A 111,905-nucleotide genomic window follows, 5' to 3' on the forward strand; every position below is an offset into this window, starting at 1 on the left:
TCCGCGGCCGGGCTGGTGGCCCTCTATCATCTCCACCACTTGAACGCAGAAGCATGGGAGCACAGCAATACATGGATTATCTGGTTTCAGGGACCGTCATTACCGACGGGGAGATCCGCCAGGATCAGGTGCTGGCCATCATGGACGGAAACATTGTCTTTTCGGGTCCGGCCTCGGCATTCCAATCGAATCTGCTGCCTCACGCTGAAACCATCCGGATTCCCGACGGGGGTGCCGTGCTGCCGGGGTTAGTGGACTTGCATTGCCATGGTGCGGCAGGAGGCGATTTTCCGGCTGGCCATGAGGAGGACAGCCGGAAGGCCGCGTCCTTCCTCCACTCCCAGGGGACAACAACGCTGCTGGCCAGCGTGGTCACGGCGCCGAAGGACGATCTCCTCAAGGCCATCAGGTCGCTCCGGGTCTTGGCGGATGACGGGCTTATTGCCGGTATCCACGCCGAAGGGCCTTTTCTCTCGCATTCGCGATGCGGTGCCCAGGACCCGCGGTGGCTGCTGGAACCTGACCTCAAGCTCCTGAAGGCGTTGGTGACTGAGGCCGGCGGGCACCTGAAGACGATGACATACGCTCCCGAACTGCCGGGTTCCGATGAGCTTGTCTCCACGCTGGTGTCGGCCGGCGTGATCCCGTCCCTCGGCCACACGGATTCCGACGCGCGGACCGCCGCCGTTTCGCTTGAGCATGCGGCAGGCGGGCTCGCCTCGTCCTCAATGCGGGGAGCGCGGCCAACGGTAACCCACCTCTTCAACGGCATGCCCCCGATGCACCACCGCGCACCCGGGCCAGCCGCCGCAAGCCTGCGGCTGGCACGTGCCGGGACTGTCGCCGTCGAACTTATTGCGGATGGCGTCCACCTTGACCCGGAAACGGTCAGGATGGTTTTCGAGCTGGTGGGCGCGAACAACGTTGTCCTGGTCACCGATTCCATGGCGGCAACGGGCCTTCCGGAAGGCGAGTACCAGCTCGGCCCGGCGCAGGTTTCCGTCGTGGGCTCTGTTGCCACCCTCACCAGTACGGGATCCCTGGCAGGCGGCACGGCAACCCTGCTCGACGTCGTTCGTCGGACCATAGCGGCCGGAGTCAGCGCCGCTGATGCCGTTGCGGCTGCAACCGGAACCCCGGCACGGCTGCTCGGGCTGGACGGGCACGTGGGCAGCCTGCGCGCCGGGATGCAGGCTGACCTCCTGATAGTGGACCGTGAATTCAGGCTCCAGACCGTCCTGAGGCAGGGAGTGAGGCTTCCCGCCGTGCAGGCTGGCCCCCTCCAGCCCGCAGCGCAGGAGGAGGGGAGCCAGGCTGTATCAGCTGCCGGCCGCCCGGTTGCGCAGGAAGATCGAAACCACAGCAGCCGTCCCCAGGCATAGCGCCGCATTGACTCCGATGGCGGGGACCACGGCAGCGAGTACGCCGGCCGGCTGACCAATGGCGCCGTGATGGAGGAACGCGGCCATCACTGCGCTCATGACCGGGATGCCCAGGGTAATTCCGATCTGCTGGCTCATGGTGGCCAAGCCGGTGGCGAGGCCCTGCTCGGAGTCGGGAAGACCGGTGGTTGCGGTGACCATAAAGCCGACGATGGCCGCCAGGTTGGCAACGCCGCCAACAAAAGTAGCTGCCAGCACCAACATCACCGAGGCAGGATCTGCGGTGATGAAGAGCAGCGAGCCGGTGGCAGCGGCCTGGACCGAGAGTCCGCTGATAATGGTGATTTTTGGGCCAACCCTGCCAATGAGTTTGGGCGCAACAATCCCACCCACCACCGTGCCAAGTCCCAGGACGGCAAAAGACAGCCCGGCGCCGAGCGGAGTGTAGCCCAGGACCTGCTGCAGGTAGACGGTCAGGACAAAGACCAGGGAGGTTTCGGTAGCGAAGGCAAGAATTCCGGCAGCGTTCCCCCAGGCAATGTTGTTCCGCCGCAGGATTCCCACCGGAATCAAGGCGTGGGCGGTGTTCTTTTCGATGACGAGGAACACGGCGAAGAGCACAAGGCTGGCCGCCAGGGGACCCCAGGCGAGCTGGTCAGTCCACCCCTTCTCCCCGGCGCTGGTCAGGCCGAAGACGAGCAGAAGTAGCGCGGCTGTCACGGTAAGTGCCCCGGGAACGTCCAGCTTGGTTCTGTTTGGGTTTGATGATTCAGACAGGAGCGCAGGAGCGAGGACCAGAACGAACAAGGCGACGGGGACGTTGATGAGGAACGCCCACCGCCAGCTGAACAAGTCCGTCAGAAGCCCGCCGAGAATGGCGCCGGTGGTGAAGCCGGCTGCCATCAGGGAACCGTTCAGCCCCAGGGCCTTGGCCCGAAGCCGCCCTTCGGGAAAGGACGTGGTGAGCAGCGACAGGGCCGCCGGTGTCACGGCGGCGGTCGCCAGTCCCTGGGCCACACGCGCCACCAGCAGCAGCGCGGGCTCTGTCGCCAGTCCGCCGAGAAGTGAGCCGACCCCCAGCAGCGCCATGCCCGCGATGAAGAGTCGTTTACGTCCGAACAGGTCGGCGATTCTCCCGAAGAACAGCGTGAAGCCGGCGGCGCACAGCGCAAAGGAAGTGGCGATCCACTGCAGGTGCTCCAGCGAGAATCCGACGTCGGCTCCTATGGTCGGGAGGGCAACATTGAGGATGGAGAAATCCACGGCCAGGGTGAAGCTGGCGGTCAGCAGCAGGATCATGGTCAGGCGCTGGCGGCCTGTCATCCGCTCCGGTTGGGTCGGGGTGGCCAGGTGCTGGAGGGGAGGCGTTTGCCGGGTTGTCATCAGCGGTTCCAATCATTGACGTGGGTCCTGTTGCTATCCACCGTCCACGGGTTTACCGGCGGCAGCCACGCCGCGTTGTGGGTAGCACTGGCAGTGCTACCCACGTTTGCTGTTGTTCGGGAATACTCGGGGGTATGAACGAACCAGCAGCCATGGGCAGCTTCCTGCGCAAACGACGGGCTGCCCTGAGTCCCGGCGACGTGGGCCTGATGGATTACGGCACCCGGCGCGTCCCCGGTCTTCGGCGCGAGGAAGTAGCCATGATGGCGGGCATGAGCGTGACCTACTATGCGCGGCTGGAACAGGGCCAGCACGTCAACGCTTCCGATTCGGTCATCAATTCGCTGTCGCGGGCCCTGGCCCTGACGGAGGCGGAAGGAAAACATCTCCGGGACCTGTCCGGAATCAGGCGCCGAAAGTCAACGTCCTCCCGGAACCCTCATGACGGCGGCTCCCATCCCTACGGCCGTGATCACGCCAGGCCGGATCACGTCAGGGAGGGCACGAAACGCTTGGTGGAGGCCATGGCGGTGCCCGCAGTGGTAGTGGGCAAGCGCACCGAGGTGATTGCCTGGAATAAAGCCGGCCACAGGCTGGTGGCATCGCATCTGGCCTACGGCTGCGCAGAGGATCCTGTGGCGCGGCCGAACCTGACCCGCATGCTGTTCCTGGACGACGCCACCCGGACGCTCTACCCGCAGTGGCGCTCGGAGGCAGGCCGCGCCGTCGCGTCCCTGCGTTTGCTCTCCGGACGGTTCTCCGACGATACCGAGCTTGCCGGGCTGGTGGGGGAGCTGACCCTTAAAAGCCCTGAGTTCGCCGTGATGTGGGCGGAACATCCCGTGGAGAACTGCATGTCGGGGCAGAAGCTGATGAACCATCCGGAGCACGGCCAGCTGGACCTGGGATTCGAGGTCCTCACCATGCCTGATGATTCAGGGCACCGGATCCTGACCTACACCGCAGCGCCAGGCAGCAGATCCGCAGCCATCCTCGCAGGCCTTGCGTGAACCGAAGAACCGAGAAGAAGGAGAGTGCCGTGGCAGGAAACTACGTGGCGACGTCCGCTGTCACCATAGATGCTCCGCCCAGCCGGGTCTGGGAGGTGATCACGGACCCCGCCGCCGTCCAGGAGTTTATGTTTGGGACAGAACTCGTGACCGATTGGACGGTGGGCGGTCCCATCGTGTGGCGCGGAGAGTGGGAGGGCAAACCCTACGAGGACAAGGGGTACATCCTCGAGGTAGAGCCCGGGCAGCGGCTGGTCCACACGCATTTCAGCGCGCTGGGCGGCGAGGAAGACGCTCCGGAGAATTACCACACCCTGACGTGGACGCTCGAGGCCCGCGACGGCGGAACGCTGCTCACGCTTTCCCAGGACAACAACCCCACGGAACAGGCCGCCCACCATTCGCAGGGCATGTGGGACATGCTGGTGGCAGACGTCAAGGAGATCGCCGAGCGCGGCTAATGAACCCAACTGGGTAGCGCTAACTGTCGTTATGGGCACCCATTACGACACTTAGCGCGACCTGGTTGGGCCAGGGCGCACAAAACTAAACGGCCGCCGTCGCGCCAGTCCCCAGAGGGAGAGGCTCGACGGCGGCCGTTGGCACGCTGCTGTCAAAACGGCATGCCGCTACTCGGCGTCGTGATCCGTTTCCAGGATTTTGACCAGGCGGTCCAGGGCATCGTCGGCACCGTCGCCCTCGGCGCGAAGCACCACAACGTCACCGTGGGAAGCACCCAGGCTCATCAGGGACAGGATGCTGGCGGCGTCCATTGCTTCGTCCGCCGGCTCGCCTTCACGGGCAATGGTGATGTCTAGGTCGAACTCGCCGGCTGCCTCGGCAAAGATGGCGGCGGGGCGGGCGTGGAGACCTACGCGGCTGGCGACGGTTGCGGTGCGTTCTGACATTTTTGCTCCTTTTGTCTTTCGGCTGGCTGTGGTTCAGCGCCGGAATTTAGTTATGGGGTGATGTGGGTCAGACCGTTGCGGGAACGGGCTCCACGGTAGCAGCGGGTTCGCGAACTGCCCAGCGCTTGAGTGCCAGGACCGCCAGCGCGCTGACAATGGTTCCTGCCACGATGGCGAGGACGAACATCAGCAGGTTGCCAATGGCGAAGAAGACGAAGATTCCGCCGTGGGGAGCCTGCGAGGTAACCCCGAAAGCCATGGTGAGAGCACCCGTGACTGCGCCGCCCACCATGCTGGCCGGGATCACACGGAGGGGATCTGCAGCTGCGAACGGAATAGCGCCCTCAGAGATAAAGGAGGCTCCGAGCAGCCAGGCTGCCTTGCCGTTTTCCCGCTCGGCGAGGCTGAAGCGCTTCTTGTCCAGCACAGTGGCCAATGCCATAGCCAGCGGCGGAACCATGCCCGCTGCCATGACGGTTGCCATGATCTCCCACGGAGCCTGGTTGGTGGCACTGCCGGCACTCAGGCCTGCAACGGCGAAGGCGTAGGCAACCTTGTTGACCGGGCCGCCGAGGTCGAAGCACATCATGAGGCCGAGGATGATGCCCAGGACCACAGCGGAGGCGCCGGTCATGCCGGAGAGCCAGCCGTTGAGGCCGGCCGTGAGTCCGGCGATCGGGCCACCGAGGAAGAGGAACATCGCGCCGGATGCCACGATGGAAGCCAGCAACGGGATGATGACAACAGGCATCAGGCCACGCAGCCAGCGAGGTACGGCCCACGTCCCAATCACATGGGCGATGTAACCGGCGAGCAGGCCGCCGACGATGCCGCCAAGGAAGCCGGCACCCATGAATCCGGCGACCGCACCGGCAACGAAGCCCGGGGCAATGCCGGGCCGGTCAGCGATGGCGTACGCAATGTAACCTGCCAGCGCCGGTACCAGGAAGCCCATGGACAGCGCGCCGATCTTGAACATCACGGCACCGAGGTAGATCGCGAGGCCGCCTTCGGGAAGGTTCCCGAAGTTGTTCTCCAGGACCACCGTGTCGGCGACTTCCGTGATGTCATAGCCGCCCAGCAGGAAGCCAAGGGCAATCAGCAGGCCGCCACCGGCCACGAACGGGATCATGTAGCTGACGCCTGTGAGGAGCGCTTTCTTCAGCTTCTGGCCGATGTGCTCGCCCTTTTCCATATCCGCGTTCTGGGCCTGCTCCTCGGCACCGAAATGCGGAACCCGGCGTGCGTTGGGGTTGTCAGCCGCGGCGAGGGCTTCCTGGACCATCTTGTCCGGTTCGTCGATGCCGCGCTTGACGGGAGCGTTGATGACGGGCTTGCCGGCGAAGCGCTCCTTTCCGCGGACATCCACATCCACGGCGAAGATCACGGCGTCAGCGGCGGCGATCACTGCCGGGTCCAGGGGCTTGGCTCCGGAGGATCCCTGGGTCTCCACCTGGAGGTCCACGCCAACGTCCTTGGCAGCGGCTACCAGGGAGTCGGCAGCCATGTAGGTGTGGGCGATGCCGGTGGGGCAAGCGGTTACGGCAACGAGCCGTTTCGGGCCACGGCCGTTACCAACCGCGTCGCCAACACCATCCCCCGCAACGGCGGAGGCACCGGCGGAAGCGCCAGCAGCACTGCCGGCAACAGCGTCAACCGGCGCGGCGGCAGCGTGCGATGCCGGCTTGTCAGCCAGGGCGCCGTCCACCAGCTCCACGATTTCTTCGCGGGAGGATGCATTGCGCAGGGCCGCCGTGAAGTCCTTTTTGATCAGGGAGCGGGCCAGCTTGGAGAGGAGCTTAAGGTGCTCCTGGTCCGCGCCGCCGGGTGCCGCGATGAAAAAGATCAGATCCGCCGGGCCATCCTTGGCGCCGAAGTCCACCTTGGGGTTCAGGCGGGCCATGGCGAGGGTGGGAACGGTCACCGCCTCAGACCGGCAGTGCGGGATGGCAATGCCACCCGGGATGCCGGTGGCGGTCTTCTGCTCGCGGGCAAAGGCATCGGCAAAGAGGCCTTCAACTTCGGTGGCACGTCCGGTGGCTGCAACTTTGCTGGCCAGGTGCCGGATCACGTCCTCGGGCGAGTTGCCCAGGTTCTGGTCGAGGTCGACCAGTTCGGTGGTGATGAGCTGAGTCACTGTCAATCCTTTCGAAGGGCCGTGATGGTTACGGCTTCCGGGGTGGTTTGGTGGACTGCCGGGACAGTGGAACCCGGCAGGGAAGCGGCGGCGGCACCATGTGCCACAGCCTGACGGAGGCAATCGGCCGGGGCGGCGCCCTGGCCGTGGGCGAGCAGGTAGCCGGCCAGCGAGGAATCGCCCGCACCGACAGTACTGACCGCGGCGACCGGCGGATGCGTGGCCAGCCACGCGCCGTCGGCCGTTACCAGGACAGCTCCCTTGGATCCGAGAGTTGCCAGCACAGCACCCACACCGGAACGCACGACGGCGGCAGCAGCTGCCGCGGCAGCCGCCGGATCCGCTTCAAGCTCGTCAGCGGTGGACGCCAGGGCGAAACCGGCTGCTGCAGCCAATTCCGCCAGTTCCTCGGCGTTGGGTTTGAGGAGGTCCGGTTTCCCGGAGGCGCCTTGCTGTGAGGTGCCATTCTGTGACGTGCCATTCTGTGACGTGCCGTCCTGCGGGGTGTCCGCTATGGCGGCAGCGAGGGGTCCGCCGGAGGAGTCGACGGCGATGCGCGGGGCACCGCCGTCTGCACCGCCGTCGGCAAGGGTGCGCAGCCGCCGGGTGACGGTGGCGTAGAAGTCAGCGGGGAAGCCTGGCGGCAGCGAGCCGGCCAGAACCACCCAGCTGGCACCGCGGGAGCGATCAAGCAGCAGTTGGATCAGGGCTTCCTGCTGTTCCTCGTTCAGGAGCGGCCCGGGTTCGTTGATTTTGGTGGTCACGCCGCCCGGCTCGGTGAGAGCCACGTTGGTGCGCAGCGGCTCGCCGATGGAAAGGGAAGCGAAAGGAACTTTGGTGTCACGCAGCCCTGCCAGGACGGGGTCGCTGTCAGCCCCGGGAAGCACGGCAAGAGTTTCCAGCCCGGAGGCCACCAGGGCGCGGGAGACGTTAACTCCCTTGCCGCCGGACTCCTGGCTGACGGAAACGGCGCGCTGCACCTCGCCGCGTTCGAGCGGACCGGGCAGGGCAACGGTGCGGTCCAGGCTGGGGTTGGCGGTGAGCGTGACGATCATGCGATCACCACGTCGACGCCGGCCTCTGCCAGGGCGGCTGCAAGTTCGGGGCTTGGTTCGCTGTCTGTAATCAAGGTGTCCAGATCTTTCAGGGAGGCGAACTGGACCAGGGTTTCCGCGTCCAGCTTGGAGGAATCGGCCAGCACCACAATGCGGCGCGCCGAATGGACGAAGGCTGCCTTGACGGCGGCTTCTTCAGGATCGGGAGTGCTGAGGCCAAAGCGTGCGTGGATGCCGTTGGTGCCGATGAAGGCAATGTCGGGGCGGATCCGGCGTGCTGCGTCCACGGTGGCCTGGCCTACGGCCGCCTGGGTGAGTCCGCGGACCCGCCCGCCCAGGATCTGGAGGGCGATTCCCGGCGTGGTGGACAGTTTGCCGGCGATCGGGATGGCGTGGGTGATCACCACGAGTTCCCTTCCGGAGTCCGCGGAACTGGCTGGTACGGAAGGCTGGTCGCCGGAGGCCCGGCGGGAAAGCAGTTCTGCGAGGACCTCGGTGGTGGAGCCGGCGTCGATCAGGATGCTTCCGGAAGGCGTCTGGGGGATAAGGGCCAAGGCAGCCTGGGCGATGCGCATCTTCTGGTCCGGACGCTTGATTGCCCGCTCTTTGATGCTTTCCTCGGTGGTGGTGAAGCGGTCTGCAGCCACGGCGCCACCATGGACGCGGCGGATGGTGCCGGCTGATTCAAGGGTGGCGAGATCCCGCCGGACGGTTTCGGTGGTGATGCGGAAGCGCTCGGCCAGCAGGTTCACACTGACCCTGCCGCTGCCGGCTACAAGCTCGGCAATCTGCTGCTGGCGCTCCTCGGCGAACACAAAACCCTCCGTTGCGTAATGTCCAGGAATATCCACCCGTGACTGGCATCACATGATGTTGAATCACTTGACTTTATCTTTGTTCGTGTGGGTTTGTCAATGAAAAACCACAAGAACAAAGAAAGCCGGGCCGGACCGCTACGGTCTGGCCCGGCTTTCCCGGATTCATGCGTGTCGGTTTCCCGCCGCTACAGCTGGCCGTCACGGCTTTCGTTTCGAGTGATCCGTTCTCCCGTATTGGGATCCGTTACGGAGCGCGTTTCACTAACGCGCCGGCTGCGTCCGGGAGACGCGAGGATGAGGGACGCGATCAGGCCGATGACCCCCACGGCCATCAGGATGTAGCCGATCAGCGTCTGATCCACGTTGGGGATCAGACCCGGGGTGATGGCCCAAGCCAGGATGGCGCCGAGGGCGATAAGGAAAATGGAGGAACCTATTCTCATGACTTGCTCCTTTATATGCGGTGAATGCGGACTGCCGGACCTGTTGTCACTGTTACGTTCCTTGAGGACGTTCCCTGAGCGGCTTACTAAGCATGCTGTCTAATGTCAGGCTACATCACCTTTTCCGGCACGGCTGGGATCGCAGACTGCATTTCGGTAAAGAAAGTGCTGCTCAGGCACGTGCATGGTCGCCCAGGGCGTCCTCCCACGTTGGCCGACTCGCTAGGCTGATCCGATGAAAACAGTTGTATGGTCCAAGCCGGAGAGCGAACGGGCCGGCACCCCGCTGCTGGTGATGATGCACGGCTACGGCACGGACGAATCCCGCATGGTGCGGCTGTTTGACTACCTCCCGCCTGAATTCACCTGCGCGGCGGTGCGGGGTCCCATGGTGATCGGCGACGATTACGGCTGGTTCCTGCTGGACTACTTCCTGGCCAACGATTTCGCGGACGTCATCACCGCCACCAATGCCGTCCATACCTGGATCAACTCGGTAAAAGGCCAGCACAGCAGCGTGAGCCTGTTCGGCTACTCCCAAGGGATGGCGATGGCCAGCACCCTGCTGCGGCTTCACCCGAACGACTACACGGCCACAGTGGGTTTGTCCGGCTTTGTCCTGAACAACGAACTGCTGTCGCTGAGCGAGTCCTTTGATGCCCCGCCGCCCTTCTTCTGGGGACGGGACAAGGCCGATCTGGTCATCAACGAGGACGCCATCGAGTACACGGAAGAGTGGCTCAACGCGAACACCCGGCTCACCGCCAGGACGTACCCGGGCATGGGACACGCCATGTGCAAGGCGGAGATGGTGGACGTGAGCGCGTTCCTGCGCCACTACGTTCTCAGCTAGCTGTCATGAGGGGCCTCAACTGTTCGTTCGAGCTGCAGCTTCTTTTCGCATGCGGCTGGCCGTCCTGCCGGACCGTCCGGCTGCCCGCACCCCTCCGCCGTCACTGAGAATTTCGTCACAGTCCTGCGTGCTTGAAAAAACAGTTGCGCGGCAAATTTGTAAGCGCTTACACTCGACCTCGGCCAATCCACCGGCCCTTTAACCGCGGGAACGGAGATATAACGGATGCATAGGTTCCCAGGTGCTGCCCGTGCAGCGCCTCCTCTTCGGCTTCATGAGGTTGTCAGGGCGCGGCGCGGCCGCCATGATGGTAGAAGACTTTCATCAGCAGCCCTACGGCCTGCCGTGGAACTTTCATCCACGCCCGTCTGCCTCGCTCGCTGATCCTGCGGATACCGACGCCGCCACCAACACGTTTTCGCCCTCCGGGGCTGCCTGCCGTCTGAAAGGACACCGCACCGCCCATGACAGACCTGCTGAAAACCATCAGTCCCTCCTGGACCGGTGCCTCTGCCATCCTCTTTGACCTGGATGGCGTTCTGACGCCCACCGCAACTGTCCACGAACGGGCGTGGCAGGAACTCTTTGAGGGATACCTTGCCTCGCAGCCTGGCGTGACCGGCTACCAGGAAAGCGACTACTTCGACCACATCGACGGCAAGCCACGGTTCGACGGCGTCAGGGACTTCCTTGCCTCGCGCGGCATTGTGCTTCCCGAAGGTCCCACGGATGACGACCCCGCCAACGTCACCGTCCAGGGCCTGGGCAACCGGAAAAACCGGATCTTCAACGACATCGTCAGCAGCGGAGTGGAGCCGTTTGAGGGTTCTGTGCTCTTCATCGAAGCCGCGCAGGCGCTGGGACTGAAGATCGCCGTCGTCTCCTCCTCCCGCAATGCACCGGCGGTGCTGGAGGCGGCGGGCCTGAGCCAGCACTTCCGGGTTGTGGTGGACGGCGTTGTGGCAGCGGCGGAAGGCCTCCCCGGCAAACCAAGCCCCGCCACGTACGACTACGCCGCGCAACTGCTGGACCTGCCCAGCGAGGAATGCGTCGTCGTCGAAGATGCCGTCTCCGGTGTCCAGGCAGGACATTCCGGGCAGTTCCACTCGGTGATTGGCGTGGACCGCGGCGCAGGCCGCCAGACGCTGCTGGACGCCGGAGCCACCCTGGTGGTCAACGACCTCAAGGAACTCCTTTAGGGCCCAGCTTCCCCGGCTGTACGCCCTTTCTGCTCCACCCTTGGCCGCCCCCGCGGTTTCCCAGGCTGTCCCCCCAGCCGCATCTCCCTCAGCCGCCTATGAACCGGCCGCCCAGCACCAACGCCAAAGGACCCCAACACCATGGCTCTCATCACCGCGGACCGCGATCGGTTCCCCAATACCCCCTGGCAACTGGTTGAAACGCGCCATGAACCGGACGACGCAGGCACGCTCGAAACCCTGTTCGCGCTGGGCAACGGCCATTTGGGTATTCGCGGGGCACATTGGGCGGCCGCAGACGCTGACCTGCCTGGCAGCTTCATCAATGGCCTGCATGAAATTTGGGACATCAAGCATGCCGAGAACGCCTTTGGGTTTGCGCGGACCGGCCAGCGGATCATCTACATCCCGGATGCGAACAACTTCACGGTTGTCATCGACGGTGAGACCCTTAGCCTGGCGGAATCTGCCGTGGCAGACTACCGGCGGTCCGTGGACTTCTCCACCGGCATCTATGAATGCCGCATCACCTGGCAGTGCCGTTCCGGCGCCACGGTGACCACCACCGAACGGCGGGCCGTTGGATTCGCCTCCCGCGGAACCCTGGGCATCTCACTGGAGGTGTCGGCGGACCGGGACGTCTCCGCCGATGTGACGTCCTCAGTCATCAACCGCCAGGACCAGCCGGTGGAGGACCATTCCGCGCACGACCCGCGCCGTGCCGGCCGCCACGCTGGGCGCGTCCTGCTGCCGTTGCGGCTCGACGGCGGCGACGGCTCACTCCGGCTCTCCTGGGAAGCTGCCGAATCCAGGCAGCGGGTAGGACTCGCCGTGGATCACTGGACCTCGGCGGGCCATCAGCCGTTTGACACGCTGGTTGACCAGGATGACAGCAGCGTCCGGTACGTCCTGGCCGTCGGCGCGGAGCAGCCCTTCCTGCTGGAGAAAAGCATCAGCTACGCCGCAGGCCGCGGTGTGCAGGATTCGGGCCAGGATGCCGCTGAAGCTGCAGAAGCAGGCCTTCGTGCTGTCCGGGACATCTTCGCTGAGAGCGAGGAGCACTACCGCGACTATTGGGCCACATCGGACATCGTGGTGGGCGGCCAGCCAGCGCTGCAGCAGGCCATCCGCTGGAACCTGTTCCAGCTGGCCCAGGCAACCGCGCGTGCCGACGTCACAGGCATCCCCGCCAAGGGCGTCACGGGCTCGGGCTATGAGGGCCACTATTTCTGGGACCAGGAGGTCTACCTCCTGCCCTACCTGACCTACACCAATCCCGCCGGCGCCCGCCAGGTCCTGGAGTTCCGGCACGACATGCTCCCCGCAGCCAAGATCCGGGCCAAGGAGCTGAGCGTAGACGGGGCGCTGTTCCCGTGGCGCACCATCAACGGGCTGGAAGCCAGCGCGTACTACGCCGCCGGTACCGCCCAGTTCCATATTGCCGCTGCCATCGCCTTCGCCACCAACCGGTACCTTTGGGCCAGTGGTGACGAAGTGTTCCGCGACGGCATGGGCTCTGAACTGCTGATCGAAACTGCCCGGATGTGGATCTCGCTGGGGTTCTTCGGCAAGGACGGCCTCTTCCACATCCACGGTGTCACTGGACCGGATGAGTACACAGCGGTGGTCAATGACAACCTCTACACCAACGTGATGGCGCGTTTTAACCTGCGTGCCGCTGCCGCCCTGGACCACATCGAAATCAGCGACGAAGAGCGCCAGCTGTGGGCGGCCGCGGCCGACCGGATGCAGCTTCCGTTCGATGAGCGGATGGAGGTCCATTCCCAGGACAACGACTTCATGACCCTGGAGCCCTGGGACTGGACAACGCCCCGGTCAAAGTACCCTCTGCTGCTGCATTTCCACCCGCTGGTGATCTACCGCCACCAGGTGCTCAAGCAGGCGGACACCGTCCTGGCGATGTTCCTGCAGTGGCAGGACTTTACGGCGGAGGAGAAGCGCCGGGCCTTTGACTTCTACGATCCCATCACCACCGGAGATTCCACGCTCTCCGCTTGTGTGCAGGGGATCATGGCTGCCGAGGTGGGGTACACCAAGGCGGCGCTGGAGCACTTCACCCACGCCCTGTTCATCGACTTGGACGACACTCACGGGAATACCATCGACGGCGTCCACATTGCCTCCACCGGCGGAGTCTGGAGCTCCCTGGTGTGCGGCTTCGCCGGTCTCCGCGACCAGGGGCCTGTGCCGTTCTTCGATCCGCGGCTGCCGTCCGGATGGGAATCCCTGTCCTTCCACCTCAAGATCCAGGGCAGGCTGCTGCTCGTGGAACTTGACGCCGGCTCCATCACCCTCAGCATCCGCGACGGCGAGCCGCTGGGCATAGACGTCCGCGGACAGGTCTTCACGGTGGGCAGCGATCCCGTCCGTGTGGCCCTGGAGCCGGTTCCGGTTCCGGAACCCACTGTGTTCCCGAGCGGACCGCCGACGGCGAGCCTGCCTGTAGTCCGCGCCCGCGCCTAGTTCTGCGGTAGCCGCGCAGGGGACCAGCTGGGCGGCCGGTCAGCGCCTCCGGCGTCTGTTGGCAATCATGGCCGAGACTGACGCGCCCTGCGTCAGTCTCCTGCCGCCGTCGTGCGTTCCATTCGCTCCATCCCTGGGTCTCTGTCCAGCGGGTGGGCGAGTTCGTCCTGCGGCATTTTCGCGACGATCGATGCGACCACTGCCACGATGGGGCAGACGCAGCCGGCCACCAGGAAGATCAGCCAGATGGGGAGCACCTCCGCGGCAGGACCGGCCAAGGCCATGGAGACAGGCATCAGGGCCAGGGAAACAAAGAAATCAAGGCTTGAGACCCGGCCCAACAGATGCGGCGGAACGCGGCGCTGGAGCAGTGTGCCCCAGATAACCATGCCCACGCTTCCGGTGGCTCCGAACACGAACATGGCGGCAGCCACCGCCAAGAAGCTTTCCATGATGCCGACGGCGGCGAGCGGCAGGCTTCCGACACCCCAGGACACCATCATCACCGTCAGGTAGCGGCGCGGCAGGTTGAGGGAAGCAGTCACCAGCGAGCCCAGTGCCCCGCCGACGCCCATGGTGGCCAGCAGGAAGCCGAACATGCTTGAATCGCCGCCCAGCTGATCACGGACCACAAAGGGCATCAGCACCTCAATGGGACCAATGAGGAACAGCACCGAGATGCAGGCCCACAGCAGCGTCCACAGGAGCCAGGGAGTGCGCAGCGTGTAGCTGATGCCCTCCCGGAGATCGTGGAAAAACGACGACTTGGCGGGCGCCGCTGTTGAGGGGGTTCCAGTTGGCGGGGTTCCTGTTGCCGGGATTCCGCCATCTGTTCCATCCGCGCTTCCGTGACCGGCTCCCGTCCTGCGGTCCTCGGCACCGTTGGCTGGGGCATCGAGAGTGTGGGTGCCGAGGAAGTTCAGGATGATGAAGGCCATCAAGTGGCACACGGCCACACCGGTCACGGCGTGGGACGGCGACAAAGCCGCTACCAGGATTCCGGCCACAGCGGGTCCTGCTGCCTGCTGGAGGATGGGGCGCATGGACCCTTCCATTCCGTTCGCCGCCAGCAGGTCCTCCGCCGGCAGGATCCGGGGCAGGATGGCAGAGTAGGCGGGAAAGAAGAAGGCTGCCCCCACTCCCAGCACAAAGGCGCCCACGGCGACATGCCACAGCTGAAGCCACCCGGCCATTGACAGCCCGCTGAGAGCGGCGATCACCGCCAGGTTTGCTCCTTCCACGGCAATGATCAGGAGCCGCTGTGGGACCCTGTCCGCGGCAATGCCTCCAGCAAGGACAAAGGCCACCAGTCCGATGCTGCCCGCGGTGGCAACGAGGGAGAGCTCCAGCGGACCGCCGCCCAGGTGGATCACCTGGTAAACCATTGCTACGGCCCACATTCCGGAACCAAAAATTGAGATGGCCAACGCTGCTATCAGGACCCGGTACTCACGGTGGACAAACGGCCGCAGGGCCTTGGGGGTTGGCATAGGTTTTAGTCTATGCGTGGGACTGATGGCCGGAAAGCGTTTCCGCGCGGCAAGCCTGCTGCTTCTTCCGGCTTATCGTTTGCCCACTTCAGGGCTTACCTGTCCTTCATCCAGGCAGTTGGCCAGTATCCCAGGATCGGGCCAGGTGCAGGGCGAGCGGCAAAAGATGGCCATGGCCTGCAATCAGTTCCTCCTCGGCTGACGTGTCCGTCCAGGAGAATTCCGCTACCTGTTCTATTCGACCGCCCCGGCGTTCAACGTGGTTCCATGGTCCCGAGGGAAATTCATCGGCGGCTGCGATGCCGAAAAACCAGCTGCGATGGTGGATCTCCGGCTTGTACTCGCGCATGTCGTAAATGGTGTCCGCGAAATGGAAAAGCGGGAGTCCGGCGGCCCGTCCCGTCTCTTCTCCAAGCTCCCTGGAGGCTGCCTGAAGTGGTGTCTCTCCCGCTTCGATGGTTCCGGCGGGAACCTGTCTGCCCGCTTCCGGGTAGCCAGGCTGTACGAACGTGAGGTACCGGTCCAGCCCCGGGTTGAAGACGTAGATGGCAATTTTGTTCCTGGTTGGCACTGAAGAACCGGCGGGTGTGCTGAGGCGCGAGATCGCCCCGCTGATGTCTTGCATGTTTGGCCCCCGTACGCGATTAGCTTGAAACCCCGTTGCATCCTGACACAGGCTATCCGGTCATTTCTCTCCCGCAGAGCCTGCGGTCCCTGTCCGTCAGCTCGGCCCTTTCGCAGCTCACCTGACGCTTGTAAGATGTGGACCGGAGAGCCGGGAAGCCTGGTCGGCCCGCATGCGGAGACGCAAGCGGCATGCCCGGTGGCAACCGCCTTGGGTGTGATTGCTGCGACCCAAGGAACCGGCCATGCACACAGACTCATCTCCCGTCATCCACACCGCTCAACTTGTGAAGAACTTTGGGCGGACCGTCGCGCTCGCGGGTCTGGACCTCTCTGTTTTGCCCGGGGAAGTTCACGGTTTCCTCGGGCCCAACGGAGCTGGAAAATCCACCACGCTTCGCATTCTTCTGGGTTTGATACGGCCAACCTCGGGAACGGCACGGGTTTTCGGCATCGACCCGTGGGCTGAGCCGGTGCGGGCCCACCGCGATGTTGCCTACGTCCCCGGGGACGTGACGCTCTGGCCCAACCTGACCGGCGGTGAGGTCATCGACCTGCTCGCCGGGCTGCGCGGCGGTGCGGATGAAAACCTGCGTCGGCAACTCATTGATGAGTTCGATTTCGATCCACGTAAGAAGGCGAGGACCTACTCGAAGGGCAACCGGCAGAAAGCTGCCCTGATTGCGGCCTTTGCCCGCCCCGCCAGGCTCTACCTGCTGGACGAACCCAGCTCGGGCCTGGACCCGGTGATGGACGCCGTCTTCCGCCGCCATGTCCGCCGGGTCACCGCGGACGGTGCCACCGTGCTGCTGTCCAGCCACATCCTGGCAGAGGTGGAACAACTCTGCGACAGGGTGACCATCATCCGGTCTGGTGTGGCCGTGGAATCCGGGACCCTGGCCGAACTCCGGCACCTCACCCGCACCCGCTTCCGGGTCACGTCGGCGGCGACACCAGAGGTGCTGTCCACTTGGCGGGGCATCCACGACCTGCGCGTTGACGGGACATCCATAGAGTTCGACGCCGATGCAGCGGACCTGGGCCACGTCCTGGAGGCGTTGGCTACTGCCGGCATTACGGGCATCACCGCGGCGCCGCCTTCGCTGGAGGAGCTGTTCATGCGCCACTACGGTGTGCAGGATGCCGCGCAGGATGCAGGGCTGGCCAGCCACAAGAGTCTTGCCAGCCACAAGAGTCAGGCAGGCCACAAGAGCCAGAAGAGCCAGGTGCTGTGATGCGCACCGTTCTCCGGCTGGCCCTGCTCCAGGCACGCAGGGATCGCGGGACCCTCGGAGCCTGGATCCTGGGCGTCGCCGGACTGGGCTACGCGGCAGCCACCGCCGTCACCACACAGTTTGGCGAGGATACCGACCGTGCCGCCCTGATTTCCGTGGCTGCAGCCAGCCCGGCGTTCCTGTTCCTCCGGGGGCTGCCCGACGGCATCAGCTCCGGAGCGGTCACCTTCTTCCAGGGCTATTCGTTCACGGCAGTGCTGGCCGGGCTGATGAGCGCGTTCCTTGTGGTCCGGCACACCCGCGCGGATGAGGATCAGGGCCGGTTTGAGCTGGTCGGTTCCACCCGGGTCACCCGGGTGACGTCCCTGTACGCAACCCTGCTGCTCGGCACCTGCGCCAACGTGGTCCTTGCCCTGGCCGTTGCCGCCGGATTCATCGGTGCCGGCCTCCCGGTCCAAGGATCATTCCTGGCGGGGACAGCTGTTGGCTCCGTGGGTCTGTTCTTCATGGCGGCCGCCGCGCTGGTAGCCCAGGTCATGCCCTCCGCCAGGAGCGCCAACGGGACAGCCGCGGCGCTGGTGGGTGGCGCCTACCTGATCCGCGGTGCCGGCGACGCCCTCGGCACAGCCGACCCCTCCTTGCTGCACGTCACCGCCGCCTGGCCCTCACTGTTCTCACCCATCGGCTGGGGCCAGCGCATCCGGCCCTTCACCGAGACGGATACGCTGCCGTTGCTGGTTATCGGCGCCGTTGCCGTGGTGCTGGCAGGGATTGCCGTGGTGCTCCGCAACGGCAGGGACCTGGGCGCTAGCTACATCGCTGCGGATGAGTCGGGCGCGGAACGGGCGGGCGCCGGCCTGGCATCGATGCTGGGCCTCGCATGGCGGCTGCAGCGTGGAAGCCTGGCCAGCTGGTGCTTCACCACTGCTGCCCTGGGGGCCGTGGCCGGTGGTCTGGGTCCGGTGGTCCGCGACGCACTGGAAGGAAACCCGTCCGTGGCGGAACTGATGAGCCGCATCGTTCCAGGCGACGCGGGCCTGGTGGACCTGTTCACCACTGCCATGCTGGGCATCGCCGGGATCCTCGCCGCTGCCGCGGGCATTGAGGCGGTGCTGCGGCTCAGGGCGGAAGAGGCGGAAGGGCGGGCCGAACTGCTGCTGTCCGTGCCGGCGTCGCGGTTCCGCTGGCTGGGCAGCACCCTCGCCGTTGCGGCAATTACGACGACGGCTGTTGCCGTTGCCGCCGGAGCCGCTGCCGCCGTCGTGCTCGCCCTGGGTCAGGCAGGGGGAAGCAGCCCCGGCACCGTGTTTGCCGCCGCCCTGGCACACATCCCGGCAGCACTTGTTTTCCCGGCAGTGACCGTGCTGGTATTCGCGCTCGCACCCCGCTGGAGCAGTGCCGTCGGCTGGAGTGCCTTGGCCGCCGCGCTGGTCCTGGGGCAGTTTGGGGAGCTGCTCAGCCTGCCCGTGTGGCTTCAGGACCTGAGCCCCTTCCGGCATTCCTCAGCCATGCCGGTGGAGGCCTTCAAGCCGGAAGGCGCGTTGCTGATGCTTGCCATCGCCATAGCCTTTGCTGCGGTGGCCAGCTGGCAGGTGGGTGAAAGAGACGTCACCACCTGACCCGACGGCGCTATCTTCCAGTCCCAGCCGCTGACAACAGGCCAAACCTCATCCAGCCCGCCCATGCCTCAAGAATCCATTGTTTCCGGCGCAGCACAGCCAGGAACAACTACTCTGCCAGGGCTTCTCACCTCTCATGAACTCCGGCGCCTGCTGTAGCGTTAGGCCCGCCGGAGGAGCCAGTAGGGGGCGGAATTGGGCAATCCAGGACATAGGCAAAAACGGGCAGTTGTCACAGGTGCCGGTCGAGGCTTGGGCGAGGCTCTGGTACACGAGCTGTCGGCCGGCGGGTGGAGGGTGCTTGCTGTCGTAAAGCAGGCTTCGCACGCTGAAGCGCTTCAGGGCCTGGTCGGCGTCGATTCCGTGGTGTACGACGTTAGGTCCGACGATGTGCGGGCCGTCCTTGATGCCGTGAAGGATCAGCCCGTTGACGTCCTCATCAACAATGCTGCCCGGGGTGCGCCGCATCAGCCGCTGGGATCTGTTCAGGTGGACGCTGTGCTCAACTCTGTAGATGTCAACGTGGCAGGCCCGCTCCGAATGGTTCAGGCCCTGCTGCCGAGTCTCCTCGGGAGCACCGACCCGGTCATCATCAACATCAGCTCGAGACTGGGTTCTGCCTCAGCACAGGCGCGCGGCGACTTCACCCACCTCTCAACCAGCTACGCTTACAGGATTTCAAAAGCTGCACAAAACATGCTGACCATATCCCTGGCTCATGACCTGCGTGGAAAGGTCCGCTGTTGGGCCGTGCATCCCGGCAAACTGGCAACTGACCTGGGACAAGCCGACGCCGTGAAGCATCCACGCGAGGCGGCACAACAGCTCAGGTTGCTCCTGGAAACCGCCGACGGGCGTTCCCCGCGCTTTGTCTCCCTCGGGGAAACAGACCTGGATTGGTAGGGGTCATACGGGACCGCAGCAGCCGCCGTCGTCGGGCCTTCACGAGGGCCGATTCGATGCCGGCTGGTGTTGCGCGGTGGCCAGATGCTCGAATTGGGATCCTGGTGTTGGCGCCCAAGTGTTAAGCACCCTTACTGTTAATGCAGGCCGCGGCCAAGACCGCCAGCGGAACAGAAGCAGGACAAAAGCAGAGGTGACCATGGCCCAGCGAAGCAACCCAGCACTACGAATCACCCAGCAAGCCGCCCACAATGCGGTGTTCGACGCCGAAGGCAACCCGAAACCCGGCCTGCACAACATGCTGCTCCGGGCCGTAGAGATCCAGCGGCCGCTGGTCCTCGCGTACATCAATAGGCTGCAGCGGAAGCATCCGCGCGCCTCGGCAGCGCAGCTGGCCAATATCCTGGAACGCGACTACCTCCGTGCCGTCACAGGAGGAGGGGCGATCGTGGGGGCCACGGCTGTGGTGCCCGGTGTTGGGACCATCGCCTCCTTGGGGTTGTCTGCCGCAGCCACCGTGGGCTTCCTTGAGGCGACTGCCCTCTACGCCACGTCGCTCGCAGAGCTTCATGGCATCCGTCTGACCAACCCGGAGAAAGCCAGCACCATGGTGATGGCCATCATGCTGGGCGAGGAAGGAACAGCGCTGCTGGGCACGTTGAGCGGTCAGGCCACGGGCAGGGGAGTGGGTGCCACAAAGGCGTGGGGCAACGTTCTTTCCAAATCCATGCCGTCCCCCAGCTTCGGCTCCATCCGGAACAGAATCCAGAAAGCCTTCCTGAAAAACCTCCTGAGGCGCCAGGGCACGGCCCTCTTCGGCCGCGCCCTTCCGTTTGGCATCGGCGCTGTGGTGGGCGGGGCGGGTAACCTCATGATGGGCCGGGCAGTGGTGGCCAACGCCAAAGAGGCCTTCGGTCCCATGCCCGACACCATCCCGGGAGAGCTTAAAGCAACCGCCACGGCACCGGACAACCTCACGCTGGAAGGCAACAACTTTGGATCTTAACGCTGACCTCGGCGAATCATTCGGCTCCTGGACCATGGGGGACGACGCCGCAATGTTTCGCCTGGTCACCAGCGCCAATGTGGCCTGCGGTTTTCACGCGGGCGATCCCGTCACCATGCTGGACAGCTGCCGAGCGGCCTTCGAACTCGACGTGACGGTGGGCGCCCACGTGGGCTACCGCGACCTGGCCGGCTTTGGCCGGCGCTCCCTGGACATGTCCTTCGACGAACTTTTCGGCGATGTGCTCTACCAGCTCGGCGCGCTGGACGGTGTGGCTCATGCGGTGGGGGCATCGGTTGACTATGTGAAACCTCATGGCGCGCTGTACAACCGCCTGGTCCACGACGCGGACCAGGCCTCCGCAGTGGTAGCAGCCATTCAGGCTTACGATCCCGGCCTGCCCATCCTTGGTCTACCGGGATCGGAGCTTCTCATTCACGCTAAGGAAGCCGGCCACCCTGTGTTTATCGAGGCCTTTGTGGACCGTGCTTACCGTGCGGATGGCACTCTGGTGCCGCGCTCACAGGAAGGCGCCGTCCTGCACGACGTCGACTCGATCGTTGAGCGTGCCGTTCGCCTTGCCACAAAGGGCGAAGTGGAGGCCGTGGACGGGACCATAGTTCAGGTGAGGCCCGATTCCCTGTGCATCCACGGGGACACTCCGGGCGCTGTGGAGATGGCCGCGGGCGTCCGGGCAGGCCTTGAGGCAGCAGGGGTCCAGTTGGAGTCCTTCGCCTAGGGTTCAGGGGTTCAGGAGCCACGGATTAGTGGGGCTTGGGGCTTCACAGCTTCAGCGATTCACGGATACAGGGGGCTGAGGCTTGGAGCATCAGCGGGCTCCACTTTGAGCAGGCAGACTCCAGAGCCTGCTGGCCAGCAGTCACTGGCCCACGATTCAGGAGGAATCCATACCCTGTGGCCACTGGGGTGGTTCCCAGTCTTGGTGTTCGCTTTTGTAGTGTCGGCCGGTGGGTGAGGTCCAGCCTGGTGGTTCGTTTTTGCTGGCCTGGGTTGGTTGCCAGGTGGTGTTGTGTTTGAGGTGGTGGTGTTTGCGGCAGGGTTGGCCGAGGTTGTTGATGCCGGTAGTGCCGCCGTTTGCCCAGGCGAGGAGGTGGTCTGCTTCGTTGTCGAGGGAGTGGTTGTTGCAGCCGGGGAAGGGGCATTTGGCGTCGCGGAGTCTGAGCCAGCGGCGCATGGCTGTGGTGAGGCGGTAGCTGGTTCGGCCGATTTCCAGTGGTGCGCCGTCGCGGGGGTCGGTCAGGACGCGGTGGAAGGAGTCGGCTCCGTTGGCGACCAGGTTCCTGGCCATGGAGGCCGGGATGGGGCCGTGGCCGTCCAGGGTGGCGGGTTCATCGGTCAGGCCCAGCAGCGAGAACACGGGCACTGTGACCAGCACCTGGGCCCGCGGCGGCCGGACCTGCCCGGCAGCGCGCTCTCCGTCCCAATCGGCAAGGCTATTTACGCCGTTGTCGCTTCCGTCACCGAGGAGAGCGCCGCTGCCGCTTTCCCCGCCGCTTATCCAGCCGTTGTCGCTTCCCGCGCCGTTGGTCCCTCCGCTGCCGGTACGCCAGCTGGTGATTTGGCCGTTCGTGCTGCCGCCGCCGCTTATCCCTCCATTGGCGCTCCCGCCACCCATGAGTGCTGAACTGCTGATGTTGCCGCTGGTGGTGGTTCCTCCGCCGAGGAGTGCGGTGGCGAAGGTGTCGGCGCGGAGTTGGGTGAGGGTGCGGGGCTCGGTGGGGCCTTGGAGTGCCCGGGCTGTGCTGGTGGTGTGTTCCCAGATGCCGGCGGCCTGGTCTGCGGGCAGGTAGGCGGAGAGCCAGGCCATCCCGTCGCGGTCCGGGGTGTACTCGAGGCGGCGGTCCAGGACGCACTTGGCGTGGCGGGTTTCGATCGAGACGGGGTGGTGGCGTTCGCGCCAGGTCCGGGCCCTGGCGCGGAACCGGGAGGGCGTGAGGTCCCCGGCGAGGCAGGCGCGGGCAGCATTGGCGGTGTCGGGGTCCAGGAAGTGTGTTTCCAGGGCGGACGCGCCGTCTGGGCCCAGGCCGGTGGTTTCATCGCAGAAGATCCGGGCGAGCGGCCATGACACGGCCCCGGCCTGCAGGGCGGACAGGGTGCGCGGCAGTTCGGTGCTCAGCTGGCGGGACTGGACCAGGAACGCCGAGGCGGCGCCTTCGCTGATGGTCAGGACACAGGCGACCTCCGCGACCATGCCCATCTCCGCCGTCGATTGGTCGTGCAGCGACGCCGACGGGGGAAGCAGGCGCCGGCAGGTGTCCGCGTAGGTGGCAGCAGCCCGGGCCTTCCGCGCTGCTGCGCGGGCTTCGTCACGGGCAGCCTCCGCCATGACGGCCAGGCAGTCCTCCGCCAAATCCCGCAACGGATCAGTATCAATTTCGGCTACTGAATCAGGACCAGGATCAGAACCTGTGGCGGCAGCGGAGGAGGCCGCTTCGATTTTGACGAGGGCAGCATCAGGTGCTTCGACTGCTTCCAAGACTTCCCCGTTGTCCATACCCTTAGCTTGTCAGCAGCCACTGACAGTAATGATGGAATTGGCTTGTGTTGCGGTGTGGCTCTGGCCCTGACTGACGCCCTGCGAAGGGTTTGTCCTGCAAATGATTTGTCCGCCGCGGCACAGGCTGCAGTAACGCGGCGGCCAGGTGGACATGACCTCATAGGAGCCTGCTCGAAGAATCCCATTACTGTCTTGTCTGCCCACCCGGCCGGCGTGCCCTTTTGTTTCCCACCGCATGGGGGGTGTCAGATTGTTTGTGTAGGAGGGCTGTAGTCGCTGGGTGATTGGAGAATCATTGTGGCTATGACTAGACCCCGTGAGGTGTCCCCGGAGGAGTTGGCCCGCAGGGCTGCGGCGGCCGGCAGCATGGAGGCGTTGAAGGCTTCGGGCGCGTTCGATGAGCTGATGAACCAGATCGATTCCGGACAGCTGGAACTCGACGGCAAGGACGGTTTCATCCAGCAGCTGATCAAGGCCTCGCTGGAACGCGGGCTCCAGGCCGAGCTGTCGGGGCATCTGGGCTATGACAAGGGCGATCCGATCGGGCGTTTCCTGCCTAACGCCCGCAATGGGTCTTATCCGAAGACGCTCGGGACCTCCGCGGGGGACGTGGATCTGGCCGTGCCTCGTGACCGTGCTGGGTCATTCACCCCGCATCTGGTCCCGAAGGGTGCGCGCCGGACAGGTGGCCTGGATGACATGATTATCAGCCTTTACGCCGGCGGGATGACGGTCCGGGACATCGCCCACCATCTGGAATCCACGCTGGGCACGGAGCTGTCCCACGAGACGATTTCCAAGATCACCGATGAGGTCCTGGACGAGGTGATGGAGTGGCAGAAACGCCCACTGGAGCCGCTGTATCCGATCCTGTATCTGGATGCGATCATCATCAAGGTCCGTGACGGGCACCAAGTGCAGAACCGTGCCGCGCACATTGCCGTGGGCGTGGACATGGACGGGATCAAGCACGTTCTGGGGATCTGGGTCGAAGCTACCGAGGGTGCGAAGTTCTGGGCAGGGGTCTGCGCCGAGCTCGCCAACCGCGGCGTGAAGGACGTTCTGATCGTCTGTTGCGACGGGCTCACCGGCTTCCCTGAGGCGATCGCCGCGACCTGGCCGGCCGCGACCGTCCAGACCTGTGTCGTGCACCTGATCCGTGCCTCGATGCGCTTCATCGGCTACCAGGACCGGAAGAAGGTCGCGTCCGCTCTGAGGCCGGTTTACACCGCCCCGACGGCCGACGCCGCGCAGGAGGCACTCGATGCATTCGAGGCCTCCGATCTGGGACGGAAGTATCCCGCAACTGTACGAACCTGGCGCAACGGTTGGGAGAGATTCATCCCCTTCCTGGCGTTCCCACCGCCGGTCAGACGGATTATTTACACCACGAACGCGATCGAGTCGCTGAATTACCAGCTGCGCAAGATCATCAAGAACCGCGGGCATTTCCCCAACGACCAGGCGGCCGTGAAGCTACTCTGGCTGGCGATCTGCAACATCGAGGACAAACGCACCAGTGCCCGGACCAAGCTTGAAGGCAGAGCCCGGGAAAACCGTGCCAAGACGGTGAACAAACTCATCGAGGGAACCTTCACACCTGGATGGAGCGAAGCCCTTGGCGTCCTCCTCCTGAACTATCCCGACAGACTCGGACCTTACCTAAACCGATGAGACTGCACCCGACTTACACAAATAACTTGACAGGCTCACCGCATGCAACGGAAGGCTGGGCCGCTGCGTCAAACGCTACATCGCCCGCGAAGTCTACGATCAGCTGATCCATCTACAACCAGCACCAGACGCCGGAGCCCTCCGCACCCTACGCCAAACGAAGAACATCACCCTCCAGGCCGCCGCGGACAGCCTCCATGTCTGGCCCACAGCACTGTCCGGGCTCGAACGCGGACTCACCCGCCACGACGACTTCTACCAACACTACGAAACCTGGCTCAACTCTCAATCCCAAAAACCGCGAAGAGGCACCCGGGAGGTTGCAGGACTGACCGGGCAGTTTGCCTAGCGGCAGGACCAACGGCGTCCCGCCGTCCCTGCCGTAATGACCGGGCCACTAAGGCTCTGAGGTCAAGGGCGGCCGCAGGCCGTCGCACCAGCGATCGCAGACCCTTGACCTTGGAGCCTTAGCCCGGTGATCTGCATGACGCGGGGCGCCGTGCCCATTGACAGCAATAGGAGCATCATTTAATGGTCCCGAGCCTCGCCTGCTCCCGAAGACGTTCCGCACCCGCGAGCCAGCAGCAAACGGCATCCCGTCCAGCACCGCACGACTCTCTTTGATTCGGCCGGCGGCGAGGGGGCTTAAGTGTTCATTCGCGCTGAGGGGAAGGGGCTTAAGTGTTCATTCGCGCTCAGGCGCCAAGGGCCTAAGTGTCCGTTCGCCCAGGGGAGGGGCTTAAGTGTTCGTTCGCGCTCAGAGGGGAGGGGCTGAAGTGTTCGTTCGCGCGCCAGTGCCGCCACCGCAGAGGAAACGCCAAGGCCCAGGAGCTTCGTGCTGCAAGCGCAGGGTCCGTCAGCCGAACACCAGGTGCGCCACCGTGAAGATTGCCAGCCCTGCCAGCGAACCCACCACTGTGCCGTTGATGCGGATGAACTGCAGGTCCTTGCCCACCTGCAGCTCGATCTTCTGTGAGGTCTCCTCAGCGTCCCAGCGCGCCACGGTGTCGGTGATGACGCCGGCAATGTCGGAGCGGTAGGTGCGGACCAGGTAACCCGCGGCGTCCCCAATCCAAGCGTTGACCTTGCCAGCAAGTTCGTCGTCCTTCACCAGGCGAGAGCCGAAGTCACGGACGGCCGCCTTGAACCGAACGGTGAGGTCGCTGTCCGGATCGTCCACGGCGCTGAGCAGCGCACTCTTCACAGTGCCCCACGTCCGGGAAGCCAGCTCGCGTACCTCCGGGTCTCCCAGGACCTGCGCCTTGATGTCCTCAGCACGGGCAATCATCGCCGGATCGTACTGCAGGTCCTGCGCCAAGTCGTTGAGGTACTTGTCGATGGACTTGCGGACCTGGTGATTGGGATCCGCCTGCACAGCGCGGGTGAATTTGAGGATTTCCACGTAGACCTTGTCGCCCACCAGGCCGTCCACGAACGGCGGGACCCACGTTGGCGAGCGGTCCGAAACGAGCCTGCTGACAGTCTCATGGTTGTCGTTGACCCAGTCCGCCGCCCTGTCCACCAGCAGGTCCACCAGTTGGTGATGGTGCCCTTCGGCGAAAATCCGTTCCGCCATCCTGCCCACCGGCGGTCCCCACGGCGGAGCCAGCAGGTGCTTGCGGACCATGCCTTCAATGACTGCCTGGACGTCGTCGTCGTTCAGGACCTTAAACGCACCGCGAATGACGGCGGCACCTTCCTTGGCCACGCGCTCGGCGCCGCCAGGGGCAGCGAGCCATTCGCCGGCCTTCCGTGCGATGTTGATGCTCGCGAGTTTGTCCTGGACCACCTGCTCCGAGAGGAAGTTGGTTTCCACAAACTCGCCCAGTGACGCGCCGATCTGATCCTTGCGACGGGGAATAATGGCGGTATGCGGGATCTTGATGCCCATCGGGTATTTGAAAAGCGCGGTCACGGCGAACCAGTCGGCCAGCGCACCCACCATGCCGCCCTCCGCCGCTGCCCGGACATACTGAAGCCACGGGTATTCCCGTTGCAAAGCGAAAGCGAAAACAAAAACGATGGCCATGGCAATGAGGAGGCCCAGCGCCACGAGTTTCATCTTCCGCAGCGCTGCCGCCTTTTCGGCGTCCCCTGCGCTGAATTGATGTCCGACGGCGGCGGCTCCCCTTTGCAGGGGCCCGGACGGTCCGTGAGGGGCCTGCTGGGTAATTGGTTCAGAGTTCACCTGCATGTGCCCAGCCTAGTCCCGCAGCCGATGCCCCGGTCCGCTAGCGTGTCCTCATGACAACGGACGAGCCTATGCACTTGAGGCCCTTGGTCTTCGCCCACAGGGGGTCCAGCGCCCTGTTCGCCGAACACACGCGGGCGGCCTACCTGCAGGCCCTTGCCGAAGGCGTTGACGGCGTGGAGTGCGATGTCCACCTCACCCGGGACCAGCACGCAGTACTTATCCATGACGCCAATCTGGACCGCACTTCAGACGGCACCGGTCCCGTGGCCGAGCGCTCGCTCCGCGAATTGCGCCTGCTCGATTTTTCCTCTTGGAAAGGTGCCAGGATTCCCGAGAAGTTCGGGGCGCGCTCCGAGCAGTTCCTTACTCTCTCTGAACTCCTGGATCTCCTGCGCGGGGCAGGCCGGCCGATTGCGCTGGCCATCGAGCTGAAACATCCCAGCCCCTTCCAGCTCAAACTCGAGGACCGGGTGCTGGACGTTCTGCGCAGTGAGGGTTGGGACGCGGCAACATCGTCCCTGGACAACGTCACGGTGACATTCATGAGCTTCAGCCCGGATTCGGTGAGGCACCTGCTCCGGCAGGTGCCTGCTGAATTCATCTGCCAGCTGGTGGATGACATCGACGTTCACGAAATTCGGGAGGAACTGGGCCTTGGCCTGCTCACGGGCAGTGCCATCGCCAACGTCATGAAGGCGGCGCAACTCGAAGGCGAACGGATCCTGGACGACTGCGAGGTGCGGCTGGCAGGTCCTGGCATAGACTACGTCCGCCAGCACGCCCGGAACGTCCAGCGCTGGCTGGATTCCGGCCGCCGCTTCCGGGTTTGGACCGTTGACTCGGAACGGGACGTGGCGCTGTGCCAGGGCTTGGGCATCCACGAAATCACCACCAACGTGCCTGCCCGAGTGCTGGCGCAGCTTCAGCTGCCCGTCTAGCCTGACAGCCCGGGCCGGCCCAGGCCCAGCCAGCATGCGTACGGGCGTACAACGCGTCCCAGTTGATGTGATTGAGTAGAACCATGCCTCCCCGCCGCCTCTGCCACAGAGAGCTGCTGTGAAAGTCCTGGCATCGCCCGCCGTGCGCGTGGGGATCTCCATCAGCATCGCAACGGGGCTTTACGGTGTGTCGTTCGGGGCCCTCTCTGTCACGTCGGGGCTCGATTTCTGGCAGACCATGGCGCTCAGCCTGCTGCTCTTCAGCGGCGGTTCGCAGTTCGCATTCATTGGCGTTGTCTCAGGCGGCGGCTCGGGCCTTGCTGCCATGACCGCGGCCACTCTGCTGGGCATGCGCAACGGGGTCTACGGCATCCAGCTCAATGCTCTCCTGCACCCCACCGGCTGGCGCAAATACGTGGCCGCACAGCTGACCATCGACGAGTCCACCGCCACCAGTACCGGACAGACGGATCCTGCGGAGCAGCGGCGCGGCTTCTGGACTGCCGGCGTGGGCATCTACGTTCTGTGGAACCTCTTTACTGCTGTGGGGGCACTCGCGGGAAGCGGACTAGGTGATCCGAAGCAGTGGGGCCTGGACGGCGCCGCGGTGGCCGCCTTCCTGGCGCTGCTGTGGCCCAGGCTCAAGGGACGGGAACCGGTGGCGATCGCCGTCGTGTGCGCCCTGGCTACCGTGATGGCAGTGCCGTTCGTGCCTGCAGGGGTGCCCATCCTCGTCGCTGCTGTGGTGGCCGCCGTGATGGGCTGGTTTGGGCATGGCCGCAGCGACGAAGGGTTGGAGCCCGATGTTGATCCCTACGCTGAACACCATCACGGCCACCACACGTCCCGCCAGGAGGGCCAGTGAATCTCTGGATTTGGCTGTTGCTGGCTTGTGTCCTGGCCTACGGCTGGAAGCTGGTGGGCTATTTTGTTCCCGCTAAGTTCCTCCAGGATCCGCGTATGTCCCGTGTGGCCGGCACCCTGACCATCGGGCTCCTGGCCTCCCTGACCATCGTGAATGCTGTGGCTACCGGCCAGACCGTCGCTTTTGACGCGAGGCTGGGAGCGCTGGCCGCGGCCGCCGTCGCCCTGGCTTTTCGGGCACCGTTCCTGCTGGTGGTTGTTGCCGGCGCCGGCACGGCAGCCGTCCTCCGGCTGCTCGGATGGAATTGATGTCCTCTGGTGGCTCCGATCACCGGCACTGTAGTATGAAGGTGGCTATGCAGCTGGCCATGGAACTTCATCTTAAGGGTGACCATGAAAAATCAACTGCATGCGGCCGGTCATAGATCGAGTCTGACCCGCACCATAGCCACAGCGCGGCTCCGCGCTGGCCTCCCCGTCAAGCGGTTCTTCACCAAATTTAATTCACTGGCTGACGTCCCCGCGGAGGACCTCGAGTTCCTTTCCCAGCGGCTCCTGATCGCCATGGAAATCGGTCAGGGAGCCCAGACTGCGGCCCTTCACCGTGCCGTGCGCAACGAGATCCGCAGCCGGGAAGCGGCGCCCAATGATTGATGGAAAGGCATGAAGATCGCCGTAGTGGGCGATCTCCTCGTTGATTCAGGGCGTTTTGGCACCGCAGCCGGCGGTGCCGCACGCGCGGCATCCCTGCTTGCACGGACAGGCAACAGCGTACAGCTGTTGACTGTCCTTCCAAGTGACAGTTCGCCGTCACAGCTTGCCGCCGCCCTGCCTGGCGTGAGTGTGGCGGCAGCCCGGGACCTCACTGAAGAGATGCTGCGCTGCCTGGACTTTGCAGACGCGATAGTGGTGGCCGACGGCGGACGCGGCGTGACGTGCAATGACCGCCTGCGCTGGCGGCTGGGTGTTTTGGCCCCCAGCGTCCCCATTGTGTGGGACCAGCACCGGGACGGCCCCGCTCCAGTACCTGGGGTCAGCGCGGTGACGCTAAGCGAGTCGTCCGCCTCACAGGCCAGCGGAATCGACGTCCGGGGCCATGAATCTGCGTCCGAAGCCGCCGGTCTGCTGCTGCGCAGCTGGGACGCAAGTTCAGTTTCCGTCCTGACATCCCCCGCCGGAGCCGACTCGGGAAGGGTTCGCGGAACCTTTTCGGCCGCGCTTGCTGCGGGATTGGCCCAGGGGATGGCGGTTTCGGCCGGTGTCCATCTTGCTGCCCAACACGCCGGAATCAACAGGGCCAACCAGCGGAGCATGGGACTGGCGTTTGCGCCAACTCAGGCTCCTGCACCGGGGGAATCTGACGCCCGCCCGGGAAGCTGACCTGCTTCTGCCAAGGATCTGTGATCCACTGGAGAGAGGCCGCCAACCGGGTTTGTGGGCCAAAAGGAGGAATCGCGATGAACGAACAACAACGTCCAGACGATGACCGGGAAAGTACCGGGCGCCGAGCCGAGGCTCGAGTACCTGGCTTTGAAACCGCAAAGTCCCGTCCAGCCTACGTGGATCCAGGCGGCTCCCAATCCACGAAGGAACTCCGTGAAACCGCCCGCCGCCGTCGTGAGGCCGAAGAGAAGCTGCAGCAGCATCTGATGGAAGCCAAGGAGCACGCTCACCATGAGTCAGACCACCAGGCCGATGCCGCCAAGGATGACGGAGCTGGCAAGGATGACAGGGCAGGCAACCCTCAATAGGGACCGCAAAACCAAATAGGGACCGTAGTGAGCTTGCAGTCAGGTGGGGCGTCGCGCAGTTAGAGGCGTCATCTAGAGGTGCCATCGCGGTTACTGGAGGTGCCACCGCGGTTAGAAGTTGCCGCGGCCCCGCCAGTGCACGTCGATTAAGCGTCAGGCTGGCGCACGTCAACTAAGCGTGAGGCCGGCGCAGGCCGATGGGCGTGCGCTCTGCGGCATGGCGGTGCGGGTGGTAGCTGGGTGGGGGGCTGTGGCTAGGCTACGCCGTGCGCGGCCGCGGTATCCGGTGAAACAGCCCTTCGGGCAGCTTCTTCAACACCCAGCTCATACCAGACCTGCGCCCCGAACTCTGGTTCAGGCGTATCAAGGTTCTGGTAGAGGGCGTCCAGCAGGCTTGCGAGCTCTTCCGCGGGGAGGGTGGGAAGGACTTCCTCCGGACCGCGGGGATCATTGATGAACTTCGAAAGCTGGGAGCTGTTCAGAGTAACGCGACTGGGCTTACTTCGCAGGATGTGGTTCATGGGGTGGCTCCATCTGGGAATCTCCGAGGCTGGCTGCGTAACCCTACTTGAGTCTATTCCAACGAAAGGGCGCCCACAATGGCCGTGCCGCCATTTGCCTGCCGGGTGATATTCCGGCCGATGTGCCCTAGCTGAGGCGTGAACCGGGGAGCTGTGAACCAGGAAACTGCGTAGAACCAGGAAATTGCTGTGAACCAGGAAGCTGTTGTGAACCGGGAAGCTGCTGTGAACCAGGAAACTGAGTGGGGAGCTGGGCGGCAGGCAGGGGAACGTGGGGCGGAAGAGGCCGTGAGGGGCGTTCCGTCCGAATAGCATCCTCGACCAGCGCCACCGGCCGGCGCCAGGCGTCGGATCCGGGCTCCATGGTGTCCACGACGCCGATAAGCATTGCAAGCAGCCGGAACATGTCGGTCATGGAGATGTCAGGCCGCAGGGTTCCCTGGCCTTGTCCGCGGGCCAGCAGGACGCCAATCGAATCGATCAGCGATCCTGTGATGCCAACGAGCAGCTCACGCCGCCCGGCAACAGCGCCCAGCAGGTTGGCGTCAGCACTGGCGGCGTCCATGATCGCTTCCATGACACGCAGCAGACCCGTGGCGGCATCAATGTCGGCCAAAGCATCGTCCATCACCGGATCCACAGTCAGCCTAAGCTGGCGGTTAAGAGCGGCGAGGACCAGCTCTTCCTTGTCCGCAAAATTACGGAAAAGGGTGGCAGGGCCTACACCCGCCGTCGTCGCAATGGTCTGCAACGGCACGTCCGGGCCATATTCACGGAAGCATTGACGTGCTGCAGTAATAATTTTGTCCACATTCCGCGCTGCATCTGCACGGAGCGGCTTGCGGGCGACTGCGAGGTTCATCCGATCAGGGTAGCAACGCAGGCCGGGGCCTTCACGGTTACTGGAGGGTAGGCGGTTATATGACGTGTTGCATATCAGGGGCCTGGACGGTCAGCGCCTGCGGGCGTGCCAGACTGGCTCCATGTTGCTTGCATTTTCTGTCGCCCCGTCCGGTACCCCCGCGGGTGGTTCCAGCCCGTCCGATGCGTCCGTTCATGACGCCGTCGCCGCCGCCGTGAAAATCGTGCGGGAATCGGGCCTGCCCAACAAGACCGATTCGATGTTTACCACCATTGAGGGTGAATGGGATGAAGTATTTGAGGTGGTAAAAAGGGCCACTGAGGCCGTTGGAGAGTTCGGAAGCCGCGTTTCGCTGGTCATCAAGGCTGACATCCGGCCTGGGTACTCGGGGGAGCTCACGGCAAAAGTGGACCGCCTCGAACAGGCAATCTCCGGCTCCTAGCCCTCCGCCTTGGCCTTCTAGCCATCGGCATGGGAGTCGTTGCCGTCAAGCTCGTGGATGGCATGGTCCAGGAGGTCCCGCTGAACGCCGCGCAGCATGTAGGACCGGTTCAGGTACGCATCGATCTCCAGTTCACCAGCGTCACCGCCGATGCTGAAATAGTGCATCCACAGCACTTCCACGCTTAGCCCGGCCGCCTGGAAAGCAGCAGATGTCCGGTCCCGCTGCTCCTCCGCGGTCTCGTCAACAGTCATGGCCGTTCGTGGTCGGGTTCGGGATGCCGGTCAAGAACATTGAGGGCGACGTGGCTGAGGGGGACTCCTTCCTCGCGGGACCGCGTGGTGAGCACCCGCAGGGCTGCGCGCTCGTCGAGGTTCTGGCGTTCCATCAGCACCCCCTTCGCCATGTCGATCACACTCCGGCTGTGCAGGGAGTCCTTGAGGATGTCACTGAGATGACCGGCGCTCTCATGCGCCTGCACGTTGGCAAGCATCACGGCTGCCGGTGCGGACAGCAGTTCCAGGAGATGTTCACTGCGGGCATCGAATGCCTGGGCCTGGTCCGAGTAGACCTTCAGCGCGCCAATGGCCTCCATCCGGGGAAGGTTCTGTTCTGCGGGCAGCAGGAGCGGGACACTGAGGCACGAGAGCAGGCCAACCTGCGCGCTGGCCCGGCTCCATTGGGGCCATCGGGTTTCGATGCGGCTGTCGTCCATACGGACTGTCACCGCACCGGCCCACGCTGAGAGGCATGGTCCTTCGCTCAGGTCATACTGCAGTTGGTCGGCCTCTTCCACCAGCGCATTCGTGGACGCCCTGCTGATGGGTTGACCCTGCGCATTGATGAGGGTGGCCCCGGCGCCGACGCTCCCTGGAATGCCTTCCAAGGCTGCCCGGGCTATTTTGGCGATGGCCGAGCCAGCCACCTGCTCCGTCAAGAGCAGGCCCGAGACGCGGGCGAAGACCGCCTGCAACTCGCCTGTCACTGGCTCTCTTCGAGTCACTTGTTGGCCTCCATTGCCATTCCTGCCGGTGATTCGGCAGGAAGATCCAGGGCTGCCGCTGGTTCCAGCATAACTTCGGTGCCCGTGCTTAGGCGCGTCTTTCCGGGATCCCGGCGCCGTTGACTATGTCTGTGGCCACCAGTCGAAGCCGCACGTTCCTTGCCTGGGCAGCGTCGTGGAGAAGCGAAATAGCAGCGTCACGGCTGGAGCGGGTGTGGACCATCACGAGGGCGAGTGCAGCATCGATCGTCGCCCGCGAGCGCAGTGCTTCCCGCAGCTTATTCGGGTACGCCTCAGGGTCCCTGCCCGGATGCACCCGAAGTGCTATGCGGAGGATGCGGGAGATGGATTGTGCGTGCTCCTCAATGGAGGCAACAGTTTCGGGACTAAAGGCGGAGGTTCGGTAGGCATAGCAGTTCAAGGCTGCAGAAGCGTCCTGTCCGGCGTCGATTGGCACGGCGAGGACGGACAGCACACCAAAATCCCTAACGGCTGAGTAGTAATCGCTCCAGCGGGCGTTGGCAGCAAGGTCTTCCACCATCACTGGCTCCCCCCCACGCAAGGCAGTCAGGCAAGGACCGTCGTTGAGCTCGTATTGCTTTTCATCCATGGAAAGGGCCTGATCGCTGCTGCTGGCTACGGTAAACAGTCCGCCGTCGCGCTGCACGGAAATGGCGCACGATATGGGTTGCGGGGTGCCCAGTCGGGAGGCCGAATAGAGCGTGAGTTCCATCAGGAAAGCGTCAAAGTCCTTGCTTTCGAGCAACAGGTCCTGAAGATGGTCATGGGTCACCGGAGGGAGGGGTATGGAGGCCATTATGAGCCTCGATTCTTACTAGGTCCCGTGCCTGGCGAACGGTCCGGGATTGGCCGGGGAGGTGTGGCCGCCAGCCATGGTGCTCCGAACAGGATGTTCAGGAGCTGGGGTAACGCTTCCGCGGGATAGTGGGCACCTGCCTAAATCCGCTTCTGTTTCGAGCCTACGCGCAATATGTCGCACAAGATACAAGCAGGCCAACCGCTGGAGCACCGTCTGGTAAACAGCTTGCGGAATACGGCCTAGACCCGGAGAATGCTCCGTGCCAGACTGTGGCCATGTTTGAGCACAAGACCCAGCCCGGGTGGGTAAAAGTGGAAGAGTTCATCACCCAATCCGTAGTGCATCCGGACGGAGCGCTCCAGCGTGCGGTGGAGTCCGCCGTCGATGCCGGGATGCCGCCCATCGAAGTAGCCCCAAACGCCGGCAAACTGCTCAAGCTCCTGGTACAGCTTTCCGGTGCGCGTCGTGTCCTCGAGATTGGGACACTGGCCGGGTTCAGCACGATTTGGATGGCTCAGGCGCTTCCCGACGACGGCCGGCTGGTCACGTGCGAATATCTCATCAAACACGCCGATGTCGCGCGCGCAAATGTTGATGCCGCGGGCCTGTGCGGAAAAGTGGAGATCCGGATCGGCCCTGCCCTGGAAACACTTGCTGCCCTGCACGCTGAAGGCCAGGAGCCGTTTGATTTTGTCTTCATTGACGCGGACAAGGAGAACGACGCTGCCTACCTGGAGTGGGCTGTCCGCCTGGGCCGGCCCGGAACGGTTGTGGTGCTGGACAACGCCATTTGGGAGGGTGCGGTGCTGGACCCTTCCATAGACCGCGTCAACGCGCCGGGGATCATTGGCGCACTGGAGCTGCTGGGGAAAGACCCGCGCTTGGACGGCACAGTCATCCAGACCGTGGGTTCCAAGGGATGGGACGGGTTCGCCCTGGCATTGGTCCGTTAAGTAAGCCGATCCGGATCCATGCCAGGGCGGGATTTCGTTAGTCCTTCTTGAAGGCGTCCTTAACCTTCTCGCCGGCCTGCTTCAGATCGGCTTTTGTCTGGTCCATTTTGCCCTCGGCCTCGAGGCCCTCGTCGTCGCTAGCCTTACCGGTAGCCTCTTTGGCCTTGCCGCCGAGCTTCTCGCCGGTGTTCTCCATCTTGTCGTCCAAACCCATGGCATTTCTCCCTGTGGCTTGATGCCGGCCAGCGGAATGCCGGCTGGTCATGCTTCAATGCTAGCCAGCTTTGACGGTTGCAAACAGGGCCGCCGAGGGGGTGTGCGTGCATTCCGGAGCATTCCGCTGCCGGCTGTGCCGGAAGCAGCACACACCAAATCATGGGAGGGGGGCGGTCTGCAGATCGAGGGGGCCGACGGCGACTGGGGGGACTGGCCTCGGTCTCAGAAGAGGCCATCTCACCGCCGACCCCGCCTGACACCCGGGCCAAAGCTCAAACCCGGGAAACCTGGACAGGACCTGCTTCTCTTGTTAATTTTCCTCCAAGTTCGAGGTCCTGCCTAGTCCCGGTGGCTTCCCTTGTGAAGATCGCCGCCGGTTTCGTCCCCCTTGCCCTGCGACACCTCCCCGCCGCGGCTTTCGCGCAGCTCCCGGCCGCGACGGATGTCTTCCTCCTCCTGGGCCTGCAGCTTGTCGCTCTTCTTGGTGTCCCGTGGGGGCAGTTGGATGGTTTCCTCGGCTTCAATCCCTGCCTGGAGTTGCCGTCCGCGTTCCGTCTCAGCATCGAGTTCCGCCCCAAACAAAAGGGACATGTTGAGGATCCACAGCCAGAGCAGCATCACGATCACGCCGCCCAGCGCACCGTAGGTCTTGTTGTAATTGCCAAAATTGGCCACGTAAAAGGCGAAGCCCAGGGAGGCCAGAAGGAAAACTAATAACGCAACGAACGAGCCAATGCTCATCCACCGGAACTTGGGCTGCTTGACGTTCGGCGTGACGTAGTAGAGGACGGCGATGATCACAATAACCAGCGCCACGATGACCGGCCACTTAGCAATGTTCCAGACCGTGAGGATGGTCCCGCCCAGTCCAATGGCGCCGCCAATGGCTTCCGAAACCGGGCCGCTGAGCACGAGCATCCCGGCAAGCAGGGCCACAATGACCACGGCGAGCAGGGTGACTGCCAGCATGGTTCCGCGGAGCTTCAGGAACGGGCGGCCTTCATCGACTTCATAAACACGGTTCATGGCGCGGCCGAACGCCCCCACGTATCCGGACGCTGACCACAGGGCGGTGGCAAGGCCGATGAAGAGCGTGAACCCTGCCGCCGGCGCAGCCGCAAGCTCCTCCACCGGCCCGCTGACTGTTTCGACAGTATCCTCGGGTGCGATGCCGCGCACGATTTCCAGGAGGGCCGCCGTCGTCGTTGCCGGATCACCGAAGATGCCGACGAGCGAAACGAGCGCCAGCATCGCAGGAAACAGCGACAGAACGGCGAAGTACGTGAGTGCGGCCGCCAAGTCCGGACAGTGGTCCTGGTTGAACTCCCTGAAGGTCTTCTTGGCGATGTACTTCCATGAGGGCTTGGTGACATCCGTGGGGCTGTCCGGCTTACGGGAGTCGTCGGGGGCCGGAGCGCTGCCTGCCTTGGCGGTGCTCGTCTCGGAACTGTCCTGAGTGGCCATGGGCTGTCCTCTCGATTGTGGTAAAACGGACAGGCCGGCTCCGCCGGGGGAGGCGGGAGCCGGCCTATCTGTGGCACTGCTGATTTCTGTCGCGGCTGCTACTGATGCTGCGGGCCTGTCAGGGGTTCTGAACGTGGTCCTTGGCGTCAGTGGCACGGTCTTTCACATCGGAGGCCGCAACCTGGCCTTCACTCTTGACATGCTCAGCGCCCTCAGTAGCCGTTGCCTTGACGCTTTCCATGGCTTCCCGGGCCGGCTCCTTCATGCCTTCAGCCATTTCCTTGGCGGCTTCCGTCAGCTCACTTGTCACGGGTTCCGCGGCCGACTTGAGGGCGTCCGCCGCTTCGCGTTCCTTTTCGCTGGCCGGGATCAGAGAGGACAGCAGCATCCCAGCGCCGAAGGCGATCAGGCCTGCGGCCAAGGGGTTTCCTTGCGCCTTAGCCCGTACCTGTTGGGGGGCCTCACCGATCGCCGATCCTGCATCACTAAGCATGTTGCCGGCGCTGTCGGTGCGGCTCTGGACCCCACCCTGCACCCTGGAAGTGGCGCTGTCTGCTGCTCCCATGACTTTCTCCTTCACTCCGAAGACGGCGTCCTTCACCTTGTCTGTCTGGCGGTGGACGATGTTGGAGGGAGTGACCTTGTCAGCCACGGCATCCACATTGGTGCCAAGGCGGGCACGGGTTGCTTCAATATCTGAACGGATCGCGTCCGGGTTGTCACTCATCGTTTTACCTCACCGGGTTTTAGGGTTGGGGGAATTTCCTGGAGTGTTTCGGTGGTCTGGGGCATGCCCTTGACCGTCTTGAGTTCCTTGCGGCCCATTGCCGCCAATATTGCGGCGATGATGCCCCAGATAACAGCCACGACGACGGCGGACCAGCCCAGGCCCATCAGCTCGCCCAAGGCGTACCAGAGGGCGATGGAAAGGAACAGCAGGACAAAATGACCGGCCACGCCCGCTCCGGCGAGCATTCCGCTGCCCTTGCCCGCCTTGGTAGCTGTCTGCTTGAGTTCTACTTTGGCGAGCTCAAGTTCCTGGCGCATCAGGGTGGAAAGGTCACGGGTCACCTCCCCGAGCAGGTCGCCCAAGGATGTATTGTCAGCCTTCGCATGCGCTGCGCTCGGAGGAGTCTCCGGCATCTCGCTGCTCATCACGGCCTGCCAGTCTGGCCGTCCGCGGACCGGTCCCGGGTGAGTGGGTCGTTGGCCATCGGATCATCCGCCAGGTCCCTGTCGCCCAGGGGATCCTGTGCTGTCCTGTTACCGGACCACGGCTCCTCTACCAACTGCGGGCTGTCCAGCGGACTTGCCGTCGTGGAAGCAGCAGGATAGCTGCTTCCCGGCGCGCCGCCGTCGTACCCTGCCGTGGTGGTGGACGGGCCAGGGAGCTGGACCGGTGGCGGCGGAACCGCACCCCCGCCCGCGGGGACGTAGCCTGCAGCCTGGTCTGCCTCGTACTGGCCGGCTGCATACTGGTTGCCGGAATACTGGCCGGTGTATCCGGCAGAACCTGTGGTGGACTCCGGTGCCCCGGCGTTCAAGCTGCGGGTCAGCCTTCCTGCAAGGACGCCGGCGCCTGCAGCAAGAAGCAGGAAGGTGCCGGGACGCTGCCGGGCGAAGCTCCTTACTTCGTCCAGGAGTGATCCAGGGTCCCGCCCTTCAAGCCAGGACGCCACGGAGGAGGAGCGGTCTGCGGCCTGGCGGACCAGGTCGGAAGCAACGCCTGGCTGGTCGGATGCCTGGGCCATGGAATGCAGTTGGTCAGAAACGGAGCGGAGGCCGTCAGCAACTTTCTGCTGCTGCGTCCCTGCCTGCTGGGTGAGGTCGTTCCGAGCCTGGTACAGCAGGTCCTTGGCATTCGTCTTGACCTCGCTCGCGACGTTTGCCGCTTCACTCTTTGCTGTCTGGGCCACGCTCTGGGCAGAATCCGCTGCTGTGCGGGCAACGTCCCCGGCTTCTTGCTTTACAGCGTCCTTCCGGGAGGAAGTCTCATAGGCTCCGCCTGTCTGTGGCGTGCCTGTCTGTGGCGTGCCTGTCTGCGGAGTCCCCGCAGTCTGGGCAGCGGAGGGGAACGTGCTGGCGCTCCGCTCTCCGGTAGTCCCTGGTGTGGCCGGGGGAACCCTGTACGTGGGGTCCTCGGGCCATTGGTTCTCTGTCATCTTCGCTCTCTCTTTCCCAAGAAGGCCGGTTGTTGATCAAGAACCAGCGATACTGGCCGTAAAATAGTAAGCATGATTACTAACAGATAGTAAGTACCCTTGGTAAATTACTTTCAAACGGGTTTGTAGTGCCTGTTGAATTGGCAGCACCCGGGCCCGGCCGCAGCGAAGTGGAAAGAGGTGGGTAGCTTTGGAAACAGCACCGTGGGTTTGGGTGGTTGTTGCAATTGTTGTCATCGCGCTTATTGTGGTGCTCCTGTTGACTGGGAAGCGCCGCAAGGCAATACAGCAGAAGCGTGAAGAATCGCAGCGTGAAAAGGCCGCGGAAATTCGCCGCAACGCCGAGAACGTCGAATTGGATGCCCGCGAAAATGAGGCTCGCGCTACTCGTGCACGTGCCGACGCCGAACAGGCCCAGGTGGAAGCTGCGCGGCTTAAGCAGGAAGCGGACCAGAAGGCGGCCAATGCCGAGTCGCTGCGCGAGGATGTAGCCCGGCAGAGCCGGAAGGCCGACGCCGTTGATCCCGACGTGCGCAATGACGGGAACGTCCGTGGCGAGCGCGAAGCCCGGACCGACACTGCCAGGACGGACGCCGCCAGGACGGACACGGCCAGGACGGACACGGCCAGGACGGACACGGCCCGGACTGACCGCGACAACCCGCGTTCGGGTATCTAGGGTCCGGTACCTGGGCTCGCGTATTGAGAGTCGGTATTAAAGGGAAAACCTGTTTGGTGTACCCGCTTTTACTGCACCCGGTGTGACCGCCTGGAACGGGAAGCCGCAGCAAGGCTCCGCCTGGGCTTGAGAACGGGGGAAGGAGGTACTCCTTCCCCCGTTCCCATGCCTTGGAGGATCTGGGCCAGGGCGTCCATGGATGATCTCCGCGGCTCCCAGTCCAGGACCCTCCGGGCGCGGCTGGTGTCCATGATGGGTGCGCCGGCAGCCATATCAATCCAACCTGCATCGGTAGGTTGAAGCCGGAGCTTCCAGGTGACATGCACCAGGGCCCGCAGGAGGCTCATGGGAATGGGGAGGATGCGCTTCGCGCGAAGGAGCCTGCCGAGTTCCTGTGGAGTAATCACGGGCTCGGCGGCTACGTTGAACGCCCCGGACTCGCCGCGGTCCAGGACCCGCCAGTACGCCTCGGCAACATCTTCGGCGTGGACCGCCTGAAATATGAGGTCCTCAGGGGCAGGAAGTATGGGCAGCCACGGCCTGGCCGGCACCAGCCGGGAGAGAACGGGGCCCAGGAAGAACTGTCCCACTGCGCTGCCGGCATCAGCCTGAAAGATCAGCCCGGGCCGGAGCCTGGCCACTTTGACCCCTGGCTGTTCCGCCTGGAACCGGTCCAGGAGGGCTTCCTGTTCCGCCTTGTGCCGGCTGTAATGCGACGACGGGATCCCCGTGGCCGGCCAGGATTCATCGGTCCTCTGGTTCTTAGGTGCTTTACTGTAGGCGCCCACGGAGGACGCGCACACAATATGCCCCACGCCTGCTTGCCGGGCAGCCTCAAGGACATTCGCGGTTCCCGTGACGTTCGTTCGGCGAAGGGTGGCAAGGTCCCTGTTCGGCTGCAGCAGCCAGGCCAAGTGGACCACGGCGTCCGCCCCTGCCAGGGCGGAGCGGAGCAGCGGAAAATCGGCATCCCGGCCCACGTCCAGGGTGTGCCATTCGACCCCCTGGTACGGAGCAAGGGCGGTATCCGGAAGTCGCCTGCTCACCCCTACGGGTTCCAGGCTTCCAGGCCGTTTTAGCAGTTGGCCCTGGAGGTTCCGAAGGAGTGCTGTGCCGGCGTTTCCGCTGGCTCCGATGATGGCGATTCGCATAACCACGTCTCCTTTGACCGGGCCGGGAGCTTCCTCCTGCGCGCCGGGCCGCCAATCGGGAAGCATTGTTTAATAAGCAGCCTTATGATTTCCTACTTCTAAGTCTTGCCGCAGGCTTTCGGAATCCGAGCCCGAAGGAACCAACGACAATGCCTGATTTTATTGCTGCGCTTGCCGTGGAGAATACCAGAGCTGAGACGCGTCCGGTGGAGGTTCCTCCACCCACCTCTCCTCCTAAGGGCGGGCGCCTCCGGCAAACATTCGAAAACGACCTGGTCCTGAGCTACCTGGACCTGGCTGAAGCGCTGGCCGCGCGCTTTGAGGCCCGTGGCCGGGAGCGGGCCGACCTCAACCAGGTGGCATACCTGGGCCTCGTCAAGGCTGCACGAGGCTTTGACCAGACAAAAGGTGACAGCTTTCCGGCCTACGCGGCACCCACTATTACTGGCGAACTCAAGAGGTACCTCCGCGACAGGAGTTGGGTGGTCAGGCCCCCACGGCACATCCAGGATCTGCGTTCCCGCCTGTTCCGCGTGGAGCCTGAACTCGCCCAGTCGCTGGGCAGGAACCCCACTGTTGACGAGCTTGCCCAGGAACTGGGCGTAGAAAGTGTAGAGGTGCAGGAGGCGATCTCGGCGTCGAGCAGCCTGCATCCGGATTCGCTCGACGCCGTCAATCCGAACAGCGACGCGCCTCCAATCGCGGAGGTGCTCGCCGCTCCTGAAGCGCCACTGGAACGGCTGGAAGAGCTGGCCTGCCTGCGGGAGGCAATGGAGGAGCTCGACCCCGGGGACCGGGAGCTGTTATACCGGCGGTACTTTTGCGAAGAGACCCAGGTGGAACTGGGTAAACGCCTGGGAATGTCCCAGATGCAGGTTTCGCGGCGCCTGGCCCGCGTGCTGGTGGAACTGCAGCGCAGGCTCCTGGAAAGCAGCTACGTTGCCGATTCGGGTACCGGGGCGGCCCAGCACCTGCCCGTTGCACCGCGAAGGACCGGATCCGGCCGGCCGTCCAATGGATCCCAGCGGGAAAGCCGCTCCCGAGTCACCAGCCGGTGAGGTCCGATCGGCTGGCCCTCCCATCCAAGCCCCACCTGCGCGAAAGAACACGCGAAAGAACACTTGTGGCCCTGGGCGCCAGGGCCTCAAGTGTCCGTTCGCGCCTCCGTGCAGGACGGCGCTGGCCAGGAGAAATGCCCCCACGCTGTTTAGGAGCTGCTGCTCCTGGGAACAAGGTGGATATGGGAAGCTCCGCAACTCCGCAGCTCAAGGCTGTCCTGTTCGACAGGGACGGAACCTTGGTGGTTGACGTGCCCTACAACGGGGATCCCGGCCTGGTCCAGCCCATGCCGGGCGCCAAGGACGTGCTGGATTCCCTCCGCCGCCAGGGACTGGCAACCGGAGTGATCAGCAACCAGTCCGGGATTGCGCGCGGCATCCTCACTGCTGCGGACGTGGCGGGCGTCAACGCCAGGGTGGAGGAGCTCCTGGGTCCTTTTGATGTGTGGGAGGTGTGCCCGCACGCGGAGGAAGACGGTTGCGCCTGCCGGAAGCCCGCCCCGGGAATGGTGCACAGTGCCTGCCGGAAACTGGGGATCGAACCTTCCGAGGCAGCGCTCATCGGTGACATTGGAAGTGACATCCTTGCCGCCAAGGCGGCCGGCGCCAGGAGCGTACTGGTGCCTACTGCGGTGACGCGCGCCGAGGAAGTCAGCGGATCCCCGCTGGTGGCTGATGATCTTGCCCGGGCCGTGGATCTGCTCTTGGAGCGGACCCAGTAATGGGACGCGTCCTGGTGGCAAGGCTGGACAGCATGGGCGACGTCCTGCTGGCCGGACCGGCCGTCCGGGCCGTTGCCAACGGCAGGCGCCCGGACGGGAGCCAGCCAAACCAGGTGGTGATGCTGTGCGGAAGCCAAGGAGAGGATGCGGCGTCCATGCTGCCCGGGGCCGCGGAAGTCTATAGCTGGGACTGCCCGTGGATCATGAACCCTGCGCCGAAGATGACATGGCCGCACGCCGACCGCCTGGTGGACTATGTCAGCAACTCCAGGATCACCGAGGCCGTCATCCTGACGTCCTTCCACCAGTCCCCGCTGCCGCTTGCCCTGCTACTACGCCTTGCCGGCGTGGAAAGGATCAGCGGAGCCTCCACGGATTACGCTGGTTCCCTCCTGGATGTCAGGCTCAAGCCGGGTGAGGACTTTCCGGAAGACCAGCCCGAGGCAGAACGGGCCCTTGGCATCGCGCAGGCGGCCGGCTTCACACTGCCGGCAGGAGACGACGGCAAGCTGCGGGTGGACCGTGTTCCGGACGTCAAGGATTTGGTGGGTGAGGGGCCTTATGTGGTGGTCCATCCAGGGGCGGCAGTGCCGGCGAGGGCCTGGCCGCCGTTTCACCACGCCGCCGCCGTCGAACTGCTTGAAGGAGCCGGTCACCGGGTAGTGGTGACCGGCGGGCCGGGGGACACGTCACTGACGGCTACTGTGGCGGGCCCCTCCGCGTTGGACCTGGGCGGGCGGACCGACCTCCCTACCCTGGCGGGGGTGCTGGCGGGCGCTGAGGCCGTAGTCATCGGCAACACCGGCCCCGCCCATCTGGCTGCCGCCGTGGGTACCCCGGTAGCCTGTCTCTTCTCCCCGGTGGTGCCTGCCGTGCGCTGGGCCCCCTACGGTGTGCCCCTGGAACTTCTGGGCGACCAAAGTGCACCATGCCGGCTCACGCGTGCCCGGGTTTGTCCCGTACCGGGCCATCCCTGCCTGGATTCCGTGCCTCCCGAGGAGGTGGTGCAGGCCGTGGAGCGACTGATCGGCGGGGTCACCTCCTTCAGCACCCACCTCAGCACCCGCAGAAAGGCACGCAAACGATGAGAGTCCTGCTATGGCACGTCCACGGTTCGTGGACCGACGCGTTCGTCCGCGGACGCCACGAATACCTGCTTCCCGTCCTGCCGGAGCGCGGGCCCTGGGGCCTGGGGCGGGCAGGCAGGGAGTGGCCAGCCAGTGTGCGGGAGGTGGCGCTGGCGGAGTTGGACGCCGACGCCGTGGACGCCGTCGTTCTTCAGCGTCCCGAAGAGATTGTTGAAGTGTTCAGGGCGCTGGGCCGCCGGCCTGGCCGGGACCTGCCTGCGGTGTACGTGGAGCACAACACTCCGAAGGGGAATTTTCCCTTCACCCGGCATCCGCTGGCGGAGCAGGCAAACATTCCAGTGGTCCACGTGACCCATTTCAACAAGTTGGCCTGGGACAACGGCTCGGCACCCACCCTTGTCATTGAGCACGGGATCCCGGACCCGGGACTCCTTTATACGGGAGAGCTGCCGGAACTGGGAGTGGTGGTCAATGAGCCTGTGCGGCGTGGCCGGGTGACCGGTACGGACCTCCTGCCGGCGTTCGCCTCCGTGGCGCCGCTGCAGGTTTTCGGCATGCAAACCCAAGGACTGGCAGCCGCCGTCGGAATAGGGGAATCGCGCCTGACGTCGCGGGGCGATCTGCAGACGCGCGAACTGCACCGGGAACTGTCGCGATGCCGGATCTACATCCATCCCATGCGCTGGACCTCGCTGGGACTGTCCCTGCTGGAAGCGATGCACCTGGGTATGCCGGTGGTTGCGCTTGCTGCCACGGAAGCGCCGCGGGCGGTGCCGCCCGAAGCCGGCGCCGTCTCTGCCGACATGGATGAACTGCTGCGCAGCGCTGCAAGGCTGGTGGCCAATCCGGAAGAAGCCCGACGGCGGGGCGCCGCCGCCAGGGAAGCGGCACTGGCGCGTTACAGCCTGGGCAGGTTCCTGGGCCGCTGGGACGAGGTGCTGGCGGACCTGTTGCCCCGGCCGAAAGCCAACGAACGTCTGGAAGAGAAGATCCTTATTCCGGCGCGAGAGAGGAAGACCCCATGAAAATCTCCATGATTTCAGAACACGCCAGTCCGCTGGCGGCACTGGGCGGGGTGGATGCCGGCGGGCAGAACGTGCATGTTGCGGCATTGTCCGAGGCCCTGGCCAAGAGGGGGCACACGGTAACTGTCTACACCCGGAGGGATGCAACGGAGCTTCCCGCCAGGGTAAAGGTGGGCCGCCGGCTGGAAGTGGTCCATGTGGATGCCGGACCGGCGTGCCACATTCCCAAGGATGAGCTTCTTCCGCTGATGGGGGAGCTTGCGGACGGCGTCGCCAAGGACTGGGGCCAGCGTCCGCCCGACGTGGTGCATGGCCATTTTTGGATGTCCGGCCTCGCGGCGCTCTACGCTGCCCGGCGGGAAGGATCAGGCTACCAGGTGCCTGTCATCCAGACTTTTCATGCCCTGGGAACCGTCAAACGCAGGCACCAGGGCGCCGAGGACACCAGCCCGCTGGAGCGCCGCTGGCTGGAACCCGGGGTGGGACGCTCCGCAGACAGGATCATCGCCACCTGTTCGGATGAGGTCTTTGAACTGAAATCCATGGGGATCAACACCAGCAAGATTTCCATCGCTCCGTGCGGTGTTGACCTTGCCCTCTTCTCTGCGGAGGGACCCGCCGACCCCCGGCCACGCAGGCACCGGATCCTTTCGGTGGGCAGGCTGGTTCCGCGCAAGGGGGTGGACCTGGTGATCCGGGCGCTTCCGCTCCTGAGCCAGGTTGGATTCGACGACGTCGAACTCCTGATTGTGGGCGGCGGCGGGGACTCGCGGGCCCTTGATGCTGACCCGGAAGTGCGCCGCCTCCTGGGGCTGGCCAAAGAACTGAACCTTTCGGACCGGGTGACATTGCAGGGGCAGGTACCACGGGCAGCCATGCCAGGCATCTTCCGAAGCGCCGACGCCGTGGTCTGCTCCCCCTGGTACGAGCCCTTCGGCATCGTCCCGCTCGAAGCCATGGCTTGTGGCGTGCCGGTGGTGGCCGCGGCCGTGGGAGGGCTCCGCGACACCGTGGTTGACCACGGCACCGGGCTACACGTACCGCCGCGCGATCCGGAAGCCATCGCGTCCGCCCTGGCCCTCCTGCTGGGCGATCCCGCCCTGGCGGCCGAACTTGGCAGGGCCGGGCAGCAGAGGGCCAAGTCGCGGTATTCCTGGGACCGGGTGGCTGCAGAAACCGAAAAGGCCTACAAGCTGGCCATGTCGGAAGCCCCGGCCGGCCGGGTCCCTATGGAAGGAGCAGCGCTGTGACTGCCGAATGGTCCCTTCGTGAGGCCGACGTCCAGGCCCTGGCCCGCCACGCCGCGCTTTCCCCGGCGCATCCATCCACAACGCCGTCCCACGATCCTTCCGGTGCAGCCGTTAGGGACGCAGGGGCAGCCCTCGTGGACGCGGCAGCTGCACATGCTGTCCGCGCGCACCTGGACAACGTCCTGCCTGCGCTGGACTCGCTCCGGAGCCAGTCGGACCGGCTCGCCGCGTGGGGAGTGGAGCTGGCCCAGCGCCTGCTCCGGGGGCAGCGGGTGATGGCCGCGGGCAATGGCGGGTCAGCCGCCGAGGCCCAGCACCTGACCGCCGAACTGGTGGGACGGTTCGACGGCGAGCGGATCCCCTTCTCCGCTATCTCCCTCCATGCGGAGACCTCGGCAGTGACTGCGATTTCCAATGACTACGGCTACGACGAGGTGTTTGCCCGGCAGATCCGGGCCCACGGCCGTTCCGGCGACGTGCTGGTCCTGCTGTCCACCAGCGGCAAGAGCCCCAACCTGCTCAGGGCCGCGGAAGCAGCCGCCCGGCTCAACATCACCACCTGGGCACTGACCGGCCCCGGGCCCAACCCGCTGGCGTTGGCCTGTGACGAGGCCGTGATGATTGAAGCCGTTAACGCCAACGCCCAGGAAGGCCACCTGATCGCGCTGCATGCCATCTGCCGGGCCTTCGACCTGGAGGTCAACCGGCGCGGCTCCGGAAACCACAGCGGGCACAGGTCTGGCAGCCCTGACGGAGAAGCAGGAGGCCGGGCATGAGGATCGTTGTGGTGGGTGACGCGATTTTGGATGTTGACCTGTCCGGAGAGGCCACCCGGCTGAGCCCCGATGCCCCTGTGCCCGTTGTTGACGTATCAGGCATCAGGCGCCGGGCGGGGGGAGCCGGGCTGGTGGCCCGGATGCTGGCTGAGGACGGCTGGCCCGTCACCCTGGTGACAGTCCTGGCAGATGACGACGCCGGACGGCAGCTTGAGGCTGCGCTCGCGGGGGTGCGGCTTGTGGCCGGGCCCAGCAGCTTCCCGTCGCCGGTCAAGACCCGGGTCCGGGCCGGCTCCCATCCCGTGGTCCGTTTTGACCAGGGCTGCGGGCCGACGCCCGTACCCGACGTGACTCCCGCGATGCTGCGGGCCGTGGAAAAGGCCGGGGCCATCATCGTTGCAGACTACGGCCGGGGCCTGGCCGCCAACCCCCAGCTGAGGGAACTTTTGACAAGGCTCGCTGACGACATTCCCATCGTGTGGGACCCGCACCCCTCCGGCGCCCCTCCGGTTCCGGGGGTCGCCGTGGTGACGCCCAACCTGTCCGAAGCCCGCAAGGCCGCCGGCGGCAGGACCGCGGCGTCCGGGAACAGTGCCTCCTCCAATGGGGCGGGGGACATTGCGGGCGTCCTGCTGGACCAGTGGCGCAGCCGTGCCGTCCTGGTGACCACCGGGGAACATGGTGCCGTACTCCTGACGCGGCGGGACCCGGCGCCGCAGCCTGTTCCCGTGCCCCGGGTGGAGGTGGGCGATCCCTGCGGCGCAGGCGACAGGCTGGCCGCCAGCCTGGCCGTCCACTTGCTGGCAGGCCGTGACCTTCGGGACGCCTCCGTACTCGCCGTCCATGAGGCCGCAGATTTCCTGGCGGCCGGCGGGGTGGCCTCGCTGCCGGATCCGCCCCCGCCCGGGAAAGCCAGGCACCGCACCACCGAGCCGCTCCTGCTGGCCCGCAGCGTGCGGGAGAACGGCGGCATGGTGGTGGCCACGGGGGGCTGCTTCGACCTGTTGCACGCCGGACATGTCAGGTCACTGGCAGCCGCCCGTGAACTGGGGGACTGCCTCATTGTCTGCCTGAACTCGGATGCCTCGGCGCACCGGCTGAAGGGCGACCAGCGCCCCATTATGGGCCAGCAGGACAGGGCAGAGCTGCTGCTGGCGCTGGAGTGCGTGGACGCGGTGATGATTTTTGACGAGGACACTCCGGAGGCCGCGCTGGACCGGCTCCGCCCCGACATCTGGGTCAAGGGCGGCGACTACAAAGGTGCGCGCCTGCCCGAAGCCGAGCTGGTGGAGAGCTGGGGCGGACGCTGCGTGACCGTTCCCTACCATCCGGCCCGCTCCACCACGCTCCTGGCCGACGCCCTGGCGAAGGTGAGCTGAGTCAAAAGCAGCCTCATTTGAAAAGCAGCGTCATTAACAGCGTTTTGTTTCCAAGCGAAAGGAACACCATGAACATTCAGTCGCCTTGGCCCGGCCGGGTCCTGGTTACCGGAGGGGCCTCCGGACTGGGTGCCGCCGTCGTCGAAGCTGTTCTCAGGGCAGGCGGGACTCCAGTGGTCCTGGACCGCGACATCAGCGCAGTTTCGTCCGTGAAGGCGTTCGAAGTTGACGTCTCGGACCGCCTTGCCGTTGAGCATGCCGTCCAGGAGGCAGCGGACTCGCTGGGAGGACTGGATGCGGTGGTGACAGCGGCGGGAATCGACCGCTGCGGCAAACTGGCCGATGTTGCCGCGGACGAATGGGAGAAGGTCATCGGCGTCAACCTGTTGGGCACAGTCTCCGTTGTCCGCGCAGCGTTGCCCCATCTCAAGGCTTCCCGGGGGCGGGTGGTGACGGTGGCCTCGACGCTGGGAAAGCGGGCGGTTGCGGATGCCACCGCCTACTGCGCCTCCAAGTTTGGCGTGGTGGGCTTCAGCCATGCGCTGGCCGCTGAAACCGGCGGGGAGATTGGGGTGACCACCATGATCCCCGGCGGCATGAAAACCAGGTTCTTTGATGACAGGACTGAGCAGTACAAGCCGCAGGACGACTCCCGGCTCAACAGCCCGGGCAACGTGGCGCAGGCCATCCTGTTCGTCTTGTCCCAGCCCACCGGCTGCGAGGTGCGCGAGATGCTCATCTGCCACGAGGAGGAGGGCTCCTGGCCGTGAGGCCCGCTGCTCGATCCGTGAATGCTGGCTATTGACGCCGGTTTTGAAGGCTGGCTCTTGACGGCTGGTTCCTGACGTCGTGTTCTTGAAGAGGGGTCCTGGCCGGGGAGGAGCGCTGTGACGGGACACGAACTGGATCGGCCCACGGGGCCGGACCACCTGCAGCACCCGCGTTTTGCCAAAAACTATGCGCGGGTAGTGGAGGTGATGAACGAACGGGGCGCCACGGAGCATCGGCGTGCGGCACTGTCCGGCCTGTCAGGCAAGGTGATAGAAATCGGGGCAGGGGAAGGCTCAGCGTTTGCGCTCTACCCCGGCTCTGTCACCGAGGTTCTGGCGGTGGAGCCGGATGACGAGCTCCGGCGGCTGGCCAGAGACAAGGCAGCGTCCGCCCCGGTTCCGGTCCGCGTGGTGGCCGGAGCCGCGGAGGAGATTCCCGCGCCTGACGCCAGTGCCGACGCCGTGGTCACAAGTCTTGTGCTCTGCAGTGTCGAGGACCAGGCCGCCGTCCTGGCAGAAGTCCGCCGCGTTTTGCGGCCGGGCGGGACGCTGGCCTACTACGAGCATGTCCGCTCGGGCCATAGAGTCCTGGCTGCGCTGCAGGACCTGGTGACTCCTGCCTGGCAGCGCCTCGCCGGCGGCTGTCATCCGAACCGGGACACGCTGCAGGCCATCTCCGCCGCCGGGTTCACTATCCGGGAGAACCGGCGGTTCGGTTTCTCTGCGGGCCCGCTGGTACCCCCGGTGGACCACATCCTCGGCCACGCCACGTCGCCCGGACGCGGGCAAGGCCCCGGAAACTGATTCAGCTTTCACCACGTTCGTGTAAACACCTGCTCCCGGGGTACGGGACAGCACAGAACGGCACAAGCACAGAACGGCCCCAGTGCAGAACGGCACAGGAGAGTGCGTACGGAGGAGATCCATGCATACCACTGCCAGGCAAACGGATACCGCATCACCGGCCACGCCGATACCAGCCACGCCAACACCGGCCACGCATGTCACCGAGGACGGTTCCGGGATCACCATCAGGGATCCCCGCAGCGGCGAGACCCTGTGGACAGTTCCGGAGGCTGAACCCCATACAGTAACCGAAGCCGTGGATGTGGCGCGCAAGACCGCCGCTGATTGGGCGTTTACTGCGCCGGCGGAGAGGGGTTCGCGCCTGCGGGCGGCGGCGCGGGCACTTGAGGACGCCGCCCATGAGCTGGCCGGGCTCAACAGCAGTGAGACCGGGCGCCCCCTGGAGGAAGCCCTTGGTGGGATCGCCGCCGGGGTTTCCACCCTGGAGCAGTACGCCGAGCTTGGCCCCCTGCATCGGGGGCACAGCCTCAGGGGCAACAGCCTGGCTTCCGACTATACGGTGGCAGAGCCGCGTGGCGTGGCCGTACTGCTGACGCCCTGGAACGATCCCGTGGCGGTTGCCTGCGGGCTGATCGGTGCCGCCTTGGCCACCGGCAACACGGTAATACACAAACCCAGCGAACGTTGTCCCCGGTTAGGCGAAGCCCTCGGAGAGGTGCTGGCTCCGGCCTTCCCGCCGGGAGTGTTGCTGACCGTCTCGGGAGGTGCCCGGGTGGGTGAACTTCTGACAAGCACGGGAGTGGACGTCATCGCGCACGTGGGCTCCAGCGCTTCCGGCGCCCGGATCGCTGCCGCTGCGGTGGCCACAGGCGCGCACTTCATCCGGGAAAACGGCGGAAATGATCCGCTCCTGGTAGACCGCGACGTGGACCCGGTGTGGGCTGCCGAGCAGGCGGCGATCGGTGCCTTCGCCAACAGCGGCCAGATCTGCACTTCAGTGGAGCGGATCTATGTCCACGAGGCTATTGCCGATGAATTCTGCGCGGCGCTGGAAGCCGAAGCCGCCCTCCGCAACGGCAACGGCACGGTGGCACCACTGGTAGACACACGGCTGCGGGACGCCGTCCACGCCCAGGTTGCCGAAGCCGTGGAGCTTGGTGCACACGCAGTGGAAGGAGGCGCCGTTCCCGACGGGCCGGGCGCGCACTATCCGGCCACGGTCCTGCTTGGCTGCACCGGGAGCATGCAGGTGATGACCGAGGAAACCTTCGGGCCGGTGGCGCCCGTGCAGGTGGTATCCACTTTCGCGGAGGGGCTGAGGGAGGCCTGCAACGGCCGGTTCGGGCTGGCCGCCACGGTACTCACGGGCAGCATCGCGCACGCCCAGCAGGCCATTGCCTCCCTTCCCGTGGGAACCGTCAAGGTCAATGAGGTGTTCGGCGGCGCGCCGGGAGGTTCGGCTCAACCCCGCGGGGACAGCGGCGAAGGCTTCGGCTACGGACCCGAGCTCCTGGATGAGTTCACCCGGGTGAAGGTGGTGCACGTCGCTGCTCCGCCCGTGACGTTGAATCAGGGCACACCATGAGCCCGCTGGACCGCCCCGATGCCGGGGACCTTGCGGGCTCACGGGACCTTGCCGGCGAGCGCGCCCTCTCCGGGTCGCTGCCGAGGCGCCTTGCTGCCGAACACCCAGCCGTGATGGTCATCGGGGACGTGATGCTGGACGGCTGGTGGAGCGGCAGCATTGAGCGGCTGTGCCGGGAGGCACCTGCACCCGTAGTTGACATCACCACCCGGGACTTTGCTCCTGGCGGGGCTGCGAACACGGCCATGAACCTGGCTGCATTGGGTGCCCGGGTGTCTGTAGCAGGCATCATCGGTACCGACGACGCCGGCGTGGTCCTGCGGAAAAAGCTGGTGGAGGCGGGCATCGACGTCCGGCACCTGCACAGCCACCCAGCCATGGTTACCACCACCAAGATCCGGATCAGCAGCGGCGGGCAGGTGCTGCTGCGCATCGATGACTGCGCCAAGGCTGTCCCGGAGGAAGCGCTGGCAGCGCTGGCCGCTTCGGTCAGAGCCGCCGTCGGCCATCAGGACGCCGTGATGGTGTGCGATTACGGAACCGGAGTCCTGGCAGACCCGGTCCGCGGCAGCCTGCTTCAAGCTCTGGGCCGTCCTGGATTGGATGACCCGGAATTGAATGGGCCCGAATTGCACGGGCAGGAACTGCAGGGGCCTGAATTGCACGGGCAAGAGTTGCGCGGGCCGGAAGTGCCCGCGCCCGAATTCCACAGCCCGGAACCGGAGCTGGCGGCAGAGGCAGGAGCAGCGGGCAGGCTCGGCATCCGCCCGCTGACAGTCATCGATGCGCACGACCCGCGGCTGTGGGCGGAGCTGCGTCCTGACCTGGCCACCCCCAACGCGCAGGAAGCCGCGCGGATGCTCGGCTTGCGCCTGCCGGAGGGTACCGAGCGGATCGACGTTGTGACCGCGAACCGGGAGGCGCTGCTGGAGGCCAGCGGAGCCCGCTCCCTGGTGGTCACGCTGGACCGGGACGGGACAGTGCTGTTCTCGGCGGGCGGCGGCACGCACCGGACCTGGGCACGGCCGGCCGCGGAGAAGCAGGCCTCCGGCGCCGGGGACACGTTTGTGGCGGCACTGACGCTGGGCCGGTCGGCGGGACTTCCGCTGACGGCGAGCCTGGACCTGGCCCAGGCCGCCGCGGATGTGGTGGTGCACCAGCCGGGGACTTCCGTCTGCAGCACCGCCCAGCTGAGCCGGCACCTGGAAAGTTTCGCGGATACCGCGCTTAGCGTGGAGGAACTGGACCGCCAGCTGGAGGTGCACCGCTCCCAGGGCCAGCACATCGTGCTGACCAACGGCTGCTTCGACGTGCTGCACAGCGGCCACACCAGGTACCTCAACCAGGCCAAGCAGCTGGGTGATGTGCTGGTGGTGGCGCTGAACAGCGACGAATCCGTGCGTAGGCTCAAGGGCCCTGGACGGCCCATCAACACGGTGGCGGACCGGGCTGCCGTGATCGCCGCCCTCAGCTGTGTGGACTACGTAACCGTCTTTGATACGCCTACGGCCAGCCCGCTGATCTCCCAACTCCGGCCCGAGGTGTATGCCAAGGGCGGGGACTACACACCGGAGATGCTGGCGGAGACGGCGGCTGTGGAGGAGTATGGCGGACGGGTGGCCATCCTGGACTATGTTGCCGAACGCTCCACCACGGCCGTGGTCCAGCGGATCCGGGAGGGCAAAGGGGCAGGGCAGACCAACTAGCGTCAACTAAAGTTGAGCCATGACTGAAGCGGGGCACGGGTAATGGCAAAACGCGGCAGGTCAGGAGGCCGCGCCAGTGGAGGTTCGACGGCGGGTGTTGTGGAAGTGCCCAAGGGCACCCGGCCCGACGGCCCCGTTGAGGGCGTCTATTACATCGATACCGGCGACTGCCAGCTGATTGCTGACCAAGACAACTCCAACGGCTGGCTCCTGAAGATCAACGGCGTGATGAGCTCCCACATAGACCTCGCCGACCCGCTCTTTTTGGACTTCGAATACATGCGCTGGATGGCGGCGCTCATTGAATCACGGTGGCCGCCCAAACCAAAGACAGGCCAGCCCGCGCGGCTGCGCGGCCTGCATCTTGGCGGCGGCGCCTGCTCCCTGGCACGCTACTTTCACGCCGCCTACCCCGATGCCCGCCAGGTGGTGGTGGAACTCGACGGAAAACTCGCCGAGTACGTCCGCGGCTGGTTTGACCTTCCCAAGGCGCCCTTGCTCCGCCTGCGGGTGGGAGAGGCCCGCGAAGTCACCGAAACCCTGACCCCGGACACCCGCGACTTCATCATCAGGGATGTCTTTGCCGGTTCGCTGACGCCGCGGGCACTGACAACGGCAGAGTTCAATGAACACATCAGGCGCGTCCTGGCTCCGGGCGGCATGTATGTGGTCAACTCCGGCGACGCCCCCAACCTGCTGAATGCCCGGGAGGACGCCGCCACCATCGCTGCCTCGTTTGAGCACACGATGATCATCGCCGATCCTGCCATGCTGAAGGGCCGCCGCTACGGGAATATGGTGATGGCCGGCAGCGATGTCCCGTTGGACGGCGACCCTCAGCTGGCCCGCAGGCTTTTGGGCGGGGCGGTTCCGGCGCATATCTGGGACGACGCGCAGGTCCGCGCGTTCGCCGCAGGATCACCGGTCCGCCACGACCCTCCCGCATCCGCCTAGCCGCGGCCCAACAGTTTCTCCCGGTGCGCCGCCGTCTGGTCCCGCAGCGCCTGCACCACGGCGGCAACCGCGGGGCGGCGCATCGAGTCGGGCCGCAGCACCATCCAATAGGGGAGCAGCTCGGCGAACTCCGCCGGGAGCAGCCGCACCAGATCCGCGTGGAGGTCACCCATGAAACAGGGCAGGAACCCAATGCCGGCGCCGGCCCGGGTGGCCTCCACGTGCACAAAGACGTTAGTGGACGTGAGCCCGTCACGCATGGCCGGGACAAGGCGCCGCGGGGCGTCCAGGTCATCAACCTGAAGCATGGAATCCACAAAGTACACCAAGGGGTGCTCGGACAGGTCAGCCACACTGGCCGGGGTTCCGTTCTCCTCCAGGTACGAGCGCGAGGCGTACATGCCCAGCATGTATTCGCCCAGCCTGACGGCCTCGGCCCGGTGGACCTGCGGTTCGCCCACCACCACCTCGATGTCCAGGCCGGAACGCTGCTGCAGCGCCCGCCGGGTCATGGTCACCACTTCCACACTGAGCCCTGGATGTTCGCGGCGGAGCCCGGCTACGGCGGGAGCGGCGATGTAGGCGCTGAAGCCGTCTGTCGCCGTCATGCGGACGACGCCGGTAATGGGATCCGGTGTCCTGCCTGCCGGTCCCAGCGCACTCACCGCAGCCTCCACCTGTTCGGCTACCCGCACCGCCTGGGTGCCAAGGTCCGTCAGTTCCCAGCCGCCCGCAGCCCGGGCCAGGACCCGGCCGCCCAGTGCCTTTTCCAGGGCCGCTATCCGGCGTGACACAGTGGTGTGGTTCAGGCCCAACGCCTGGGCCGCCGTCGTAAATTTGGCTGAGCGGGAAACCGCCAGCAGTACCAGCAGGTCATCCGGGTTGGCATTCATATCTGCAATTGTGCACATGAGAGGTGCTCTTTTGGTTATTGAGCGCACATGTTTGTGCAGCAATACTCAGGGGAGCCAATTAGTGCTGTGAACCACGGCACGTGTCAATGTGGACACTAAGGAGAAACCCCATGAGCGTAGAGCAGCGCTCGGCAGACAATGCCGCCGGATCCGCATCCAAGGGATCCGGACTCAAGAAGATTGTGGCCGCCTCCATGGTGGGCACAGTAGTGGAATGGTATGAATTCTTCCTCTACGCCACCGCCGCAACCCTGGTGTTCGGCAAGTACTTCTTCCCCGCCACCGGCAACGAACTCGATGGCATCATCCAGGCCTTCCTCACCTACGCGGTGGGCTTTGTGGCACGTCCGCTGGGCGGAATCGTGTTCGGCCAGATCGGTGACAAGCTGGGCCGCAAGCCCACGCTGCAGCTGACCATCATCATCGTGGGTGTTGCCACGTTCCTGATGGGCTGCCTCCCGGGCTTCGCCGAGATCGGTTACCTGGCGCCGGCACTGCTGGTGGCGCTGCGCTTCATCCAGGGCTTCGCGCTGGGCGGCGAATGGGGCGGTGCCGTGCTGCTGGTTGCCGAGCACAGCCCCAACAAGTCACGCGGCTTCTGGTCCAGCTGGCCGCAGGCCGCGGTGCCGGTGGGCAACCTGCTGGCCACGCTGGTGCTGTTCATCATGTCCTCCGCCCTCAGCCCCGAAGCTTTCCTGGGTTGGGGCTGGCGGGTGGCGTTCTGGCTCTCCGCCGTGATCGTGTTCGTGGGCTACTACATCCGCACCCACGTCACCGAGGCCCCCATCTTCCTGGAAGCCAAGGCCCTGGTGGAGAAGGAGCAGGCAGTCAGCTACGGCGTCTTCGAAGTGGTCCGCAAGTATCCCAAGGGCATCCTCCAGGCCATGGGGCTGCGCTTCGCGGAGAACATCATGTACTACCTTGTGGTCAGCTTCGCCATCGTTTACCTCAAGAGCGTCCACAAGTACGACACTTCCTCCCTCCTGCTGGCCCTGCTGATCGCGCACGTCATCCACTTCCTGGTCATCCCGCAGGTGGGACGGCTGGTGGACTCGCTGGGACGCAAGCCTGTGTACCTGTTTGGCGCCATCGCCGGTGCTGCCTGGCCGTTCTTCGCCTTCCCGATGTTCGATACGCGCAATGCTGTGGTGATTGTCCTGGCCGTGACCATCGGACTGTGCCTGCACGCATTTATGTACGCCGGCCAGCCCGCCATCATGGCCGAGCTCTTTCCCACCAGGATGCGGTACTCGGGTGTGTCGCTGGGTTCGCAGGTGACGTCCATCTTCGCCGGTTCCCTCGCCCCCCTGCTGGCCACCCAGTGGCTCAAGGACACAGGATCCTGGGTCCCCACGGCCATCTACCTGGTGGTGGCCTGTGCCATCACCTCCGTGGCCGTGCTGAGCCTGAAGGAAACCAAGGGAATTGCCCTCGAGGAAGTGGACAAGGCCGACGCCGCCCGCGAAGGACTGCTCACGACGGGCACACGCTGAGCTGCTTCGGCGGCTGCACGTGCTGGATGACGGACTGATGACGGGCTGATGGACGGGCACACGATGGGAACCGTAACTGCTATGGAAAACACTCTTAACGGCCGCAAGGCCCTGGTGACAGGCGGCGCCAGCGGAATCGGCGCCGCGTGCGTCCGGCAGCTGGCTGCCCGCGGGGCGAAGGTGGTGGTGGCCGACGTCGACAGCGACGGTGCTGCCGCCCTCGCCGATGACGTGGGCGGCACTGCCTGGGCCGTTGACCTGCTGGACGTGGATACGCTCGCCACCCTGAACCTGGACTGCGACATCCTGGTGAACAACGCCGGGATCCAGCGGATCAGCCCCATCGAGGACTTTGATCCGTCGGAGTTCCGCCGCATCATCGCGCTGATGCTGGAGGCGCCCTTCCTGCTGATCCGGGCCGCCCTGCCGCACATGTACGCCAACGGCTTCGGACGCATCATCAACGTCTCCTCCGTGCACGGCATCCGGGCCTCACCGTTCAAAAGCGCTTACGTTTCCGCCAAGCACGGCCTGGAAGGTCTTAGCAAAGTGACAGCGCTCGAAGGCGGGGAACGCGGAGTCACCTCCAACTGCATCAGCCCCGGATATGTCCGCACTCCGCTGGTGGAAAAGCAGATCGCGGACCAGGCCCTGGTGCACGGCATCCCGGAGTCCGAGGTCCTCGCCCAGGTGATGCTCACCGAATCCGCCATAAAGCGGCTGGTGGAACCGGCGGAGGTGGCATCACTGGTGTCCTGGCTGGCCTCGGATCAGGCCGGCATGGTCACCGGCGCCACCTACACCATGGACGGCGGCTGGTCCTCCCGGTAGGCGTTTCTGGAGCAGGCAGCTCAGGCAGGGCCTAGTCCAGGCGCTTCAGCTGCCGGTGGTCGTAGAAGATGATGCCGTGGCCGGTTTTCACACCTGCCGTGGTTCCGTTCAGCGAAACCACCACTCCTTCATGACGGCCGTTGAAAGGATCATCCCCAACAACCGACTCACCGATCTTGTACGGACAGGAAGGGCTTGGAACCGCTCGCATGCGGTTCCAGGCCTTTTCCACCAGGCCCGCCGGCTTTGCCTTGGATTGTTCACGGACAGGATTCCGGGCAGCTTTAGCCATGGATACCACTCCTTCAGGGCGACATATCGTCGCTCACTGGCGGTGCAGGTGCCGGAACGCACCCAGCTGAGGACGGTCCTCCTAATTCCGGCTGGCACCTACAAGCAATGTACCGGCAAATCACATCAGTAACACCAATAACATCTACCCCAATTTTCCCACTGGTGTACTGATATCAGGGGCAAAGGAGTACTCATTTTTGCCGTGCCGGCTACTTGCGGCCGGGCGGCTGATGCGACTGTCTGCAGCGGATTGAACTAAGCCTGGGTTAAAGACCTGACGCTGACGTGAGATTGGCTGGAGCAGGACGGTTCGGCTTGTCCTGGGCTGGGGCAGGGGCGGCGCACAGCAGCTCTGCGACTTCTGCCAGCTCCTTCGGCCGGAAGGGCTTGGTCAAGTAGGCTGCGGCGCCGGAGGCCATTCCTGCCAGCAGATCGTCAGAGTCGGATCTGGCCGTGAGGAACAACAGCGGAGCGTTGGTCAGTTCGCGAAGGGCTTGCGCCACCACGTGGCCGTCAGCATCAGGCAGGCCGAGGTCCAGCGTGATTAGAGAAAGGGATGGATCAGCTGCGGCAGCGATGGCCTCAGCCCCCGTGCCCACCGCCAGCACCTCGAACCCTGCCCGGGTCAGGACCAGCGTGATCAGTCCCCGGATGTCCTCGTCATCCTCGATGACAAGACAGACACGTCGATTTTCCATACCAGCCCCCCGGCCCTTTACTGCAACCAGTTTAGAGCCGCCTGCGGCAGCGCGGGCCAATTCTTCCCAGAATGAACAAAATCTCCTCCTGACCTGGACCTCAGCGGTTGAGCCGGCCTCCAATGTGGGAGCTTGTGGATTGCTTGCCAGGGTCTAGAACTATTGACACTATGTCAAAGGTTCTTTACCTTGGAGATGTCAGCTTTGTTTTACATCGGGAGTCAAAATGTCCTATGAGGAAAAGAGTGCCTGGATCATGGGTGTGGTGGCGGTGGGCTCCTATGGCATTTACCTCGCCATCATCCTGGGCCAGGCCGGAAGCTCGCCCCTCACCGACGTCGCGTATGTCTCGCCTCTGTTGTGGACGGTCGGTGCCTCCATCCTGACGTCCATTGCGCTGCATGCCGTAATGGGCATTTCGGCGCCCAAGGAGGCGGGCAGGAAGGACCAGCGTGACAGGGAAATCTATCGGTTCGGCGAGTACATCGGGCAGTCGTTTGTGGTGATCGGCGGAGTGGCGGCACTGCTGATGGCCATGGCTGAACTGGACCACTTTTGGATTGCCAACGTGATCTACCTGACCTTCGTCCTCTCGGCCATCCTGGGCGCCGTGGCGAAGATTGTCGCCTATCGGAGGGGATTCCAGCCGTGGTGAAGCCTACGCGGGTGACCAACTCCATCCGCCGGCTGCGGTTTGAGCGCGGCGAAATGACGCAGGCCGAGCTTGCCGAGCGGGTGGGCGTGACCCGGCAGACCGTCATCGCCATCGAGCAGGGCCGGTATTCACCGTCCCTGGAGATGGCCTTCCAGATAGCCCATGTCCTGAGCGTTCCGCTCGAGGACGTGTTCCAGTACCCGCACCACGAAGGAGACGCATCATGAAAGCTATCGTGCAGGACATCTACGGATCCGCGGACGTGCTCACGCTTCGCGATATCGACAAACCAACGGCAGGCGACGGTGAGGTCCTCATCCAGGTCCGTGCCGCCGGCGTCGACCAGGGAGTGTGGCATCTCATGACCGGACTGCCGTACCTGGTCAGGGTGTTTGGCTACGGCCTCAAAAAGCCCAAGGTCCCTGTCCGGGGACGGGATGTGGCAGGTGTGGTGGAGGCCGTGGGAAACGGCGTAACCCGATTCCAGCCAGGTGATGAGGTATTTGGCACCTGCGAGGGATCATTCGCCGAATACGCCTGCGCCAAGGAGGGCAGGCTGGCACTCAAGCCGGCCAATCTCACGTTCGAACAGGCTGCAGCCGTGCCCATTTCCGGGGGCACTGCACTGCAGGCGGTACGCGATGCGGGGCAGGTGACGGCTGGCCAAAGCGTGCTGGTGATCGGCGCAGCAGGCGGGGTGGGCTCGTTCGCGGTCCAGCTGGCCAAGGCCTTCGGTGCCGAGGTCACCGGCGTCTGCAGCGGTGCAAAGGCGGACCTGGTCCGGTCTTTGGGCGCCGACCAGGTGATCGACTACACGCGGGACGATTTCGCGGCCACAGGGCAGCGCTATGACGTCATCCTCGACACCGCCGGTAACAGGCCCCTGTCAGTGCTGCGGCAGGCACTCGCCCCTGAGGGGACCCTGGTGATCGTGGGCGGGGAGGGCGGCGGCCAACTCACCGGAGGGTTTGAGCGGTCCCTTGGCGCTGCGCTGCTCACGCCGTTCGTGGGCCAGAAGCTCAAGGGGCTCGTGGCAGGGGAGAATCACCAGGACCTTGAGTACCTGGCGTCACTGATCGAGACCGGCAGGGTGAAGCCGGCCATCGATACTGTCTACCCTTTGGCTGAAGCAGCGGCCGCCATTGACCATGTCCACGAAGGCAGGGCCAGGGGCAAGGTTGTGGTCAGCGTCTGAGCATGGGTTTACTATGGGTAACAATCGATTGTTGACTGTTTACACTCTACCGCCTAGAGTTGTTTGAAAAGCCAGGCGGGGCGGCATCCGGCCGGCAATGGCGGACAGAAGCCTTAGTCAGAAGGGGGAGCGCGCATGAGCCTCGGGAACGGCGCCATCAAGCTCCAGTCAAAAGTGACCGCAGACCTCATTGCCGAGTATCTGCGTGAGCGGATCCTGGACGGGACCTTCGCACCCTCAACGAACATCAACGAAGTGCAACTGGCCGCCCATTTGAACATCAGCCGGGGGCCACTGCGCGAAGCCGTCCAACGGCTGGTGCAGGAGGGACTCCTTGTGAGCACCCGCAACTACGGCACCTCCGTTGTTGACCTGGGCCCTGAGGACATTGAGGACATCTATAAGGCGCGGGTCGCGATTGAGCTGGAGGCAGGCCGGCTGGTCCTCCAGCAGGACACTGCCGCCCTGGCCGCCGAGCTGGACGTCATCCTGGAACGCATGCACGATGCCTTGGACGGGGACAGGTGGCAGGACGTGGCCACCGCGGACCTGACATTCCACCAAACCATCGTGCGGGCCACCCTCAGCCCCCGGCTGGACAGGATGTTTTCCACCCTGGCGGCTGAGACCCTGCTGTGCGTTCGCCAGTTCCGCTACATCCACGAACGCAAGGAAATCGTCCTGGAACAGCACCGCCGTCTCCAGGAACTTATCCAGGCGCGGGATGAAACCGGCTATCTCACCGAAATCGAATGGCACCTCAAAAAGTCGGTGCCCATGTTGGAAGCAGCCCGAAAACAATCGAGCTCCTGATCCCGACGCCCCACGCTCCACGACGGCCGCGCCCCCAGCCGCCGTATGTTGGCCATTGCCCCTTCAACCGCCCGAACCTCCCAGCCGCCCGAACCCTATTTGCCGCCGCTATTGAGCAAGTCATTACCGAAAGAGAGAACCGATGAGCCTCATTTCACCAGTTACTACGCCGTTGATCGCGGCGGACCCGGACAGCCTCCGCCACGCGGATGCAGTCATCAAGTCCATCAACCTTCCCGGCCAGGGAATCGCAGTCCAGGACCCCGCCACGGCTGAGACCATCGCCCACGTACCCGACGCTGACGTTGAGGCTGCACTGGAAGCTGTGGGAAAGGCCGATGAAGCCGGAGCTGCCTGGGCCAAGACCAGCCTTCGTCAGCGCGCGGATGTGCTGCACGCCTGGTACGACAAGCTCGTTGCCCACACCGAGGATCTCGCGCACCTGATTTCGCGCGAAATGGGCAAGCCGCTCGCCGAGGCCCGCGGCGAGGTCAAGTATGGTACCGACTTCGTCCGCTGGTACGCCGAAGAGGCTGTGCGCCCTGCCGGAAACTTCCGGGACACCCCCGACGGCGGGGCGAGCCTTCTGACCCGCCGTTCGCCCGTTGGCCTGGCGGTGCTGATCACGCCCTGGAACTTCCCCCTGGCCATGGCAACGCGAAAGATCGCTCCGGCGCTGGCAGCGGGATGCCCGGTCGTGATCAAGCCTGCCACCCTGACGCCCCTGACAACGTACTTCGCTGTCCAGCTCGCCATCGAGGCAGGGGTGCCTGAAGACCTGATCCAGGTCATCACCACCTCAAAGTCGGGGGCCTTTAGCGAAGCTGTCCTGCTTGACCCCAGGGTCCGGAAGGTTTCCTTCACCGGGTCAACGCCGGTGGGCCGTCAGCTCCTGCAGCTTGCGTCCCGGAATGTACTGCGCAGCTCGATGGAGCTTGGCGGCAACGCCCCGCTCCTGGTCTTCAACGACGCCGATCTGCAGCGGGCCGTGGAGGGAACGTTTGCCGCGAAGCTGCGCAACGGCGGACAGTCCTGCATCGGGGCCAACCGGATTTACGTCCAGGACGGGATCGCCGATGACTTCGTGGCCGCACTCACCGAACGCTTCGCCCAGATTCAGGTGGGAAGCGGCCTCGGAAAGCAGACCGGGCTCGGTGCCCTGATTGATGACCGTGCAGTGGCTCAAATGCAGGCGTACACCGAGAACGCCGTGAGCCTGGGTGCCACCCTGCTGACCGGCGGCCACGGCTACGACTCGGCCGGCAACTTCTTCGCCCCCACCGTCCTGGACCGGGTCACGGAAGATTCCGACGTTGCCCAGTCCGAGATCTTCGGCCCCATCGCCGCAATCCAGCGCTTCAGCACCGAAGCCGAAGCCATCAGCCGGGCCAACGCCACGGAATTCGGCCTCGCCGGCTATGTCTTCACCGAGAACCTGGACCGCGCGCTTAATGTCGCCGATCGTCTGGAGACCGGCATCGTGGGAATCAACCAGGGTGTACCGTCCAACGCCGGCGCCCCCTTCGGAGGCATCAAGCAGTCAGGCCTCGGGCGCGAAGGAAGCGCCGAAGGCCTGGAAGAGTACGAAAACATCCGCTTCTACAACGTCGCCCGCCGCGACACCGCCTAAGAACCACCCACACAACAGAACCACAGAACCACCCGCACAACAGAACCACCCGCACAGCAGAACCACCCGTACGACGGCGGCGCCCCCGCCGCTGTCATGGCACCCACCACGGTGCCGTGGCAGCGGAGGTATGACGCCGCCGTCGTGCGTTAAACCGTCGTCGTTTCGGTTAAGCCGCCATTGGAGGTTAAATGCGGCGGAGCCAAGGGCGGCTTTAATCCGGTAATAGCATGGGCGGATGATGAGCATCGTTTCTGCAGACTTGGCCGACGGGGAGACCGGGCGGCGGCTGGGTGGGCTGCTGCACTCCTATCACCGGCAAACGGAGCTGGAGAAGGCGGCCAACGGGGTTGGATCGCTGACCGGGGACGGCCTCCTGCCGGCGAAGTACCAGCAGGAGATCGACTGCCCTGCGGTGGCGTTCGCGTCGTCACGGGTCTTCATGGCGCAGCAGGATGGCCGGCCCGTTGGCATGGTGGTCCTCACTCCTGCGGGCGGTTCGGCCAGCGAGGTGAAGAGGCTTTGGGTGGAACCGTCGCTCCGCGGTGCCGGAGTGGGATCGGCGCTGCTGAACGAGGCCATCCTCGCCGCCCAGGCAGATAACGCTGAAACGGTGCGCCTTACGGTCTGGGAATGGCGCGAACCCGCCGTGCGGTCCTACCTCCGCCTCGGATTTCGGCTGGTTCCGTCCTGGGAGGAGCGTGCGGCCCTGCAATGCATGGAGCTGCGGCTGCCGGCCCGGTGACGGCTACAGCTGCAGCCGCTCCCGGAGCCACCGGATGACCGCTTCGCCTTGCCGCTGCTGAAAAGCGCGGAGAGTGGGGAGCCCCGGCGGCGGAGGTTGCCGGGCGGCGTCAACCAAGTATGCAGCCAAGCCGGCGAGGACCCTGTTAATGCTGTCAGCGTCGCTGGAGGCAAAAACATCGTGGGACCGGAGCACAGAATCGGCGTCGTAAGCGGAATCGAACACGCGCACGTTGATCAGGACCGTCAGCGCGTCCATCCAGGCCGAGCCGATGGATGCCCAGGGCCAGTCCACCAGGACAGCGCCCTTCGCGGTGATAAGGACATTGTCGGCGCGGACGTCAGTGTGCACCAGGGAGCCGCCGGCCAGGTCCGTCAGCCCGGCCTCCGCCAGCTCCTCCAGGACGTCCAAGTTCCCGAGGATCCAGGGATCGAAGTGCTCCGGGATGTCCGATCTGAGCCGGCTCCAGCCACGGAACGCTTCATCCAGTCCTTCCTCAAGCCTGGGCAGGTGTTCCAGTTCAGGCGGGACCGGTGCCCGGGCAATGTCCGCCAGGGCATCAAGGACAAGGAGCACGTCCTGGGTGCGCCACGGGACCTGCGGGTGCCGGCCTTCAACATCGCTCAGGACAAGTGCAACCCAGTCGCCGTCGTCAAAGGTTCCGATCAGTGACGGAGCAGGCAGGCCGTCCGGCAGCGCGGCGGCAACCGCCGCTTCCTTCCGATGGATCCCCGGCGACTGCTCATTCAGCTGGCGCCCGACTGCTTTCACGAACGCCCTGCCGCCTGCCGCTGTGCGCACCCTGTCCGCGGTGCCCGGAGAAAACCCTCCCTGCTGGCCCGATGCCTCCACCACCGGTGAGCCAAGAATTTCTTCAATTCCTGCCCGCACCTGGACAGGCAGATCCGTCCAGCTGATGCGGGGGCTCCATTCCGGTTGCATGCGCTCCAGCCTAGGGCAGAGAGGCAACGCCACGGTGAATCCCCGCCGGGAGGAGGCCGAAGTAGCCCATCCAAGGTATCTGGTATCCCGGACAGCGAAGTGTTTGGATTGACTGAAGAGGCGGCCGTGGCGGGCAGGGTTTAAGGTGCGGGTGCCTGCACGGGGTCCCAGACAAACGAGGTTTCCGGCCTTTCGGCGCCTCGAAGCAACAATCAAAGGAGAATCGGGTGGCAGGCAGGGAGCCGGTGAACGGCGCAGCGCGGACCGCAACAAAGGTGGCCTCGAAAGTCCCTGCCGCCGAGAATACCTTGCGCATCCTCAAACTGTTGGCCTCCCGCAGGGGCCCCATGGCGGCGTCGAGCATTGCCACCGCCCTGGGACTGCCGCGTTCCAGCGTCTACCACCTCCTGGGTGTGATGGAGGTGAACGGGTTTGTGCTGCATCTGCACGAGGAACAGCGCTACGGATTGGGGATCAGTGCCTTCGAACTGAGCTCCGCCTACTCCCGTCAGGAGCCTTTGTCCCGCCTGGGCCGGCCGTTGTTGGCGTCCCTGGTGGACGTGATCGGCGAGAGCGCGCACTTGGCTGTGCTGCATGGCCGGGACGTGCTCTACATCGTGGAGGAGCGGGCCAAGAACCGCCCCTCCCTTGTTACCGACGTTGGCGTCCGGCTGCCCAGCCACCTGACTGCCAGCGGCCGGGCCATCCTCGCCGCGCTGCCCAAGTCGCAGGTGCGGGCGCTGTACCCGAACGCCGCCGCGTTCACCTCGCGGCATGAGGTGGAGGGCGCCATCATGAAGTACTCGGCGCTGTCCTCGCACCTGGACCAGGTCCGGCAGCGCGGGTATGCAACAGAGCACGGTGAAGTGACGCCCGGTTTTGGCTCCATTGCCGCCGCCGTGACGGACCACGTGGGATGGCCGACGGCGGCAGTCGCGGTGACGTTCCTGGAGGACAAACTGCCCGCTGACCAGTGGCCGGCGCTCGCAGCCAGGGTGCAGAAGGTGGCCGATGAGCTCTCGGTCCGGATTCACGGCCGCCCCGCCAAATAGGCAGTCCCCTACCCCCGGTTGCTCTATCACTTATGGCTCCCATTCCACCCGAATAGGGACCACAACTGATAGAGCAACGAAGAGCGGGTGAGTGTCTGGAATACCGGACAGCACCCATCTGAAAGGCCTGTTTGCGGCGCCGGTGAGGGGCTTTAGTTGATACAGAACCACTATTCCGAACAGCACAAGCAAAGAAGGAGCCCCTCATGGCACCCGCCGATTTCACCACCGGTGCCCGCCCGGTCAAAGCAGCCCGCGGCACCGAGCTCACCGCCAAGAGCTGGCAGACGGAAGCCCCGCTGCGCATGCTGATGAACAACCTGGACCCCGAGGTCGCCGAACGCCCGGACGACCTGGTTGTCTATGGCGGCACCGGCCGGGCTGTGCGTTCCTGGGCCGCGTTTGATGCGATCACCCGAACCCTGGAAACCATGGAAAAGGACGAGACCCTCCTGGTCCAGTCCGGCAAGCCGGTGGGAGTGTTCCGCACCAACGAGTGGGCACCCCGGGTGCTGCTGGCCAACTCCAACCTGGTGGGTGACTGGGCCAACTGGCCCGAGTTCCGCCGCCTGGAGGCCGAGGGCCTGATGATGTACGGCCAGATGACCGCCGGCTCCTGGATCTACATCGGCACCCAGGGCATCCTGCAGGGCACCTTCGAGACCTTCGCCGCGATCGCCCGCAAGCTCACCGGGGACGAGAACGGCACCCTGGCCGGAACCCTGACCCTCACCGGCGGCTGCGGCGGCATGGGCGGCGCCCAGCCCCTCGCCGTGACACTGAACGACGGCGCCTGCCTGATCGTCGACGTCGACGAAACCCGCCTCCGCCGCCGCGCCGGCAAGCGCTACCTCGACGAGGTGGAAACAGACCTCGACGCCGCCATCGCCAAGGTGCAGAAAGCCAAGGAAGAGCGCCGCGGCTGGTCAGTGGGCTACGTGGGCAACGCCGCCGAAGTGTTCCCGGAGATCCTGCGCCGCCATAACGCCGGTGAGCTCACTGTGGACATCGTCACGGATCAGACCTCTGCCCACGATCCGCTGAGCTACCTCCCCGAGGGCATTTCGGTGGAGGACTGGCACCGGGAAGCCGAGGCTGATCCCGAAGGCTTCACCAAAAAGGCCCAGGCATCCATGGCCCGGCACGTCCAGGCCATGGTGGAATTCCAGGACGCCGGCGCCGAGGTCTTCGACTACGGCAACTCCATCCGGGACGAAGCCCGGAAGGGCGGCTACAACCGCGCGTTCGAATTCCCCGGCTTTGTTCCCGCCTACATCCGCCCGCTGTTCTGCGAGGGCCTGGGCCCGTTCCGCTGGGTGGCACTGTCCGGGGACCCCGAAGATATCCGGGTCACCGATGAGGCCATCAAGGAGCTGTTCCCGGAGAACAAGCACCTACACCGCTGGATTGACGCCGCCCAGGAACGGGTGGAGTTCGAAGGACTGCCGGCCCGGATCTGCTGGCTGGGCTACGGCGACCGCGCCAAGGCCGGCCTGCTCTTCAACCAGCTCGTCAAAGAGGGCAAGGTCAAGGCCCCCATCGTGATCGGCCGCGACCACCTGGACTCCGGCTCCGTGGCCTCCCCTTACCGGGAAACCGAAGCCATGGCAGACGGCTCCGATGCCATCGCCGACTGGCCCATGCTCAACGCCCTGCTCAACACCGCCTCCGGAGCCACGTGGGTCTCCCTCCACCATGGCGGCGGCGTCGGCATCGGCCGTTCCATCCACGCCGGCCAGGTCTCAGTGGCCGACGGCACCGACCTCGCCGCCCAAAAACTCGAACGCCTGCTCACCAACGATCCCGGCATGGGCGTCATCCGGCACGCCGACGCCGGCTACGACCGCGCGCTCGATGTCGCCAAGGAACGCGGCGTTCGCATCCCGATGAAGGAACAGAAATAAAATGAGCACCATTACCCACGAACCGCTCACCGTCACCCTCGGCTCCAGCGGCGTCACACCCGAGGACGTTGTCGCCGTCGCACGCCACAACGCCAAGGTGGCCATCTCCCAGGAAGCCCTGAACACGGTGGCCAAAGTCCGCGCGCACATCGATGGCCTTGCCTCCAGCGACGTCCCGGCGTATGGCATCTCCACCGGCTTCGGTGCGTTGGCGAACAGGCACATCCCCAATGAGCTCCGCACACAGCTGCAGAAGTCGCTCATCCGCAGCCACGCAGCAGGCATGGGCCCGGCTGTGGAGCGCGAGGTGGTGCGTGGCATCATGTTCCTCCGCGCCAAGACGCTGGGTTCCGGCCGCACGGGAGTCCGTCCCGTGGTCCTGCAGACCATGGTTGACGTCCTCAATGCCGGCATCACGCCCGTGGTACGCGAGTTTGGCTCGCTGGGCTGCTCCGGTGACCTCGCCCCGCTGTCCCACTGCGCCCTGGTGCTGATGGGGGAGGGCGAAGCTGAAGGGCCCGACGGCGTGACCTACGGTGGCCGGGGCGAGGCGCCGGTGGCAGAGCTGCTCGCCGCACACGGCATTGAGCCCGTCACCCTCGCGGAAAAGGAAGGCCTGGCGCTGGTCAACGGCACCGAAGGCATGCTTGGCATGCTCCTGATGGCCATCGCAGACATCCGGCAGTTGCTGACGACGGCGGACATCACGGCCGCCATGAGTGTTGAGGCGCTGCTCGGCACGGATCAGGTATTCCTGCCCGAGCTCCATGCCGCACTCCGTCCGCATCCGGGCCAGGCAGCCAGCGCGGACAACATGCTGCGGGTGCTCTCGAATTCGCCCATTGTGGCCTCGCACCGGGTGGGCGACTCGAAAGTCCAGGACGCCTACTCGCTGCGCTGCGCACCGCAGGTGGCCGGCGCCGTCCGGGATACCGTTGACCATGCCGCGCTGGTGGCCTCCCGGGAACTCGCGGCGGCAATCGACAACCCTGTGGTCCTGCCGGACGGCCGGGTGAGCTCCAACGGCAACTTCCACGGCGCCCCCGTTGGCTACGTACTGGACTTCCTGGCCATTGCGGTGGCGGACCTGAGCTCCATTGCCGAGCGCAGGACGGACCGGATGCTGGACCCGGCACGTTCGCACGGCCTCCCCGCCTTCCTGGCTGCGGATCCCGGCGTGGATTCGGGAATGATGATCGCGCAGTACACCCAGGCAGGCTTGGTTTCGGACAACAAGAGGCTGGCTGTTCCGGCCTCCGTTGACTCCATCCCCAGCTCCGCGATGCAGGAGGACCACGTGTCCATGGGCTGGCACGCTGCCCGGAAGCTGCGCAAGGCCGTGGAGAACCTGCGCCGTGTCCTGGCCATCGAACTGGTCACCTCCGCCCGTGCCATCGACATCCGCACCCAGCTCTCCGGCGGGGAGCTCACCCCCGGACCAGCCGGCGCCGCAGTTATCGCCACGCTCCGTTCCGTGGTGGAAGGCCCCGGAACCGACCGGTACCTGTCCCCGGAACTGGAAACGGCTGACCGCTTGGTGGCGTCGGGGGAGGTGCGGGCGGCTGCCGAATCCGCCGTCGGCGTCCTCTCCTAAAAGGGAATAATCTTCAGTCTGGCTTACTATTTTTGCGGCCTCTCGAAATATGTGTCGACACGGTCGAGGAGTGCACGCGAAGTGTAGTAGAACTGAAGGTGTAGTGAAAGTCACATCAAAGAGGCTGTGACGCAGAACGTATACAAAGGGGTAGAAGTTCAAATGAAAGCACGTGGGGCAGTCTTATCGAGGCGAAACGCCCATCCGGCCACCATTTCAGACTGGGGAACCCTCAGCCCTGGAGATCGGGTGGAGATCATCAAGCATGCGCATGTCATCGCAACGGGTGAAGTGGAAGAGGTGTCAAAGAGCGGGAACGTGCTGTGGCTTGTGCCGGCCAGCCCGTCCGAAAAGCAGCTCTTCCTGAAATCCGATGGCGTGCAGGTGCGCAGGAGCTAACCCCAAAACGCAGTTACGCCGACGCGAAGAAGTCCCCGCCGTCGGGCATCCCTTCACCTGGAAGGGAAGCCCGACGGCGGGGACTTCTGCTTGTGCCGGAACGGCACCTGATGTGACGGCTCTTAGGCGGCGAAGTTCTCGTACGTCTCGCCGAAAGGCACTGAGTCATCCAGTGCCACAATGTAGGGCCCCGGGTGCAGCCGGGTGACAAGGATGCCACACGCGGCGTCCTTGGCGGCTGTCTCGATCAGTGTGGCAACAGCGTTGTCCAGGCCTTCGTGCATCTCGTCCGCGCTGGAAAAGCGCAGGTCGATGGAGCGAAGTTCCCGTGCCTCCGCGGCCGGCGAAGCAGCCGGGGGACATTCCAATAGGGCGGTGTTCATGTGCTGGACTTTCTGTGATTCGGGCCGGAGAGCTTCCCTAGTCTACCGGCTGTGACGTTGCGGGAGGTCATTTGACTGGCGCTTGGGCGGCAGGAGGTGTAATGGGAGGTCCTCGCTCGAGTTATTTGAGGCTGCCCATGGCGACGCCGGAGCGCCAGTAGCGCTGCATTGCCACCATCAGGATCACCATGGGAATCGTGGCCACCAACGAGCCGGTAATGACCATTCCGGTGAGGTCTACCGTGGAATCCGTGCCACGCTGCAGCCAGGAATACAGGCCCAGCATCACAGGCCATTTGTCCGCTCCGCGCAGGAACACCATCGGGCCGAAGAAGGCGTTCCAGGAGCCCACGAAGTGCAGGAGGAAGATGGTGGCGCCGGCTGTGGTCAGGAGGCGGAACGCAATCTGGAAGAAGATCCGGTATTCGCCAGCCCCGTCAATCCGGGCCGCTTCAAGGAGCTCGCTCGGGACTGCCCCTTCGGTGTAAATCTTAGCCAAATACACCGCGAAGGGGCTGAAGAACGCGGGGATGATCATGGCCCAGATGGTGTCGTAGAACCCGATCTGCACGAATAGCAGATAGGACGGAATGGTGAGCAGGGCGCCGGGAATGAGGAATGAGCCGATAATAAAGCCCATGGTGGTGCCCTTGCCCCGGAAGGAGTACATGGCCAGCCCATACCCCGCAGCCAGCGAGACCAGGGTATGGCCAATGGAACCGGCAAAGGCATAGAGCGTGGAGTTCCACATCCAGACTCCGAAGATGCCGTCCTGGTAGGTGAAGAGGGAGGACAAATTGTCGAACAGGCTGAAGTTCGCAAACCACATGGCGTCTGTGGTGTACAGATCTTCTTTGGTCTTGGTTGACGAAACGATCAGCCACCATGCCGGACCTATGGAATACAGGGCAAAAAGCACCAGTCCTATGATGACAATCAGACGGGAACCTCCACGCTTGCCCGACAGTTGGGTGGAGTCACCGGCCTCTTCTGCTTTTCTTTGCAGCCGCCGTTGCTGCCGGCTGGCCTTGGGGTCCCTCTTTCGGGTGTCTTCTTCAGGCCCGGCGGTCTTGGAGGGGATTGAAGTGAGGGTCATGAGTCGACCTTTTTCGTCAGACGGTAGATGAGCACTGAAGCTACCCCCACCACGGCGGCGAGGATGATGGACTGGGCGGCCGCGTAGTTGAGGTTTCCAACCTGGAAAGCCTGGTTGAAGATCACCATGCTGGGTGTGAAGTCCTTCGTGATGGTTTCCGGAGAGATGGACCTGAAGAGCGTTGGCTCAGCGAAGATCTGCAGCGTCCCGATGATCGCGAGCAACCCGGTCAACACCAGGGACGTCTGAACATAGGGCACCTTGATGGACATGGCAATGCGGAACTCGGAAGCCCCGTCAACCCTGGCGGCATCAAATATTTCCCGGGGGACCGCCTGCAGTGCCCCGTAGAGGATCAGCATGTTGAAGCCGATGGCGCCCCACACTGAGAGGTTGCCAATGGAAACCCAAATCATCTCGCCGCTGAAGAAGTCAACATCCAGGCCGAAGAATTTCAGCACGGGCGTCAAAGGGCCCACGATGGGGCTGTAGAGGTAGATCCAGATCATCGTGGCCACAATCCCCGGAATCATGTAGGGCACCAGCAGGATCAGCCGGAACCTGTTGGCCACCCGCCGTTGTACGGCATCAATGAGCAGGGCAAGCGTCAGGCTGACCACTTGCGTCACCGGGACGATCACCACTGCATAAATACTGACCCGGAGCATCGATTCCCAAAAAACCACGTCCGCGAGTCCACGGGCAAAGTTGTCAAAGCCGGCGAAACTGATGGTTGGGGCGCCGAATCCAAGCCCAGTGGTCTTTGAGGCGTACAGGCTCTGGGCCAGTCCGACCACCACGGGAAGAAGGGTAAAAATGGCGAAGCCAATCACGAACGGCCAGGTGAACGAGGCACCCTTGATGCGCTGGATACTCCGCCAGGACAAGAGGGGAGACGCTGGGCTCCCTTTCGCCCGTGACTGCCTGGCCGGCCCCTGATTGCGGCCACCGTGGCTTTCACGAACTTGAGTTGTGGAAGACATCAGCGTCTCCTCTCTGTTGTAGAACTGCTGCTGTTGAACCGCTGTTTACTGCTAAGAGCCTGGCAGGCTACTTGCTGACCTCGTACTTGATGCCCTTGCTGTCAAGGTCCTTGGTGATGAAGGTCTGGACGTTGGACATGGCCTCCTTCAGGGTGATCTGCTTGGCCATGGCCTTGCCCCACTGGTCCTGCATCTCGGGGAACCAGGCATCGTAGTTGGGACCGCGCTCGAACTTGCCCACGGCGGCGCCCTGGGCCTTGGTAATGACCTTGCCTATCTCGGCAGCCGGCTGGGCCCCGAATATCTTCTGGGGGACCACTGCGTCAGTGTATTCAGACACATCAGCAAGGTGGGCGGGAACTCCGATTGACCCGGTTTTCTTGTTTCTGCCTGCTTCTATGGCTTCCTTGGAGCTGGCGGCCCAATGGACGTATTCGATGGCAGCGGCGGGGTTTTCGCAGCCCACCGGAACGAAGCCGGGATCTGCCATGCCGGAGCTGACAAATTCTTTGGCATCCTTGAACTGCGGCACGTCAACTGCCTTCCACTGTCCGAGGGATGCTTTGAAGTTGGTCTCGTATCCGGCCATCGACCACCATGCCAGAGGAACCGTGGCAAGCTGGCCACTGTCAAAGTAGGAGTACAGGGCGGGCCTGTCCTGGTAGGTCTGGTGGGCTACCAGGTCGTTGTCCACCATCTGCTGGATGATGTCCACAGCCTTCATGGTGGCGTCGTCCTGGAGGTTGACTTTCCACTTGTCGCCATCGATCTCAAACCAGCTGGCGCCGGCCTGCTGTGACATTTGCAGAAGGGTTGAGGGGTCTTCGCCGGCAAGGTTCATGACCGTCACACCGTGCTTCTTGAGCTCCTTGCCGGTGGTGACGAACTCTTCCCACGTTTTCGGAACGGCCAGTCCGTACTTCTCATAAACGGCCATGTTGGCCATCATGAACGTTGCCGAGGGTCCCGCCGGGAAGCCGAAGAACTTACCCTCAACCTGTGCCGCCGACTGTGCGCCCTTGCTGTAAGTGTCCTTGATCGGCTCTACATACTGGGTGATGTCCTGGGCCCAGCCGTTGACAAGCGTGGTGGCCATGGGGCCGATGCCCGGCAAGTAGCAGGGGATGTCCTTCTTCGACTCCATGACGTTCCTGAAGTTCGTCTGGGTGGCCTTGAGGCTGGCCTGGAGAACGTAGTTGACCGTGATCTTGTCCTGGCTGGCATTGAACGCTGCGACGACGTTCGGCGTGGATTCGGCGTCCCACCCCCAAACGTCGATGGTGACCGGGCCGGCGTCCGCTGCGGGAGCTGCGGGGGGCGTCGAGGCGCTGCCGCAGCCGGCAAGGAGGCCGATTGCTGCAACCGCGGCCGAGATCGACAGCGCTTTCCGCTTGGTGTTTTTCAGGCTCATCTGTTCACTTCCTTGTGGTATTTCTTGCTAGTGGAGACTTGTCGCGGGATGGTTTCGTCCGGCAACTGGCCTGCCGCCCCGCCACTCTGGTTTCAAGTACTGGGGAAAACGTTATCCTTGCGCTGATACTGTCACGTGATGGCCCCCACATTCAAGACCTGAAGCCTAGTTTCTTTTCCTGCCAGGCGTCATTCGCCCTTTATTCAGGAAATCGTTATCCTTATGGGTTGCCAAGTATGGCTGCGCGGCAGAAACGGGGGTAACTTCGTAGCCTTCCCCTCTTGATCACGCGTCATCCTTCAAAGCACCATCAAGAGGGAAACCCGTCCTAGTCAAGAGAGGGCAGGCGCATGACCGGGCTGCAGGGCCTGGGGGCCATCGTGACCGGAGGGTCCTCACGGTCGACGGCGGCATGCAGGCCCAGCGGTAAGGAAGTTGCCTGAACAAAAAATCCGAGGCTTGTCCGCAGGACCGCGCCTTGAAGGCAGGGAACTGCGGACAAGCCCCGGATTAGTCGGAGCGGGCGGACCTAACTGGCCTTGACCGCCAATACCGGGCAGTCCGCCTCCAGCAAAATGCGCTGCGACGTGCTGCCCATGATCAGCTTGCCCACCGGAGTGCGGCGGCGCAGGCCGATCACAATCAGATCGGCATTGTGCTCCTCCGCGGCATCGAGGACCTCCGCTGCCGCGTCATGCCCACGGACCGGCTGCTTGATCACGTGGTCTATTCCCTGAGTTGCCAAACGGTCCTCGATGCTCTGGATCTCCGGCTCCTGGGCGTATCTGTTGTCCACCAGGGCATCGCCCTTGGACGAATTGATGACCAGCAGGGTAGTGCTGTTCTTCCGGGCCTCCAGAATGGCCTGGGTCAGCGCCGCTTCGCCCTCTGGTGTGGGGACGTATCCCACCACGATCGTCATGGTTGCTCCTTGTGGTCAGTGGTCAGTGGTCAATGATCTGTGGTCGGTGGTCTGTCATTGGGACTGTGGTTTGGAATGTCGGTTCCTCCCACCAAGGCGGGACGATGGGCCGGGACCTGCTAGTCGCTAGCTGCCGTCGCCCCCGTCACCGCCATCGCCACCGTCGCCGCCGTCGCCATGGTGTCCGTCCGCCCGGCGGCCGCTGGCCACGTCCGTCGGCTCGTTTCCGCGGGTGGCGTTTGCGGACAGGAGGGCGGGGGTCGGATGGTTGCGGCGGTACAGCTTGAATAGCAGCGGCCAAGCCAGGATGATAGCGATGAGGATGTAGGTGCCCACGGCGATCGGCTCGCTCCACAGGCCGGCGGGGTCACCGGCGCTGAGCTGCAGGCTCTTGCGCAGCTGACCTTCGATCCGCGGCCCGAGGATCACGCCGAGGATAAGCGGCAGCACGGGGAGGCCGAAGCGGCGCATCATGAATCCCAACGCACCGAGGGCCAGCAGGAGCACCAGGTCGAACGCCTGCAAGTTCACCGAATAGGCGCCCAGCGTGGCGAAGAACAGGATGCCCGCGTAGAGGTAAGGCCGGGGAAGCTGCAGGAGCTTGGCCCACAGCGGCGCGAGCGGAAGGTTGATCAGCAGCAGCAGGAAGTTGCCGATGAAGAGGCTCGCGATCAGTGCCCAGACCAGGGGTCCCTCGTTGGAGAACAGCAGGGGTCCTGGCTGGATACCGTAGGACGTAAAGGCTGCCAGCATCACGGCAGCCGTGGCGTTGGTGGGCAGGCCCAGGGCCAGCAGCGGTGTCATGGTGCCGGCGGCCGCAGCGTTGTTGGCTGCCTCAGGCCCGGCCACGCCCTCGATGGCGCCCTTGCCGAACTCTTCGGGGTGCTTGCTGAGTCGTTTCTCCGTGACATAGGACAGGAACGTGGGGATTTCGGCGCCGCCGGCCGGGAGTGCACCGAAGGGGAAGCCGTAGGCCGTTCCACGGAGCCAGGGCTTCCACGACCGCTTCCAGTCGGATTTGCCCATCCATGGACGCCCCACCGGGATGATCTGCAGCGGGTTGCGGCGCAGGTGCGCGGCAACCCAGAGTGCCTCGCCCACCGCGAAGATGGCCACTGCCACCACCACGATGTCCAGACCGTCAGCCAGCAGCGGCTGGCCAAAGGTGAGGCGGCGCTGGCCGGTCACTGAATCCATGCCGACCAGTCCGATCGCAAGGCCCAGGCCCAGGGAGGCGAAGCCCCTCAGGCGGGACGAGCCAAGGACGGCGGTCACCGCCAGGAGGGCAAGCACCATGATGGCAAAGTAGCTGGGCGCCCCGAGGCTGACGGCGAACTCCACTACTACCGGTGCGAAGACGGCGAGCAGCGCGGTGCCGATGGTGCCGGCAACGAATGAGCCGATGGCCGCCGTCGCCAGGGCCTGGGCGGCCCTGCCGGCTTTGGCCATCCTGTTGCCTTCGATGGCCGTCACCACTGACGACGATTCGCCCGGCGTGTTGAGCAGGATGGAGGTGGTGGAGCCGCCGTACATGCCGCCGTAGTAAATGCCGGCGAACATAATAAATGCACTGGTGGGTTCCAAGGCATACGTGACCGGGAGCAGCAAGGCCACCGTCATGGCCGGACCCAGGCCCGGGAGGACGCCGACGGCGGTGCCCAGCAGCACACCGATGACCGCGTAGAGGAAATTCATGGGGGTCAGGGCGGTGGCAAAGCCGTCCATCAGGGAGGAGAAGACGTCCATCAGAGAATCCCTTTCAGGAGGCCTGCGGGCAGCGGAATACCGAGGCCCAGGTAGAAGCCGTAAAAGGTGATCACGGAGAGGGCCAGGGAAATGATGCCGTCACGCACATAGTGCCGGCTGCCCAGTGCCCAGGCGCTGCCCCAGAACAGGATGGTCCCGGAGATCACCCAGCCTGCCAGGTCGATCAGCAGGATGTTGGCCAAGAACGCTCCCACCAGCGGCAGGACGGTCTTCCAGTCGGCCGGGTGCGTGAGGTCAACATCCTCGCCGCCTTCTGCTTCGCCCTGTCCGCCGCGCAGCACGTTGATGGCCAACAGCACTGCACAGACGATCAGCATGGCGGACACGATGTACGGCAGGGTCTTGGGTCCCACCGGATCTGACTGCGAGTAAGGAGTTACCAGGGCGATGGCGTCCAGAAGGACCAGGACGCCCACCACGCCGAGCAGGAGGGCTACCCCCAGCTCGGCGCGGCCTTTGAGCCTGGAGGCCAAAGTTGGTGAGGAGCTCACGCCAGGCCAAGCTTCGTGAGGACGTCCGCCACCCGCTTGTCCTGGTCGCTCAGGAAGGTCTTGAACTCATCGCCGGTGATGAAGGCATCAGTCCAGCCATGGGTCTTGAGTGCTTCCTTCCAGCCATCGGTGCCGTGCATCTTTTCCAGGGCTGCGATCAGCTTGGTCTTGTCGTCGTCGCTGATTCCCGGAGGAGCCACGATGCCACGCCAGTTGGTGAATTCCAGGTCGATGCCTGATTCCTTCAGCGTGGGTGCGTCCACGCCCTCCAGCCGCTTGGAGCCGCTGGTTGCCAACACACGGACCTCACCGGACTGAATCTGCTGGAGGTACTCCCCGGCGCCGGAGGCTGCAAAGCCAACCTTATTGCCCAGGATGGCCGGGAGGAGGTCTCCACCGCCGTCATAGGAGACGAAGTTCACCTTTGTGGCGTCGATCCCCACGGCTCCGGCGAGCTGCATGGGCAGCAGGTGGTCCGGGCCGCCGGGGGAGGAGCCGCCGCCGACGCTGATGGAGCCGGGGTCTGCCTTCCAGGCTTTGACCAGGTCATCGATGGTTTTGTACTGCGAATCCTTGTTGACCATGATGGCGCCCGGCTCTTCAATGAGCTTGGCCAGCGGGGTGGTTTCAGTCAGCTTGGACTCGGACTTGTTGGTGTAGCTCGCACCCACCACGCCCAGGCCCATGAGCATGGTGAGGTCGCCGTTGCCCTTCTCGTTGACGATGCGGGCCAGGCCAACCGTTCCGCCTGCACCGGCAAGGTTGAAGACCTCGGTGTTGTTGGCCACCTTCTCGTCGTCGAGCACCTTCGCTGCGACGCGGGCGGTGGTGTCATAGCCGCCGCCCGGGGTGTTGGGGACCATGATCTGCAGGTTGGTTACCGGGCCGGCAGCAGCGCCGGGGCTGGCGGTGTTGGTGGAGCCCCCGGTGGCACCGCAGCCGGTGGCCATCAGGGCGATGCCGGCGGCGACGGCGGCGACTCGCATTGCGCGGATCTGGCGCATGGTGTTCCTCTTCTCGTTGATAAATACTCGTAGAAACTGACTTGTGCTCTGATGCTAGGCCTGGAAGTGACCCGAATCACGCTTATGTACGCAGAAAAAGTTAAGTTCATTGCGTTCACGTTTCCGGCGTCCCACCCCCTGGGCCGACGCGGTATAGTTCCGGTAGCCAGCGCGGAACCACGGCTCAGGGCGGATTTCCACGTCACCCACATGCCGCATCTGCGAAAACATCAGAGGAAACAACAACAGTGACTCGACGAAGAGGAATGTCCCTCGCTGGGCAGTACCTGGTTCTGCAGTTGCTGATAGTCCTGGCCGTGCTGGTGGCCGTTGTTGCCATCTCGCTGGCACAGTCAGCCGCCGCCTTTGAACGGATCGAAGGCCGCCGGGCGCTGTCCGCGGCCGAATCCCTGGGCAGCAACCCCACAGTCCGCGCCTTGCTGCCGTCAGCCGAGCCGCGGGCCGGCGCGGCCCTTCCTGCGGTGGTGGAGACCGTCACCACCGTATCCGGGGCGCCACAGGTGGTGCTGGCCAAAATGGACCGGACGGTGGTTGCTTCCTCTGACCCGGGCCTGCTGGGCCAGCCGCTGGAACTTGGCGGAAGCCGTGTGCTGGAAGGCAGGGCCTGGACGGGTGTGGTGGGCGGATCCGGCACTGCTTTCCTCTCAGCCCACGTCCCTGTCCTTGATGACGCCGGAGAAATGATCGGCATCGCCTCCGTCAGCCGGAACTACCCCTCCATGTTGGATCGGCTGGGCGACGCCGTCCCCAACCTGCTCACGTACCTGGGGGTTGCCAGCGTGCTGGGCGTGGCCGGCTCACTCCTGTTGGCCCGCAGGGTGAAACGGCAGACCCTGGGTATGGAGCCGAGCGAAATCACGGGGCTGGTGGAGAACCGCGAGGCCATGCTCCATGGGCTGAAGGAAGGGGTGGTGGCGCTTGATCCGCATGAACGTATCACCGTGGCCAACGACAGCGCCCGTGAACTGCTGGGCCTGCCGGCAGACTGTGTAGGCAAAAAGGTCGGCGCGCTCGCGGTGGACCCGGCGCTGAAGGAAGTCCTCACACGTGACCAGCCGGGCCCTGACCGGCTGGTCCTGGTGGGTGACCGGATGGTGGTGCTGAACCGCGTCCCCATCCGTTCCCACGGCCGGGACATCGGCTCTGTGACAACGTTGCGCGACCGCACCGAGCTCTCTTCCCTGGAGCGCGAACTTGGTGCCACCCGCACCGCCACTGACACATTGCGCGCCCAGGCCCACGAGTTCGCCAACCAGCTGCACGTGATCTCCGGGCTGATCCAGATCGGTGAGTACGATTCGGTGGTCCAGTTTGTTAACGGCGCCACGGTGGACAGGACCCGGCTGAACGACGAAGTGACCAGCCGCATCGAGGACCCGGCCCTGGCGGCCCTCCTGATTGCGAAATCCAGCCTCGCCACGGAACGCGGCGTGGCCCTCCAGCTGGATCCTGCCTCAGCGCTGGGACGCATTGACGATGATCTCTCCCGGGACCTGGCCACCGTCGTCGGGAACCTGGTGGATAACGCGTTCGACGCCGTCGCAGGGCTCGCCGGGGCATCGGTCCGGGTCCTGGTGGAAGAGGAAGACCACGCCGTCACCGTGACCGTCCGGGACTCCGGCCCCGGCGTGGCCGCCGGGAACGTCCAGGAGATCTTCCGGCAGGGCTTCACCACCAAGGGGGCTGGCCCCGGCGGCGGCCGGGGGTTTGGACTGGCGCTCTCGCGGGTGATTTGCCGCCGAACCGGCGGTGACCTGACGGTGGCCAATGACAACGGAGCAGTCTTCACCGCACGGCTGAATCAAAGGAGCCCACAGCCATGATCAAAGTCCTGATCGTCGATGACGACTTTATGGTGGCGAAGGTCCACGCGGGATTCATCCAGCGAACGCCGGGATTTGAGGTCGTCGGCGCGGCCCACACGGGCGCCCAGGCCGTGGCTGAAACGGCCCGCCTGATGCCGGACCTGGTGCTGCTGGACATTCACCTGCCGGACATTAACGGGCTGGACCTGATGCAGAAACTGCGTGACGTCGCCCCCGAACTCGACGTCCTGGTCATCAGCGCTGCCCGCGAGGTGGAAACCGTCCGGAAAGCGCTGCGGGGCGGGATTGTCCACTACCTCATCAAGCCCTTCTCACAGAAGGATCTCCAGGAACGCCTGGAGCATTACCGCAGCGCCTACCAGAGCCTGGATTCGTCAAAGGACGTGGCGGAGCAGTCTGATGTCAATCGGGTTTTCGGCCTGGACCGGAGCGAGCGGCCGCTGCCCAAGGGCTGCAGTATCGAAACGCTGAAGCTGGTGGAAGCCGCCCTGCAGGAGGCGGACGGGGACCTCTCGGCCGCCGAGGTTGCCGTCCTGCTCGGCACGTCCAGGGTCAGCGCACGCCGGTACCTGGAGTATTTGTACGAGGTAGGCGCGCTGGAGGTCCGGCTCAGATACGGAGCGGGACGGCCCGAACGGCGGTACGTCCTCAAGGGAGCCGAGGCGTAGGGCCACCGGTTGACACTAGCGCTCGCCCCCTGAGGTGGGTCCGGGCAGGAACTCGGAGGGAAGTTCAGCGACCGGGACCAGGACCATGTCCTGGATCTTCCAGTCCATCCCAATGCAGGCAAGACGGGCGGCTTCGAGCTGATCCAGTGTGGGCATTCGGCCTGCTGCCGGGACCACAAATGATTCCACATGGAACACGTGCCCCTCATCCCGGATCCTGGACTGGGCACTCTCAGCCCAGTCCAGGCCGCGAAGATACTCGTCCAGCCGCCGCCCAATCGGGTGCGGCTCGGCGTCGTCGTACGTGCGGGCCCGTTTGTCCATCAGGGCAGAGACGGCGGCGCGGGTGTTCCGGAACCCGTCCTGCAGGATGCTGGCCGAGATCAGCAGGGCTGCCGCGTAGTCCGCCCACCAGAGGCCAAGGCCGATGCCGGCCACCCCCACCGCGGCGGCAAGTGCCGTCATCCAGTCGGCTTTGTTCATGTCGGCGTCGGCATACAGGACCTTGTCGTGCAGCTTTTCCGCCAGCTTCATCTTGACCCGGCCCAGATAAATGGGCGGGACAGCGGTCAAGATCATCGCGCCAATCATCAGCCAGCCAAGCCAGATTGTCTGGCCAAAGAAGTCGAAACCGCCGATGGTGGGGTGCTCGTTGCCCAGGAGTCCGATGGCCGAATCCACAATGAGGTAGGCGCCCATCACCGTGAGCGCCACAGCAGCCACCACATGGGCGATCCCGACGGCGCGGTGGTACCCGTAGGGATGTTCCTCGCTGGGGCGCTTGCGGATCACGCGGGCCGCCAGCAGGAATGACAACGGCGGCAGGAAGGACAGGACATCCTCCACCCACGCGGCCTTCATGGCCTGCGAGTTGCCCAGCACAGCAAATACCAGTGCGGTGGAGGCGGCCAGGAAGCCGATGGTGATCCATTCGAACTTCACGGCCTTGCGGAGGGCCTCCCGCTGTTCGTCCGGCAGCTTGGTGTGGCCAAAGCTCGCAGCCCGGCCGTTCTTCACGGTGGTCATTGTGCGGCCGCCGCTTCCTTCAGGAACCTGTCCAGCTCCAGCAGGAACGCATTCTCACCCATGGGCACCAGCATCACGTGCCGGTGCCGGGAACCGTGGCCGTCAACGGATTCGGTGTATGGCATGGTCAGGCCGGCGTGCGTGGACCAGGGAGTCTTGTCGTCAAGGCCGCCGATCACCAGGTCAAGGTTGCCGCGCTTGAGGTCTTCGGCCAGGACGTACTCCGTGCCGGACACCCAGTCGATTTCCGCTCCCAGCTTCGCGGCGAAGCGCCGCACCAGCTCGGCCTCCCTGCCCTGCACGTCCTCGTCGCTGACGTCGCCGCCGCCTGAGGAGACGTCCACCCAGTTCCCGTTGGAGCTGGCACCCACACGGAGGGTGCCGTCCGTGACCCGGTCCAGGGTTCCCGACGGATCCGCAGGATAGGCTGTGCCGCAGCCGGCAAGGGCCAGCACGGAGAACAGCGCCAGGGCTGCTGAACTGCGCGAATATCTCATGATGGCCGGCTCCTTCGCGTGCAGGTGTCCATAAACTTCATGAGACAGCCTACTTAGCTTGTCGCAGCGGTTTGGCCAGCACAGCAGTTGGCCAGGGCAGCAGTTGGCTAGCGCAGCAGGGTGTTCACCAGGCGGGCGGCAACCTTCGCCGTGCGGGCGTCGATGTCGAACTCCGGATTCAGCTCAGCGACGTCCAGGTGCAGCAGTTTTCCGCTCGCCGCCACCTGCCGGCAGGCCGCGCTGATGACGGCCAGCGGCACGCCGTAGGCCGCAGGCGCGCTCACCCCGGGGGCCACGGACGCGGGCAGCACGTCAAGGTCGATGGTCAGGTACAGCACATCCACCGCTTCCAGGAACTCCGCCACAAATGCCTGCACGCGATCTTCGGTGCACTCCTCGTCCATCAGGTACTGGACGCCCAGCCGCGCCGCGGTGCCGAACAGGGCCCGGGTATTGTTCGGCTCTGAAATTCCGACGACGGCGTACCGGAATTCGCGCCCCGCGGCGGCTTCCGCTTCGGCCATTTGGAGGAACGGTGTACCCGAACTGGGGACTGGTTCATCGCGGAGGTCGAAGTGGGCGTCCAGGTTCAGGATGCCCAGCCGCTGGCCGCCGCGGACGGCCTCGGATCCGGCGAGTCCCAGATAGCTGGCGAAGGCCGTCTCGTGTCCGCCGCCCAGCACCACGGTGAGGTGGCCGGTGTCGAGCATTGCAGCTATCGCCAACCCGGCACGGGCCTGGCCGGCCTCCAGGGCGCCGTTCCGGACCACCACGTCGCCGGCGTCGGACACGGTGCGGTCCAGGTGGAAGGCCAAAGGGCCCAGGGCGCCGCGGATTGCGGCCGGGGCCGTGGCCGCGCCGGGGCGGCCCTTGTTCCGGCGGACGCCTTCATCGCTGGCAAACCCCAGGAGGGCGGCCGGGCGCTGCGGCCCACCCGCTTGGGGGCTTGACGGCGCTGCCGGGGATGCGGAGGGTTCACCGGGTGCCATGGGCGATACGGCCTGCCACCAGCGCCGGTGTTCGCCGCCGTCGCCGTCGAACCTCCCGGTCCAAAGGAGGGGCGGGACGTCAACGGTAAGTGCGGGAAGTGGCATGATCCAAGCTCACCGCATGCCTGGGGCAAAAGCGAGCGGCGCCGCCGTCGCGGTGTCTGGAATCCCGGAACCAAGCCCGGAATAGCATGGCGCTTCGCTGCGCCGGCCACTGCCGCCGCTATAGGGTGGATCATCGTCCCGGGTTAACACGGGGAGGCAACCTGCCCAGGCAATCACTCGCCAGGGCATTGAGACAGGCCGGAGAGCAGCACCATGTTTGAAGCCCCCAGTATCCTGTTCGCGGCCGCCGGAGCCGCCGTCTTTGTTGCCGCAATCCTCCCCAAGATCCTGCGCAACGTCCCGTTCTCGATGCCAATGGTCTTCCTGGGCGCAGGGATGGTGGCCTTCTCCCTGATCCCCACGCTGCCCGATCCGGATCCTGTCCTGCACGGCGATTTCACCACGCACCTGGCGGAAATCTGCGTCATCATCTCCCTGATGGGCGCCGGCCTGGCCATCGACCGGCCGTTCGGCCGCACCAACTGGGCCACCACATGGCGGCTCCTGGCGATCGCCATGCCGGTGTGCATTATTGTCCTGACGCTTCTGGGCCTCTGGTTCCTGGGGCTGGGGCTGGGAGCTGCACTGCTGGTCGCCTCAAGCCTGGCACCCACGGACCCCGTACTGGCCTCCGAGGTGCAGGTGGGCGAACCGGCCGACGAACCAGACGACGCGGACAAGGAGGACGAGGTCCGGTTCGGCCTGACATCCGAGGCCGGCCTGAACGACGGCCTCGCCTTCCCGTTTGTGTATCTGGCCATAGCCATCAGCATCGTGGGTGCCTCGCCATCGGAGTGGTTGCCGGCCTGGTTGGGGATCGATGTAGTGTGGCGGCTGACCATTGGACTGGTGCTGGGATGGGGTATCGGGAAACTGCTGGCGCTGTTGTTCTTCTCGGCGCGGAAGGAAAGCATCCGTCTTTCCAACCATTCGCAGGGCTTCGTTGCCCTGGCCGCCACATTCCTGGCTTATGGAGTGACAGAAATGATCGAGGGCTACGGGTTCATTGCCGTTTTTGTGTGCGCGGTAACCATCAGGGCCGCCGAGCACACGCATGGCTACCACCGGGTGCTGCACTCCTATGTCGAACAGTTGGAGCGGCTCATGACGGTGGTGATCCTGATCCTGCTGGGCGGCGCGATCGCCCGGGGCCTGCTCGCCGACGTGGGCTGGCCCGAGGTGTTGGTGGCGTTGGCGTTCCTGCTGCTGGTGCGGCCGCTGGCCGGCTGGGTGGGGCTGCTGGGCGGCAAGACAGGTCCGCGGGAACGCATTGCCCTGTCCTTCTTCGGGATCCGCGGGATCGGTTCCCTCTACTACCTTTCCTATGCGCTGGGAAAAGGACAGTTCGAGGGCCAGGCCGAAGAGCTGTGGGGGATCGTCGGGCTGGTGGTTGCGCTGTCCATCGTGATCCATGGGGCCACCACGTCACCGCTCATGAACCGGCTGGACCGGCTTCGCGAACGGCGTGCACTGGCGGAATCCGGTGACGAGGGAATGGCGCCCAACACTCCAGTCTGAGGAGCCGCGCTTCGGTCCGGCTCCTGGAGACTACATGCCCAGGGCGGCCTCGATCGGACCCACCGCGAAGAAGATCAGGAACGCGGCCGCCACCGCCCACATCAGGGGATGGATGTCGCGGATCCTGCCCTGGATCGTGCGGATCAGTACATAGGCGATGAAGCCGGCGCCCAGGCCGTTGGCGATCGAGTAAGTGAACGGCATCAGTGTGAAGGTCAGGAAGGCCGGGATGGCGATGCCCCAGTCCTGCCAGTCGATCTTCCCTACCTGGGACACCATCATGAAGCCCACCACCACCAGGGCAGGCGCCACAGCCTCGAACGGGACCAGGTTGATGAGCGGTGTGAAGAACATGGCCACGAGGAACAACAGGCCTGTGACGATGGATGCGATGCCGGTCCGGGCGCCTTCGCCGATACCCGCCCCGGCCTCCACGTAGATCTGGTTGGAGGACACGGAGGCCCCGCCGCCCACAATTGCGCCCAGGGCGTCCACCTGCAAAACACGGTCAACGTCCGGGATGTTTCCATGCTCGTCCACCGTTCCGGCCTCGTTGGCTAGCCCCACCATGGTGCCCATGGCGTCGAAGAAGATGCTCAGCAGGATGACAAACGCCAACAGCGTGGCGGCCACAAAGCCCAGATGCTCAAACGCGCCAAACGGGTTGGCCTTTCCGATCAGGGATAGGTCAGGTGCTGCCCACTCCGAAAAGGTGGGGGCCACCAGGGACCAGCCCTGCGGGTTGAACGGTTTGCCCGGATCAACGCTGGGGCCGATGTGCAGGGTCGTTTCCAGGATGACGGCGATGATCGTGGAGGTGATGATGCCAATCAGGATGGCGCCCTTCACCTTCCGGACCACCAGGCCGATGGTGAGGATCAGGCCGAACACAAACACGGCAGTGGGCCAGCCCAGGAGTTTTCCGTCGAAGCCAAGGCCTACGGGGACGGTGGTTCCTGCGACGTCCGGGATGCGGCGGACGAACCCGGCGTTGACCAGCCCGATCAGGGCGATGAACAGGCCGATGCCCACCACAATGGCGGTTTTGAGGCCGTCCGGGACTGCCTTGAACACGGCGGTCCGGAAACCGGTGAGGACCAGGATCAGCATGGTCACGCCGGAGATCACCACCAGTCCCATCATGTCCGGCCACGTCAGGCCAGGGTTGGTGGCCACCGTGACAGCTACGAACGCATTGACGCCCAGTCCGGTGGCAAGGGCAAACGGGTGCTTGGCCCAGGCCCCCATCAGGATGGTGAGGATGCCGGCCACAAGAGCGGTCACGGCCGCCACTGCGGGAAAACCGAGGGAGTTGCCACTGGAATCTGCGCCGGAGAGGATCAGCGGGTTCAGCACCACGATGTAGCTCATGGCAAAGAAGGTGGCGAAGCCGCCGCGGACCTCGCGGGAGAGGTTGGACCCGCGTTCGGTGATCTTGAAATACCGGTCCAGGGCAGAGCCTTGCTTAAGCATTAGTCCTCCGGGGGAGTCTGTGGGGATACCTGAATCCTATGGGCCGCCCAAAGGAATGCCCGCCAAACTCGCCTAGTCTGTAAGGAAGCCAACACAAAAGGGAGCAATCCAGACATGCGTTCCATCCGCCATTTGCTGAGCCTTGTGCTCGGGATTTTCGTTGCCGTCGCTATCCTGGCGGTGGCCGGTCCGGCCAGCGCGCACGACGCCGCCGAATCCAGCAGCCCAGCCCAGGGCGCAACCGTCGCCGCACCGCCGGAAAAGGTCTCCGTCACGTTCAACAGGAACCCGTTAGCCATCGGCTCACAGTTCTCCGTGAAGGATTCCACGGGGACTGAGTGGGCGGACGGCGCCGTCGAGATCGTGGACAACGTGGTCAGCCAGAAGCTCAAGGGTGGCGCGCCGGCGGGGGAATACACGGTCGCGTGGCGGGTGGTCAGTTCGGATTCACACCCCATCGAGGGGACGTTCAGCTTTACGGCCACCGCTGCGGCTGCGGGAGCTGGGCCCTCCGCTTCGGCAACAACGGGTTCGACGTCGGCTGCAGCCGTTCCCGGCATGGGCACCCCGCAGCCCGGGGTCACGTCGCCTGGCGAGCCTGCGGCTGATGCCTCGGAGCCGTTTCCGTGGAGCTTGGTGGTTTTTGCCGCTGTTGCCATCGGGCTGCTCGTGGCAATCGCGGTCACGGCAAGGCGCAGGCTCACCGCCGGAAGGGAAGAAGAGGAAGTTGAGGAACCAACACTGAGGTAGCCGGGCTGGGCTGGTTTGTCTGGCTTGGCTTGTCTGGGTTGGCTGTGCAGCCTGGCTGTATTAGCCCGGGACGACGGCGAAGCTACCGGTCAGGATGGTGGGAGCGCTCTCCGGATAGACCTTGGACGAGATAGCCTGGCCCACCGTTTTGGCCTGGCGCAGCACTTCCTTGGGGGACGGCGTAATGAGCTCGCCGACACCCACCAGATAGATGCCGATGGCACGCATCGCGGCGATCAGATTGTGCCCCACCGTGATGCCGAAGTCGCTCAGCATCCGCCGCAGCTGGCTGTGGGCGCACCGGGTCAGCACAATGTGCTCAGCCACCAGGATGCCGTTGGGAGTGTGGACCTCCCATTGCCGGGAACGGCCGTCCGTTGCCGGATTGTCCTGCGGGCCGTGCACCATGGTCAGCTTGACCGCGCGGATGGTGCTGCGGACGTCCATGTTGTGGCTGGCCGCGTAATTGCGCAGGTGCCGAAGGATCTCGTTCCGCTCCCGGAGGGAATCGGAGTCTGCCGCATCGCACCGCTGCAGCGAAGCTGTGTTGGCCGGTTGCCCGGCGCCCAGGATGTCGAGGCCGTCCACAACGATGGAGTCCACGCCCCGCCGGCGCAGCTCTGCGGCCACGGCCAGGCCGGAAAGGCCCGTGCCAATGATCACAGTGGTGGTCTGTTCGGTCCTGCCAATCAAAGGCATGCTTGACACTACAGTTTTCCTCCTTCGAAGCTTCCGGCTTACGCAGGCGTCGTCGCCCTGCACGCGTTCCGTTACCCCCAAAGTGCGGTCGCAGTACCTGGCCCGGGCGTGCCTTGACAGGGCGCATCCCGGACCAACAATGCCTCGAAGACTACAGAACATTTATTGACATGGATAGCCCAAACCCAAACATTCCGAAAGGAATGTTTGCGCTCACCATTTAGCCCAAACGCTGTGGATAACTGTTGCCGCTGCAGCCTTGCGCATGCTTGCTAAGTGTCTGCGGACCGAGAATAGTGAGAAGTGGAAGCGGCTTTCCTGATCTGGCGCGTGGCGGCCGGACAGGTGCGGGTGGAACGGGCCGCTTCTGGCAGAATAGCCGCAATATCAGGCAGTATCGCGAGGAGGCGGCCCAATGGGCGCAGAAGAGTTGCATCCGGACCCGGAGCGGGACGGACGTGCCAGTTCTGCTCCCCGGGGGATCGTTGTGGGCGTGGACGGATCGGACCACGGCCAGTGCGCCCTTGTCTGGGCGGCCCGCGAGGCCGAGCGTCGCCGTCGGCCCCTTCACATCGTGACCGCCTATTCGGTGCCGATCTTCGCAGCGTCCGGCCTGGACGGCGGGTACGCCACAGTGGATGACTCGGTCATCCGTGAAGGCGCCGAAGCCATCGTCAAGCAGGCCCTGGATAAAGTGGCCGGCTATAACATCGACGTAGATGCCTCGGTTGAGAACGGTGACGCGGCCGGGGTGCTGCTGGAACTGTCAGAAACCGCTGAGCTCCTTGTTTTCGGAACCCGCGGCAGGGGTGGCTTTGTGGGGCGGCTTCTCGGTTCCGTCAGCAGCGCTCTTCCGGCCCACGCAAAGTGCCCCACCGTGACCGTCCCGCTGATCTGCGCCGACCGCCTCGGCGAAACCACCGAGGACAGGCGGATCAAGGCCGAGCAGGCCAAAGCCGGGCACCAGCGCGTCGAGAACGTTGTGGTGGTGGGCGTGGACGGTTCGGAGCAGGCCCGCGTGGCAGTCCTGGAGGCTGCGGCCCAGGCCGAAAGGCTGGGAGCAACGCTGCGGGTCATTTGCGCGGTGCCGCAGTACAGCGGTTCGCTCGCCTGGGTCCCGGCGCCGATGGACCGCAAAGCGCTTTTTGAGGACATCCAAGTACAGCTGGATGCCGGCATGGCTTGGCTCAAGAGCCACTATCCCCACCTCCCCATGGAGTCCGTGCTGAAGGATGGTTCCCCGGTGGAGGTGCTGGTGGAGGAAAGCCGGCATGTCGAACTCGTGGTGGTGGGAACACGTGGCCGCGGCGGCTTCGCCGGCATGCTCCTGGGTTCCACGTCGGATGGAGTTCTCCACCACGCCAAGGGCCCCATCCTGGTGGTGCCGGACCGGGAGGACCCGCGGCTGGCGGACAGGGCCAGTTTCGGTCCCATCCTCGGCGCAGCTTAACGTCCAGCCTTCCCTTCAGGAGGCGTGCAGATGCCGGATGTCACTGGCCCAGCACCTCGGGATTCCCAGGCACCAACCAGGGAAGTGCGGCAGCCGGAGAGCGGAACGCCGGACGGAAAGCTCGTTCTTGACCTCGGGCAGATCCACGCCGGACTGGTGCCCCTGGTGGGCGGCAAGGCAGCCAACCTCGGCGAGCTGATAGCCGGCGGCTTACCTGTCCCGGACGGCTTCTGCCTGACCACCGACGCCTACCGGCTGGCCACCATGCCCTCGCCGGCCAAAGAATCCGGACCAGCCAATGAATCAGGACCAGCCACGGAATCCGTGCCCCGTGGAGTGGAAGGCCTTGACGACGTCCTCGGCGCACTGAAGTCCACGGACCCGGAGAGCCTGGCGGAGTTGGCGGACCTGGCCGGCAGGGCGCGGCAGATCATCGGACGGGTACGCATTCCGGCCGAGGTGGCTGCTGCAGTGACCGAGGCCTACGAGGAGCTGGGCGAGGACGTCCCGGTGGCCGTCAGGTCCTCGGCTACTGCAGAAGACCTTCCGTCCGCCAGCTTTGCGGGCCAGCAGGACACATACCTCAACGTCGTGGGAGCCGACGCCGTCCTGACGGCCGTGCGCAACTGCTGGGCTTCGCTCTGGACCGACAGGGCTGTCAGTTACCGGGCCAGCAGGGGGATCGACCCCGCATCCGTGGCGCTCGCCGTCGTCGTGCAAAAAATGGTGGACGCCGCGGCCGCTGGCGTGATGTTCACGGCAGATCCGCTCACCGGACGGCGGCAGCAGACGGTCATCGATGCCAGCCCGGGGCTGGGGGAAGCGGTGGTCTCCGGTGCCGTTAACCCGGACCACTATGTGGTGGATCCGCTGGAGGGAACGGTATTGGAGCGTCGGGTCGGGGACAAGCGGTTGATGGTCAGGCCGCTGCCCGGTGGCGGAACCGAGAACGTACAGTTGCCGGACTCCGGGGCTCCCTGCCTCACTTACGGGCAGGCGGCCGAGCTGGCTACCCTTGGCCTGCGTGTGGAGAAGCTCTTCGGTTCCCCGCAGGACACCGAATGGGCCATCGAGCAGACAGGCAGGCTGTGGCTGACCCAGTCACGGCCCATCACCACCCTGTACCCCGCGCCGGAGCGGGCCACTGCCGCCGCGGGTGCGCGCGTCTATCTCTGCTTCAGCCTGGCACAGGGCCTCACCCGGCCTATTACCCCCATGGGCCTGGCGGCCTTCAGGCTTATTGCCTCTTCCGTGGCGCGGGCAGCGCAATTCGACGTGCCGGAGCCCCACCGCGGGCCACCACCGTACGCGGAAGCAGGCCAGCGCATCTACTTCGACCTGACAACGGTGGCGCGGAGCACCACGGGCCGGCGGATTGTCCCCCGGGTCTTCGACGTGATGGAAGCCCGTTCCGCGGTGCTGCTGCGCCGGGTCTTCGAGGACCCCAGGTTTTCCGTGACCCGCAGGACACCGTTGGGCCTGCTGCGCCACTTTGTGCCTGCGGCGGCGCATGCCCGCGCTCCCGAAACCCTGTTCCGTGCCCTGTTTCGCCCGCAGGCGGCGCTGCGGCGGCTGAACCGGTTTACCCGTGAGTTCAATGACTCGCTGCAGCTTGGCCGTGATGCCACCCCGGCGGAACGCCTGGACCATGCAGAGCGGCTCCTTGGCACGCGCCTTTTCACGATTGTGCCGGCCGTCCTTCCGCTGCCCGCACTGGGATTCGCCATGCTGGCAGTGGCAGGAAAACTGCTGGGCGGCGGGAACAGCGGATGGGACCAGCTCCAGCAGGTGCTCCGCGGGCTGCCCAACAACGTGACCACGGAGATGGACCTGGAACTGTGGCGGCTCGCCACCGTCATCAGGGATGACGCCGAATCGGCTGCTGCCGTAAGAGGGCTGAAACCGGCGGCCTTGGCCAGCCAGTTCGGCGCGGGGCAGCTTCCGGCAGTCCTGCAGGCGGGGCTGGTACGTTTTCTGGGCCGGTACGGGCACCGCGCCGTGGCCGAGATCGACGTCGGGATGCCCCGCTGGTCCGATGATCCCACGCACATCCTGGGAGTGCTGGCCAACTACCTTCGCCTCAATGACCCAGACATGGCCCCGGATGTGCAGTTCGCCAAGGCGGAAGAAGAAGCAGAGGCCCACGTCGCACGCCTCGTGGCCTTGGCGCGCAAGCGCGGACGCCTCCGCGGTGCCCTGGTGCAGGCCGCCCTGCGGCGGACCCGGCTCTTCGCGGGGCTCCGCGAGCTGCCAAAAAACCAGATCGTGATGGGCCTGGCCGAAGTGCGGAAGCAACTACATCATGTGGGCGCAGCCCTGGCAGCTGCCGGGGCCGTCACAGATCCGGAGGACGTCTTTTTCCTCGATTTTGAGGAGGCGCGGGAAGGGCTAGGACAGCGCGCGGGAAGCACTTCAACAGGAAGCCCTTCACCAGGAAGCGCTGACCTGCGCGAACTCGTCCAGGTGCGGAAGCAAGCATACGAGCGGGAGCTCGAACGGCGCCATGTGCCGCGGTTGCTGCTCTCGGATGGAACCGAACCGGAGGCGCTGCCGGCCCCCGGGGTCCCGCCTGGTGCACAGCAGGCGCCAGGAACCCTTACCGGCAGCCCCGCATCGGCGGGAACGGCAACGGCAGCAGCGCGGGTCATCCTGGATCCGGTCGGCGCGCATCTGGAACCTGGCGAGATCCTGGTGGCGCCTTCAACAGATCCCGGCTGGACCCCGTTGTTCCTCACCGCCGGCGGCCTGGTCATGGAGATGGGCGGCCCCAACTCCCACGGTGCCGTGGTGGCGCGGGAGTACGGCATCCCCGCCGTGGTGGGCGCCGCTGACGCCACCATCCGGATCTCCACCGGACAGAGAATAACGGTCGACGGCGGTGCCGGGACCGTGGTGCCGGAGTAACCTTCGCTGGCCCGGCGTCAGCAGGGGCAGGTACGGCAAAAAGGGGTGTGGACGGCCAGCGGCAGGCGTACCCTGAATCTATGGGCTGCAAGGACGAAGCGGGGCCAAAATGAGCCGTGCCTGGCTGCGGTGGATGCCTGCCGCAGCAGTACCTGCTGTGATTGCCGCTGGTGTGCTGGCGGGGTCCATTCCGGCGCGGGCCGGTGACCCCCTCCCCGAAAAGACTCCCGCGCAGGTCCTTGCCCTGGTGGCCGGGCACACCACCAAGACGTTCTCCGGAACAGTGGAACAGACCTCTGACCTTGGCCTGCCTGAACTCCCGGCCCCAGGACCCACCTCTGGACCGGCCTCCGCGGGCGGGGCAGCCTCGGCTGTAGAGCTATTGACCGGCGAACACACAGCCCGCATTTTTATGGACGGACCGGCGAAGGTGCGGATCCAGCTGGTGGACCGGTTGGCTGAACGGGACCTGATCCGCCGGGACAGCGACGTCTGGTTCTACTCCTCCAAGGACAACACCGCCGCCCACCTCACGCTGCCCGCGAAGGCCAGCGACCTGCCGCTGCCGCCTCCTGAAGCCCCGGTGCCGCCCACTCCGGACGAGTTGGCCAGCAGGCTCCTGGCCGCTGCTGATGCTTCCACGGAAGTGACGGTTGGACCGGACGTCGAGGTTGCCGGCCGCGCTGCCTACAACCTGGTTCTGGAGCCGCGGACCAATGGAACCTTGGTGGGCCGTGCCGCCATCGCCGTGGATGCCCAGACGGGCATGCCGCTGAGGGTTTCGGTAACAGCGCGGGGCCAGGCAGAGCCGGCCTTCCAGAGCGGTTTTACGAGCTTGTCGTTGGAGCCGCCGGACGATTCGCGGTTCAGCTTCGTTCCGCCGCCGGGCGCCACGGTCAAGGAGCTCCAGCCGCCGGCCCCAGGCATACACTGGCCGTCGACGCCAGCCATCCCCGGATCCCCGGGCACGGCTACCCCTGGTCCGGTCGAACCCGGCCAGGTTGAGCCCGACCAGGTCGAGCCGCAGCCGGCCCCGCCGCTGCCCGGCGACGTCCCGGCCGTCCCGCCGAGCCCGCCAGACAAACTGGCGCCGGACCAGCTTCCTGCTGACCAGCTTCCGCCAGAGCTTCAGGACGGGCAGGTCCCGCCAGACAAGCCCGCCTGGGACAGAAAGGCCATGCCCCGGCCATCCGTGACTGGCAGCGGCTGGGAGACAGTGATTGGTATCCCGGCCGCCACAGGCGGGCAGGGACCGGCCCTGAGCGAATCACTGCTGAATGATCCCCTGCTGGCGCAAGCCACCGTCGTCGTTCCCGGCGGACGGTTGCTGTCCACCGCACTGGTAAATGTCCTGTTCACCGACGACGGACGCGTCTTCGTGGGGATGGTTCCGTCCGAGAGGCTGCAAGCCGCCGCCGGCGCAGTGGCCCCGTGACGGGTCCCGGCGGCGCTGCCGCGGCCGGCGTTCAGGAGAACGGGACGTCCGGACTGACCATTGAGACAAAGGGCCTGAGCAAAAGATTCGGCCACCAACTCGCCGTAAATGCGGTGGATCTGGCGGTGCCGCACGGCTCGGTGTTTGGGTTCCTGGGTCCCAACGGGTCAGGGAAGACCACCACCATCCGCATGATGCTGGGCCTTGCGGCGGCCTCGGCCGGTACCGTCAGCGTGCTTGGACTGGAGATGCCGAACCGCCTCCACGACGTCCTTCCGCGAGTAGGCGCACTCGTGGAAGGCCCTGCTTTTTATCCCTTCCTGTCCGGTGCCGCAAACCTTCACAGGCTTGACGCCGCCAGCAGGCATGCTTCGCCCGCCACACGGAAAGCGAGGGTCCAGAATGCCCTGGAACGGGTGGGCCTGGCCCACGCGGCCGGGAAAAGGGTGCACGCCTATTCATTGGGCATGAAGCAGCGGCTGGGGATCGCCAACGCCTTGCTGTCCCCGCGGGAACTTCTGGTCCTGGACGAGCCCACCAACGGGCTGGATCCACAAGGCACACGGGAGGTCAGAAGCCTTGTCCGCTCCCTCGCTGCCGACGGCGCCACCGTGTTCGTGTCCAGCCACCTGCTGGCAGAGGTGGAGCAGATCTGCACCCACGCGGCCATTATGAGCGCAGGGCGGCTGGTGGCCCAGGGGCCGCTGGCGGAGCTGCGCCAATCCGGTGAAACACGGATCCGCCTCCTAACGCCCGACGCCGGAGCAGCCTCTGATGTCCTGCGCCGGCTGGGAATGAATCCGGCTACGGGGACGCCCGCGCCCGACGGCGACGTGGTGACCGCCGTGGCTGCCGCATCCGCAGAAGCCGCCGGGGCAAACGGCACCGCTCCGGAGAATGTTGTGGCGCGTCTGGTGGAGGCAGGTGTCAGGGTCCGCGGATTTTCGGTGGAGCGGGAGAGCCTGGAGGACCGGTTCGTTGCCTTGACGGGGGAGGGGTTCGACGTTGCCCAGTAGCAGGGTTCCCGGTAACAGTGTGCCAGGGAACGTACAGGGACCTGAGGCCGGAAGCCGGCCCGGCGCCGCACGAGGCGGGGCGGGCGCACCATCAAGCCTGTCGCTGCTGGCGTCCGAACTTAAGGTGCTGTTCCGCCGCCGGAGAACCTGGGCGATGCTGCTGGCGCTGGCCGCGATACCGGTGCTGATCGCCGTTGCCGTCCGGCTTTCCTCCACGGTGCCGCCGGGACGGGGGCCCGCTTTCCTTGACCGGATCACCCAGAACGGGCTCTTTGTGGCGGTCACGGCGATGCTGGTTTCGGTTCCCCTGTTCCTGCCCCTCACCATCGGGGTGGTTGCCGGTGACACGATAGCCGGCGAAGCGAGCCTTGGCACCCTGCGCTATCTGCTGGTGGCTCCTGCCGGGAGGGTGCGGCTGCTCCTGGTGAAGTACGCCGGCGCGCTGGCCTTCTGCGTCGCGGCCCCCGTTACCGTAGCCCTCGCGGGAACGGCCATCGGGGCCTCGCTGTTTCCTATCGGCCCGGTCACCCTGCTGTCCGGGGACGTGGTCCAACCACCGGAAGCTGCGCTGCGGCTGGTGCTGATCGCGTGTTACCTCTCGGTGTCCCTTGCAGGTCTCTCGGCGATCGGCCTGTTCCTGTCCACCCTTACGGTGGTCCCTGTCGGTGCGATGGCAGCCACGGTGGTGGTGTCGGTGGTGTCACAGGTCCTGGACCAATTGCCGCAGCTCGAGTGGCTGCACCCCTGGCTTTTCAGCCACTACTGGTTTGGCTTCGGAGATCTCCTGCGGGAGCCTGTGCTGTGGGATTCGTTCGCCAGCAACGCCTTGCTGCAGGCCGGTTACGTGGCCGTGTTCGGTGCGCTGGCCTACGGGAGGTTCGTCACCAAGGATGTGCTCTCCTGAGGGGACCGCTCCGGCCACTGCGGCTGCAACCCGCTGGTAAGGGCTAGTAGCGGGCGGCGTAGGGATAGAGCTGCATGCCAGCCATCCGGCTGAGCTGGGTCATGGCGATTCCTTCGTCCGGATTCAGGGCCTGCACCACCTGGCCGTTTCCCAGGTAAATCGCCACGTGATAGAAGTTCGGCGCCGAGCCCCACACCAACAGGTCACCTCGCTGGGCCTGCGAGATGGGTACATGCACCGGGGCTGAGGCATACTGCTGCGCCGCGGTACGGGGGAGGTATTTGCCGGCTGCGGAGAATGCGGTCTGCACCAGGCCGGAGCAGTCAAAGCCATACGGCCCGGTCCCGCCCCATTGGTAGAAGTAGGGTGCCCCCACCTTGGTCATGGCCACGGAGATGGCGGTCTCGTTGGAGCCTCCGGGCGACGGCGCAGGTGCAACGGGAGCAGGAACCACAGGTGCGGGAGCTGCCGGAACGGCGGGAGCTGGAACTGCAGGAGCCGGAGCAGCGGGAGGCGGAGCAGCGGGAACCGGCGCAGCGGGGCCAGGGACCGCAGGCGCCGGAGCTGCCGGTGCTGGAGCGGCCAGTGCGGGAGCAGCCGGTGCCGGCGCTACAGCCACTGGACCAGCCGCCCGCCCGGCGGCCGCCGCTGCTGCTGCGGCCTGGTCCGCTGCTGCAGTCAGTGCGGCCAGCCTGGCCTCATCCCGCTGCCGGTCCAGGGCATGAACGCGCGCAGATTCCAAGGCAACCGTGGTGTTCCTCAGCTGTGCCAGCTGATCCACCAGGACGGCCCGCTGTGCCGTGGCCTCCACCAATGCCTTCACCTGGGCGGCGTTTGCCTGTTCAGCCTCCTCCTTGCGGATTTCCGCGTTCCTTGCTGCATCTTCGGCCGCCCGGTTGGCATCGTCGGCGGCAGCAGTCAGTGACTGAAAGGTGGCCGCGGCAGTTTCAGCTGACTGGAAGGCGCGGCTGCGGCTGGCTGAAAGGGCTTCCAGCGTGGCAGCCTGCTGCAGGACGTCCCCGCCCGCCATGAAGGTGCTCAGAGCCGGGTTCATGCCGCCGTTGCGGTAAAGATCGCCGGCAAGCTGCCCCACCTCCTTGCGCGTTTTGTCCTGCTCGCGCTGTGCTGCCTGGGCTCTCTCCGTGGCAGCAACAGCAGCCGACTGCCGGGACTGCTGCTCAACCAAGGCGTCGCCATAGGAGTTATTTGCCTGCAGTGACAACGCGAAAGTGACCTGCTGGGCTGTGGCTGCGTCCGACAGGATGCGCTCGATGGCCGCCACCTGATCCGCCGTCGCGCTTTCACTGGCTTTGGCAGCCGCGATGTCCTCGGGGCTGGGAATCTCCGGCGCGGTCGGAAGCTGGACGGCGGGTGCCTGTGGCAGGGGAGCGGCTTGGGCTGGCAGTGCGAGAGTTCCCAGAAGCACGACGGCGGCGCACAATACGGCGGCCTTCCGGCCCGGTGCGGTCAAACCCATGTCAAAACCTCGCAGCACAGTAAGGCTGGGGATCGAGGCCTGGATGCGGCACAAAGGTGCCCCGCTGCTCATCGCCAGCAGTCCGCGGCTACGTGACAGGATGCACTTTGGCAACAACTGTCACATCAATAACATTAACAACTGAAGGTCGAATTGCTGGTTATTTATCTCGGCGTGTCGGCCACATTTGAGGCGCGTATATGGGCAGGACAGCCCATAACGGAACTCCCTTCGGGCCCCGTAACATAAGGGAACGACAACACTGACAGGGGGAGCTAGTGGAGCCGACGTGGGGCATTGAGGGCGCGGATTTTCTTGGGTGGTATCTCGGCATCGGTCTGTTGCTGGCTGCCACTATTGTTCTGGTCCGGCTGTTCACCGGCGGTCTGATACCCCTTCGGCCAAAGGTTGACCCCCATACCCTCGTGCCGCTTGATCTGGCCTACCTTAGCGGCGGCCCGTTCCACGCCGTGGCAATCAGCCACTGGGTATGGACGGATCACAAGGCAGGGCGCCATGGCGAGGAAGCGGAGTTCCTTCGAGCCAACCGGCTGGACCCTTTGCTGCAGGCGGTTGCCGGACCCGTGCTGAATTCCACTGCCTCCGTCAGGGAGTGCCTGCTGGATCCGGCTGTTTCGTTCCAGCTCAAGTCCCGGCACCAACAGCTTGCCGGGCGGGGACTGCTGCGCAGCCGCGGGGTTATGGGTTTTCTGCGGGTCCTGAAATGGGTTGCCATCGGGTTCCTGGCGCTGGGTGTTGCCCGGATCGTCGCGGGGATGATCAACGGCAGGGACACCGCGTATCTGATGGGTGCCGTCATTGCGGGCGTTGTCCTGCTGTTTATGCTGGCCGTCAAGGTCCCCACCATCACCCATCCAGGAATCAAGGCGCTGCGCGAACTACGGCGCGAGAACCAGGACCTCCGGCCCGGCAGGAAAGCAGGCTACCACGGAGTTCGTCCCGCCCGGGTGGCACTTGGGGCGGTGCTCTTTGGCACAGCCGGGTTATGGATTGCGGCGCCGGCCTATGCCTCGGCCATGGGGATCCCCGCCGCAGGCACAGCCGCCGGGGGTGGAATGTACTACGGCGATTCCGGCTCATCCTCCGCGTCCTCCTCCTCGTCCGGAAGCTCCTCGTGCAGCAGCGGCGGTGGGTGCGGCGGCGGCGGTTGTGGTGGTTGAGGCAGGCGTGCTTCAGCCGGGCCTGGGCATCGGTTGGCGTTCCAGCCTGGCGGAGTCCATTGGCCGCCTGAACGGCCTGTCCTTCGTTGAGGTTGTGGCCGAGAACCTGCATGATCACGGTTCCGGCATAGACGTCCCTCCAGACCTCCAGCAGCTGGTCGACGGCGGCAGCATCGCCGTCGCGCATGGAATCTCACTCTCCCTGGGCTCGGCCGCAGAGGTGGACCAGTCCCGCCTGGCGCATTTGCGCCGGGTGGGGGAGGCAATCCGGGCGCCCCTGGTCAGCGAACACATTGCGTTCGTGCGGGCCGGGAGTTCTGCCCCGCCGGGTTCCCCGCATGCGGACATGCTTGAGGCCGGCCATCTGCTTCCGGTGCCACGGAGCCGTGACTCGCTGTTGGTGCTGACGGCCAACACCCGGCAGGCTGTGCACGGGCTGGAGGTTCCGCTGGCTCTGGAACCCATCGCGGCGCTGGCCGAGTGGCCGGACAACACCATGACAGAGGGCCAGTTCCTGACCGAGCTGCTGGAACGGACAGACGCTTTGCTGGTGCTCGACGTCGCCAATGTCTATGCCAATGCAGTGAACCATGGCCGCGACCCGCTTGCGGCGCTGCTTGAGTTCCCGCTTGAGCGCATCGCCTACTGCCACATCGCGGGAGGAACGGTGATGGACGGTCTCTACCACGACACCCATCAGGACCCGGTCCCGCGGGAGGTCCTGGAACTCGCGGGCGAACTCCTTAAATCGACAGGACCCGTGCCGCTGATGCTTGAACGTGACGGCAAGTTCCCTCCGGAACCGGTATTTTTTGCCGAGCTGGACGCCATCGCCGACGCCGCCGGCCTGCCACGTGTCACGCCCGATGCAACGGCAGGGCAACGCCCCGAATGAGTGCAGGAACAGGCTGGCCCACGGATCCGGATGGCGGGGACTCCGGAAGCCGGGACAGTGCTGGCGAGCCGGGACTCGCCGCTGCGCGTTGGCGCCTTGCCGCCAGCCAGCGGGAGCTGGTTGAGGCACTGGTGGCGAATGGGCCGGTGCCGGAAGGCTTCGACCCGCTGCAGGTGGCGGCGGTCCGGCGTGGCCTGGAACGCAAGAGGCTAGGCGGTATTGGCTACCACTTTCCAGCCCTGGCGGCTGCGATCCGGGCAAACCCCGGCTTGATGGAGTTGTTTGGCAGCTGGCACTGTGCCAATCATCCGGGCGAAGGTCCCGAACCTGGCTATTACGCCGACGGGGTGAGGCTGATCGGCTTCCTGGAGGGCATCGGCAGGCTGCCCGGCGACGCCACCCGGGAGGTACTCATGCTGCGGATCGGGACAAGTCCGGGGCCTGAGGGTCAGCGGATCCCGGCGCGGTGGGCGGGGCTGCGCCGTGCCCGCGTTGACGGCAAGACGTGGTGGGTGGCCGGAAGCCATCGCCGCTGGGTGTGGCTGCGAGGCCCACGCTGACTGTAAAGCGCTGAGGTGAAGCGCTGACGGTGATGTTCAGGCCATCGGCTCAGCTGGTTAGGCGTGCTGGTGCGCCTCGTGTTCAAGGTGGCTGGCAGGCTCAAGCTGGAACGTGCAGTGCTCGGTGTCGAAGTGGGAGCCAAGGCAGGTGATGAGTTTGTCCAGCACCTGGTCGGCGCCGCGGGCAGTGAGCACCCCATCCTCAAGAACCACGTGGGCGGAGAACACCGGTACCCCTGAGGTGATGGTCCAGATGTGGATGTCGTGAACGTCCACCACTCCCTCAACGGACAGGATGTGCTCGCGGATCATCTGAACCTCCACGCCCTTGGGGCTCGCTTCGAGCAGGACATCCACCACATCGCGGAGCAGGCTCCAGGCCCGCGGCAGGATCATCAGGGCAATGAGTACGGAGGCAATGGTGTCAGCGGCGTGGTAACCCGTGGTCAGGATCACCACTGCGGCCACGATGACAGCCAAGGATCCCAGCAGGTCGCCCAGGACTTCGAGGTAGGCTCCCCGGACGTTCAGGCTGTCCTGGTGGGCACCCCGCAGGATCAGCAGGGACACCAGATTTGCCACCGCTCCCAGGATGGCAGCCCCCAGCATAATGTCTGTTTGTACTTCGGGAGCAGATCCGAAACGCCGGATTGCCTCGGTAAAGATGATCACTGAGATCACGATCAGGATCAGGGCGTTGGCCAGCGCCGCCAGGACCTCGGCCCGCTGATAGCCGTACGTTCTCAGGTCGCTGGCAGGACGGCCCGCAATCCACGACGCCAGGAGGGCTATGGTCACGCCCGCGGCGTCGGACAGCATGTGGCCTGCGTCAGCCAGGAGGGCCAGGGAGCCGGAGAGCGCCGCCCCTGCCACCTGGACCAGGACCACAGCCAGTGTGATGGCCAAAACGGCTACAAGGCGCTTGCGGTGCCGGCCCGTGGCCGTGATCCCATGCGTATGGCTGTGGTCGTGTCCCATGCCTCTAAGGCTAGTCCCAGATGGGCCGGCTCACCGTGAGGTAAGCGGGGACTGGCCCGCTCAGGTTAGTCCCAGCCCAGCTCGTGCAGCCGTTCGTCACCAATGCCGAAGTGGTGCGCGATCTCATGAACCACCGTCACGGCCACCTCTTCGATCACCTCGTCACGGGATCCGCAGATCTCCAGGATGGGTTGGCGGAAGATGGTGATGCGGTCCGGGAGCGAACCCGCGTCCCACCACGAGTCACGTTCAGTCAGCGGCACGCCCTCGTAGAGTCCGAGCAGGACGGTGTCCGGATCTTCGCCGGGCCGGGGCACGTAGTCGTCCTCGATGAAGACCGCCACGTTGTTCATGGCGCTCGCAATCTTGGCGGGAATCCGGTTGAGGGCATCGCTGACGGCGGATTCGAACTCGTCGTCGGACATGTCAAAAGGTCCGGAATCCGGTGGACCATCCGGAACGATGGGGAGTCCGGGCGGCAGGTTGGCGGGCATATTCTGACTTTAGCGGGAAAGCCGGAACTTCCCTGCCGCCGAGGTCCCAGGAAAACAGGCGGCCGCAGTCAGGACACGGAGGGTGTGCGGGATCTGCGCCGGGTGAGGCCAACGCCCACCAGGCAGACCACGCCTCCCACCAGGCCCCAGATGGTGGGGATCTCGCTGAGTACCAGCCACGAGATCAGGATGGTTGCGCCCGGCACCAGGTACGTGGTGGCGGCCATTTTTCCGGCGTCGATCAAGGACAACGCGTAGGCCCAGGTGGTGAAGGCGATCGCAGTGGGGAAAACACCCAGATACACAAGCCCCAATGTTGCCGGCAGCGGGGCCGCCTGGAGCTCGGACACCAGTTGCCCGGTGAAGGGCAGGCAGCACAGGGCGCCCATCACGATCCCAAACCAGGTGGCCTGGCCCGCCGGGAACTTCCGCAGCACGGGCTTCTGGATGATCACGCTGACGGAGGCGAGAACAGCGGCAAGGAGGCAGAGCAGCACGCCGGCAACATACGACGTCGAACTTTGCCCCGCCCCGGGAGCTGCGCCTGATCCGAGCGCGATCAGCGCCACTCCACCGAAGGCCACCAGGCTGCCAATAATCAGCCAGCGGGGGAAGCCTTCCTTGAGGAAAAATCCTGCCAGAACGGCGATGAGGATGGGGGAGACGTTGATCAGCATGGCACTTGTCCCGGCGTCCAGGAGGTGTTCGGCGGCGTTCAGCGCAACGTTGTAGCCGCCGAACCACATCACGCCATAGGCCACGATGGGCCACCATTCCCCGCCCTGCGGCAGGACCCGGCTCTTCAGCAGCTGTGGAAGCACCAGGACACCAAGCACGATGGCGGCAACCGCCAGCCTGCCCAGCGTCAGGGGGCCAGGGGAAAAGTCGGGGCCGATGGCCCGGATACCCACAAAAGCTGATGCCCAGAGGACCACAGTTACCACGACGGCCGCCACGCCAAGAGCGTTGACCGGGTTGCCTGCAGGGAGGGGGGCCGAGGACCGTGGAGTGCGTGTTCGGGTGGAAGCCATGCTGTCAATCTAGCGCTGCGCCGACGCGGACAGCTGGCGGAAATCGGCCACGTCTAGTCGAGTTTCTGCCAATGTTCTTGAGGGTGGCCAACGGCCCTGCTCCGGCAGCCAGTGGCGATGCCGTAGCAGAGTTTCCTAGCCCCGGGACCACTCGAGGAGCCGCTCCAGGGGCCAGGTGGTCACGATGCGCTCTGCCGGCACGTTGTTCAGTTCGGCACGCGCCGCTCCGTACTGGAGGAAATCCAGCTGCCCCGGGGCATGGGCATCGCTGTCGATGGAAAACAGGCAGCCGGCGTCGAGGGCCAACTGGATCAACTCGTCCGGCGGGTCCTGCCGCTCCGGGCGGGAGTTGATCTCCACGGCCACGTTGTTTTCTGCGCAGGCGGCGAAGACCTTCCTGGCATCGAACTCAGAAGGCGGCCGCAGTCCGCGCGATCCCTCCACCAGCCGGCCGGTGCAGTGGCCCAGGACGTTGGTGTGCGGGTCCTGGATGCCTTTGAGCATTCGCCTGGTCATGGTGGCGCGGTCGGAACGGAGCTTGGAGTGGACACTTGCCACCACAACATCCAGCCGGTCCAGCAGCTCCGGAGCCTGGTCCAGTTCGCCGGTTTCCAGAATGTCCACCTCGATCCCCGTCAGGAGACGGAAGTTGTTGTCGGCCGCGGCGCCGCTGGCTGTGGCCCCACTGCCTTTGGCGCCGTCCGAGTTGATGGCGGCGACGACGTCGAGCTGTTCCATGAGGCGCTCCGCGCTGAGGCCGTTAGCGATCTTGAGATTGGGCGAGTGGTCGGTGAGCGCCAGGTACTCCCGGCCCAGGATGCGGGCTGCCTCAGCCATGGCGGCAATGGGGGAGCCGCCGTCGGACCAGTCACTGTGCGTGTGCAGATCGCCGCGAAGGGTCCGCAGGAGCTCTCCACCGCCTTCCGCAAGCGCGCCGGTTCCGCGCTGCCGGAGGTCCTGGAGGTAATCAGGGACCTCCCCGTCCACTGCCTGGCGGATGACCTGATACGTCCGGTCCCCGATGCCCTTCATGCTTTTGAGCCGCCCATCCCGTGCCCTGGCCGCGAGCTCCTCCGGCTCCAGGGCGGCAATGGCGGCGGCCGCTTTGCGGAACGCCTGCACCTTGAAGGTGGCAGCCCGTCCACGTTCCAGCCAGAACGCAATCTCATTCAGTGCGGCAACGGCATCCATCTGTCCATCTTCGCCGCTGACTGCTGCTTTGTTCACGTAGCGGGAAGCCGATTTTGGATAATTCCCACCAAGGCCCTATAGTTTTAGAGTCCAGTTCGGAGGAACAGCAAAGGACAAAGACTGAGAGCCTCGGCTTGAAGCCTTTTTATTTTGCTCCGAACGGGTTCTGGCCCCCATCGTCTAGCGGCCTAGGACACCGCCCTTTCACGGCGGCGGCACGGGTTCGAATCCCGTTGGGGGTACGCAAGGAGCTGGTCAGGCCGGATGTGAAAGTCTGGTAGGCTGGAAGCCTTGAAAAAAGCGGTAGAGATACCGCGGAAGCAAGAAAAGCAAGGCCCTGTAGCGCAGTTGGTTAGCGCGCCGCCCTGTCACGGCGGAGGTCGCGGGTTCAAGTCCCGTCAGGGTCGCTCTGATTGCCGGAAGCAATTCCGGCCGTCATGGTGACTAGTCACCTAGGCTCTGTAGCTCAGTTGGTAGAGCGTTCGACTGAAAATCGAAAGGTCACCGGATCGACGCCGGTCGGAGCCACCAGCTAGAACCCCGCAGTCCCCACTGTTTAGGCAGGGACGGCGGGGTTCTTTCGTTTCTTGATGAAGCTGGGTAGTCAGCCTGGGTCAGGCGAAAACAGGAACTTTCTAAGGCTGTCCTCCGGTATTGCCGAGGTAGCCGTATGTGTTGCTGACTGCAGTACACCGTGCTGGGACGATGCGCGCTGGTACGCGCCTCTCCGTCGAACGGCCGACTTACGGGCGGACCTACCTGATCTTCGCGATGTCATTCTCTGCCACGTATGGGATGACCGACGTGGTTCAGCTAAGGAACTGCACGATCTACTTGAAGCCGAAGGGGTGTCGGTCTGGTTCAGCGAGAGGGACATTGCCCTTGGGGAGCCCTTCCTGCGAGAAATCGACCCTTGGGGAGCCCTTCCTGCGAGAAATCGACAGGGGCCTGGCGAAGTCGCCTAGTGGGTCTTGTTCTCGTCACGCCTGCGTTGCTGAAACGCGTCAACAGCCGCGGGGTCTCTGACAAGGAGCTTTCGGCACTCCTTGCAGTTCGCCGTGCCGTTCGGGCGTCTGCACCGAGCCCTCAAACGTCAAGGCCGGCGGCCATGCCTGCCCCGCCATCCATCGCGACGGCGGCTTGCAGTTCCGTGTTTGCGGTGAAGCGGCGTTAGTTTCGCCAACGCCTGGGGTCGCAGAGCAGGTGGTAGCCGTTCGCAATCAGGATGGGTTCCATCGGCTTGCCGCATCCATCACACGTAGCCACACGAATGTCACATGACTCCAGTCGCAGAGTGTGTCGACGTACGCGGTGTTCTGGGCCGTGCGTGGTCAGTGGGCTCCGCTGGCGCGAAGGATCATTGCGTCATATGCCCGGTCGGTGAGGATGCTGCGGGTGAAGAGGAGGGGGTTGGCGCCGAACCCGACGGCATAGCGCGTCTTGGGGCGGCGTGCGGTGGCCGCTTTGACGAGGGTTCTGGCCACGAGCTCCGGGGGCGACGACTGCCTGGGGTTCTGAGCCCGGGCTGTCTTCGCCACCTTCGCGGCGTTGTCTGCGTACGCGCCTTTGCCGGACGTTTCGATGAGGTTGTCGGCGACGATGCCGTTAAATTCGGTGCGGATCGAGCCGGGTTCGATGATGACGACGTTGATGCCGAAAGGTTTTGTTTCCAGGCGGAGGCAGTCGCTGAAGGATTCGAGCGCGAACTTGGTGGCGTGGTACCAGGCGCCGAACGGGGTGTAGATTTTTCCACCCATGGAGGTGATGTTGATGATGGTGCCGCTCTTGTGGGATCGCATCGACGGGAGCACGAGCTGGACCAGTCGAGCGGCGCCGAACACATTCACCTCGAACTGGCGGCGCGCTTCCTCCAGGGGAACGTCTTCTACGGCGCCGTAGGACCCGTAGCCGGCGTTGTTGACGAGAACGTCGATCCGGCCAGTTTCGGTAAGGATCTGGCGGACACCGTCGCTGATCGATTCGTCGTCGGTGATGTCCATGGCGATGGTCTTGATGCCGTGAGCGCGCAGGTCATTCATGCGGTCGGTGCGTCGGGCGACGCCGTAGACCAGGAATCCGGCTTCGTGCAGCTGGATGGCGAATGCGTGGCCCATTCCCGAGGATGCCCCGGTGACGAGTGCGACCTTTTGGGTGGTGGTGGTGGTGGTGGTCATGGTCTGATCCTTCGGCTAAGTTGAACAGTAGTTCGAGTTTTATCTTGAACCATTGTTCGAGTAATTGCAAGTGGGACGATCAGCCATGGCAGGATTAATTCCGTGACTCAACCACCAGTAAAGCCGTTGCGCGCTGACGCGCGGCGCAATCGCACGAAAATCCTGGAGGCTGCCCGAGCGCAGATCACCCTCCACGGTCCCGACGTCGGCATGGACGAGATCGCTGCTGCTGCGGGCGTTGCTGTCGGCACTCTTTACAGTCACTTCCCCACCAAGGTGCATCTCGTCGCGTCGGTTGTACGCGAGTTCATAGCGGAGATGGCGGATCGTAGCGAGACCGCAGCGGCGGCCGTGCGCGATGGCAGTCCCGCATACACCGAGCTCACTGCGCTCCTACGGGACATCGTCATCGCAACCGCGACCAATCAAGCCGCGAAAGCCGCCGCAGCCGCTCTCGACGCCGACGAGGGCGATGCATCAGACCTGCAACGAGCCGGCGCCGCCCTGCAGTCGATCATCAATCAAGCCCGCGTAGACCGCACCGTCCGCTCCGACCTGTCAATCGAGGACTTATATCTCCTCGTCAGCAACATCCCCGCCGGCCAACCCACCGACGCCCTCGACCGATGGATCGATCTCCTCCTTCACGGAATCGCGGCCCGAAGAGCCGAGGCGACATCCACGCCCTGAAGCGGATCGATTCTGGCTCGCCCAAATTGATCTGGGTGCGTAACTGGGGACCCACCACTGGCAGCCGCCCGCATTCTGAGGCGACACCATTTTGCTATGCGAGGCATGGCTGAATAGCGTCAGTCTCGCGAGCGAATCCGTCGCGAGGATGAATCGAAGCGTCTGGAAGCCGCTCTCGGGTTGGACATCCACTGCATCAGGGACCACCTACCCCATGGAGCAGGAATTATGGCCCCGATTTACTCGAAAGGGCTGCGCTCGTCCATTCTTCCGGCCGATATTCTTGAGATTCGACGTCCTGGACGGAGCGGGACAGCAGGCAGAATTCATTTCCTTCGGGATCACTGAGTACTACCCAACTAACGTCCGGGCCCTGGCCGACGTTTGTGCGCCGCGCGCCGAGGGCGATCAGACGCTCGAGCTCTTCGGCGGTGGACAGGCCGTCAGCCCGCAGGTCGAAGTCCAGCCGGTTCTTGACGGTCTTGCCCTCGGGAACCGCGACAACATCAATGGCCGGCCGGCTCCCATCCTCGGGCGCGATGCTGATGACGCCGTTATCCTCATCGACGACATGCCAGCCGAGGACTGCGCACCAAAAGTCCGCCACCACCTGCAGACGGACCGCATCGATGGCAATGACAGCTAATTGACTCGGCATGACACCAAGATAACCGCTAGCGCTTTCGTACTGGCAGCCGTAGTCACCGGAGCGACGGCGGGTCGGCGGCCCTGTGGAACACGTAGACCTCGACGTAATCGCCGTTGAGCACGAATCGGGTGAGACCCCGGGCATCGAACCACACCACCTCCGCGACGGTCTCGAGGCCTTTGGGGGAACACCCTTCGGTGCCGTTCCTCTCGCGAATCGAATAGTCGGCCACGAGCAGACAGACCATGCCGTAGCGAGACTCTCCGCTCCAGACACGGAACTCGTTGAAGTTCTCGTATTGCCGCAGCTCATTGGCGTTGAGACCCAACGCGTCGAGAGTGCCGAGGTTGTCTTGCGGCTCATCGATGTCCGCGCCGACCGACTTCAATTCGAGCCTGAAGTCCGCTGCGGGCACGGCGGCCATACGGTGCTGCGACTCTGGGACGACAGTGGGCTCATCAGCACGCAGCTGCGACAGCCACGCGACGTGAACCGTGATCAGGGCGAGGGCGGCGGTGGCGCCGCCGAAGATCATCAACCAGCGGCGGCGGCGCCACCACGGTGCTGCGGGGGCTCCGTCGACAGTCTGCGGGACCGACGTCGAAGTTGAGCGCGGCCCTTCGACCGGCTCAGCGACCGGGACGCTTTTCGGGACCGGGTCGGGGACGCTCGGGGTGGGATCGATGACGGGAGTCAGCTGTCGGTGTTGGGCGGCCTCCAGTTCGGAAAGCCGAGTTTGAGCCGCCGCATCCCCCGTGATGTCGCCATCCCGTCCGTACGCGCGTCGCCGCAGGCGCTCCAACTCGATGGCTTCCACGCCCTCGACCGACCCCAGCGGGTCATCCATGCCCTAATTGTCCACCCGGGCTCCACCGGCGGCTAGAGGCGTGACCCGTACTCTGTTTAATGGGGGCTTTTGCTGATTGAAGACGAACCAGCGTTAGGGAAGACGGTAGATTTATTGGTGACTCCAAACTAACTCCTTATCTGTTCTGGTCTCCGGGGAACTGGCCTACGGCTAGCCCGGTTAGTACGAATATCAGGCCGAGAAGGACCGGGCCCTGGGCTACCTGGCCGTCCCGCTCGTGCTTAAAGGACAATCCGCACCACAGGAGGATCCCTGGGCGACACTGGCGACCAGCAGCGCCGGCGGCTGGGGCAACGGCACGGACTCTGAACCCCGTTCTAACCCCCAAGTTGTCCGAGCTGGCAGATAAGCTGCCCCGACAACGCCCCATCCGACCGGCACCACGACAGGACCAGAAAATGCCTGAGCAGCTGCCAACTTTCGATGACGTCCGCTGCGATTGGCGTCCTGGCACCCGAGCCACCTAGGAGCAGGCAGAGGCCCTGCGTGAGGCACGTTGGGACACAGTGATAGCCGGATCTCGGCAAGCCGCCGCGCCCCCGTACCCAAAGGACGTCCCCCGCCCACTGGAAACTGTGGCCATATGACGACTTTGGCTCCTTTCGTCAGCATCCTCGCCGTGGCGCTGGCGCTGAGTGGTTGCAATGTCTCAATAGAGGATGAGGCGCGGGCAGGCATCCGGAAGGTAGCTGCCGGTGCTCTCGATAGGTTCGAACAGGCCATCGATCGGGCGGGAAGCGCTGAGAAGCTTGAGCAGATCCTCCTCAGGGAGTTGCCCACACTGTATGCCTTCGCGTGGGACGACGACATGGAGCCGGTGGCCGACGTCTACCACATCTATTACGCCAGCCGTGGAAGCGGATTGTTTGCCGAGGATTACCAGGTCAAGGCGTGCGTGAGGTACTCGGTAGAGGCTGGCGAGCGACAGATGAAGTCCGTCGATTTGGCCTACTGGGCGGACGCGCGGGCGCCTCAGTCCTGCGGCTGGTTCCCGGAGTGGGAGCCCACAGGACTGATGAGGTAGGACCGTCCGGCGGCGGCGGTCCAGGAGAGACCTGTCCGGCCCGCAATGGCCGGCCGTCGGGAGGCTGGGACCTGGCCGCCATCGTCGTCGAGCACCGTTAAATCCTGGCCATGAGGCACTTCGATCCAGACCTCATTGTCCCAGGACGGTCGGACCGACGCGTGGAGGAGCGCACCCTCTGCCCATTCGACGTCAACGGTGTGACCACCTCTGGCCCTGATTCCGGAAACGCGCCCGGCAGTCCAGGCGGTCGGTACGGTTTTGAGCAGGCTGATGGGACCTTCGTGGCTCTGCACCAACAATTCGGCGAGTCCGGCGATTGCACCCAGGTTCCCGTCGATCTGAAAGATGTTCCCGCCCGGCCAATCAGCACTGGGGTGCAGGTCCAGCAAGGATTCTGAGCTGAGATGGTGCACCAGTGTAGAGATGGACCTTTCCGCAAGCTGCCGGTCCCTGAGCCGCGCCGCCAGGCACAGCACCCAGGCCTGGCTCCAGCCTGTGTGGCCACTGCCGTGAGCGAGCCTGGTGTCCAGCGCCCGGCGTACCGCCGCGAAGTCTTCCGGCGTTCCTGCTTCCGTGATGCGGGTTCCGGGACAGAGACCGTACAGGTGCGACAAATGACGGTGTCCAGGTTCAACCGGCTCTAGTGATTCGTCGCCCCATTCGAGGATCGCGCCGTCAGCGCCTGTGCGGACTGGAAGGATTCGCGGAAGGGCCAGCCGTGCCCTGTCCACTATGGCAATGTCTGCGGCTGAACACGTTTCTGCCAGGGACAGATAGTGGCTAAGGAGTTCATGGACAAGTTCCTGGTCCATGGCACTTCCGGAGGTGACGCTGGCGGTGGCGCCACCGGTATGGAAGAGGTTTTCAGGTGACGTGGAGGGGCTGAAGGCGAGGCCGCCGGCGCCGTTGTCCTGAAGCATTTCGAGGGCGAACACCACGATCGGCTCCAGGGCAGCAATGGTGGCTTTATCAGCCACCGGGCTGGCATCGGCAAAGTCGGTCCGGTCCCAGAGGTGGGCGGCAAGCCACATCAGCCCGGAGGGCCAGTTGGCCCACTGCGGTTCACCGGAAACCGGGGCGGTGAACCTCCAGATGTCGGTGTTGTGATGCACCACGCTGCCCTTCACGCCGTAAAAGGCGCGTGCCGTTTCTGCGCCCTTTTTTGCAAGGTCGCGGGTCAATGCCAGCAGCGGCTGGTGAAGATCCTGGAGCGCCGTGACCTCCGCGCCCCAGTAGTTCATCTGGGCATTGATGTTCGTTGTGTAATTTGCACTCCAGCCTGGGCGGACATCCGCGTTCCAGATCCCCTGAAGGTTTGCCGGCGCAGTGCCGGGGCGTGAGCTTGAAATCAGGAGGTATCGGCCGAAATGGAAGTACAGCTCGGCGCTGGATGCCTCGGCGGCTCCCACGCCGCCGGATGCCGTGAGATCAAGGTCGATGCGGTTGAAGTAGCTCTGATAGTCCGTAGTGTGCCGCCGCCGGAGATCCTCGGTGGTTCGCACCTGTGCTCCGCGGACCCTTCCCTCTGCACGCCGGAGGAGGGATGCGACGTCGGCGCTTGGACGTTGGTCATATCCCCGGAATCCGGTCTCAGTGGCGGCGATCAGCCGCAACGTGCCGTCGTCGGTCCTTTCCACGGATGCGACGAGGGCAAACCCCATCCCCGCATCAACCAATCCTTGATCATCCGGTTCGTCGTCCGCGTAAACGACAGGGGCGGGATCCTGGACGTAGTTGGGCAATACGCTTGCCGGCGCCCTGCCCGAAACGAACAGGAACTCGGTGCCATTTTCAACCCGCCGCTCCACCCGGGCATGTGGATGCGGGCCGTCGAAATCGAGCGAACCAAGAATTGACCCGGCATCTGGCCCTGTCGCCGTGGAAACAAGAACGCCATCCGGCGCGGAGACGAAGGAGTCCAAACGGACCCACCCGCCGCCAGTCTCATATTCCGTGGTGGCAATTGCCTCGGACACGTCCAGGAAGCGCCGATACTCCCCGGTCCTTTCTTTCCCGTAGGTCCAGAGCAGTCCGCCGACGGGCTGATAGGACTGCGTCCACGAATTTCCCTGCAACGCCACGGCAGCCGCGTCTGCGCCGAGATGGTCGCCGCGCTGAATGGCCTCGCGGACGGCGGCAAGACGTTCCGCCCCTCCGTCGATCGAAGGTTCAGGAAGTGGACCACCGGACCATAACGTATCGGCGTTCAACTCAAAGCGCTCCCGGGCCGGGGTGCCGTATACGGCTGCCCCGGTCGAACCATTGCCCAGGAGGAAAGAGTTGATGAACAGAGTTGCGGGCCTGTTAAGGAGGACGCGGTGTCGCACGGACATGCTGTTGGATCCTTGCTCGGGAGAGAGGTGCGCTGCGGATGAAGGGGGTCAGGATCGGCCTGGCCACCCCCGTTCCACCCAACAGCCTCAACAAAAACTACAACGATGCAGATCCGGTGTCCACACCATTCGGGAAAGTTCCTACATCGATCAATACATCCGATGATTACGTCCCCTGCTTCTTTAGTTGCTGATAGGAGCCGCCTCTTGTCGCATCTCGGTGGCACTGCCTATGGAACGTTCACAGAATTCATTTGACCTTTGAGGGTTTCGGCCCTTGTACTCACTCCAGCCACCGGCTACCTTGGTTCACTGTCTCGTCCCTTCAGAATCCAAGGTGGAGTAACCCAGTGACATTGATGGCCCCGCCGCAGAGCGACCGGCAACACAACATCGAATGGGCCCACCCTGGACTGCACCTGCGGTTTGAGTGCGGCGAAGACCACCCTGTCCGCCTCATTCACTGGGCGACCGGACCGGACACCCCGTCGGTGGCCGCCCCGACGGCGATCGTGGACGTGAGCACCGCAGGGGAGCACCGCGCCCGCCACAATCAGAGCCTCCTGCTGTGGGGGGCAGGGCCGCGGCTCCGCTACACCGGTCACGAAACGCTCGGCGACGAGCTGCGGATCCGCCAGCACCATCCTGAGAGCGGCCTCGAAGTGACCAGCGTCTTCCGGGCGGCGGGGCCCGGAGTCCAGCTCCGGCACACCGTGCGCAACGGGACCGAGGATGAAGTCATGCTCCTCTCGGTCAGCTCCGGGCTCGTGTCCGTCCCGGAGGGGGCACACGACCTGCTGTGGGGCGAAAGCGAATGGCTCGCCGAAGGGCGCTGGCAGCAGCGTCCGGTCTCGGAGCTGCTGCCGAATGTCAACCCCGATTTCCACAACCGGCGCAGTCGCGGAAACTTTGCGGTGACCAGCCACGGGTCCTTCTCGAGTGGCGAGTTCCTGCCGACCGGGGTCCTCGCGATCGACGGCGGGCCTTCCATCGCATGGCAGGTCGAGACCAGCGCGGGCTGGCACTGGGAGGCGACGCAGAACGAAGGCATGGTCACCATCGGCGTGTACGGCTCGACCGACCTGTACCACCAGTTCGCCGAGCGCCTGGCCCCCGGGGAGGAGTTCACCACGGTGCCCGCCGGGTTCTGCATCGCGGACGGCGGACGGGACGCTGTCTTTGCGGCGCTCACCGATTATCGGCGCGCGATCCGCGAACTGCGCCCGGTCGACGCGGGGCTTCCGGTGGTCTACAACGACTTCATGAATACGCTCATGGGCGGTCCCTCGACGGAGAAGGAGCTGCCGCTCATCGCGGCGGCAGCGAAAGCGGGCGCGGAATACTTCTGCATCGACGCCGGGTGGTTCGGCGGCGGCAACTGGTGGACGGACGCGGGCGACTGGCACGAGACTCCCGGGCTGTTCACCGGCGGCCTGATCTCGGTCATCGACACGATCCGCGCCCACGGGATGCGCCCGGGGATCTGGCTCGAACCCGAAGCAGTCGGCGAGAATGCGGCGCTGGCGCAGCAGCTGCCCGAGGAGGCATTCTTCCGCCGGTTCGGCCAGCGGGTCAGCGAGACCGGGCATTTCCAGCTTGACTTCCGGCATCCGGCGGCGCGCGCCCATCTGGATGAGGCAGTGGACCGGCTTGTTGCCGAGTTCGGGATTACGTTCTTCAAGCTCGACTACAACGTGAATTCGGGCGTCGGGACCGACGTGGACTCCGACGGGCCCGGGGCCGGGCTCCTGGGGCATACCCGGGCCTTCCGCGAATGGCTGAGCGACGCCCAGGCGCGGCACCCGGAAGTGCTGTTCGAGAGCTGCTCCTCGGGCGGGATGCGGATGGACTACAACCTGCTGTCCGTGGCGCACCTGCAGTCCACCAGCGACCAGGAGGACTTCCGGCTGTACGCGTCGATCGCCGCCGCCGCACCCGCCAGCGTCCTCCCCGAGCAGGCAGGAAACTGGGCCTATCCG

The 111,905-nt window shown here is 64.8% G+C and carries 107 protein-coding genes, 3 tRNA genes and 1 pseudogene (1 of these 111 running past the window's edge); 64 read left to right on the forward strand and 47 right to left on the reverse strand.

Translation table 11 applies throughout. The features are described 5' to 3' along the window. Positions 1-71: 71 nt before the first annotated feature. Positions 72-1,382, forward strand: a complete 1,311-nt coding sequence (gene nagA / locus M1E17_RS02415; RefSeq protein ID WP_457965194.1) for an N-acetylglucosamine-6-phosphate deacetylase — start codon at positions 72-74, stop codon at positions 1,380-1,382. On the opposite strand, the gene M1E17_RS02420 is transcribed toward nagA, so the two are convergent. Next, entirely contained in the window at positions 1,320-2,765 is a 1,446-nt protein-coding gene (locus M1E17_RS02420; protein ID WP_457965196.1) for an MFS transporter, read from the reverse strand. The genes nagA and M1E17_RS02420 overlap by 63 nt on opposite strands. A gap of 134 nt (positions 2,766-2,899) precedes the next feature. Here M1E17_RS02420 and M1E17_RS02425 point away from each other — a divergent pair, with 134 nt between their 5' ends. Together M1E17_RS02425 and M1E17_RS02430 are read left to right on the forward strand one after the other, a co-directional pair. Beyond that, positions 2,900-3,775 carry a helix-turn-helix transcriptional regulator gene (locus tag M1E17_RS02425; RefSeq protein WP_457965197.1) on the forward strand — a complete coding sequence of 292 codons (876 nt, stop codon included), beginning with the start codon at positions 2,900-2,902 and terminating at the stop codon, positions 3,773-3,775. A 29-nt stretch (positions 3,776-3,804) separates the two neighbouring features. Further along, complete coding sequence (locus M1E17_RS02430) at positions 3,805-4,236, forward strand: SRPBCC domain-containing protein (RefSeq protein WP_457965199.1); 432 nt, start codon at positions 3,805-3,807, stop codon at positions 4,234-4,236. 168 nt (positions 4,237-4,404) lie between these two features. Here M1E17_RS02430 and M1E17_RS02435 read toward each other — a convergent pair whose 3' ends face one another. The 5 genes from M1E17_RS02435 to M1E17_RS02455 all read right to left on the reverse strand — a co-directional run bounded on the left by M1E17_RS02435 (position 4,405) and on the right by M1E17_RS02455 (position 9,136). Next, positions 4,405-4,683, reverse strand: a complete 279-nt coding sequence (locus tag M1E17_RS02435) for an HPr family phosphocarrier protein (RefSeq protein ID WP_457965201.1) — start codon at positions 4,681-4,683, stop codon at positions 4,405-4,407. A gap of 67 nt (positions 4,684-4,750) precedes the next feature. Further along, positions 4,751-6,820, reverse strand: a complete 2,070-nt coding sequence (locus tag M1E17_RS02440; RefSeq protein ID WP_457965202.1) for a PTS fructose transporter subunit IIABC — start codon at positions 6,818-6,820, stop codon at positions 4,751-4,753. Between the two features lie 2 nt (positions 6,821-6,822). Then, a complete protein-coding gene (locus M1E17_RS02445; RefSeq protein WP_457965204.1) occupies positions 6,823-7,875 on the reverse strand; it encodes a 1-phosphofructokinase family hexose kinase in 1,053 nt (350 codons plus the stop codon). Continuing rightward, the gene (locus tag M1E17_RS02450) at positions 7,872-8,690 is read right to left on the reverse strand and encodes a DeoR/GlpR family DNA-binding transcription regulator (protein WP_457965205.1); all 819 of its coding nucleotides are present in this window, start codon (positions 8,688-8,690) and stop codon (positions 7,872-7,874) included. The genes M1E17_RS02445 and M1E17_RS02450 overlap by 4 nt, the downstream gene beginning before the upstream one ends. 188 nt (positions 8,691-8,878) lie before the next feature. Beyond that, positions 8,879-9,136 carry a DUF6458 family protein gene (locus M1E17_RS02455; RefSeq protein ID WP_457965206.1) on the reverse strand — a complete coding sequence of 86 codons (258 nt, stop codon included), beginning with the start codon at positions 9,134-9,136 and terminating at the stop codon, positions 8,879-8,881. Between the two features lie 235 nt (positions 9,137-9,371). Here M1E17_RS02455 and M1E17_RS02460 point away from each other — a divergent pair, with 235 nt between their 5' ends. From M1E17_RS02460 to M1E17_RS02470, 3 genes are all read left to right on the forward strand, one after another. After that, positions 9,372-9,989: an alpha/beta hydrolase gene (locus tag M1E17_RS02460; protein ID WP_457965207.1), complete on the forward strand. Its 618-nt coding sequence runs from the start codon at positions 9,372-9,374 to the stop codon at positions 9,987-9,989. A 464-nt stretch (positions 9,990-10,453) separates the two neighbouring features. Continuing rightward, a complete protein-coding gene (locus M1E17_RS02465) occupies positions 10,454-11,188 on the forward strand; it encodes an HAD family hydrolase (protein WP_457965209.1) in 735 nt (244 codons plus the stop codon). A 141-nt stretch (positions 11,189-11,329) separates the two neighbouring features. Beyond that, positions 11,330-13,672: a glycoside hydrolase family 65 protein gene (locus M1E17_RS02470; protein WP_457965210.1), complete on the forward strand. Its 2,343-nt coding sequence runs from the start codon at positions 11,330-11,332 to the stop codon at positions 13,670-13,672. Between the two features lie 92 nt (positions 13,673-13,764). On the opposite strand, the gene M1E17_RS02475 is transcribed toward M1E17_RS02470, so the two are convergent. Both M1E17_RS02475 and M1E17_RS02480 read right to left on the reverse strand, forming a co-directional pair. Then, positions 13,765-15,162, reverse strand: a complete 1,398-nt coding sequence (locus M1E17_RS02475; RefSeq protein WP_457965211.1) for an MFS transporter — start codon at positions 15,160-15,162, stop codon at positions 13,765-13,767. 106 nt (positions 15,163-15,268) lie between these two features. After that, complete coding sequence (locus tag M1E17_RS02480; RefSeq protein WP_457965212.1) at positions 15,269-15,787, reverse strand: NUDIX domain-containing protein; 519 nt, start codon at positions 15,785-15,787, stop codon at positions 15,269-15,271. Positions 15,788-16,031: 244 nt separating this feature from the next. Here M1E17_RS02480 and M1E17_RS02485 point away from each other — a divergent pair, with 244 nt between their 5' ends. The 5 genes from M1E17_RS02485 (at position 16,032) to M1E17_RS02505 (ending at position 21,288) form a co-directional block, all read left to right on the forward strand. Next, a complete protein-coding gene (locus tag M1E17_RS02485) occupies positions 16,032-17,021 on the forward strand; it encodes an ABC transporter ATP-binding protein (RefSeq protein WP_457965213.1) in 990 nt (329 codons plus the stop codon). After that, complete coding sequence (locus M1E17_RS02490) at positions 17,021-18,640, forward strand: ABC transporter permease (protein ID WP_457965215.1); 1,620 nt, start codon at positions 17,021-17,023, stop codon at positions 18,638-18,640. Before M1E17_RS02485 ends, M1E17_RS02490 begins: the two co-directional genes overlap by 1 nt. A gap of 252 nt (positions 18,641-18,892) precedes the next feature. Continuing rightward, positions 18,893-19,543 (forward strand): SDR family NAD(P)-dependent oxidoreductase, encoded by a 651-nt coding sequence (locus M1E17_RS02495; RefSeq protein ID WP_457965217.1) that lies wholly within the window; start codon positions 18,893-18,895, stop codon positions 19,541-19,543. 199 nt (positions 19,544-19,742) lie between these two features. Then, positions 19,743-20,549, forward strand: a complete 807-nt coding sequence (locus tag M1E17_RS02500) for a hypothetical protein (protein WP_457965219.1) — start codon at positions 19,743-19,745, stop codon at positions 20,547-20,549. Continuing rightward, the gene (locus M1E17_RS02505) at positions 20,539-21,288 is read left to right on the forward strand and encodes a LamB/YcsF family protein (RefSeq protein ID WP_457965220.1); all 750 of its coding nucleotides are present in this window, start codon (positions 20,539-20,541) and stop codon (positions 21,286-21,288) included. Before M1E17_RS02500 ends, M1E17_RS02505 begins: the two co-directional genes overlap by 11 nt. A gap of 156 nt (positions 21,289-21,444) precedes the next feature. Here the strand turns inward: M1E17_RS02505 and M1E17_RS02510 are convergent, their stop codons facing one another. Further along, a complete protein-coding gene (locus M1E17_RS02510) occupies positions 21,445-23,064 on the reverse strand; it encodes a DUF222 domain-containing protein (protein ID WP_457965222.1) in 1,620 nt (539 codons plus the stop codon). Positions 23,065-23,433: 369 nt separating this feature from the next. On the opposite strand from M1E17_RS02510, the gene M1E17_RS02515 reads away from it, so the two are divergent. After that, positions 23,434-24,741, forward strand: a complete 1,308-nt coding sequence (locus tag M1E17_RS02515) for an IS256 family transposase (protein WP_457965858.1) — start codon at positions 23,434-23,436, stop codon at positions 24,739-24,741. Between the two features lie 856 nt (positions 24,742-25,597). On the opposite strand, the gene M1E17_RS02520 is transcribed toward M1E17_RS02515, so the two are convergent. Beyond that, entirely contained in the window at positions 25,598-26,935 is a 1,338-nt protein-coding gene (locus tag M1E17_RS02520; protein WP_457965224.1) for a DUF445 domain-containing protein, read from the reverse strand. A 50-nt stretch (positions 26,936-26,985) separates the two neighbouring features. Here M1E17_RS02520 and M1E17_RS02525 point away from each other — a divergent pair, with 50 nt between their 5' ends. The 6 genes from M1E17_RS02525 to M1E17_RS02550 all read left to right on the forward strand — a co-directional run bounded on the left by M1E17_RS02525 (position 26,986) and on the right by M1E17_RS02550 (position 30,488). After that, complete coding sequence (locus tag M1E17_RS02525; RefSeq protein WP_457965226.1) at positions 26,986-27,873, forward strand: glycerophosphodiester phosphodiesterase; 888 nt, start codon at positions 26,986-26,988, stop codon at positions 27,871-27,873. Positions 27,874-27,991: 118 nt separating this feature from the next. Then, a complete protein-coding gene (locus tag M1E17_RS02530; RefSeq protein ID WP_457965228.1) occupies positions 27,992-28,738 on the forward strand; it encodes an AzlC family ABC transporter permease in 747 nt (248 codons plus the stop codon). After that, a complete protein-coding gene (locus M1E17_RS02535) occupies positions 28,735-29,046 on the forward strand; it encodes an AzlD domain-containing protein (RefSeq protein WP_457965230.1) in 312 nt (103 codons plus the stop codon). Before M1E17_RS02530 ends, M1E17_RS02535 begins: the two co-directional genes overlap by 4 nt. Positions 29,047-29,130: 84 nt before the next feature. Further along, on the forward strand, positions 29,131-29,391 hold the full coding sequence (locus M1E17_RS02540) for a hypothetical protein (RefSeq protein WP_457965232.1): 261 nt from the start codon (positions 29,131-29,133) through the stop codon (positions 29,389-29,391). Between the two features lie 9 nt (positions 29,392-29,400). Beyond that, positions 29,401-30,117, forward strand: a complete 717-nt coding sequence (locus M1E17_RS02545; RefSeq protein ID WP_457965233.1) for a hypothetical protein — start codon at positions 29,401-29,403, stop codon at positions 30,115-30,117. Positions 30,118-30,194: 77 nt separating this feature from the next. Next, the gene (locus M1E17_RS02550) at positions 30,195-30,488 is read left to right on the forward strand and encodes a hypothetical protein (protein ID WP_457965235.1); all 294 of its coding nucleotides are present in this window, start codon (positions 30,195-30,197) and stop codon (positions 30,486-30,488) included. 254 nt (positions 30,489-30,742) lie between these two features. Here M1E17_RS02550 and M1E17_RS02555 read toward each other — a convergent pair whose 3' ends face one another. Further along, the gene (locus M1E17_RS02555) at positions 30,743-31,009 is read right to left on the reverse strand and encodes a hypothetical protein (protein ID WP_457965236.1); all 267 of its coding nucleotides are present in this window, start codon (positions 31,007-31,009) and stop codon (positions 30,743-30,745) included. Between the two features lie 259 nt (positions 31,010-31,268). Next, positions 31,269-31,871 (reverse strand): annotated as a pseudogene (locus M1E17_RS02560) (TetR/AcrR family transcriptional regulator); the annotation flags it as partial. A gap of 121 nt (positions 31,872-31,992) precedes the next feature. Between M1E17_RS02560 and M1E17_RS02565 the strand changes: the two are divergent. Continuing rightward, positions 31,993-32,313, forward strand: a complete 321-nt coding sequence (locus tag M1E17_RS02565; RefSeq protein WP_457965238.1) for a thiamine-binding protein — start codon at positions 31,993-31,995, stop codon at positions 32,311-32,313. Between the two features lie 17 nt (positions 32,314-32,330). On the opposite strand, the gene M1E17_RS02570 is transcribed toward M1E17_RS02565, so the two are convergent. From M1E17_RS02570 to M1E17_RS02580, 3 genes are all read right to left on the reverse strand, one after another. Next, complete coding sequence (locus M1E17_RS02570; protein ID WP_457965239.1) at positions 32,331-32,567, reverse strand: hypothetical protein; 237 nt, start codon at positions 32,565-32,567, stop codon at positions 32,331-32,333. After that, positions 32,564-33,298, reverse strand: a complete 735-nt coding sequence (locus M1E17_RS02575) for a GAF and ANTAR domain-containing protein (RefSeq protein ID WP_457965241.1) — start codon at positions 33,296-33,298, stop codon at positions 32,564-32,566. The genes M1E17_RS02570 and M1E17_RS02575 overlap by 4 nt, the downstream gene beginning before the upstream one ends. 106 nt (positions 33,299-33,404) lie before the next feature. After that, a complete protein-coding gene (locus M1E17_RS02580) occupies positions 33,405-34,133 on the reverse strand; it encodes a GAF and ANTAR domain-containing protein (protein ID WP_457965242.1) in 729 nt (242 codons plus the stop codon). Positions 34,134-34,411: 278 nt separating this feature from the next. Here M1E17_RS02580 and M1E17_RS02585 point away from each other — a divergent pair, with 278 nt between their 5' ends. Next, positions 34,412-35,089, forward strand: a complete 678-nt coding sequence (locus M1E17_RS02585) for an O-methyltransferase (protein WP_457965243.1) — start codon at positions 34,412-34,414, stop codon at positions 35,087-35,089. 37 nt (positions 35,090-35,126) lie between these two features. Here the strand turns inward: M1E17_RS02585 and M1E17_RS02590 are convergent, their stop codons facing one another. The 5 genes from M1E17_RS02590 to M1E17_RS02610 all read right to left on the reverse strand — a co-directional run bounded on the left by M1E17_RS02590 (position 35,127) and on the right by M1E17_RS02610 (position 38,931). After that, positions 35,127-35,303, reverse strand: a complete 177-nt coding sequence (locus tag M1E17_RS02590) for a CsbD family protein (protein ID WP_457965244.1) — start codon at positions 35,301-35,303, stop codon at positions 35,127-35,129. A 341-nt stretch (positions 35,304-35,644) separates the two neighbouring features. Continuing rightward, a complete protein-coding gene (locus M1E17_RS02595; protein WP_457965245.1) occupies positions 35,645-36,769 on the reverse strand; it encodes a YihY/virulence factor BrkB family protein in 1,125 nt (374 codons plus the stop codon). Between the two features lie 118 nt (positions 36,770-36,887). Beyond that, on the reverse strand, positions 36,888-37,496 hold the full coding sequence (locus M1E17_RS02600; RefSeq protein WP_457965246.1) for a DUF3618 domain-containing protein: 609 nt from the start codon (positions 37,494-37,496) through the stop codon (positions 36,888-36,890). After that, entirely contained in the window at positions 37,493-37,924 is a 432-nt protein-coding gene (locus M1E17_RS02605) for a phage holin family protein (RefSeq protein WP_457965248.1), read from the reverse strand. Before M1E17_RS02605 ends, M1E17_RS02600 begins: the two co-directional genes overlap by 4 nt. Continuing rightward, positions 37,924-38,931 carry a hypothetical protein gene (locus M1E17_RS02610; protein ID WP_457965250.1) on the reverse strand — a complete coding sequence of 336 codons (1,008 nt, stop codon included), beginning with the start codon at positions 38,929-38,931 and terminating at the stop codon, positions 37,924-37,926. The genes M1E17_RS02605 and M1E17_RS02610 overlap by 1 nt, the downstream gene beginning before the upstream one ends. Before the next feature lie 190 nt (positions 38,932-39,121). Between M1E17_RS02610 and M1E17_RS02615 the strand changes: the two genes are divergently transcribed. Further along, positions 39,122-39,610 carry a hypothetical protein gene (locus tag M1E17_RS02615; RefSeq protein WP_457965252.1) on the forward strand — a complete coding sequence of 163 codons (489 nt, stop codon included), beginning with the start codon at positions 39,122-39,124 and terminating at the stop codon, positions 39,608-39,610. A 68-nt stretch (positions 39,611-39,678) separates the two neighbouring features. On the opposite strand, the gene M1E17_RS02620 is transcribed toward M1E17_RS02615, so the two are convergent. After that, the gene (locus M1E17_RS02620; protein ID WP_457965254.1) at positions 39,679-40,761 is read right to left on the reverse strand and encodes an NAD-dependent epimerase/dehydratase family protein; all 1,083 of its coding nucleotides are present in this window, start codon (positions 40,759-40,761) and stop codon (positions 39,679-39,681) included. A 149-nt stretch (positions 40,762-40,910) separates the two neighbouring features. Here M1E17_RS02620 and M1E17_RS02625 point away from each other — a divergent pair, with 149 nt between their 5' ends. The 12 genes from M1E17_RS02625 (at position 40,911) to M1E17_RS02680 (ending at position 53,881) form a co-directional block, all read left to right on the forward strand. Continuing rightward, positions 40,911-41,819: a sigma-70 family RNA polymerase sigma factor gene (locus tag M1E17_RS02625; RefSeq protein ID WP_457965255.1), complete on the forward strand. Its 909-nt coding sequence runs from the start codon at positions 40,911-40,913 to the stop codon at positions 41,817-41,819. A 182-nt stretch (positions 41,820-42,001) separates the two neighbouring features. After that, the gene (locus tag M1E17_RS02630; RefSeq protein WP_457965257.1) at positions 42,002-42,541 is read left to right on the forward strand and encodes a D-glycero-alpha-D-manno-heptose-1,7-bisphosphate 7-phosphatase; all 540 of its coding nucleotides are present in this window, start codon (positions 42,002-42,004) and stop codon (positions 42,539-42,541) included. Further along, positions 42,541-43,629 carry a glycosyltransferase family 9 protein gene (locus M1E17_RS02635; protein ID WP_457965259.1) on the forward strand — a complete coding sequence of 363 codons (1,089 nt, stop codon included), beginning with the start codon at positions 42,541-42,543 and terminating at the stop codon, positions 43,627-43,629. Before M1E17_RS02630 ends, M1E17_RS02635 begins: the two co-directional genes overlap by 1 nt. Then, complete coding sequence (locus tag M1E17_RS02640) at positions 43,626-44,654, forward strand: glycosyltransferase (RefSeq protein WP_457965260.1); 1,029 nt, start codon at positions 43,626-43,628, stop codon at positions 44,652-44,654. The genes M1E17_RS02635 and M1E17_RS02640 overlap by 4 nt, the downstream gene beginning before the upstream one ends. Next, a complete protein-coding gene (locus M1E17_RS02645) occupies positions 44,651-45,904 on the forward strand; it encodes a glycosyltransferase (protein WP_457965262.1) in 1,254 nt (417 codons plus the stop codon). The genes M1E17_RS02640 and M1E17_RS02645 overlap by 4 nt, the downstream gene beginning before the upstream one ends. Then, positions 45,901-46,680 carry a D-sedoheptulose-7-phosphate isomerase gene (locus M1E17_RS02650; RefSeq protein WP_457965264.1) on the forward strand — a complete coding sequence of 260 codons (780 nt, stop codon included), beginning with the start codon at positions 45,901-45,903 and terminating at the stop codon, positions 46,678-46,680. Before M1E17_RS02645 ends, M1E17_RS02650 begins: the two co-directional genes overlap by 4 nt. Then, positions 46,677-48,059, forward strand: a complete 1,383-nt coding sequence (locus M1E17_RS02655; RefSeq protein WP_457965266.1) for a PfkB family carbohydrate kinase — start codon at positions 46,677-46,679, stop codon at positions 48,057-48,059. Before M1E17_RS02650 ends, M1E17_RS02655 begins: the two co-directional genes overlap by 4 nt. Positions 48,060-48,127: 68 nt before the next feature. Beyond that, positions 48,128-48,829 carry an SDR family oxidoreductase gene (locus M1E17_RS02660; RefSeq protein WP_457965268.1) on the forward strand — a complete coding sequence of 234 codons (702 nt, stop codon included), beginning with the start codon at positions 48,128-48,130 and terminating at the stop codon, positions 48,827-48,829. Positions 48,830-48,946: 117 nt separating this feature from the next. Next, positions 48,947-49,633, forward strand: a complete 687-nt coding sequence (locus M1E17_RS02665; RefSeq protein WP_457965270.1) for a class I SAM-dependent methyltransferase — start codon at positions 48,947-48,949, stop codon at positions 49,631-49,633. Between the two features lie 121 nt (positions 49,634-49,754). Beyond that, positions 49,755-51,221 carry an aldehyde dehydrogenase family protein gene (locus tag M1E17_RS02670; RefSeq protein WP_457965272.1) on the forward strand — a complete coding sequence of 489 codons (1,467 nt, stop codon included), beginning with the start codon at positions 49,755-49,757 and terminating at the stop codon, positions 51,219-51,221. Beyond that, entirely contained in the window at positions 51,218-52,927 is a 1,710-nt protein-coding gene (rfaE2, locus tag M1E17_RS02675) for a D-glycero-beta-D-manno-heptose 1-phosphate adenylyltransferase (protein WP_457965274.1), read from the forward strand. Before M1E17_RS02670 ends, rfaE2 begins: the two co-directional genes overlap by 4 nt. 42 nt (positions 52,928-52,969) lie before the next feature. Beyond that, positions 52,970-53,881, forward strand: coding sequence for a spermidine synthase (locus tag M1E17_RS02680; RefSeq protein ID WP_457965276.1), 912 nt, complete (start codon positions 52,970-52,972; stop codon positions 53,879-53,881). Here the strand turns inward: M1E17_RS02680 and M1E17_RS02685 are convergent. Continuing rightward, positions 53,878-54,774: a LysR family transcriptional regulator gene (locus M1E17_RS02685; RefSeq protein ID WP_457965278.1), complete on the reverse strand. Its 897-nt coding sequence runs from the start codon at positions 54,772-54,774 to the stop codon at positions 53,878-53,880. The genes M1E17_RS02680 and M1E17_RS02685 overlap by 4 nt on opposite strands. A 131-nt stretch (positions 54,775-54,905) precedes the next feature. Here M1E17_RS02685 and M1E17_RS02690 point away from each other — a divergent pair, with 131 nt between their 5' ends. Continuing rightward, complete coding sequence (locus M1E17_RS02690) at positions 54,906-56,288, forward strand: MFS transporter (RefSeq protein ID WP_457965280.1); 1,383 nt, start codon at positions 54,906-54,908, stop codon at positions 56,286-56,288. Between the two features lie 81 nt (positions 56,289-56,369). Beyond that, on the forward strand, positions 56,370-57,119 hold the full coding sequence (locus tag M1E17_RS02695) for a 3-hydroxybutyrate dehydrogenase (protein WP_457965282.1): 750 nt from the start codon (positions 56,370-56,372) through the stop codon (positions 57,117-57,119). 31 nt (positions 57,120-57,150) lie between these two features. Here M1E17_RS02695 and M1E17_RS02700 read toward each other — a convergent pair whose 3' ends face one another. Together M1E17_RS02700 and M1E17_RS02705 are read right to left on the reverse strand one after the other, a co-directional pair. Further along, complete coding sequence (locus tag M1E17_RS02700) at positions 57,151-57,411, reverse strand: hypothetical protein (protein ID WP_457965284.1); 261 nt, start codon at positions 57,409-57,411, stop codon at positions 57,151-57,153. Between the two features lie 268 nt (positions 57,412-57,679). Next, positions 57,680-58,111, reverse strand: a complete 432-nt coding sequence (locus M1E17_RS02705) for a response regulator transcription factor (RefSeq protein ID WP_457965286.1) — start codon at positions 58,109-58,111, stop codon at positions 57,680-57,682. A gap of 226 nt (positions 58,112-58,337) precedes the next feature. Here M1E17_RS02705 and M1E17_RS02710 point away from each other — a divergent pair, with 226 nt between their 5' ends. From M1E17_RS02710 to M1E17_RS02735, 6 genes are all read left to right on the forward strand, one after another. Further along, positions 58,338-58,766: a hypothetical protein gene (locus M1E17_RS02710; protein WP_457965287.1), complete on the forward strand. Its 429-nt coding sequence runs from the start codon at positions 58,338-58,340 to the stop codon at positions 58,764-58,766. Continuing rightward, positions 58,760-58,993, forward strand: coding sequence for a helix-turn-helix transcriptional regulator (locus M1E17_RS02715; protein ID WP_066287424.1), 234 nt, complete (start codon positions 58,760-58,762; stop codon positions 58,991-58,993). The genes M1E17_RS02710 and M1E17_RS02715 overlap by 7 nt, the downstream gene beginning before the upstream one ends. Beyond that, positions 58,990-59,961 carry an NAD(P)-dependent alcohol dehydrogenase gene (locus tag M1E17_RS02720; protein WP_457965289.1) on the forward strand — a complete coding sequence of 324 codons (972 nt, stop codon included), beginning with the start codon at positions 58,990-58,992 and terminating at the stop codon, positions 59,959-59,961. Before M1E17_RS02715 ends, M1E17_RS02720 begins: the two co-directional genes overlap by 4 nt. A gap of 135 nt (positions 59,962-60,096) precedes the next feature. Continuing rightward, on the forward strand, positions 60,097-60,774 hold the full coding sequence (locus M1E17_RS02725; RefSeq protein ID WP_457965291.1) for a GntR family transcriptional regulator: 678 nt from the start codon (positions 60,097-60,099) through the stop codon (positions 60,772-60,774). A 142-nt stretch (positions 60,775-60,916) separates the two neighbouring features. Further along, positions 60,917-62,404: an NAD-dependent succinate-semialdehyde dehydrogenase gene (locus M1E17_RS02730; protein WP_457965293.1), complete on the forward strand. Its 1,488-nt coding sequence runs from the start codon at positions 60,917-60,919 to the stop codon at positions 62,402-62,404. A 238-nt stretch (positions 62,405-62,642) separates the two neighbouring features. Further along, complete coding sequence (locus M1E17_RS02735) at positions 62,643-63,149, forward strand: GNAT family N-acetyltransferase (RefSeq protein ID WP_457965294.1); 507 nt, start codon at positions 62,643-62,645, stop codon at positions 63,147-63,149. Between the two features lie 3 nt (positions 63,150-63,152). Here M1E17_RS02735 and M1E17_RS02740 read toward each other — a convergent pair whose 3' ends face one another. Further along, positions 63,153-64,091, reverse strand: a complete 939-nt coding sequence (locus tag M1E17_RS02740) for a phosphotransferase family protein (protein WP_457965295.1) — start codon at positions 64,089-64,091, stop codon at positions 63,153-63,155. 227 nt (positions 64,092-64,318) lie between these two features. Here M1E17_RS02740 and M1E17_RS02745 point away from each other — a divergent pair, with 227 nt between their 5' ends. The 4 genes from M1E17_RS02745 (at position 64,319) to M1E17_RS02760 (ending at position 69,040) form a co-directional block, all read left to right on the forward strand. Beyond that, positions 64,319-65,143 carry an IclR family transcriptional regulator gene (locus M1E17_RS02745; protein ID WP_457965297.1) on the forward strand — a complete coding sequence of 275 codons (825 nt, stop codon included), beginning with the start codon at positions 64,319-64,321 and terminating at the stop codon, positions 65,141-65,143. 206 nt (positions 65,144-65,349) lie between these two features. After that, positions 65,350-67,047: a urocanate hydratase gene (gene hutU / locus M1E17_RS02750; protein ID WP_457965298.1), complete on the forward strand. Its 1,698-nt coding sequence runs from the start codon at positions 65,350-65,352 to the stop codon at positions 67,045-67,047. Position 67,048: 1 nt separating this feature from the next. Next, positions 67,049-68,641: a histidine ammonia-lyase gene (hutH, locus tag M1E17_RS02755; RefSeq protein ID WP_457965299.1), complete on the forward strand. Its 1,593-nt coding sequence runs from the start codon at positions 67,049-67,051 to the stop codon at positions 68,639-68,641. Positions 68,642-68,803: 162 nt separating this feature from the next. Beyond that, positions 68,804-69,040: a hypothetical protein gene (locus tag M1E17_RS02760; protein ID WP_457967955.1), complete on the forward strand. Its 237-nt coding sequence runs from the start codon at positions 68,804-68,806 to the stop codon at positions 69,038-69,040. 122 nt (positions 69,041-69,162) lie between these two features. Here M1E17_RS02760 and M1E17_RS02765 read toward each other — a convergent pair whose 3' ends face one another. The 8 genes from M1E17_RS02765 to M1E17_RS02800 all read right to left on the reverse strand — a co-directional run bounded on the left by M1E17_RS02765 (position 69,163) and on the right by M1E17_RS02800 (position 77,097). After that, a complete protein-coding gene (locus M1E17_RS02765; protein WP_457965301.1) occupies positions 69,163-69,423 on the reverse strand; it encodes a hypothetical protein in 261 nt (86 codons plus the stop codon). 121 nt (positions 69,424-69,544) lie between these two features. After that, positions 69,545-70,519 carry a carbohydrate ABC transporter permease gene (locus M1E17_RS02770; RefSeq protein ID WP_457965303.1) on the reverse strand — a complete coding sequence of 325 codons (975 nt, stop codon included), beginning with the start codon at positions 70,517-70,519 and terminating at the stop codon, positions 69,545-69,547. Further along, positions 70,516-71,406 carry a carbohydrate ABC transporter permease gene (locus M1E17_RS02775; protein ID WP_457965305.1) on the reverse strand — a complete coding sequence of 297 codons (891 nt, stop codon included), beginning with the start codon at positions 71,404-71,406 and terminating at the stop codon, positions 70,516-70,518. The genes M1E17_RS02770 and M1E17_RS02775 overlap by 4 nt, the downstream gene beginning before the upstream one ends. Before the next feature lie 163 nt (positions 71,407-71,569). Then, the gene (locus tag M1E17_RS02780; RefSeq protein WP_457965307.1) at positions 71,570-72,913 is read right to left on the reverse strand and encodes an ABC transporter substrate-binding protein; all 1,344 of its coding nucleotides are present in this window, start codon (positions 72,911-72,913) and stop codon (positions 71,570-71,572) included. 529 nt (positions 72,914-73,442) lie between these two features. After that, a complete protein-coding gene (locus M1E17_RS02785; RefSeq protein ID WP_267277541.1) occupies positions 73,443-73,835 on the reverse strand; it encodes a universal stress protein in 393 nt (130 codons plus the stop codon). A 126-nt stretch (positions 73,836-73,961) separates the two neighbouring features. Then, positions 73,962-75,581 carry a tripartite tricarboxylate transporter permease gene (locus M1E17_RS02790; RefSeq protein WP_457965308.1) on the reverse strand — a complete coding sequence of 540 codons (1,620 nt, stop codon included), beginning with the start codon at positions 75,579-75,581 and terminating at the stop codon, positions 73,962-73,964. After that, positions 75,581-76,093 (reverse strand): tripartite tricarboxylate transporter TctB family protein, encoded by a 513-nt coding sequence (locus tag M1E17_RS02795; protein ID WP_457965310.1) that lies wholly within the window; start codon positions 76,091-76,093, stop codon positions 75,581-75,583. The genes M1E17_RS02790 and M1E17_RS02795 overlap by 1 nt, the downstream gene beginning before the upstream one ends. Next, complete coding sequence (locus tag M1E17_RS02800; protein ID WP_457965312.1) at positions 76,090-77,097, reverse strand: Bug family tripartite tricarboxylate transporter substrate binding protein; 1,008 nt, start codon at positions 77,095-77,097, stop codon at positions 76,090-76,092. The genes M1E17_RS02795 and M1E17_RS02800 overlap by 4 nt, the downstream gene beginning before the upstream one ends. Positions 77,098-77,363: 266 nt before the next feature. Between M1E17_RS02800 and M1E17_RS02805 the strand changes: the two genes are divergently transcribed. After that, positions 77,364-78,941 (forward strand): sensor histidine kinase, encoded by a 1,578-nt coding sequence (locus M1E17_RS02805; RefSeq protein ID WP_457967957.1) that lies wholly within the window; start codon positions 77,364-77,366, stop codon positions 78,939-78,941. Further along, positions 78,938-79,612 (forward strand): response regulator, encoded by a 675-nt coding sequence (locus M1E17_RS02810; protein WP_457965314.1) that lies wholly within the window; start codon positions 78,938-78,940, stop codon positions 79,610-79,612. The genes M1E17_RS02805 and M1E17_RS02810 overlap by 4 nt, the downstream gene beginning before the upstream one ends. A 15-nt stretch (positions 79,613-79,627) precedes the next feature. On the opposite strand, the gene M1E17_RS02815 is transcribed toward M1E17_RS02810, so the two are convergent. From M1E17_RS02815 to hutG, 3 genes are all read right to left on the reverse strand, one after another. Then, the gene (locus M1E17_RS02815; protein ID WP_457965316.1) at positions 79,628-80,638 is read right to left on the reverse strand and encodes a cation transporter; all 1,011 of its coding nucleotides are present in this window, start codon (positions 80,636-80,638) and stop codon (positions 79,628-79,630) included. Then, on the reverse strand, positions 80,635-81,135 hold the full coding sequence (locus M1E17_RS02820; protein ID WP_457965318.1) for an ABC transporter substrate-binding protein: 501 nt from the start codon (positions 81,133-81,135) through the stop codon (positions 80,635-80,637). Before M1E17_RS02820 ends, M1E17_RS02815 begins: the two co-directional genes overlap by 4 nt. 107 nt (positions 81,136-81,242) lie before the next feature. Further along, a complete protein-coding gene (hutG, locus tag M1E17_RS02825) occupies positions 81,243-82,229 on the reverse strand; it encodes a formimidoylglutamase (protein WP_457965320.1) in 987 nt (328 codons plus the stop codon). 213 nt (positions 82,230-82,442) lie between these two features. On the opposite strand from hutG, the gene M1E17_RS02830 reads away from it, so the two are divergent. Further along, positions 82,443-83,747 (forward strand): cation:proton antiporter, encoded by a 1,305-nt coding sequence (locus M1E17_RS02830; protein WP_457965321.1) that lies wholly within the window; start codon positions 82,443-82,445, stop codon positions 83,745-83,747. A gap of 30 nt (positions 83,748-83,777) precedes the next feature. Here the strand turns inward: M1E17_RS02830 and M1E17_RS02835 are convergent, their stop codons facing one another. Then, complete coding sequence (locus M1E17_RS02835) at positions 83,778-85,220, reverse strand: NCS2 family permease (protein WP_457965322.1); 1,443 nt, start codon at positions 85,218-85,220, stop codon at positions 83,778-83,780. A 114-nt stretch (positions 85,221-85,334) separates the two neighbouring features. Here M1E17_RS02835 and M1E17_RS02840 point away from each other — a divergent pair, with 114 nt between their 5' ends. Then, positions 85,335-85,970, forward strand: coding sequence for a copper resistance CopC family protein (locus tag M1E17_RS02840; protein ID WP_457965324.1), 636 nt, complete (start codon positions 85,335-85,337; stop codon positions 85,968-85,970). Between the two features lie 60 nt (positions 85,971-86,030). On the opposite strand, the gene M1E17_RS02845 is transcribed toward M1E17_RS02840, so the two are convergent. Further along, positions 86,031-86,669: an NAD(P)-binding protein gene (locus M1E17_RS02845; RefSeq protein ID WP_457967959.1), complete on the reverse strand. Its 639-nt coding sequence runs from the start codon at positions 86,667-86,669 to the stop codon at positions 86,031-86,033. A gap of 415 nt (positions 86,670-87,084) precedes the next feature. Here M1E17_RS02845 and M1E17_RS02850 point away from each other — a divergent pair, with 415 nt between their 5' ends. From M1E17_RS02850 to M1E17_RS02870, 5 genes are all read left to right on the forward strand, one after another. Further along, entirely contained in the window at positions 87,085-88,119 is a 1,035-nt protein-coding gene (locus M1E17_RS02850) for a universal stress protein (RefSeq protein ID WP_457965326.1), read from the forward strand. Between the two features lie 30 nt (positions 88,120-88,149). Continuing rightward, positions 88,150-91,023, forward strand: a complete 2,874-nt coding sequence (locus tag M1E17_RS02855) for a PEP/pyruvate-binding domain-containing protein (RefSeq protein WP_457965328.1) — start codon at positions 88,150-88,152, stop codon at positions 91,021-91,023. Positions 91,024-91,132: 109 nt separating this feature from the next. Further along, positions 91,133-92,458, forward strand: a complete 1,326-nt coding sequence (locus tag M1E17_RS02860; RefSeq protein ID WP_457965329.1) for a hypothetical protein — start codon at positions 91,133-91,135, stop codon at positions 92,456-92,458. Next, positions 92,455-93,474 carry an ABC transporter ATP-binding protein gene (locus tag M1E17_RS02865; RefSeq protein WP_457965331.1) on the forward strand — a complete coding sequence of 340 codons (1,020 nt, stop codon included), beginning with the start codon at positions 92,455-92,457 and terminating at the stop codon, positions 93,472-93,474. The genes M1E17_RS02860 and M1E17_RS02865 overlap by 4 nt, the downstream gene beginning before the upstream one ends. 19 nt (positions 93,475-93,493) lie before the next feature. Continuing rightward, positions 93,494-94,378, forward strand: coding sequence for an ABC transporter permease (locus M1E17_RS02870; RefSeq protein WP_457965332.1), 885 nt, complete (start codon positions 93,494-93,496; stop codon positions 94,376-94,378). Positions 94,379-94,421: 43 nt separating this feature from the next. On the opposite strand, the gene M1E17_RS02875 is transcribed toward M1E17_RS02870, so the two are convergent. Further along, positions 94,422-95,855: an NlpC/P60 family protein gene (locus M1E17_RS02875; protein ID WP_457965333.1), complete on the reverse strand. Its 1,434-nt coding sequence runs from the start codon at positions 95,853-95,855 to the stop codon at positions 94,422-94,424. Between the two features lie 278 nt (positions 95,856-96,133). On the opposite strand from M1E17_RS02875, the gene M1E17_RS02880 reads away from it, so the two are divergent. Genes M1E17_RS02880 through M1E17_RS02890 form a run of 3 tightly spaced genes read left to right on the forward strand, consistent with a single transcriptional unit; the run spans position 96,134 to position 98,491 of the window. After that, the gene (locus M1E17_RS02880) at positions 96,134-97,036 is read left to right on the forward strand and encodes a TIGR04222 domain-containing membrane protein (RefSeq protein WP_457965334.1); all 903 of its coding nucleotides are present in this window, start codon (positions 96,134-96,136) and stop codon (positions 97,034-97,036) included. Beyond that, the gene (locus M1E17_RS02885) at positions 97,005-97,931 is read left to right on the forward strand and encodes a DUF692 domain-containing protein (protein WP_457965335.1); all 927 of its coding nucleotides are present in this window, start codon (positions 97,005-97,007) and stop codon (positions 97,929-97,931) included. The genes M1E17_RS02880 and M1E17_RS02885 overlap by 32 nt, the downstream gene beginning before the upstream one ends. After that, positions 97,928-98,491, forward strand: a complete 564-nt coding sequence (locus tag M1E17_RS02890; protein ID WP_457965337.1) for a hypothetical protein — start codon at positions 97,928-97,930, stop codon at positions 98,489-98,491. Before M1E17_RS02885 ends, M1E17_RS02890 begins: the two co-directional genes overlap by 4 nt. Positions 98,492-98,548: 57 nt before the next feature. On the opposite strand, the gene M1E17_RS02895 is transcribed toward M1E17_RS02890, so the two are convergent. From M1E17_RS02895 to M1E17_RS02910, 4 genes are all read right to left on the reverse strand, one after another. After that, positions 98,549-99,469 carry a cation diffusion facilitator family transporter gene (locus M1E17_RS02895; RefSeq protein ID WP_457965338.1) on the reverse strand — a complete coding sequence of 307 codons (921 nt, stop codon included), beginning with the start codon at positions 99,467-99,469 and terminating at the stop codon, positions 98,549-98,551. Positions 99,470-99,534: 65 nt separating this feature from the next. Beyond that, complete coding sequence (locus M1E17_RS02900; RefSeq protein WP_457965339.1) at positions 99,535-99,963, reverse strand: metallopeptidase family protein; 429 nt, start codon at positions 99,961-99,963, stop codon at positions 99,535-99,537. Positions 99,964-100,031: 68 nt separating this feature from the next. Continuing rightward, positions 100,032-100,994 (reverse strand): DMT family transporter, encoded by a 963-nt coding sequence (locus M1E17_RS02905; protein ID WP_457965340.1) that lies wholly within the window; start codon positions 100,992-100,994, stop codon positions 100,032-100,034. Between the two features lie 135 nt (positions 100,995-101,129). Next, entirely contained in the window at positions 101,130-102,185 is a 1,056-nt protein-coding gene (locus M1E17_RS02910; RefSeq protein ID WP_457967961.1) for a PHP domain-containing protein, read from the reverse strand. Positions 102,186-102,354: 169 nt separating this feature from the next. On the opposite strand from M1E17_RS02910, the gene M1E17_RS02915 reads away from it, so the two are divergent. The 4 genes from M1E17_RS02915 to M1E17_RS02930 all read left to right on the forward strand — a co-directional run bounded on the left by M1E17_RS02915 (position 102,355) and on the right by M1E17_RS02930 (position 103,150). After that, a tRNA-Glu gene (locus tag M1E17_RS02915) sits at positions 102,355-102,427 on the forward strand. Positions 102,428-102,518: 91 nt separating this feature from the next. After that, positions 102,519-102,592 (forward strand) — tRNA-Asp (locus M1E17_RS02920). Positions 102,593-102,640: 48 nt separating this feature from the next. Then, positions 102,641-102,716: transfer RNA gene (locus M1E17_RS02925), tRNA-Phe, on the forward strand. Between the two features lie 59 nt (positions 102,717-102,775). Continuing rightward, positions 102,776-103,150, forward strand: coding sequence for a TIR domain-containing protein (locus tag M1E17_RS02930; protein WP_457965342.1), 375 nt, complete (start codon positions 102,776-102,778; stop codon positions 103,148-103,150). Positions 103,151-103,516: 366 nt separating this feature from the next. Here the strand turns inward: M1E17_RS02930 and M1E17_RS02935 are convergent, their stop codons facing one another. Next, positions 103,517-104,359 (reverse strand): oxidoreductase, encoded by an 843-nt coding sequence (locus tag M1E17_RS02935; protein WP_457965344.1) that lies wholly within the window; start codon positions 104,357-104,359, stop codon positions 103,517-103,519. A gap of 102 nt (positions 104,360-104,461) precedes the next feature. On the opposite strand from M1E17_RS02935, the gene M1E17_RS02940 reads away from it, so the two are divergent. Further along, the gene (locus M1E17_RS02940; RefSeq protein WP_457965346.1) at positions 104,462-105,049 is read left to right on the forward strand and encodes a TetR/AcrR family transcriptional regulator; all 588 of its coding nucleotides are present in this window, start codon (positions 104,462-104,464) and stop codon (positions 105,047-105,049) included. Between the two features lie 226 nt (positions 105,050-105,275). Here M1E17_RS02940 and M1E17_RS02945 read toward each other — a convergent pair whose 3' ends face one another. Together M1E17_RS02945 and M1E17_RS02950 are read right to left on the reverse strand one after the other, a co-directional pair. After that, positions 105,276-105,707, reverse strand: coding sequence for a VOC family protein (locus tag M1E17_RS02945; RefSeq protein WP_457965347.1), 432 nt, complete (start codon positions 105,705-105,707; stop codon positions 105,276-105,278). 43 nt (positions 105,708-105,750) lie between these two features. Next, a complete protein-coding gene (locus M1E17_RS02950; RefSeq protein WP_457965348.1) occupies positions 105,751-106,545 on the reverse strand; it encodes a hypothetical protein in 795 nt (264 codons plus the stop codon). Positions 106,546-107,149: 604 nt separating this feature from the next. Between M1E17_RS02950 and M1E17_RS02955 the strand changes: the two genes are divergently transcribed. Continuing rightward, positions 107,150-107,590 carry a hypothetical protein gene (locus M1E17_RS02955; RefSeq protein WP_457965349.1) on the forward strand — a complete coding sequence of 147 codons (441 nt, stop codon included), beginning with the start codon at positions 107,150-107,152 and terminating at the stop codon, positions 107,588-107,590. Here the strand turns inward: M1E17_RS02955 and M1E17_RS02960 are convergent. Beyond that, entirely contained in the window at positions 107,539-109,926 is a 2,388-nt protein-coding gene (locus M1E17_RS02960) for a glycosyl hydrolase family 95 catalytic domain-containing protein (RefSeq protein ID WP_457965351.1), read from the reverse strand. The genes M1E17_RS02955 and M1E17_RS02960 overlap by 52 nt on opposite strands. Positions 109,927-110,285: 359 nt before the next feature. Between M1E17_RS02960 and M1E17_RS02965 the strand changes: the two genes are divergently transcribed. Then, positions 110,286-111,905, forward strand: partial view of a glycoside hydrolase family 36 protein gene (locus M1E17_RS02965; RefSeq protein WP_457967963.1) — the 5' portion only. It continues 423 nt past the right edge of the window; only the first 1,620 of its 2,043 coding nucleotides appear in the window; it begins with the start codon at positions 110,286-110,288; its stop codon lies off the right edge, out of view.

The sequence above is a fragment of the Arthrobacter sp. D1-29 genome, from assembly GCF_054130585.1.

Excerpts from the sequence above, each read along its gene's own strand:
- nagA (WP_457965194.1), top strand. The coding sequence starts at position 72 with ATGGATTATCTGGTTTCAGGGACCGTCATTACCGACGGGGAGATCCGC.
- M1E17_RS02420 (WP_457965196.1), bottom strand. The coding sequence starts at position 2,765 with ATGACAACCCGGCAAACGCCTCCCCTCCAGCACCTGGCCACCCCGACC.
- M1E17_RS02425 (WP_457965197.1), top strand. The coding sequence starts at position 2,900 with ATGAACGAACCAGCAGCCATGGGCAGCTTCCTGCGCAAACGACGGGCT.
- M1E17_RS02435 (WP_457965201.1), bottom strand. The coding sequence starts at position 4,683 with ATGTCAGAACGCACCGCAACCGTCGCCAGCCGCGTAGGTCTCCACGCC.
- M1E17_RS02445 (WP_457965204.1), bottom strand. The coding sequence starts at position 7,875 with ATGATCGTCACGCTCACCGCCAACCCCAGCCTGGACCGCACCGTTGCC.
- M1E17_RS02455 (WP_457965206.1), bottom strand. The coding sequence starts at position 9,136 with ATGAGAATAGGTTCCTCCATTTTCCTTATCGCCCTCGGCGCCATCCTG.
- M1E17_RS02460 (WP_457965207.1), top strand. The coding sequence starts at position 9,372 with ATGAAAACAGTTGTATGGTCCAAGCCGGAGAGCGAACGGGCCGGCACC.
- M1E17_RS02465 (WP_457965209.1), top strand. The coding sequence starts at position 10,454 with ATGACAGACCTGCTGAAAACCATCAGTCCCTCCTGGACCGGTGCCTCT.
- M1E17_RS02470 (WP_457965210.1), top strand. The coding sequence starts at position 11,330 with ATGGCTCTCATCACCGCGGACCGCGATCGGTTCCCCAATACCCCCTGG.
- M1E17_RS02475 (WP_457965211.1), bottom strand. The coding sequence starts at position 15,162 with ATGCCAACCCCCAAGGCCCTGCGGCCGTTTGTCCACCGTGAGTACCGG.
- M1E17_RS02480 (WP_457965212.1), bottom strand. The coding sequence starts at position 15,787 with ATGCAAGACATCAGCGGGGCGATCTCGCGCCTCAGCACACCCGCCGGT.
- M1E17_RS02485 (WP_457965213.1), top strand. The coding sequence starts at position 16,032 with ATGCACACAGACTCATCTCCCGTCATCCACACCGCTCAACTTGTGAAG.
- M1E17_RS02490 (WP_457965215.1), top strand. The coding sequence starts at position 17,021 with ATGCGCACCGTTCTCCGGCTGGCCCTGCTCCAGGCACGCAGGGATCGC.
- M1E17_RS02500 (WP_457965219.1), top strand. The coding sequence starts at position 19,743 with ATGGCCCAGCGAAGCAACCCAGCACTACGAATCACCCAGCAAGCCGCC.
- M1E17_RS02510 (WP_457965222.1), bottom strand. The coding sequence starts at position 23,064 with ATGGACAACGGGGAAGTCTTGGAAGCAGTCGAAGCACCTGATGCTGCC.
- M1E17_RS02515 (WP_457965858.1), top strand. The coding sequence starts at position 23,434 with ATGGAGGCGTTGAAGGCTTCGGGCGCGTTCGATGAGCTGATGAACCAG.
- M1E17_RS02520 (WP_457965224.1), bottom strand. The coding sequence starts at position 26,935 with ATGCAGGTGAACTCTGAACCAATTACCCAGCAGGCCCCTCACGGACCG.
- M1E17_RS02525 (WP_457965226.1), top strand. The coding sequence starts at position 26,986 with ATGACAACGGACGAGCCTATGCACTTGAGGCCCTTGGTCTTCGCCCAC.
- M1E17_RS02540 (WP_457965232.1), top strand. The coding sequence starts at position 29,131 with ATGAAAAATCAACTGCATGCGGCCGGTCATAGATCGAGTCTGACCCGC.
- M1E17_RS02545 (WP_457965233.1), top strand. The coding sequence starts at position 29,401 with ATGAAGATCGCCGTAGTGGGCGATCTCCTCGTTGATTCAGGGCGTTTT.
- M1E17_RS02550 (WP_457965235.1), top strand. The coding sequence starts at position 30,195 with ATGAACGAACAACAACGTCCAGACGATGACCGGGAAAGTACCGGGCGC.
- M1E17_RS02555 (WP_457965236.1), bottom strand. The coding sequence starts at position 31,009 with ATGAACCACATCCTGCGAAGTAAGCCCAGTCGCGTTACTCTGAACAGC.
- M1E17_RS02565 (WP_457965238.1), top strand. The coding sequence starts at position 31,993 with ATGTTGCTTGCATTTTCTGTCGCCCCGTCCGGTACCCCCGCGGGTGGT.
- M1E17_RS02570 (WP_457965239.1), bottom strand. The coding sequence starts at position 32,567 with ATGACTGTTGACGAGACCGCGGAGGAGCAGCGGGACCGGACATCTGCT.
- M1E17_RS02580 (WP_457965242.1), bottom strand. The coding sequence starts at position 34,133 with ATGGCCTCCATACCCCTCCCTCCGGTGACCCATGACCATCTTCAGGAC.
- M1E17_RS02585 (WP_457965243.1), top strand. The coding sequence starts at position 34,412 with ATGTTTGAGCACAAGACCCAGCCCGGGTGGGTAAAAGTGGAAGAGTTC.
- M1E17_RS02590 (WP_457965244.1), bottom strand. The coding sequence starts at position 35,303 with ATGGGTTTGGACGACAAGATGGAGAACACCGGCGAGAAGCTCGGCGGC.
- M1E17_RS02595 (WP_457965245.1), bottom strand. The coding sequence starts at position 36,769 with ATGGCCACTCAGGACAGTTCCGAGACGAGCACCGCCAAGGCAGGCAGC.
- M1E17_RS02600 (WP_457965246.1), bottom strand. The coding sequence starts at position 37,496 with ATGAGTGACAACCCGGACGCGATCCGTTCAGATATTGAAGCAACCCGT.
- M1E17_RS02605 (WP_457965248.1), bottom strand. The coding sequence starts at position 37,924 with ATGAGCAGCGAGATGCCGGAGACTCCTCCGAGCGCAGCGCATGCGAAG.
- M1E17_RS02610 (WP_457965250.1), bottom strand. The coding sequence starts at position 38,931 with ATGACAGAGAACCAATGGCCCGAGGACCCCACGTACAGGGTTCCCCCG.
- M1E17_RS02620 (WP_457965254.1), bottom strand. The coding sequence starts at position 40,761 with ATGCGAATCGCCATCATCGGAGCCAGCGGAAACGCCGGCACAGCACTC.
- M1E17_RS02625 (WP_457965255.1), top strand. The coding sequence starts at position 40,911 with ATGCCTGATTTTATTGCTGCGCTTGCCGTGGAGAATACCAGAGCTGAG.
- M1E17_RS02630 (WP_457965257.1), top strand. The coding sequence starts at position 42,002 with ATGGGAAGCTCCGCAACTCCGCAGCTCAAGGCTGTCCTGTTCGACAGG.
- M1E17_RS02635 (WP_457965259.1), top strand. The coding sequence starts at position 42,541 with ATGGGACGCGTCCTGGTGGCAAGGCTGGACAGCATGGGCGACGTCCTG.
- M1E17_RS02640 (WP_457965260.1), top strand. The coding sequence starts at position 43,626 with ATGAGAGTCCTGCTATGGCACGTCCACGGTTCGTGGACCGACGCGTTC.
- M1E17_RS02645 (WP_457965262.1), top strand. The coding sequence starts at position 44,651 with ATGAAAATCTCCATGATTTCAGAACACGCCAGTCCGCTGGCGGCACTG.
- M1E17_RS02655 (WP_457965266.1), top strand. The coding sequence starts at position 46,677 with ATGAGGATCGTTGTGGTGGGTGACGCGATTTTGGATGTTGACCTGTCC.
- M1E17_RS02660 (WP_457965268.1), top strand. The coding sequence starts at position 48,128 with ATGAACATTCAGTCGCCTTGGCCCGGCCGGGTCCTGGTTACCGGAGGG.
- M1E17_RS02670 (WP_457965272.1), top strand. The coding sequence starts at position 49,755 with ATGCATACCACTGCCAGGCAAACGGATACCGCATCACCGGCCACGCCG.
- rfaE2 (WP_457965274.1), top strand. The coding sequence starts at position 51,218 with ATGAGCCCGCTGGACCGCCCCGATGCCGGGGACCTTGCGGGCTCACGG.
- M1E17_RS02680 (WP_457965276.1), top strand. The coding sequence starts at position 52,970 with ATGGCAAAACGCGGCAGGTCAGGAGGCCGCGCCAGTGGAGGTTCGACG.
- M1E17_RS02685 (WP_457965278.1), bottom strand. The coding sequence starts at position 54,774 with ATGAATGCCAACCCGGATGACCTGCTGGTACTGCTGGCGGTTTCCCGC.
- M1E17_RS02690 (WP_457965280.1), top strand. The coding sequence starts at position 54,906 with ATGAGCGTAGAGCAGCGCTCGGCAGACAATGCCGCCGGATCCGCATCC.
- M1E17_RS02695 (WP_457965282.1), top strand. The coding sequence starts at position 56,370 with ATGGAAAACACTCTTAACGGCCGCAAGGCCCTGGTGACAGGCGGCGCC.
- M1E17_RS02700 (WP_457965284.1), bottom strand. The coding sequence starts at position 57,411 with ATGGCTAAAGCTGCCCGGAATCCTGTCCGTGAACAATCCAAGGCAAAG.
- M1E17_RS02705 (WP_457965286.1), bottom strand. The coding sequence starts at position 58,111 with ATGGAAAATCGACGTGTCTGTCTTGTCATCGAGGATGACGAGGACATC.
- M1E17_RS02710 (WP_457965287.1), top strand. The coding sequence starts at position 58,338 with ATGTCCTATGAGGAAAAGAGTGCCTGGATCATGGGTGTGGTGGCGGTG.
- M1E17_RS02720 (WP_457965289.1), top strand. The coding sequence starts at position 58,990 with ATGAAAGCTATCGTGCAGGACATCTACGGATCCGCGGACGTGCTCACG.
- M1E17_RS02725 (WP_457965291.1), top strand. The coding sequence starts at position 60,097 with ATGAGCCTCGGGAACGGCGCCATCAAGCTCCAGTCAAAAGTGACCGCA.
- M1E17_RS02730 (WP_457965293.1), top strand. The coding sequence starts at position 60,917 with ATGAGCCTCATTTCACCAGTTACTACGCCGTTGATCGCGGCGGACCCG.
- M1E17_RS02735 (WP_457965294.1), top strand. The coding sequence starts at position 62,643 with ATGATGAGCATCGTTTCTGCAGACTTGGCCGACGGGGAGACCGGGCGG.
- M1E17_RS02740 (WP_457965295.1), bottom strand. The coding sequence starts at position 64,091 with ATGCAACCGGAATGGAGCCCCCGCATCAGCTGGACGGATCTGCCTGTC.
- hutU (WP_457965298.1), top strand. The coding sequence starts at position 65,350 with ATGGCACCCGCCGATTTCACCACCGGTGCCCGCCCGGTCAAAGCAGCC.
- hutH (WP_457965299.1), top strand. The coding sequence starts at position 67,049 with ATGAGCACCATTACCCACGAACCGCTCACCGTCACCCTCGGCTCCAGC.
- M1E17_RS02760 (WP_457967955.1), top strand. The coding sequence starts at position 68,804 with ATGAAAGCACGTGGGGCAGTCTTATCGAGGCGAAACGCCCATCCGGCC.
- M1E17_RS02765 (WP_457965301.1), bottom strand. The coding sequence starts at position 69,423 with ATGAACACCGCCCTATTGGAATGTCCCCCGGCTGCTTCGCCGGCCGCG.
- M1E17_RS02770 (WP_457965303.1), bottom strand. The coding sequence starts at position 70,519 with ATGACCCTCACTTCAATCCCCTCCAAGACCGCCGGGCCTGAAGAAGAC.
- M1E17_RS02780 (WP_457965307.1), bottom strand. The coding sequence starts at position 72,913 with ATGAGCCTGAAAAACACCAAGCGGAAAGCGCTGTCGATCTCGGCCGCG.
- M1E17_RS02785 (WP_267277541.1), bottom strand. The coding sequence starts at position 73,835 with ATGACGATCGTGGTGGGATACGTCCCCACACCAGAGGGCGAAGCGGCG.
- M1E17_RS02790 (WP_457965308.1), bottom strand. The coding sequence starts at position 75,581 with ATGGACGTCTTCTCCTCCCTGATGGACGGCTTTGCCACCGCCCTGACC.
- M1E17_RS02800 (WP_457965312.1), bottom strand. The coding sequence starts at position 77,097 with ATGCGCCAGATCCGCGCAATGCGAGTCGCCGCCGTCGCCGCCGGCATC.
- M1E17_RS02805 (WP_457967957.1), top strand. The coding sequence starts at position 77,364 with ATGTCCCTCGCTGGGCAGTACCTGGTTCTGCAGTTGCTGATAGTCCTG.
- M1E17_RS02810 (WP_457965314.1), top strand. The coding sequence starts at position 78,938 with ATGATCAAAGTCCTGATCGTCGATGACGACTTTATGGTGGCGAAGGTC.
- M1E17_RS02815 (WP_457965316.1), bottom strand. The coding sequence starts at position 80,638 with ATGACCACCGTGAAGAACGGCCGGGCTGCGAGCTTTGGCCACACCAAG.
- M1E17_RS02820 (WP_457965318.1), bottom strand. The coding sequence starts at position 81,135 with ATGAGATATTCGCGCAGTTCAGCAGCCCTGGCGCTGTTCTCCGTGCTG.
- hutG (WP_457965320.1), bottom strand. The coding sequence starts at position 82,229 with ATGCCACTTCCCGCACTTACCGTTGACGTCCCGCCCCTCCTTTGGACC.
- M1E17_RS02830 (WP_457965321.1), top strand. The coding sequence starts at position 82,443 with ATGTTTGAAGCCCCCAGTATCCTGTTCGCGGCCGCCGGAGCCGCCGTC.
- M1E17_RS02835 (WP_457965322.1), bottom strand. The coding sequence starts at position 85,220 with ATGCTTAAGCAAGGCTCTGCCCTGGACCGGTATTTCAAGATCACCGAA.
- M1E17_RS02840 (WP_457965324.1), top strand. The coding sequence starts at position 85,335 with ATGCGTTCCATCCGCCATTTGCTGAGCCTTGTGCTCGGGATTTTCGTT.
- M1E17_RS02845 (WP_457967959.1), bottom strand. The coding sequence starts at position 86,669 with ATGCCTTTGATTGGCAGGACCGAACAGACCACCACTGTGATCATTGGC.
- M1E17_RS02850 (WP_457965326.1), top strand. The coding sequence starts at position 87,085 with ATGGGCGCAGAAGAGTTGCATCCGGACCCGGAGCGGGACGGACGTGCC.
- M1E17_RS02855 (WP_457965328.1), top strand. The coding sequence starts at position 88,150 with ATGCCGGATGTCACTGGCCCAGCACCTCGGGATTCCCAGGCACCAACC.
- M1E17_RS02860 (WP_457965329.1), top strand. The coding sequence starts at position 91,133 with ATGAGCCGTGCCTGGCTGCGGTGGATGCCTGCCGCAGCAGTACCTGCT.
- M1E17_RS02875 (WP_457965333.1), bottom strand. The coding sequence starts at position 95,855 with ATGGGTTTGACCGCACCGGGCCGGAAGGCCGCCGTATTGTGCGCCGCC.
- M1E17_RS02890 (WP_457965337.1), top strand. The coding sequence starts at position 97,928 with ATGAGTGCAGGAACAGGCTGGCCCACGGATCCGGATGGCGGGGACTCC.
- M1E17_RS02895 (WP_457965338.1), bottom strand. The coding sequence starts at position 99,469 with ATGGGACACGACCACAGCCATACGCATGGGATCACGGCCACGGGCCGG.
- M1E17_RS02900 (WP_457965339.1), bottom strand. The coding sequence starts at position 99,963 with ATGCCCGCCAACCTGCCGCCCGGACTCCCCATCGTTCCGGATGGTCCA.
- M1E17_RS02905 (WP_457965340.1), bottom strand. The coding sequence starts at position 100,994 with ATGGCTTCCACCCGAACACGCACTCCACGGTCCTCGGCCCCCCTCCCT.
- M1E17_RS02910 (WP_457967961.1), bottom strand. The coding sequence starts at position 102,185 with ATGGATGCCGTTGCCGCACTGAATGAGATTGCGTTCTGGCTGGAACGT.
- M1E17_RS02930 (WP_457965342.1), top strand. The coding sequence starts at position 102,776 with ATGAAGCTGGGTAGTCAGCCTGGGTCAGGCGAAAACAGGAACTTTCTA.
- M1E17_RS02935 (WP_457965344.1), bottom strand. The coding sequence starts at position 104,359 with ATGACCACCACCACCACCACCACCCAAAAGGTCGCACTCGTCACCGGG.
- M1E17_RS02945 (WP_457965347.1), bottom strand. The coding sequence starts at position 105,707 with ATGCCGAGTCAATTAGCTGTCATTGCCATCGATGCGGTCCGTCTGCAG.
- M1E17_RS02950 (WP_457965348.1), bottom strand. The coding sequence starts at position 106,545 with ATGGATGACCCGCTGGGGTCGGTCGAGGGCGTGGAAGCCATCGAGTTG.
- M1E17_RS02955 (WP_457965349.1), top strand. The coding sequence starts at position 107,150 with ATGACGACTTTGGCTCCTTTCGTCAGCATCCTCGCCGTGGCGCTGGCG.
- M1E17_RS02960 (WP_457965351.1), bottom strand. The coding sequence starts at position 109,926 with ATGTCCGTGCGACACCGCGTCCTCCTTAACAGGCCCGCAACTCTGTTC.